This is a genomic window from Sorangium aterium, assembly GCF_028368935.1.
Taxonomy (GTDB): Bacteria; Myxococcota_A; Polyangia; order Polyangiales; family Polyangiaceae; genus Sorangium; species Sorangium atrum.
Genome location: NZ_JAQNDK010000002.1, coordinates 1,151,673 through 1,267,015, shown reverse-complemented (window position 1 = coordinate 1,267,015; position 115,343 = coordinate 1,151,673). Strand labels below are relative to the sequence as shown.

The window sequence follows — 115,343 nt, the reverse complement described above, 5'->3', positions numbered from 1 at the left end:
GCGGAGGTCTCGCCGTCCCGCGTGATCTGGTGGGCGATGAGATGAGATACCCCGGAGGCCTGAAAATACGCGGAGACCGCGACCATTCCTCCCAGGATGAATGCGAATCGGCGCTTGACGAACGCGTCCGGGTTCATGGGTAACGCTCCTCCTGGCCGGAGCGCGCCGGGGCTCGCTGCGCGAGTGTCCCTTGCCGCCGCGGCGTTCGCGGCAGTGCACGCCCTCGCCACCGGCAAGACCGCGCCTCGGGACGAGCACCGAGCGTGCCTGCGCGGCGCCGAACGCGACGCGCGTCCCCATGTGGCAGGGATTGCCGCTCTGATTGGACCGCTCAGCGACGATTGACGCTTGTCCGATACGGACGCGGAGCGCGCCCCGCGAGCATCAGGTGCGTCGTCCGGTGGAACAACCGGAAGATCCGTCGATCAGGGCAGAGCTGGCGGGTAACGGGGACGGCGCCACGAGCGAGCTCGCGCGCTCGCCCGGGGGGATGGGGCGAGGAAGGGCGCGCTCGGGGACCGACGAGCGTCCTTCGCGCGGCTCAGCGGAGCGCGTACTCCAGGCCCCAGATGTCCACGGAGCTCCGCGCTGGGTAGTACACGGTGAGCTCGTCCGAGGCCTCGAGTCGGGCGGCGTCGATCAGAGGATCGGAGAAGAACCGGCCCGAGTCGGCGGCGTCGAGGAGCGTCCAGGTCGCGTAGCCATCGCTCGGGGAGGCGCCGGCGATGCGGAGATCGGGGAGGATCGCATAGACGTTCTCGGTGGAAGAGATCGCGAGCTTGCCCCGGAAGTTCTGGACCACCTTCAGGCCGATGCCGTGGCGCGCCCAGGTCCCGTCGGTGTCGCGGAGATAATGGAAGAACTCGCTGCGCGTTCGCGCGCTCGTGAAGTTCGAATTGTCGGCCTCGGCGTCGGGGAGGTGCGAGAGCAGCACATGGACGCGGCCGCTCGCGTCCACCGTCATGTGTTCCTGGTTGATGAGCCCTCGGTTCTGGCCGATGGGCCACACGGAGAGGCCCGTCGTGCTCCGTGTCACGAAGGAGGCGCCGGTCGTCGCGACCGTGGCGCCCGCGTTGTTCTTCCAGGTGCGCCCGTGATCGTCGCTGTAGACATACAGGAGATCGTGGTTGGTCGTCGCGTCGGGCGTGTCCCGCCAGCACCACGCCGCGTGCAGGCGCGAGCCGCCGCGCGTGTACGACAGCCCGTGAAGATAGGCGTTCATGCTGGCGTCGGTGCCCTCGATGTACTCGCCGAGCGCGGTCCAGGCGTGCGTCGTCGCGTCGTACTCCCACAGGTGCTCGTCGCCGCTGCCGCTCTCGCCGATCCGTGCGCTCAGGAGCATCCTGTCCCCGCCAGGCTCGGTGACGAACCGCGGATAGGTCACGAGGGAGACCCGGCTCGATCCGACGAGCGCGCTCGCGACGGCGCCGAAGCTCGAGGCGGCCCAGGCCGCGCCTTCCGGGTCCGTCAGGAGGCCCGTGACCGAGCGGCGGTAGTGCAGGTCGCTGCCGTGGTGATCGAACGCGAGGTGCAGCGTGCCGTCGCCTGGCGCGATCCCGAGAGAGATCGTGTTGTGGGCGTCGTCGGCGCTCAGCCGATAGTCCTTGAAGTCGAACTTCTCCCAGCCGCCTGCCGCTCCGCCGGGGCTCGTCGACAGCCGCCGTCGCGCGAGGACGACGTTGCGGTTGGTGTTCCAGAAGGCGGTGTACTGGAAGCCGCCGAACGACACCATCGCGTCCTGCTGGAACGACTCGCCGTTCAGGTAGCCGCCGTAGGACACCACGGTGAGCCCCGACTCCGCGAGCTTTCCCTCGCCGAGCTTGACGATCCCCGGCGCGACGGGCTCTGCCCCGCCGCCGCCAGTCGTCGTGCTGCCGACGGTCGTGCCGCCGCTCGTCGCGCCGCTGGTCGTCGCGCCGCCCCCCGCGCCGGTGGCTTCGGAGGTCGTCGCCGCCGCGCCGCCGCTGCCTGGGTTCGCGCCGCCTGAACCTGAGGAGGTCGACGACTCGGGCGTCGAGGGGCGCTCGCCATCGCTGCAGCCCGTCAGCCAGGCGACCGGCGCAAGGACGGGCAGAATGGAGAAGATAAGTCGGAGGGTCATGCGTTTGCCCGAGGATACTGCCGTACCGCAGCGGTACCAAGCGAGGCAAGCGGTGCTCCTTGAACAATCGCGGCAAACAGCTTTCCAGCAATCGCATTGCGCCGTCATCGCCCACCGACCGGCGCGGTCCGGAGAGGACGCTCCACACGAAGACCTGGCAGCGCAACGCGGTGTTCGAGCCGGTGAGGGGGAAGTGGGCGGTCGTTCGGCGTAGATCATGGCAGAAGCTGGCGGTCGTCCCCCCGGGACACCGCCATGCGACGAGAGCGATCCGATGCGACCGGTCCCCAGGAAGCCCATCAGGCCGCCGGCGCGAGCGCCGCTCACATGAAAACATCCATGGTTTCGACCACTTGGCCGCCACGCTGCTCGACCCAGCGCCCCGCTCTGCTCCTCGCTGAGCCGCCTCTCCGCGGCGCGGCGATGCGCTTCCTCCGGCGATCGACGGCAGCCGCAGCGCTGCTCGCGATCACGCTCGCGCCGTGCGTCGCCGCCGCCGCGCCCGACACGCCGCTGCCCCATGCAAAGCCGCCCGCGGAGCCGTCCGGTGATGCGCCGCCGGCACCGGCGGCGCCGCCCTCCGATACGCCGCCGGCGGCGCCGCCCCCCGATGCGGCGCCAGCAGCGCTCGTCCCACCAACGCCGCTCACGCCGCTCGGCGCCGACTACCCTGCTGGGGCGCATGGTGACGCGACGGTCCGCCTCGTCCTCACGGTCAACGCCGACGGGACCGTCCGCTCCGCGGTCGCCGAGGATGGCGCGGAGCCGTTCGCATCGGCCGCCGTGGCCGCCGCAACGTCGTTCCGCTTTGCGCCGGCCACAAGGAACGGCGCGCCGACCGCCGCCAGGATCCGCGTCGAGGTCCGCTTCACCGAAGCCGCATCGCCCGCGCCGCCCGACGCCTCCGCAGCCGCGCCGCCCGGCGCCTCCACGCCCGCGCCGGAGCGCCCGGCCACGGAAGCCGGGCCGGCGCCGAGCGCGCCGCGCGCGATCGAGGTCACCGTGCGCGGCGAGCAGCCGGCGCCCGGCGTCTCCAGCTTGAGCCGCGGCGAGGTCAGGATCGTCCCCGGCGCGTTCGGCGACCCCTTCCGCGCCCTCGAGGTGCTCCCCGGGGTGACCCCCATCGTCTCGGGGCTGCCGTTCTTCTACGTTCGCGGCTCACCGCCGGGCAACGTCGGCTATTTCCTCGACGGCATCCGCGTCCCCTACCTCTATCACCTGGGACTCGGGCCCTCCGTGGTCCATCCCGGCATCGTCGATCGCGTCGACCTCTACCCGGGCGGCTACCCCGCGCGTCACGGTCGGTACGCCGGCGGCATCGTCGCGGGCGAGACGACGCCGCCGCTCCCGTACTGGCACGGTGAGGGCATGCTCCGGCTCGTCGACGTGGGCGGGCTCGTCGAGGGGCCCTTCGCCGGCGGCCGCGGGGTCGCGCTCGTGGGCGGCCGCTACTCGTACACGGCGTTGCTCCTCTCGCTCGCCGCCCCCGAGGTCGCGCTCGATTACTGGGATTACCAGGCTCGGCTGTCCTACGAGGTCGTCCCGGAAGGCCGGGTGAGCCTCTTCGCGTTCGGCGCCCACGACTTCCTCGCGAGCGACGAAGACGGCGAGAGGACGACCCTCTTCGACACGACGTTTCACCGGCTCGATCTCCGGTACGACCAGGCCTATGGCCAGGGCAGCGCGCTGCGCGGCGCGCTGACGCTCGGCCACGACGAGACGGGGATCGGGGACGACCAGAAAGCGTTGACTCGGAGCCTCGGCGCGCGCCTCTCGCTCGCTCACCGGCTGCGCGACGAGACCACGATCCGCGCCGGCATCGACGCCGTGATCGACGACAACGAGATCGATCTCGGGACCGACGCCGGCGCCCCTCCGGGCGGCGTCGCGCCGGACGATGACGACGACGTCCCCGTCGACGATCTCCTCTTGAGCCGCGTCGACCTCACGGTGGGCGGCTACATCGAGTCCGACATCGCGATCACCCCGCGCCTGCGCATCACCCCGGGGCTCCGGCTCGATCTCTACCACTCGGACGGCACGGTCGCGCTCGCCGTCGATCCGCGGCTCTCGGCGCGGCTCTCCCTCGGGCGCGGCGTGACGTTCGTGCAGGCGCACGGCATCGCCTCCCAGCTGCCGAGCTTCGTCGTCCCGATCCCCGGCTTCCGCCCGCGCCTCGAGGACGGCCTCCAGCGGAGCTTCCAGTCGAGCGCCGGCCTCGAGCTCGCGCTGCCGGAGGACATCACGGCCACGGTCTCGGTGTTCCACAACGCGTTCTTCGACATGACCGACGCGCTCGGCTCGCTCGGCCTCGATTCGGTCGAGGACGCCTTCACGCTCCGCGCGCTCGGCGCCGCGACCGGCGTGGAGCTGTCGGCCCACCGGCGGCTCACGCGGCGCGTCGGCGGGTTCGCGTCGTACACGCTGTCGCGCTCCACGAGGAGCATCGGCCGAAGCCGGCAACTGAGCTCGTTCGATCGGACCCACGTGGCGAACGTCGCGCTGACCTACGACCTCGGCCGCGGGTACAGGGCTGGCGGGCGGTTCGTGTTCTACTCCGGGCTCCCCCAGAGGATCGGCGGCGCGACGCTCCCGCCGATCGGCGGCGTCCCCGGAGGCTCCGGATCCCTCGCCGGCGGAGCGCCGCGGTGGGAGCGGCTGCCGCCGTTCTTCCGCCTCGATGTCCGCCTGGAGAAGCGCTGGTCGATCGGGAAGTCGGGCTGGCTGGCGGTCGTCCTCGACGTGCTCAACGCCACGCTGTCGAAGGAGACCCTGCCGGGGAGGTGCGATGCGTTCTCGCCGTGCGAGCCGACGACGTTCGGGCCTGTCACCGTCCCGAACTTCGGCCTGGAGGGCGGGTTCTGACGCCCCGAAGGCACGACCCCAGACGCCACCAGCGAGGGACGTAAGAGACGAGCTGCTCTGCCGCGCGGCCGCCGTCGGCCGAGCCGCTTCGCTTCAGCCACCCGCCCGATTGGCGAGCAGGACCAAGGCGAGGCCGATGGCCGACGGGACGGTCTGCACGAACAGGATGGATCGCTTTGCCGTCGCGGCGCCGTAGACACCGGCGACGGCCACGCAGAGGAGGAAGAAGGCCTGGATTTGCCATGCAAAGGCCCTGTTCGGATGGATGACGCCCCAGAGCAGGCCCGCGGCGAGGAATCCGTTGTAGAGCCCCTGGTTGGCCGCCAGCGGCGCGGTGATCGCGGCGACCTCGGGGGTCGTACCGAACGCCTTGTACGCTCGTTCGGAGCGCCACAAGAACATCTCCAGGACGAGGATGTAGATGTGAAGGGCTCCGATCAACGCGACGACGATCTGAGAAGCGATCAGCATGCGGCGCACCTTACCACGCGCGCCCTGGTGCCGCGGATTTTCCCCTTAATTTCGAGGGGATGCTTCATGGTCGACTGACCGCAGCAGGCGCAGTTACCGCGGTCCTCCTCGGCGAGGGAAAAATGCGGGGACGCCTCAGGTCACCACCCCAAAGCGTCGATCATCTTCTCACCATAACGCGTGCCCATGAGAACAACGGACGCATGATCGAAGTGGTACTCATCCATGACCTTGGTCCCATCCTGAGAGACCCAGTATCCGTCAGGCAACATATCGGCCGCTTGGTGCACGAGGTTGTTGTGGCCGCTGCAGCACCCGCCCGCGGGGAGCTCTCCAAGGATGAAGGGAACGTCGTAGTCGACACCCCAGGCCTCTTTCACCTCGTTATAGAGCTGAACGACCTTGCCGGGCCATGAGCTCTGGCCGCTGTCGGACTCCCCCTGGTGGAAGATGATGCCCGCGAAGCGCGCATTCTCGGCCGTCTTCGCCTTGGCGATCTTGTTCAAGATCATCTGGTGATGCGTGCCGCCAGAGATGAACGTGTTGATCGATTCACCGCTCTCGGCCGTGCCGACCAGCCCGATCGTGTCCCCCTCAGGCAGCTTTCCGAGGAGGGTCTTGCCGAACCAGATGCCCGGGTCGACGGAGGTCGACAGGTTCCATCCCTTTTCACCAGGGCAGTCGTTGAGCGGCGGATTGGCCACGTTCCACTGTCCGGCCGGCTGATTGCATCCGCCGAGGACCTTGAGCCGGTCGTCAGAATTCTGGTCACTGGCCTGTTTGTCCGCGACGCCAGCCATGTTCGACTGGCCCATGAGCATGAAGATGTGGAACGTCGGACCCGAGCTCGACCCGCTGCTGGTGCTCGCCCCGCTGCTATCCGATCCGGTCCCCACCGTGGCACCGCCTCCAGTGCCAGCGGTCGTGCTGCCTGTGGCGCCGCCCCCGGTTCCCGCGGTCGTGCTGCCTGTGGCGCCGCCCCCGGTTCCCGCGGTCGTGCTGGCTGTGGCACCGCCTCCGGTCCCCGGACCGGCCCCTCCGGTGTTGTCGACCTCACCGGTCGCGCCAGGCGAAGAGGACTCGCCACAACCCGACGCAGCGAGCATGGCGAGGAGTGGGAGGAGCAGGAATCTGGCAGTGCCTCGGAGTGTGCGGTTCATCTGAGTCATGGTCATTACCTCGTCGCGCCCGGTCGCGATCAGAACAGAAGAGCGGAATTGGGGGGCCGGCAGTGCGGTGCCGACAGGACGAACCTCGCCCGCAAAGAGCTCAGCGCCGAGGCCTAACCTATCGCATCTCGGGCGCCTGGCATCCAGGATTCGGCCCGGGAGCGCGCGCGGAGGAGACCGCGGTTGATGGATTCTTTCATCGTCGGCGGCGTTCGTTCCCCCTGCCCCTCAAGCGCGGACCGGCCCTCTCGAAACGAAGCGGTTTCATGGTCCCGGACCTCGGAAATTTGAAACGGACGCGCCGCGCGGGCAACACGTGTACACGGCTCCGCCCGGCGGCAGATCCCGCTGCCCCTCGCCTCAGGCGTCGTAGAGCAGCACCTCGACCTCGGCGCCCTCGCCGATCACCGCTTCCTCGGCCTGCACGACGACCACGCCGTCCGCGCGCGTCGTCGACGACAGGATGGACGCGCCGCTCGTCGCGATCGGAAACACCCGATCTCCCTCGACGCGCACCCTCACGTAATCGACGCGCCCGGGCTGGGAGACGATCTCGCTCGCCACAACGCACCGCCGCCGCCGGTGCGGCCACGCGCGAGGCAGGCCGCCGAGGGCGCGGATCGACGGGCCGGCGAAGAACTCGTAGGCGCAGAGGCACGACACCGGGTTGCCCGGCAGCAGGAACACCGGCCGCCCGCCGTGCAAGAAGCCGAACCCGGCCGGCTTCGCCGGGCGCATCGCGACGCCGTGGACCACCACCTCACCCAGCTCCGCGAGGACGAGCGGCGCATGGTCCTCCGAGCCGACCGACGACCCGCCGGAGACCAGCACCACGTCCCCGCTCGCCCCCTCGAGGGCGGCCCGCACCGCCTCGCGCCGGTCGGGGACGTACGCGACGGCGATGTCCTCCGCGCCGTCACGGCGCGCGAGCGCCGAGAGCACAAGGCTGTTCGTGTCGACGATGCACGCCCCGCTCGGCGTGCTCCCCGGCGGCAGGAGCTCGTCGCCCGTGATCAGGATCCGCACCGACGGCCTGCGCACCACGCGCACCTCGGCGACCCCGGTCGAGGCGAGCACGCCGACGTCCTGCGGGCGCAGCCGGCGCCCCGCCGGCACGACCTCCGCGCCCTCCAGCACGTCCTCGCCGATCGCCGCGACGTGCTTGCCGGACGGCACCGGCTCGCGCGCCCGCACGACCGCGGCCCCGTCGCGGCCCGCGCCCTCCTCCGCGCGCTCCGCCACCAGCACCGCGTCCGCCCCCTCCGGCACCGGCGCGCCGGTCGTGATCCGCACGGCCTCGCCCCGGCGGATCGCGCCGGCGTGCGGGCGCCCGGGGAACGACGCGCCCACGAGCGCGAGCTCCACCGGCGCGAACGCAGCCGCGCCGGCGGTCGCCTCGCCGAGCAGCGCATAGCCGTCCATCGCCGCTCGGACGAAGTGCGGCACGCTGACCCGCGCGCGCACGGGCTCCGCCGCCACCCGCCCGGCCGCCTCGCCGATCGGGGCCAGCTCGTCACCGAGCCGCTGGATCCGCCGCTCCAGGACCTCGAGCGCGCGCTCGACCGCCGTTTGCTCGCGAAAACCCCGCATCCGGACGTCGCGCATCGGCTCTCCGTGGAACGACGGCCGCTCAGACCGCCGCGGAGGCCTCGAGCGCGCCCCGGTACACCTCGTCCACCTCGAGCAGGGCGTCGATCGACGCGAGCCGCGCGCGCTCGCCGGGCCCGGCCTCGTAGAGCGTCCACGAGCCGTCCTCGTTGCGCCGGAAGACCTCGATCCGCCGGTGCGCCTGGGAGACCAGGACGTACTCCCTCAGCGAGGGGATCCGGCGGTAGTGCGCGAACTTCTCTCCCCGGTCGTACGCCTCCGAGGAGTCCGACAGCACCTCGACCAGCACCAGCGGGTTGACCACCGCGTCCTTGTCCTCGGGATCGCGCGCGATCTGGCCGCAGACGACGCTCACGTCGGGGTAGGTGGCGAGGCCGGTCGCGCGCACGCGCACGCGGAGGTCGGACGAGAACACCTCGCACGGGCGCCGGCCGAGCTGCGCGCCGAGCGCCACGGTCACCCGCGCCGCGAGCCGCGCGTGCTCCGGCGTGCCGCCGGCCATGTCGAAGATCTCGCCGCCGAGGAACTCGTGCTTCGTCGGGCTCGCCCGCTCCTGCTCGAGGTAGTCGGCGTAAGTGAAGGAGAGCCGGCGGGCGGGCGCGTTCACGTCATGACCTCGCCCGGGAGTATGCCACGGGAACCGCCCCTCCGGTGCGCCCCCCTCCCGGAGCGCCGCCGCGCGGCCTACCGCCCGCCGTTCTCGCCGCCCTTCCGCGGCCGGCTCGCGCGCCGGAGGGGCGCGATCATCGCGAACATCCCGAGCGCCATCACCGACAGCTTCGGCCCGCGCTTCTTCCGGGCGCTCGGCTGCCGCTCGCGCGCGATCGAGCAGTCCTCCGACTCGGCGTCCTCGGACTCGCTCGTGTCGCCGCTGCAGCCGTCGTCCTCCGCGTAGTACTCGTCCTCGGACTCGCTCGTGTCGCCGCTGCAGCCGTCGTCCTCCGCGTAGTACTCGTCCTCGGACTCGCTCGTGTCGCCGCTGCAGCCGTCGTCCTCCGCGTAGTACTCGTCCTCGGGCGCCGGCTCGCTCGTGTCGCCGCTGCAGCCGTCGTCCTCCGCGTAGTACTCGTCGTCGTCGACGTCCTGCGGTTCGACGTCGTCCACGACCACCGTCTCGGCGGTGCCGGAGCAGCCGCAGCCCACGTCGGCGGCCGGCTCGTCGTAGTAATCGTCAATCGGCGGGTTCCCGGCGCCGGACGAGCCGCTGGCCGGGCCAGATCCGCCGCTGCCCGGCCCGCCGCCCAGACCGTCGGGCCCGCCGCCCAGGCCGTCGGGCCCGCCCACGCCCGACGAGCCGCCCGCGCCGCCGGCGCCGGCCTCGCCGGAGCACTCGTCCACACGGACGCTCGCGGCCCTCACGACCGGCGAGATCGCGGCGCCCTCCCCGAAGGTCAGCGGCCAGTCCGCGCCGGGCTGCCCGGCCGCGAGCCGGAGCGAGACGCGGGTCAGCCACACCGACGACGGCGCGAGCCCGGAGAGCCCGACCGCGAGATCGTCGGCGGCCGGACCGCAGCGCAGGAGATCGGGATCGGTCTCGTCCCTCCGGGGCGACTCCGCGCAGTCCAGCGCGCCATCGACAACGCCGTGGGCGGCGCGCGGGCAGCTCGCGGCGACCTTGAGGGTCGACTCCAGCGCGGCCGCGGCGACCGCGGCGCACGTCCCCGGCGCATCGCCGATGTCGCCGTACGCGCTCGCGCGCGCGAAATAGGCCTCGATCACGCTGTCCACGCTGTCGCTGCCGAGGGAGATGCGGCGGCTCAGCGCCTCGTGGCCCGCGCCCTCGACGAGCGCCCCGCGGAGCCCCGCCTGGCCGAGGGCCCCGGCGCGGAGCTCCGCGTAATCGCTGCGCTGCGCGCTCGCGTCCCAGCTCAGCGAGGCCGGCGGGAGCGTCACCGGCGCCGCGCCCGAGAGCGCGCCCCGGCCGTCGCCGAGCAGCCACGCCGTCACCTGCACGTCGCCCGCGCCCGCCGCGGCCAGCGACAGCGGCAGGATCGGCTCACCGCCCCCCATGGCGACGCGCAGCGTCCTCGTGACCGCCGCGCCGCCGGGAGCGTCGAAGCGGGCCGCCGCGAACCGCATCCCTTGCAGACTCCCGAGCTGCGCGGCCGTCTCGGAAGACAGCGCGAGCCGGCCGACGCCGCCCAGCGCGCGACCGCGTCGGCGTCCTCGAGCACCGTCACCTCGATCGGCTCGAGCGTCGCCTCGTGGGCGAGCCGCCCGACCGTCTCGAAGGGGCCCGGCGCGCCCGCCTCCCCGGGGCAGTACGGGTCGACGCCCTGGGGCGGGAGCACCCGGGGCGCCGTCGCCGCCTCGAGCGCCTCGAACCACGCGTCCGAGCTCGTGTCGAGCGCGGCGAGCGGCGGCACCGGCACGACGAGGGCCACGGGCCCGCTCGCGCCCTGGAACCGCAGGCTCGTCCAGAGCGTCGTGCGCTCCGGGCCGGCCGCGACGGCGACGCGCTGCTCGACCGACGCCTGTCCGGCGCCGGGCAGCCATGCCCCCGTGGCGAGGGCGTCGCCGGAGAGCGAGAGAAGGACCGATGAAGAAAGAGCGACCGCAAGCGACCGTCGGGGCATGCGAGGCCGATTGGCAAGCAGCATGCCCTCCAGCGTACGCCGTGTTCGAGGCCAACTTCCACACGGCCGCGTCCGGCTGAGAACGGCGGTTCACGACGCCCCGGCGCCACACGGGCGCGACGGCCGATCCGCGAGGATCACTCCTCGTGGACGATCACGATGTCGTCGGGGTGGAGGTGGCAGAACACCCGGTCTCCGGCGTGCAGCGCCGCCTGGCCGGAGCTCTCGTTGGCGACCACCGCCGTGAGCACGAGGCCGGCGTCGGTCCGGAGGCGCAGCTGGTCGGTGGCGCCCTTGAACAGCTCGTCCTCCACGCGCGCCTCGAAGCGGTTCTCCGGCGCGCCCTGCGGCTCCTTGCGGAGCGCGATCTTCTCCGGCCGGATGGAGACAAGGGTGCTCCCGGCCCCGCCCGCCAGGTGCTCGGCGTTGACGAGGAGCTCGAGCCCCCCGTCGACGAGCCGGACCCGGGCGTGATCGCCGCTCCGCGAGAGGACGGTCGCGCGGAGGATGTTGGCCTGGCCGATGAAATTCGCGACGAACGTCGTCTTGGGGCGGTGATAGATCTGCGACGCGTCGCCGAGCTGCTCGATCCGGCCCTTGTTGATCACGGCGATGCGGTCGCTCATGGTGAGCGCCTCTTCCTGGTCGTGGGTCACGAACACGAAGGTGATCCCGAGCTGCTTTTGCAGCTCCTTGAGCTCCACCTGCATGGCGTGCCGGAGCTTCGCGTCCAGCGCGGAGAGGGGCTCGTCGAGCAGCAGGACCTTCGGGCGGCACACGATGGCCCGCGCGAGCGCGACCCGCTGCCGCTGCCCGCCGGACAGCTGCGACGGCTTGCGCTGCTCCATGCCTCCGAGCGACACCATCGCGACCGCGGCCCGGACCCGCTCGGCGATCTCCGCCCGGGGCACCTTCTTCATCCGCAGCCCGAAGCCGATGTTCTCCTGCACGGTCATGTGAGGGAACAGCGCGTAGCTCTGGAACACCTGGTTCACGTCCCGGCGGTAGGGAGGCTCGTGCGTGACGTCCTTCCCCTCGAGGAGGACCGTGCCGCTCGACGGCGTCTCGAAGCCCGAGATCATCCGGAGCAGCGTCGTCTTGCCGCACCCCGAGGGCCCGAGGAGGGTGATGAACTCGCCCGCCCTGATCTGGAGATCGACCTCGCTCACGGCGTGGAAGGCGCCGAATCGCTTGGTGACCGCGCGGAGCTCGACCATCACATCCATCGATTCACCTCGGAGAGCCGGCCAAGGGCGGGAGAGGGCCGGTAAGGAGCGCCGGAGAGGCGGAGAGGCGCGGCGGTGCGCCTCGCGGGAAGGCGCCGCATCAGGCCTCTGGCTCCTTGCGCAGGCCGAGCAGGAAGAAGAGCGAGAACAGGAGCAGGAGCGTCATGCCGAGCGCGGCGCCGAAGGGCCAGTCGCGCGCCTGGCCGAACTGGTTCTGGATGACGTTGCCGATCATCGGCACGCGCGATCCCCCCATGAGATCGGTGATCGCGAACATCCCGAGCGCCGGGATGAACACGAGCAGGACGCCCGCGAGGATGCCCGGCCGGGTGAGCGGGACGATGACGTGAGAGAACGCCGACACGGGCCCCGCGCCGAGATCGAACGCCGCCTCGATCAGGGCGTTGTCGAGCTTCTCGACGCTCCCGTAGATGGGCAGGATCATGAACGGCAAATACGAGTAGACGAGGCCGATGACCACCGCCGTCGGCGTGTACATGATGTCGAGGGGGGTCGAGATGATCCGCAGGTAGAGGAGCAGCCCGTTGAGGAGCCCCTCCGACTTGAGGATCGACATCCAGGCATACGTCCGGATGAGAAAGCTCGTCCAGAACGGCACCATCACCAGCATGAGCAGCCGGTTCCTGACGCCCTCCCTGGCCCGCCCGATGAAGTACGCCACCGGATAACCTGCGATGAGGCAGATCACCGTGGTGATAGCGGCGTACTTGATCGAGCTCAGCAGGATCTTGACGTAGGTCGGGTCGAAGACCCGAGAGTAGCTCGACAGCGAGAGCTCGAAGACCACCTGCCCGAGCTCGTCCCGCTCGCAGAAGCTGTAGACGAACATGATCGCGGTGGGCGCCACGACGAAGGCGAAGAGCCAGATCAAGAGCGGGGCGAGCAGCAGCCACCCGCGGACGCCCGGCCTCCGCCGGGCGCCCTGGAACTCGACGACCTGCCCGGTGGCCGTGTTCATGACGCCCCGCCGCTCACTCCGACGCCTTGAGGTCGGTCACGAGCTTGTCCACGTCCGCGGCCGCCTTGCCGATGTCGTGGAAGGTCTCCAGCCCCGCGATGGGCGGGTAGCTCGCCGGGTTCGCGAGCTGCTCCGGCGTGAGCAGCTTGCGCGCCTCCGCGTTCGGGTTCGTGTAAGGGAACTTGTCCGAGATGAGCTTGCTGACCTCGGGGCGGAGGATGTAGTTCATGAACATCTCCGCGCCGATCTTGTTCTGGGCGCTGTCGGGGATCACCAGGCTGTCGATCGCCTTGTGCGTCCCCTCCTGCGGCAGGACGAACTGGAACTTGTCCTTGTTCTCCTGGTAGAGCAGGGCCGCCTCCCCGCTCCAGACGACGCCGATGTCGACGTCGCCGTTGAGCAGCGCCGTCTTCGGGCTGTCGGAATCGAACACCTTCACGAGCTTGATCCACTCCGCGAGGGTCGGCTTGACCTTCGCGAGGTTCTCCGGCGTCACGTCGTTGGCGTTCATCCCCATCGTCACCATGACCCACGAGACCATCTCGCGGTTGTCGTTCAGGGCCACGATGCGCCCCTTGTACTTCGGCTGGAACACGTCCTTGAAGCCCTTCACGGGCTCCTTCACCTTCTGGGTGTTGACGACGATGCCCACGACCGTGGCCATCCACGGGACCGAGTACTTGAGCTCCGGGTCGTGCGGCTGGTTCCTGAACGCGGGCGCGATGTTCTTCAGGTTCGGGATGCGCGATTGATCGAGCAGCTGCAGCTTCTTCTGCCTGATGAGCGCCTCGACCGCGTACTCCGAGGGCTGGATGAGGTCGTACCGGGTGCCCCCCGCGAGGAGCTTCGACAGCATCTCCTCGTTCGAGGCGAAGGTCTCGTAGTTGACCTTGATCCCCGTCTCCTTCGTGAAGCCGTCCAGGACCTCCTGGGGGACGTACTCGGACCACCCGAAGAGGTTGAGCTCGTTGCCGGGCTTCGGCTCGGTCGCCGGGGCGCTCCCCGAGGCGGCCGCCTGCTGCGGCGCCGGGCTCTCCTTCTTCCCGCAGCCGAGGAGGCAGAGGAGCGGGACGAACATCAGTATCAAGAGCGCTGAGATGCGTTTCATTGGCCTTTTCCTTGTCTCGCCTGCGCCGGCGCAGGCGCCCGCGTTCGCGCCGCGCGCCGCTCCCCTTCAGCCCTCGTCGGGGAGCCGCTTCGCGGTGCCCTTCAGCGACTCGGCGACCACGACGAGCATCGCAGTCGCTACGATGAACACCGTCGAGATCGTGTTCAGCATCGGGTTCAGACCCACCTTCGCCATGCCAAACACCTTGATCGGCAGGGTCTCGGACTTGGGCCCGCGGGTGAAGTAGGTGACGATGAGCTCGTCCATCGACAGCGTGAACGACATCAGCGCACCGGAGATGATCGCGGGCAGAAGGTAAGGCACCATGATCAGGAAGAACGCCTTGAGCGGCGTCGCCCCGAGGTCCAGGGCAGCCTCCTCGAGCGACGGATCGAGCCCCGCGAGCCGCGCCTGGACGGCGATCAGCACGAACGGGAAACAGAAGGTGACGTGCGAGACGATGACGGTCGTGAAGCCGAGATCGAGCTCCACCGTCTTGAAGAAGATGAGCAGGCTGATCCCCATGATGATCTCCGGGATGATCATGGGAATGAAGATCAGCGTCGTGATCGACCGGAGCGCGGGGAACCTGTACCGGTAGAGCAGGAAGGCGCCCGCCGTGCCGAGGGCGACCGAGAACGCCGTCGTGATCGCGGCGATGATCACGCTGTTGCTCAGCGACTCGATGAGCGGCGACCGCCGCTCGTCGCCCAGGTGGGCGACGAGCTCATCGAAGAGCTGCCGATACCATTTGAAGGTGAACCCCTCCCACACCACGCTCATCCGCGAGTCGTTGAAGGAGTAGGCGATGAGGAGCAGGATCGGCAGATACAGGTAGAGGAGGACGAGCCCGCTCCAGCCGCCAAGGAGCAAATTCGACAGCTTGATGCCCGATATCGTCCGGAGTCGCATGCGGCGGTCTCGCAACCCGACAGGATCGCCGCGCGAGCTTATCGCTTGCAGAACGCCGCTTGCAACACATTGCCGGGCGGAGAGGAAGGGCACGACGCAGGTGATCGCGGCCACCCTGGCTGTTGTTCGCGAGGAGGCGCCTGCACCGACCGCACGCCCGCACGCGCCCACCTCACGCACGCCCGTGCCGACCGCGCCCTCGCCGTGCGCGCGGCTCGCGCCCGCCGCGCCCACCGCATGCAGCGCGCGACGGCTCCTTCCGTAGAAGCCCTTGACACCGCACTCTCCTCCGCTTACCGGCCCTGCATGACCGGGTCGTCGCGCCGCCCTTCAGGTGAGGTCCCGTGAGCACTTCCCGCATCTGGACCATCGAAGAAGCGAACGCGCTCGTCCCGCGGCTCTCGTCGATGATCGGCCGGCAGCTCGCCCTGGCGACCGATATCGAGCGCTGCTGGCAGGAGCTCGTGCAGGCCGTGCAGAGCCCGGCGGCGACGCCCGATCAGCTCATCGAGCTGGCGCGCAGCGGCAGCGAGCAGGCGCGGGCCCGCGAGCGCGAGCTCTCCGAGAAGATCGCCTCGTACGAGTCCGGGTGGCAGGAGGTCGAAGAGCTCGGGGTCGTCGTGAAGGACCAGCGGATCGGCCTCTGCGACTTCTACGGGCGCCTCGACGGCGCCCTCGTCTGGCTCTGCTGGCGCTACGGGGAGCCGGCCGTGGAGCACTACCACGGGCTCGAGGCCGGCTACGCCGGGCGCAAACCGATCACCGCCGAGAGGCGCCGGCAGCTGCTCAACTGACGAGGCCCCCAGTGATCGATCGGAAGAGAGCGGCGTGGGCGATCGAGGAGTTCCTCCGCGCCCTCGGGCGCGACGTCGAGGGGGACCTCGCGGGCACGGGCGAGCGGGTCGCCGACGCGTGGGCCGACGACCTGATCGAAGGCGAGGCCATCGACGCGGCCGCGGTGCTCCGCGAGGGCGCCATGGAGACAGGCCCCTTCGAGCGCGGCCTCGTCGTCGCGCGCGAGCTCGCCGTGACGACGATGTGCCCGCACCACCTGCTGCCGGGGCACGGCGCCGGCACCATCGTCTACCTGCCGGGCGCGCGGGTCGCCGGCATCGGCACGCTCGCGCACGTCCTCGACGCGCTCGCGCGGCGGCTGACCCTGCAGGAGCGCATCGGCGGGCAGCTCGTCGAGCTCCTCGTCCGCGAGCTCGGCGCGCGCGGCGCGCTGTGCAAGCTCACGCTGACGCACACGTGCCTCATCGCCCGCGGCGAGCGCAAAGCGGGCGCCCTCATCGAGACCGTCGCCGTCGCCGGCGTGTTCGCCGAGCCAGGCCCCGAGCGCGATCTCGCCCTGGCCGCGCTCTCCGGGGGGAGGGCGTGACCGACGTCGCGGTCGTCACCGGACCGAGCCGCGGGATCGGCCGGGCGACGGCGCTCGCGCTCGCGCGCCGCGGCCTCTCCATCGCGCTGCTCGGCCCTCCGAGCCCGCGCCTCGACGACGTCACCGACGAGGTCCGCCGCCTCGACGTCGCCGCGCTCCCGGTCCCCTGCGACGTCGCCTCCGAGGAGCAGGTGGCGCGCGCCTCCGCCGAGGTGGTGGCGTGGCTCGGCGCGCCCCGCGTCGTCGTGAACAACGCCGGCATCGTGCGCCGCGGCGCGAAGGTCCACGAGAGCGCGCCCGCCGCCTGGGACGAGGTGATGGCCGTCAACCTCCGCGGCCCCTTCCTCATCTCGCGCGCGTTCCTCCCGGCCATGCTGAAGCAGCGGCACGGCCGCCTCGTCCACGTCGGCAGCATCTCCTCGACCATCGCGTCCCCCGGCAACGCGTCGTACGCGGCGTCCAAGTGGGGACTCGTCGGCTTCTCGAAGAGCCTGGCCGAAGAGCTGCGCGGGACGGGGCTCCAGTCCATCGCCGTGCTCCCCGGCTCGGTCGACACCGACATGCTCGTCGGGAGCGGGTTCCCCCCGCAGATGAGCGCCGACGACGTGGCGCGGCTCATCGTGTACGCCGCGCTCGACGCCCCCGACGCCGTCACCGGCTCGGCGATCGAGATGTTCGGCTGACGGCCCGCCGTCCTCGCCCTCGCAGGACGCGCGCTTGACGGCGGACCGCCGAGCCCGATGCGCATGGACGTGCGGACCGCCGAGCTCGATGCGCATGTACGTGGCGCCGCCACACCCGACCCCCCGCGTGCTACCCTGCGGCCCGTGGATACGACGCCTCCGCGCCCGGGCGACCTCAGTGCGGCATTGCCAGAGCTGCCGCTGTTCCCGCTGCCGCAGACGGTGCTCTTCCCCGGCGCCCTGCTGCCGCTCCACATCTTCGAGCCGCGCTACCGGGCGCTCGTGCGCGACGCCCTCGAGACGCACCGCATCCTCTCGGTCGTCCTCATCACGGACCCCCGGGCGATCGACGCGCACGGCCACCCGGCCATCGCGGGGGTGGCCGGCGCCGGCGAGATCATCGATCACGCCGAGCTGCCCGGGGGCCGCTACAACATCCTGCTCCGGGGCCGCGCCCGCGTCCGCCTGGCGGAGCGGCCGTTCGTGCCGCCGTACCGCACGGCCGCGGCGACGGTCCTCGAGGACGAGCCCGGGGAGGTCTCGGCCCAGGATCACGCCGCGCTCATCTCCACCGCGGCCTCGTTCGCGGCGCTCGTCCGGGATCGGGACAGCAATTTCGAGTTTCGGCTGCCGCGCGACGCGGCCACGTCGCTCGTCGCGGATCTCTGCGCCCACCACCTCATCCTCGACGCGCGGGAGCGGCAGACGGTGCTGGAGACGCTCGACGTCGTCGCGCGGGTGCGCCGCGTGACCGAGGCGCTCGCGCTCCAGCAGCTCGCGCTCGCCTCGGCGGCGCGCGACGTCAACTGAGACCTCTAGCGCCGGCCTGCCCGCACGGGCCGGCGCGGCGCACCTGAACACGGGTCCAGAAGGGGCTCCGGGGCGGGTGCGGTCGCCCCAAGATCGAGTAGGCTGCGCCGCCTATGGCGACCTCTCGTTCAACGGAACCCTCGGCCCCGATCATCGTCAAGCACCCGGGGTGTCCCCAGTGGGGACTCGGATACCTCGTCGAGGAGCGCGATGAAAAGCGCTTCTACGATTTCGAGGATGGCCTCAATCACTCCATCGCCAAGGCTTTCTGGTCGAAGCTCGAGCCGGTGCAGCTCGGTGACGACGAGGCGAGCGCGCTCGAGGCCAGGATCCGCGGTCTCCGTGACCGGCCGTCGGCCGCCGCCAAGAAGCAGCGCGCCCGCGTCGTCGCGCCGCCGGTCACGAGCTTCGACGAGCAGGTCGCGAGCTTCGAGACGCAGTTCGAGGGTGGGTTCGGGGGTCCGCAGTTCATCGCCGAGGAGCGCGGCGCCGCCGGGGGCGAGGGGGCCGAGGGCCCGGCGAGCGGCGCGAAGAAGAAGAGCAAGGCCTTCAAGCAGGGCGCCATCGAGACCGCGCGCGCGCTCCTCGCCAAGGGCGAGCTCGAGGCGCTGCTGGCGGCGGGCAACCTGACCGATTTCATGGAGAGGATCACCAAGGTCCACAAGGCCGCGACCGGCCTCCTGCACCCCCTCGGCGATCTCATCCCCTTCAACAAGATGCCGGCCGAGCACCACCGCGCCTACGCCGAGGCGGTCGTGGATCTCCTCTATGGCGCGGGCGACTACGCCGCGCGCTTCGACCGGCTGGCCGGCGTGCTCGCCGCGGCCAAGGTCGTCACGTGGCCGCTCGTCACGATCCTCGGCGCGCTCGTCTACCCGGGCGAGCACGTCTTCGTGAAGCCCTCCTTCTTCGAGAAGCAGGCCGCCGTGCTCGGCTTCAACCTCGCCTACGATCGCGCGCCGAGCGCCGAGGGGTATGCCCGGATGCAAGCGCTGGCGCGCGAGCTCGAGCGGCGCCTGCGCGAGCGCGGCCTCGCCCCGCGCGATCTGATGGACGTCTACGCGTTCCTCTGGCGCACGATCTCCCCGTCCAAGCCGGCCACGAAGTCCTGACATCCCGCGTCAGGCCGCCCTGCGCGACGTCGTGCGACGCTGCGCGGGGCGGTCCCCGGCGGTCCCCGGCGCTGCGCGACGCGGCGTGGGCGCAGCCGGCGGCCCTCGACCCTCGACGCGCGGCCCTGGCCCGCCTATGCGACCTTCCCAAGGAGGGTCTCGCATGAAGGCTGCCGTGCTCGAAGCCGTGAAGAAGATCGCCGTTCGCCACGACGTCGCCCCGCCGCAGATCGGCCCGCGCGACGTCCTCGTCCGCGCGAAGGCGTGCGGCATCTGCGGGACCGACGTGCACATCTGGGAGGGCGACTTCTTCCCGACCTTCCCGCTGATCCCCGGGCACGAGCTCGCCGGCGAGGTGGCGGCCGTGGGCGACGAGGTCGAGGGCCTCCGCCCCGGCGATCGGGTGATGGTCGACCCGACGGTGACCTGCGAAGAGTGCCACTTCTGCATGATCAACCGGCAAAATCACTGCCTGAAGTGGAACGCGGTCGGCGTGACGCGCGACGGCGGGTTCGCCGAGCTCGTCCGGGTCCCAGCGAAGAACTGTTATCGCTTCGAGCGCGTCTCGTTCAGCGAGGCCGCCTTCTGCGAGCCGCTCGCGTGCGTCGTCTTCGGGCAGGATCGCGCGCGCATCGAGATCGGCTCGGAGGTCCTGGTCCTCGGCGCCGGCCCGATCGGCCAGCTCCACCTCCAGGCGAGCCTCGCGAACGGCGCCGCCGCGGTCACCGTCGTCGACGTCGTCGAGTCGAAGCTCGACCTCGCCCGCCAGCACGGCGCCGCCGAGGTGGTGCTCGCCGACAACGCGCTCCAGGCGAAGCTCAAGAAGATCGCGCCCTACGGCTTCGACGTCGTGATCGACGCGACGGGCATCGCCCGGGTGCTCGGCGACTCGATCCAGTACGTCAAGAACGGCGGCCGGTACCTCGTGTTCGGCGTGTGTGGGCCGCAGGACAAAGTCGAGATCTCGCCGTTCGAGATCTACCGGCGCGATCTCGAGATCATCGGCAGCTTCGCGATCAGGCGGACATACGACCGGGCATTCAAGCTGATGGAGCGCGGCGCGATCGACGTGAGGAAGCTCCTCTCCGAGGCGATGCCGGTCGAGGAGCTCCCGCGCGGCCTCGAGATGATGAAGAAGGGCACCGCGCCCATGAAGCTCCAGGTCGTGTTCTAGCCGCGCGGCCTGCGCGCTTACAAAGCTTACGATTTTCTCGTTTAGTTAAGAGTCGTTACGAAGATCACCGAAGTAGACGAAACTGCAAAAAGGACGCTTTCCATGGCCATCGTGATCGGAATCGACGTCGGGACCAGCGGCCTCAAGGCCATCGCAGTCGAAACGGAGCGCGGCGCGGCGGTCGCGTCGGCGCACCGCGAATACCCGCTCTCCACGCCGCACGCCGGGTGGGCCGAGCAGGATCCCGAGGACTTCGCCGCGGCGGCGCTGAGCGCCCTCGGCGAGCTCGCCCGCGCCCTCGGCCCGCGCCGCGACGACGTGCGCGCGATCGGGCTGACGGGGCAGATGCACTCGGCGGTCTTGCTGGACGAGGCGCAGGCGGTCATCCGGCCTGCGATCCTGTGGTGTGACACGCGCACCACGGCCGAGTGCGAGGCCATCCGCGCGAACCCGAAGGTCGGCGACGCGGGGCTCGCGCGCCTGGTCGGCAACCGCGCGCTCGAGGGGTTCACGCTGCCGAAGCTGCTCTGGCTGCGGGCGAACGAGCCCGAGGCGTTCGCCCGCGTCCGCGCGGTGCTCATGCCGAAGGATTTCGTGGGCTTGCGGCTGACGGGCGAGCTCGGGACGGACGACAGCGACGCGAGCGGCACGCTGGCGTTCTCGCCCGGGGATCGCTCCTTCAGCGCCGAGCTCCTCTCGGCGGTCGGCGTCCCGCGCGCGGTGTTCCCGCGGTCTGCGCCCTCGAACGCGCCGCTCGGTCAGCTGACGGCCGAGGTCGCGGCCGCGACGGGGCTGCCGGCGGGCATCCCCGTCGTGCGGGGCGCAGCGGACAACGCGGCGGGCGCTGTGGGGCTCGGCATCGTGCGCCCCGGCCGGGCGATGGCGTCGGTCGGCACGAGCGGCGTGATCCTGGCGCACACCGACTCGTGGATCGTTGAGCCCGAGATGCGGCTCCACAGCTTCTGCCACGCGGTCCCGGGCCGCTTCTATCTGATGGGGGTGATGCTCGCCGCCGGCGGCGCGCTCCGCTGGTACCGCGACGTGCTCGGCGACGGGGAGCGCCTGGCGGCCGAGCTCCGCAAGGTCGATCCGTACGAGATCATCTCGGACACGGCGTCGACGGCGCGCCCGGGCGCGGGCGGCGTCGTCTTCCTGCCGTACCTGATGGGCGAGCGCACGCCGCACAACGACGCGGCGGCGCGCGGCGCGTTCGTGGGGCTGAGCGCCCGGACGACGAAGGCCGATCTCTCGCGCGCGGTGCTGGAGGGCATCACGTTCGGGCTCGCGGACTCGCTGGACCTGATGCGCGGCGTGGGGCAGACGAACGGCGCGGCGGCGGTCTCGATCGACGAGATCCGCCTGACCGGCGGCGGGGCGCGGAGCCCGTTCTGGCGCCAGCTGATGGCCGACGTCTTCGAGGCGCCGGTGGCGATCACGACGTCGACCGAGGGCCCGGCCTACGGCGCGGCGCTGCTCGGCGCGGCGGGCGCGGGGCTGTTCTCGTCGGTCGAGGAGGCGGCGGACGCGTTCGTTCATGTCGTGTCCCGGGTCGCGCCGGACGCGGCGCGCTCGGCGCGGTACCGGGAGATCCATGCGGTGTACCGGGGGCTCTACAACGACCTGCGCGGGCGGTTCCGGGAGCTCGGGAAGCTGGCGTGATGGGGTGACAGGATCCGGGCGGCTACGGTAACGCGGTCGTTGTCCCGGCGGGCGTGAGGTCTTGACGGGTCGCCCGGCGCCCGGAGAGGGGGTTCTCCGCGCGGGGTGGGGGCCCCGCCGAACTCGCCTGAGTCATCCCTCCTCCGGCTCCGCCGGAGGAGGGATGACTCAGGCTCAAACATCGGCCCATCCCCCACCCCGCGCGGAGAACCCCCTCTCCGGGCGCCTACCGCTCACTTGACTAAGCCAACAGACCAGACAGACATCGGCCCATCCCCCACCCCGCGCGGAGGGCCCCCGCGCTGGGCGCCTATCGTGGGCGCGGAGCCTGGGACGAGATCGAGGTAGGCTGTCCTATGAGCGACGCACGCCTGCAGTACCCACGCGAAGCCCTCAAGGCGTGGCTGCGATCAATCCCGGAAGCGCAGAACGACGAAAAGAACGTGCGTCTTCTCGGCAAGCTGATCGACACCGTCTTTTTTGCCAGCTTGGAGAAAGAAGAGGGAAGCGCCACGCGTGTGAGTGTCGTCTACCATGAGCAGGGCATCGAAGGACTGGAGCACGTGCTCGAACATCGGTTCGTCGGCGTTGGTCATGGACGCATGCCTGCCTGGCAGATCCTTCCGTTCGAACATGGCTCAGGAGTCACCGAGCTCAACGTCAAGACGCTCGCCAAGGTGGCCCCTGCGGCAGATCTTCCGCGAACTGCCATCGTTGTCGGTCTGAGCAACGGCCGGCTCGTGATCCAGGGCCTCGCGAGACGCGTCGAGCATACGCACCTCCCTGCGGAAGGAGAAACAGCATCCATCGTACTGCGTTCATGCAGGCCGGGCCACGTGGCGCTATGGCGTCACGGGGTAGAGCGGTTTCGATACGAGAGCGGCGGAGCTGTCGACCTGTCCAGCAAACCCAGTCTATTCAGAATCCTGTCGGAGCAGGAGAGCATCATCGCGTCGGCGCTTCGACGCCTCTGTGCCGGCATCGTGAATCGGTCACCTCGACCATACCCATTCCACCGAGAACATCAATACGCAACCGTCTATCGTGTCGTCGCCGGTCTCGTCGAGAGGATGTCCGCAGGGAACCACGGCGGCCTGATCACCTTTCTCCCCGAATCCCCAGAGATGGATCGACAGGCAGCGCTCGGGAAATATCGGCTACCACCGGCCCATCGTCGCGCGCTGGCCGCAAAGACCGCAGAGCTCGCGCTGCGCCGTGCGCACCTCCAGGACCTCCGCGGGCGGCTTGACGGGTCCACAGCTCCGATAACGGACGACGATCGATTCGAGCGCATGGTCGCAGAGGATGACGAGCGGAGAACTGAGGACGCGCTCGACGCGCTCATCGACAACATCGGTCAGCTATCTACCGTTGACAACGCTCTCCTCCTAGGCCCGGATCTCGAGATCCTCTGCGCCGGGTATCCGATCAAGGTGAGTAAAGCGGCCCTCGCCGTTTACGAAGCAGTGACGCTAGAAGGCAAACGAGGCAGACGCTTCCCGCTGCGACGACACGGTTCACGACACCGTGCCGCGGCCACCTTCGCCAAGCTCTTTCCTGGCGGGATAGCCTTCCTTTGTTCCCAGGATGGCGATCTGCGATGCCTACATCGTCCCCCAGGGGAGGAACACGTACTCCTATGGAATCTATCGCCGTCGGGATGGTAGCTCACGTGTCCGCATGAAAGCTCACCTTCGCCCCTCTGATGGAGAGCAAAACAGCACGAGTCTTCGAGAGATCGCCGACATCACTCCACGAGCTCGGGCTGCTCGCTCCAGCGGAGGAGTCGTGCGCGCCGCCCCTACGCCGCCCGCACCCACCCCCGCGCCGTCTCCTCGAAATGCTCCGCGCCCGCGATCCTGAACACGCTGCTGTCCGGCTCCCAGAAATTCCGCTCGATGTCGATCTTGTGCCCGCTTATCCGGATCACGTTGAACGCGTTCCGCTCCCCGCGCCCCCGCGTCGAGGTGGCCGTGCCGGCCTGGATGATGAGCGAGGAGTGGCCGCCTGCGTCGAAGCGCTCCGCGGAGTGACCCGTGTGGCTCATGTGCAGGTGGCCTGACAGGATGACGTCGACGCCGCAGCCCGCGATCGCCGCCATCGCCTGCCTCGCGCGCCCGACGATCGCATGGGGCGAGTTCTCCGGGAGATCGAACGGATGGTGCGTGACCACGATCTTCGTGATCTCGGGCCCGAGCTCGCACATCCTCGCCTTGATCCCCCGGATCTGCCGCGCGTTGATGCGCCCATCCTTGATGGTCAGCGAGCGCGCAGTGTTGATGCCCAGGACGGCGATCTCCGCGTCGCGGTGGAACGGCGAGAGGTCATCCGTGATGTGACTCCGGTACCTGTCCAGCGGGCGAAAGAACCGGTCGAACAGGTTGTAGAGCGGGACATCGTGGTTGCCAGGGACCACGATCTGCGGCGAGGGCAGCGCGTCGAGGAAGGCGCGCGCCTCGGCGAACTCGGCGTCGCGCGCCCGCTGCGTCAGATCGCCGGAGATCACGACCATGTGCGGCTCGAGCCCCCCTATCCGGTCGATCAGCGGGCGGAGGATGGCCTTGTCGACGCGGCCGAAGTGCAGATCCGACAGGTGCACGAGCGTGCGCACGGCGCCTCATCCCCCCAGCGCCGCGACCGGGCGAGATGGGTCCTCCTGCCGCCGCGGGCCCGCGCGGAGCTCGGACGACAGCGGCACGATGACGCGCAGCGCTGCAGGCCGCACGCGATAGCAGAGCGGCGGCGCCATCCGGAGGACCTCGCCGTCCGCGGCCACGTGGAGGCGGCGGTGGGGCGCCTCCACCCGGAGCTCCGTCGTTCGTAGGATACTGAAATCGTTCGATCGATGAACGCGCCCGACGACCGCGCTGGCGATGAGCTTGAGCGTGGCGAGGCGGCTCTCGGCGTGCGCCACGCACACGCCGAGCTCGCCCGAGCACGGCGGGCGCTGGCGGCCGATGTCCACGTCGCCAAGCTTGAAGTCGTTGTTCGCGACGAACACGAACGGCGTCTCCAGCTCGACCTCCTGCCCATCCAGGACGAGCCGGAGACGGACGCGCTCGTGCCGCCGGATCCCCGAGACGGTCGACAGCGCCAGGGCTATCCACTTGTTGAGCCCATGCCGCTTCCGGAGCGCCTCGCGGCCGCGCACGATGCCGGGGTAGATGCCCAGCGTCGAGTTGTTCACGAAGACCCGGCCGTTGACCTCGCCGACATCGACCCGGACGCGCCGCCCCTCGACGAGCGTGCGCACGGCGCCCTCAAGGGTCAGCGGAACGCCGAGGTGCTTGGCAAAATGGTTCACCGTGCCGAGCGGAAGGACGCCCATCGTCTTGTCCGTCCCAGCGATCGCGGCAGCGACGGTGTTCACCGTCCCGTCGCCGCCGCCGGCCACGACGAGGTCGCAAGGCCCCCGCGCCACACGGCGGGCGAGCTCCCCGAGCTGCTGCCCCTTCTCGGCGCACAGCACCTCCGCGGCGAGGCCGCTCTCTCTCAGGAGCTCCCCGAGCCGCGCGCGCTGCGCCGCCGCTCGGTTCGATCGGGAGGAGCAGTTCAGGAGGACCGCCATGGATCGATGCTTCACCGTCGCGCTCCCGGCATGGGGCAAGGGCCCATGCCCACCCGACAGCGAGAAGCAGATCGCGCGCCACCGCCCCGCGGCGAGCGGCCGCGGCGCTCCGGCTCCGCCACGCGGCGCGGGGCGTGGCGGATTGCCACGCTCGCCTCGCGCAGCGCCACAGCCGCTCCTCAGCGCATGCCGAGCCCGCCGTCCGTCTCCATCCGAGGCCAGGTGAAGAAGAACGTGGCGCCGGCGCCCTGCTCGGACTCGACCCACACACGCCCCCCCTTGCTGAGCACGATCTTCTGGACGATCGCGAGCCCGATGCCCGTCCCCTCGATGTTGTCGCGCGCGTTCAGGGTCTGGAAGATCTCCCATACCTTCCCGTGGTATCGCGGGTCGATCCCGGGCCCGTTGTCCTTCACCGAGAACTCCCAGAGATCGCCCAGCGCCCGCCCCCGCACCTCGACGCGCGCGTCGGGGCGTTCGGCATACTTCAGCGCATTGCCGATCAGGTTCAGGAAGACCTGCTCCAGCGGGACCCGCTCGGCGAGGAGCGTCGGCATGCCCGCCGCGATATCGATCGACGCGCTCGCAGGGAGCGTGAGCAGCGCGAGGACGTCCTCGAGGAGCTTCTGGACGTCCACGATCTCGGGCCTGTCGCGGAGCCGTCCAGCGCGCGAGTAGCGCAGGATCCCGTCGATGAGCGCCTCCAGCCGGACCACGCGCGAGCGGAGGAGATCCATGTACTGGCGCGTCTCCGGCGTCGCCTTGTCCACGAGATCGTCCTCGATCCACTGCGAGAGGTTCGCGATGGCGCGGAGCGGCGCCTTCAGGTCGTGGCTCGCCACGTAGGCGAAGCGGTCGAGCTCCTTGTTGCTCCGCTCGAGCGCCTGGATGAGCTGCTGCGCCTTCCGGAACAGGTGCGCGTTATCCATCGCAATGGCGGCCTGGGCCGCGAGGCCGACCACCAGCTTCTCCGCCCGCTCGGTGAAGACGCCCCGCGCGGAGTGCCCGAAGAACAGCCCGCCGATGACATGCCCAGAACGGGAGACCACCGGCACAGCAAGGTAGCTGACGACAGGCAAGTGGCCCTTCGGCATCCCGTGGTAAGGGGGGCTGTTCCCGTAGCGCGGGTCCTTCGTGACGTCGTCGAGCCGCACCACGCCCTCTCCGTTGAAGGTCGGCGCGAACACGTCGGTGTTGCGCGGCATCGGGAACCCGGAGAAGTGCTCTCGTGGCACGCCAGAGATGGTGTAGAGCATGTAGCTCTTCCCCTCGGCGTTCGTGACATTGTAAAAGAACGCGCCGAACTGGGCGCCGCTCAGCCGGGTGGCCGCGTCGGTCACCGCCTGCACGAGCTTCTCCAGATCCAGCTCGGCGGCGAGCTGCTTGCCGGCGCGATTGAGCAGCTCGAGCGTCTCCCCTTCTTCCTGGAGCCTGTCCTCCGTCTGCTTGCGCTCGGTGATGTCGAGGACGATCGTCCCCACACCCATGACGCGCCCGTCCTTCGCCCGCACAGGCGCGTAATTGACCAGCCAGGAGCGCGGTCGCTCCGACGCGCGCGTCGTCCCCGTCACCTCGGCGGTGAACGCCTCGCCCGTCGCCAGGACACGCCGGAGATGCGCGACGATCACGTCGCTCATCTCCGGGAGCAGCTCGGGGATCGTCCTGCCGAGGTGCGCATCGAGGGGGATCCCGTTGATGTCCGCCAGCGCCTGGTTGAGCCGCACCACGCGGAGGTCGCGGTCGATCATCCCGAGCCCCGCGGTCGTGGCCTGGAAGAAGGCGTCGACCAGCGCGCCGTCCGCGGAGGACTCGTGCAGCGCAGAGCGCTCCTGATCGAGCAGCGCAGCCCCCGCCTCGCCGCGCTGCAAGGATGCCGCAGCGAGCTCTGCCGCGGCAGGCGAGGCCGGGTCGGAGGGCTCCGCCGTTTCATGATGCGAATCCGTGTTCTCCATGGACCTCGTGGACACAGGCTGTCCCGACGAGCCTAGCGCTCGAGTGCAAACGCGACATCCGCCGTCTGTTGCCGTCTGTTACAGTTCGTTCCCCGCCGCCAGCGCTGCGATGCGGGCTCAGCAGCCAAATACGGCGATCGCCGCGGCCGAACGCATCCCCTGCGCGCCGGCGACGACCGGCTACCCGCCGGCGACGACGGGCCGGGCGAGACGGAAGCCCACGGCGCTGAAGCGATCCTCCGGGCGCGCGGCGAAGCGGCCTGCTGCGCGGCACACCGCGGGGGGCCCGGAGCTCCACGCGCCCCCGCGGATCGAGCGGAGCCCCGGAGCCGCCGCGTCCGCTGGCTGGAGGCGCGCGATGCGGTCGACCACCGTGGGGCCGTCGGGCATCCACAGCTCGGCGCACCAGTCGCGGATGTTGCCCGCGAGGCCCCGGGCGCCGTGGGGGCCCTCGTCCGTCGGATGGTCGTCCACCGGCGCCGGGCTCGCGGGGCCGGGGCGACCCCCCACCATGCAGGCCCACGTCGGCTCGGGCTCGTCTCCCCAGGGGAAGAAGCGCCCGTCGACGCCGCGCGCGGCCTTCTCGCGCTCGAGCTCGCCGACGAGGCGCCACGGCGCGCCGGTGCGCGCCTCCAGCCAGGACGCGTAGGCGACGGCGCTGCGCCAATCCACCGAGGCGACCGGGTGCCGCGCCTGCTCCGCGCGCGCCTGCGGGCCGAGCACGAAGCGCCCGTCCCCGTCGCGCGCGAACAGCGGGATGTCCACGTTGCCGGCGATCGCGCGGGCCGCGCGCGGGCACGCCGCCGCGGCCTCCGACTCGCGCCCGCGCTCGAGCAGGTCGTTCAGGAAGGCGAGGTACTCGGCCTGCGTCACCGGGTGCCGCCGCACCACGAAGCCGTCGACCCAGATCCGGCACGCCGGCAAGCCGTCGCCGGCCTGCGGGTCTCCGCCGGCAGAGAAGAAGCCCGCCGGCACGTAGACGTCCTCTTCGCCGAGCGCCTCCGAGGGCAGGAGGGGCACCACGAACGGCTCTGCGCCGCCCGGGCGCACGCCGTCCCAGTGCTCGCCGCGGCCGATCTTCACAGGGTACCGCGCCTCGCGGTACCCGGGCGCGCGGATCAAGAGCAGGTAGCTGCCGCGCGCGAGCGGGACCTCGCAGAGCGGCGTGTGGCCGAGGAAGCCCTGGGGCTCGGCGCGGAGCCGGCGCTCCTGCTCGACATAGCGGAGCAGCCAGACCTGCGCCCCCTCGGGGTCGGTCCGCAGCGAGAGGGCGCCGGTGCCGCGGAGCAAGACCGCGTGCCGCTCACGCGCGTGCGCCCTGAGGAACGCCTCGGCGCGCGCCGCGGCCTCGGCGTCGCGCGCCTCCTCGGCGGCCCGCAGGTCGGCCAGGTGCGCGTCGGCGAGCGCCGCGTGCGCTTCATCGAAGTCCGGGGCCTCGTTGAGCGCGGCGCGGAGCTTCTGGTGCCAGGTCGCCTCGTCCAGGGCGGCGGCGCGGTCCAGCGCGCGCGCCTCGTCCTCGAGCGCCCACCCCTGCGCCTTCTCGGCGGCGGGCGCGAACGAGTCGAGGCGCCCGAGCACCGCCTTCGCCTCGGCCCGGAGGGCCCGGGCGCGCGCGCGCAGGCCCTCGATCTGCGGCGCCAGCGCGCGCGACTCCTCGACGAGGGCGCGCGCCCGCTCGCGACGGCGGGCGCCGTCGAGGAAGCCGCGGATCTCCGCGGCGAGCACCTCGGCGCTCGCGTAGCGCGCCGACGGCGCGCGGGCCATCGCCCGCTCGCAGATCGCGATGAGATCCCGAGGGATCTGGTCGGGGCACCGGACGGCGAGCTGCTCGGGCGACCGCTGGACCACCTGCGCCAGGACGGCCAGCGCCGTCCCGCGGAACGGGGGCTCGCCGCAGAGGAGCTCGTACAGGACGGCCCCGAGGGAGTACACGTCGCTGGGCGGCCCGAGCTGCTCGGCCTCGCCGCGCGCCTGCTCCGGCGGCATGTAGACAGGCGTCCCCAGGACGAGGCCCGCGTGCGTGTGGTGGCCGCTGTCCGGGAGCGCGTCCGCCAGCGCGCCGCGCGCCGTCGCGCGGGCGATGCCCCAGTCCATCACGAGGACCTCGCCGAACTCGCCGATCATGACGTTGTCCGGCTTGAGATCGCGGTGGAGGACGCCCTGGCCGTGCGCGTACGCGACCGCCTCGCAGACGCGGACGAAGACGTCGAGCACGCGGCGCAGCGCCTCGGGCGAGGGGCCGGCCTCGCCCGACGCGTGGAGCGCGCGGATCAGCGCGCTCAGCGTGCGGCCGCGGACCTCCTTCATCGTGAACCAGAGCTGGCCGGTCGGGAGCATCCCGCAGTCGTGGACGGGGACGATCCCTGGGTGCTGAAGGCACGCCGTGAGGCGCGCCTCGTCGAGGAAGCGCGCCCGGCCGTCCGCGTCGTCTTGCCCCTCGATGCGCAGCAGCTTCATGGCGAGCACGCGGCCCATCACGCGATCGCGGACGCGCCGCACCTCGCCCATGCCCCCGCGGCCGATGAGCCCGAGATCGTCGTAGCGGTCCCAGGGCCACGCCGCGACCGGCGCGTGGACCGCCGGAGGCGCGGCGCTCGGGCGGCGCTCGGCCACGGCCGACGCGCCTCCGGTCTGCCGGGGTGCGCCCCCGGCCGCCGCCGGCGCGTCCCGGACCACGGTCGCCGGCAGCTCTTCCGTGAGGCTGCGCGCGGCGTGCTCAGCGAGCGCCCGCTGGATCTCCGCGCACGCCGAGGGAGACAGGTGCAGCTCACCCGCCAGCTTCCGGAGGAGTGCCGCGGGATCGCTCATGGGGGTCTCGCCTTCGACGCCGTTGATGTGGTCGGCGGCGCCATCTTACGCTGTATCCATGGCGGTCTTGAAGCATGAAGCCCACGGCCTTCGCGTGACGCTCCCGGCGCGCGCGCGGGTCGGCCGAGCGCGCGACTGCGCCGTGCGCCTCCGGGACCGCTGCGCCTCCGGCGAGCACGCCGTCCTGTTCTGGGACGGAGCGCGCTGGTGGATCCGCGACCTCGGCAGCACGAACGGCACGCACGTCGGCGGCCGGCGGCTCACGTCCGCCGAGCGGGTCGCGCTCGACGCGGGGGCGGAGCTCGTGTTCGGCGGCGACGCCGAGCGCTGGACCGTGGAGGAGGCCGGCGCGCCCGTCACGAGCGCGCGGGCCGAGCTCACCGGCGAGGTGCGCGCGGCGGAGGAGGGCCTGCTCGCGCTGCCGGACGCCGCCGATCCCCGGGTGACGCTCTTCGAGGATCAGCACGGCGTCTGGCAGATCGAGATCGACGGGGCCACCCGCCCGGCGGTCGATCAGGAGCGCATCGAGGCCGGCGGCGCCTGGGTGCTGCGCGTCCCGCCACAGGCGCTCGACGCCGCCGTACCGACCACCGCGTCGAGCGCGGCGAGCCCCAAGCTCCTCGGCCTCACCGTCCTGCGCTTCGAGGTGAGCCACGACGAGGAGCACATCGCCGTCTCCCTGGTGCAGGGGGAAAAGGTCATCCAGCTCGCCGCGCGCGCCCACCACGAGCTGCTCCTCATGCTGGCGCGCTCCCGGCTGCGCGACCGGGAGAGCGGGCTGCCCCCGGCCGAGCGCGGGTGGCGCTACGTCGACGACCTGCTCGGCAAGCTGCGGCTCGACCTCCATCACCTCAACGTCAACGTCTTCCGCGCCCGCCAGCAGCTCGCGCGCGCGGGCGTGCTCGACGCCGGCTCGCTCGTCGAGCGCCGGACGACGTCGCGGCAGATCCGGCTCGGCACCGAGGCGCTCGAGGTGATCCGGTACTGAACATCGGGCCGCCGCCGGAGCTCGCCGGCCCTCGCGCGTGACCGCCTGTCATCGACGCCGCGGCCGGGAGGATCCAGCTTTCCTGGCGTCGACGCCGGGTGAGGCCGCGCGGGTCGCGCGTCGTGAGCGCGCGCGTGCCGCCGCCACCGGAGCGCGGGCTGGACAGGGTCCGCGCGCTGCGATCGATGCTGTCGAGATCGTCATCCCAGGAGAGAGCGCAACCATGAGCAACGATGCAGACTCAACGTTCGGTGCGCCCGCCGCCGGCGCTTCCCATTCGACGCGCAGCCCTGCGAAGGCCAAACCGGGCTCCGGTGTGATTGCCCAGATCCCGCCGGACGTGAGGCTCAGGATCTTTTCGACCGCTGATCTCGTCCGGATCGTGGCCCTCGGGGTCAACGGTGTTTCCAATGGCCAGCTCACCTTCCAGGCGCAGACCGAGTACTGGCGGTGGGCGAGCGCCCTCACCTTCGCGAACACATTGACCTTCACGTCCGAGGTGATCCCGAGCTTCACGGCGCCGGCGCTCGACGCGTTCCTGGACGTCGTGAGCCCGAGCAACCAGTTCACGGCCCCCCGGAACCCGACTCAGGGCGACTGGACGCAGGGGACGCGTACCGTCCCGGGGACCCGCACCGGGTACCTCTACCGGTTGCCGAGCCCCGACGACAGCCAGGTGAAGATGGGAGTCCTGTTCGAGAAGGACAACCAGACATCGGCCCTGATGGCGGCCGCCTGGTACGTGAAGACGCAGGCGCCGAGCAACGGCCTTGCGTTCAACAAGAAGATCTTCACGAGCACGCTGACCCGGGTGAGCGGCACGCACCCGAACGCCATCGAGGTGGGCACCTGGTACTATCTCCTGATGGGCACGCCCTGACCTCGGGCAGGGGCGAGGGGCAGCGCGGCGGGGTCGCCTCCCGGGCCGCTCGCACGAACCGCGCGGGCCGCCTCAGAGGAGCGGGGTAGATCGCCGCTCCGGCTCGCGAAGGGGGATATGCAGCTCGCGCTGGGGCATGGGGATGACGACCCCCTCTGCGTCGAGCCGCTCCTTGAAGTGGCGCGTGAGCTCGAGCCGCACCGGGAAGAAATCGGCGGGGAGGGTCCAGGCGCGGACGAGCAGGTTGACCTTCTCGTCCGCGAGCTCGACAACGTCGACCGACGGCGCCGGCGCCGGCAGCACGCGCGGCTCGTTCGAGAGGACGTCCCGCAGCGTGGCGATGGCGTGAGCGATGTCGGCCGTGGCGCTGACGCCGATCGTGAGGTCCATGCGCCGGCGCTCCGCCCGGGTGAAGTTCTGGATCTTGGCGGACCGGACCTTGGAGTTCGGCAGCATGATCGGGACGCCGTCGAAGCTCGTCAGCTTGGTCTGGAACACGTCGATGGCGTCGACGATGCCGGAGGTCCCGTCGACCTCGATCGCATCGCCGACGTCGAACGGACGGAGCACGAGCAAGACCAGCCCGGCGGCCACGTCCGACAGCGTGTCCTTGAGGGCGAGGCCGATGGTCAGACCCGCGGCGCCGAGCACGGCGAACAGGCTCTTCGTGTCGACGCCGAAGCGCTCGAGCACGGCCATGGCGGTGACCGTCAAGACAGTGAGCCTGCTTACACTGGCCAGCAAGGGGACGAGGGTCGCGTCGATCTGCGTCCACTGCTTGCCGAGCGACCGCACGCTCCGCGCGGCCCAGGCCGCGGCCGTCCACCCGACGACAGCGATGAACAGCGCGCTCGCGACGCCGGACCCGTGGCTCTTCAGGAGCTCGATCGGCGTGCCCCACGTCGGAATCCCCTGCTCCACTGCGCATCCTCCTCGGCTTCGACGCCGCGCGCGGCGCCGCGCGCAGCCCTGCGCCGGGCTGTCTCCGCGCGCGGCCGGCGGGCGTCAACCGGCGAACGTGACGAGGCGGCGGAGCCGCTGCGCCGCGAGCTCCACGCCGTTCGCGAGGCCCCGGAGGAGGTGGGCCACGCCGTCGTCCTTCGCCGCCCGCATGGCGCGCATCGGGCGCGCCGCGAACCACGCGAGCTCGTCGGCGACCGCCTCGACGAGGGGCCTGCGCATCGAGAGCCACCGCGCGCACCACGCGGCGAGGGGCGTCTCGCCCTCCACGGTCGCGACGTACTGGAGCAGCTCGACGAGGTCGACGCCGTGCCGCATCCCGAGCAGCGTGCCGCGGTAGGACCTCTCGGTGCTGAGCAGGTAATCGGCGAGGTGATCGCGCAGGGCCGAGAAGGCCTCGCCCACCGTGCTGCCGCCCGCGCTGATGGGCAGCTCGCGCTCGCGGAGGAGCGGGAGGATCTCCGCCAGCGCGGCCTCCGCGTGGGTCGAGACCGCCCGCAAGGCGTGCGCCGGCGGCACATTGCCGAGGCGCTCCGCCTCGATCCGCGGATGGATCATCGCGGAGCGCTCCGTCTGAAACAGCTCCCGGACGAGGCTCGTGAGGAACGCGCGCCCTCGCCGGCTCTCTTCCTGCGGCCCGGATTCGTCCCCCAGCAGGCCGCCCTCGCCATTCGTCACCCCGTTGCTCTGAAGTTCCTGCATGGTTGTTGCCCCCTCTCCCCTTCTCACCGGGACGTCAGGACCCGCTCGCGGCGCGCCGCGCTCCGGTCTTCGCCCTCGAGCTCGTCTTGCGCGAGGCCCCGTTCGCGGCGCGCCGCGCTCCTGTCTTCGCCCCCGAGGTCGTCTTGCGCGAGGCCCCTGCCCCGCCGCGGCGGGCCGTGCCCTGCGCGGCGCGGGAGCGGCTGCTCGTCGACTTGGCCGAGGTGCTGCGCGAGCGAGCGCTGGACGCGGCGCTCTTCTTCGCCCTCGCCGGCGCCTTCTTCGCGGCCGTGGACCCTCCGGCGCTCGCCGCGGCGTTCCGCTTGCGGGTCGCCGCCGCCTTCTTCGCCGCCGCGCTCCTCGCGGCGGCGGGCCGCGCCTTGGACGCGGCGCCCCCCTTGCGACCCCCCTTCCTCGCCGGCTCCTTGTTCACCGGCTTGCCCACCCCCGAGCCCGACTTCTTCCCCCCGCCGGTCATCTTGTTGACGGTCGCCCAGGCCCGCCGCTCGGCCTCTTCATCGGGGACCCCGCGCTTCTCGTACCCCTCTTCGATGTGCTCGGCCTGCCGCTTCTGCTTGGTCGTGTAGCTGGATTTGTCGCCTCTAGGCATGGTGCCCTCCTTGCGCCTGCTCCACCTCGCGGGTCGGCGGCTTCGTCGGAGACGCCGGCTCGCCCCGTTGTGGGAGCGTGAGAATCGCGAGAACGCGCGAACGTGGGAACGTGCGGGAAAGACAGACCGTGCGTGTGGCCCGGGTCCATCGAGCCGCGATGTCGGTTGCGACGGTTGCGTCGGTTGCGTCGGTTTCGATGGACGAGCAACGGCTGTGCCGTCGAGAGCGCGGCGCCAGCCGACGGCGGCGCGTCCGGGCCGGGCGCTGTCACACGCGGTTTCCCCGCTCCGCTGGTTGCCGGGTGATGGGGGCTCGTATCGTGGCAATCGGCCCCGGATGTCGAGGAACGCCTCGGTCGTACCGCGCGAGGAGCGCGGCGTGCCGGAGGCTCAGAGGGTCTCGAGGTACGCGACCAGATCGTCCAGCTGCGCGGAGGTCAGGCCGGAGACGTCACCGTGCTTGTCGCCTCCGCACAGCGGATCGAAGCGATCGCGGAGCGTCGCCGCGCAGCCGTCGTGCATGAACGGCGCGCGCCCGGCGATGCCGAGGAGCGAGGGCACCTGCAACCGCTCGCCCTTGCCCACGTCCTCGTTCCGGTTGTTGGTGAGCATCAGGCCACCGTGGCAGTCCGCGCAGGCCACCTTCTTGTCATGGAAGAGCACCTCGCCCCGCGCCACGGCGGCGTCGTCCTCGGGCGGCGACGCCGGGAAGGCGGGCAGGCTGTCGAGGTAACGGGCCATCAGGTCGAGCCGCCGGGCGCCGGGCTGCTGGCCGCCCATGCGGGAGACGAACACCTCCCCCATCAGGCCCGCGAGATCCTGCAGATCGCCGCTCCAGTGGAGGGGCGCCGTCTTCAGGATGCCGCCGCCCAGCGCCTGCGTCCGCCGCAGGCCCACGGGATCGAAGTCCCACGTCCGCCCGTCCTCGTGCCCTTCGGGGTGGCACGACGCGCACGCCACGGCGCTCACGGCGTTCGGCGGGCGGTGGAACATATCGTGTCCGGTGTCCTTCACGCTCTCGCCCGGAAGCGCGATGGTGCGCCCGCCGACCACCTCCAGGGCTGCCGGCTCGCGCAGCTGCACGACGATCTCGCCCCGGCCGTCGAAGGCCACGGCGACGGGCTGCCCGCTCAGCACGTTCGCGGTGACCTCCGGGCTGCAGCTGGCCGTCTCGGCGTCGCGCTCCAGATTGTCGACGGTCGCGCTCACGACGGTGCGTCTGCCGGCCGCCACGATGGCCATCCGCGCGCCGTCGGGCGTGACCGCGATGTCGACCGGCAGCGAGACATTCGGGATCGCGGCCGCAGGCAGCGAGGGGATCGATGTGTCAGGAACGTCCGCCGGGTCGATCCTGCTGACCGCGGCGTGCACGATGTTCCCGTCGCAGTCGGCAGACTGGTAATAGCCGCCTGGGCTGAGGGTGACCTTCGACGACATCGAGCGCTGGTGCACCATCAGCGCACCTCCGCCGGCGAGCGGCGCCATGCGCCAGGCCACGGACGGCGCATACTCCGAGTTGGCGAACCCGTTCGAGTAGAAGACGGGGAGCGTGCGGCGCGAGAGCACCGCGCCGTCGGGGCCCACGACCAGCGTCTCCGCGGACCTGAAGCGGCTGACAAGGAGCCGGTCGCCCTCGACAACGACGTCGCGCAGGTCGGGGGCGGGGCGGAGCTTCCGGACGGCGGGGCCGCCGGAGGCCGGGAGCGTCACGAGCTCGCCGCCGGCGCAGGCGACGTGGATGGCGTCGAGCGAGGCGTCGTAGGCGACCCCGCGCGGCGCCCGGCAGACCTCCCTGCGCGCGATGACCGACCGCGCCTCGACATCGAGGGTCACCACCGCGCCGGCGCGCCGGAGCGCCACGTGGACCCGGCCGCTCGCGTCCTCGACGAGGCGCCCGGGCTCGTCGCCGCGCTCCAGCGGCACCTCCGCCGGCTCGCCGCTTTGGAGATCGACGATCCAGACGCGATCGCGGTCGGCGTCCGCCGCCACCGCCGTGTGACCGTCGCTGGCGACGATCAGCGTTCCGCCGCTGATGGCCGGCGGTGGCACCTCCGTCACCGTGATCTGCTGATCAGGGTCGTCGACATTCACCCCGGCCACCGGGTCGGGATCCCCCGGGCCGCACGCCGTGAGAGCTGACGAGAAAACGCCCGTGGACAAGAGCCCTGCCATGACAAGAGAACCAGAAAGGGGCAGACGCATGGGTTCCTCCGTTCGCCGCGCGCGCGAGCTCAGCAAGAAGGATTCCAGGCAGGCGTCGAGATTTGGACGGCGGCTATCGCCGCAGGCGGCGCGCCGTCCGCAGGCCGGAGCGGGAACGCGTGTTCTCAGGCGATGCGCGAAGGGCGTCACGCGGCGCGCCCGCCGGGGCGGGCGCTCGACCACGGGGTCGCGACGGCGCCGCGAGGGCGCCGTGCAGCCGGCTGGATGGAGGCCCGAGCTCGAGAGGCCGGAGCTCGGGAGGGAGGCTGTCAGCGGTAGTCGCCGTATCCCAGCTCGTGCTCGAGCTTGACCAGCTTGTTGTACAGGCCGATCACGAGCAGAGATGGCGCCCACTGGCCGATGAAGTTCGCGATCTGCTTCTTGCCCGCCAGCATGCAGCCGGCCGAGACCACCATCGAGCCGATCGCCAACCCGAGATAAGTGCCGGACGGAATCCTGCCGGTCCTCTCCTCGATCTTCGTCGTGATCCTGCCCTCTTCCTTCTGCACCATCTGCTTCTGCATCATTGGCTCGGTGGTGGTCATCGTGGATCTCCTTCCGCAGCGCCTGGCCGGCGCTGCCGTGGCCGACGCTGCCGTGGCCGGCGCGAGCCGGTGCGACGACCGGGCCAGAAAACAAGGCGTCCGGACGAGAACAAACCGCGCAGCGCTCTCTTCTGCCACCGACGCCGCGGCGCGCTGTACCCTCCAGTCGACCGCTGCCCGAGCGAAGCGCAGGAGCCAGCGACAGCGACGATGGCCGGGCTCGATCGCGCCCGACGCTCACTGCCACGCCGATGCACACGCCGGCCGGTAGATCGCCCGATCGCCGGCCTCCGGCGCCGGGCCTGCCCGGGCGCCCGCGCCGCTCAGATCCGCGCCGTCACCGCGCGCAGGATCTGCCGCTGCGCCGCCGCGAACACGAGGAGCACAGGCAGGCTCAGGATCACGTTGCCGGCCATCACGAGGTGCCAGCGGACGCCGGTGCCCTGCTCCCGGAGAAGGGCGATCGCGAGCGGCAGCGTGCGCACCTGGTCGTCGGTCGTCATGACGAGCGGCCAGAAGTAATCGTTGTAGTGAAAGACGAAGCTGAACAGGAACAGCGCCGAGAGCGTCGGCCGCAGCATCGGGCCGAGGATCAGGTAGATAATCCTGAGCTCGCCAGCCCCATCCATCCTCGCCGCCTCGATGATCTCGTCAGGGACCGAGAGCAGCGCCTGGCGCACGAGGAACGTGCCGAGCGCGCTCACCCCGAAGGGCAGGATCAGCGCCCCGAACGTGTTCACGAGGCCGACCGAGCCGAGCATCGTGAAGACCGGCACGAACGTCACCTGCGCCGGGATGAGAAGGCACGAGAGCACCAGGACGAACGCGGCGCTCCGCCCCACGAACCTGAGTTTCGCGAGCGCATAACCGGCCGGGAGCGCGAGGGCGATCTGCAAGAGCGCGATCGCCGTCGCCATGAACACGGTGTTGACGAAATACCGCATCACCGGCACCGCCTGGAGCACCTCGCGGTACGCGCCCAGCTGGAAGGCCTGCGGCAAGGGGTAAGCCGGAGCGCGGGTGATCTCGGGCAGCGTCTTCAGCGAGGTGATCGTCATCCACGCATAGGGCCCGAGCCACACGATCGCCACCACGAGGAGCACGGCGTCCGAGGCGAGGCGGCGCGAGCGCGAGTTGAAGAGCCCCGCGCGGGCGCCGCCGCTCTGCCCCGCCGTCACGACGGCCGCCTCCCCTCGCGCGGCGCGCCCGCGCGGAGCGCCCAGAGCTGCAGGACCGTCAGGAGGAGCAAAAAGCTGAAGAAAATCACGATCATGGCGCTGGCCCGGCCGACCCGCAGGTTCACGAAGACGTGCTCGTAGATCGCGTAGACGAAGAGGGTCGTCGCTTTGACCGGCCCTCCCTGCGTCATCACGCGGATCACGTCGAACGCCTGAAAAGAGAGGATGAGGCTCGTCGTCGCCACGAAGGCGGCGCTCGGGCGGAGCAGCGGCCATGTCACGTGGCGGAACCGCCGCCATGGGCCGGCGCCGTCGAGCGCGGCCGCTTCGTGGAGCGCGCGGGGGATGTCCTGGAGGCCGGCCAGGAAGATGACCATGGCATAGCCGGTGATCTTCCAGACGCTCACCGCGGCCAGCGCGAGCAGCGCCGAGCGGGGATCGCCGAGCCAGCTCATCGTCGGCAGGCCGACCCCGCGGAGCGCGGCGGTGAAGAGCCCCTCGGCGTCGAGGATCCACATCCAGAGGAGCGCCACGGCGACCCACGACACGACATAGGCGCTGAACACAGCGCCCCGCACGAAGGCATAGACAGGCCCAGGTCGATCGAGCGCCACCGCCAGCGCGAGCCCCAGGGCGCCGGAGAGCGCCACCACGACGGCGCTGTAGCCGAGCGTGCGGAGCAGCGTGCCGGCGAGCTCGCCGCTCCCGACGAGGACCTCGTAGTTCCGGAGCCCGACATACCGCGGGGGCGTGAGCAGGTCCCACGTGAAGAAGCTGTTCTTGGCCGCGAGCAGGAGCGGGATCAGGAAGAACACCGCCAGGAATGCCGCGGTGGGCAGGAGGAGCAGGTAGGGCGAGAGGGGGTGTTTGGGCTTCATCGCTCGCGCGCCGCGCGGACGGCCTCGGAGAGGGTCTCGGCGGCGTCGCGCGGGGCGAGCACCGCCTCTTCGAGCCGGGGCTGCACCGCCTCGCGCTGGACGCGGAACAGCTCCGGAGACCAGGGCCAGGGCGCGGCGTGCGCGAGCTGGTCCACGGCGACGCGGTCGTTCGGGTGCGCGGCGTAATAGCCATCCTGCCTGAGCACCTCGAGGCCGCGGCGCGAGACGGGGATGTAGCCCGTCCGCGTCGCGAACGAGTTCGCCTGCTCCGGCTGCATCATCCAGCGCAGGAACGCGAACGCCGCCTCCTGCGCCGCCGGCGCGGCGCCCCGCGGCATCACGAACATCGTCCCGCCCGTGGGCACCGAGGCGCGCACGTCGCGCGGCAGCGGGGCGGCGCCCACCTCGAACTTCCCGGCGCCCGCCTGGCTCGCGTTGTCCTCCAGGTACCGGAGGAACGCGGTCGAGGTCCAGATCATCGCGACCCGGCCTGCCAGGAAATCGGTGTTCGTCACCTGCCACGCGTTGTAATCGCGCCCGGGCGGCGGCTTCATCGTGCGGTCCTCGTGCACGAGGGTCTGCCAGAACCGGAGGGCGCGCACGCCCGCCTCCCCGCCGAGCGTGGGCGTGCCGTCCGGGGCCACGACGTCGCCGCCCGCTTGCCCGACGAGCGCCGCCCAGAACCACCAGTCGATCGGGCACTCGAAGCCCCACCGCCGCGTGCTCGCGCCGTCGCGCACGACGAGCCGCGCGGCCGTCGCGCGCAGCTCGTCCCAGGTCGTCGGCGGCGACAGCCCGAGCTCGCGAAACACATTCCGGTTGTAGTAGGCGATCGGCGTCGATCGGTTGAACGGCAGGCACACGAGCGGGCGCTCGCCGCCGCCCACGAACGTCCCCGACTGGCCGAGCGCCTCGACCACGTCGAGATCGCCGCCCGGGGCGTCGGCGAGGAGCCGATCGAGCGGCTCGAGCACGCCCGCCTCGGCCAGGTAGGGCACCACCTCGCCGACCACGTGCGTCAGGGCGGGCGCCGCGCCCGCCGCGAGCGCGGTCCGCAGCTTGGCGAGCGCCTCGAAGTAGTCGCCCTGGTACACGGCGTCGATGCGGTAGCGGCCCTGCTCGCGGTGGAACTGGTCGACGAGCGACAGGAGCACCTCGCGGTTCTTGCCGCCGTAGGCGAACCACAGCGAGCCCTCGATGCGCCCGTCGGATGCGCGCCGCGCGCAGCCGATCGATCCCGCCGCGGCCGCGGCGAGCGACGCGGCGAGCGCACGGAGCGCGTCGCGCCGCGAGCGCACGGCGCGGCCTTCCCCGTTCATGACGCCGCCCGCGGCGGGGTGATCCGGGCGCCGGAGCCGGCGTCGAACCAGAGCACGTCGCGCGGATCGAGCCGCGCGCGCACCGCCTCGCCCGGCGCGGGCGTCGCGAAGCCGTGCGCCCGCGCGCGCAGCCGTGTCCCGCCCGCGTCGAGGTACAGGAACGTCTCGGCGCCGAGCGGCTCGGCCACGACGACGCGCGCCTCGACCTCCACCTCGCCCTGCGCCCCGGCGTCGCCGCGCGCCCCCGCGCCGTCCTGCGATCCGAGCCCAGGCGCGACGCGCAGGTGCTCGGGCCGCACGCCGGCGATGGCCCGGTCGGGGAGCGCCACCCCCGGCGGGGCAGGCAGCGAGAGCGCCGCGCCCTCGTAGCGCTCGCCGGAGCGCTCGAGCGGGAGGAGGTTGATCGCCGGCGTGCCCAGGAACCCGGCAACGAACGTGTTCGCCGGCGCCTCGTAGATGGCGCGCGGCGGGCCGACCTGCTGGAGCTCGCCGGCGCGGAGCACGGCGATGCGGTCGCCCATGGTCATGGCCTCGACCTGGTCGTGGGTCACGTAGACCGACGTCGTGCCGAGGCGGCGCACGAGCGCCGCGAGCTCGACCCGGAGCTCGGCGCGCAGCGCGGCGTCGAGGTTCGAGAGCGGCTCGTCGAAGAGGAACGCCGCGGGGGCGCGCACGATCGCGCGCCCCATGGCGACGCGCTGGCGCTCGCCTCCCGAGAGCTCGCCGGGGCGCCGATCGAGCAAGTGGCCGATGGCGAGCAGCGCCGCCGCCTCCTCGACGCGGCGCGCCCGCTCCTCCCGCGCGACCCCGCGCATCCTGAGCGGGAAGCCCATGATGTCGCGCGCGGTCATGTGCGGGTAGAGCGCGTAGCCCTGGAAGACCATGGCCACGTCGCGGTCCTCCGGCGCGACGCGGCTGACGTCGCGCCCGCCGATCGAGACCGTGCCGCCGTCGGGGCTGTCGAGGCCCGCGATCAGCCGGAGCGCCGTCGATTTGCCGCAGCCCGAGGGGCCGACGAGGACGAGCAGCTCGCCGTCGTCGACGTCGAGATCCAGGCCGGCGAGCGCGGGGCGGTCGGCGCTCGGGAACCGGCGGGTCAGGCCTCGGAGCGAGAGGGTGGCCATGGCAAAAGCTCAGGTGGCGAGCAGGACGAGCCCGGGGATCAAGTCGGCGACAGCGAGCAGCTTGGGGCTCGGGGAGACCGCGACGGGCACCCGGGCCGTCCGGAGCAGGGCGGCGTCGTAGGCGCTGTCGCCGAAGGCCGCGAGCACCGCGAGCTCGGGGAAGATGCGCTCGAGGGCGCGGGTCTTCCCCTCGCCGTAAGTCGCGGGCGCGCCGAGCTCGGGGGCGATCCGGCCTTCGCGGACGGCCGGGGTCATCGCGGCGATGCGCTCGGGCGCGACGCCGAGGCGCGCGACGGCGCGCTCGATCACGGCGCGAGGCGACGCCGAGACGACGTACACCGGGACGCCGCGCGAGCGCGCCCAGTCGAGGATCGGCAGCAGCGCCGGCCGGATCCGCCCTGCGTGGCCCTTCTCCTCGAGCACGCGATCGACGAGCGCCGCGAGCTCGTCCTCGCGCCACCCCGCGAAGGCCCAGGCCATCATCGCGAACGCCCTGTCCTCCGGGTAGCGCTCGGCGTTGAACGCCGCGTAGAGCGCGCTCGCGATCTCGTGCGCGCCGCCCTCCGCGGCGACGCCGAACGCCTCGGCCTCGCGGCGCAGCGCCGCCTCCGCCTCGGGCCGCGCGAAGCGCCCCGCGAGGAACGCCTCGAAGAGGTCGACCCCCACGTCCCCCTCCCAGAGGGTGCCGTCCGCGTCGAACGCGAGCGCGGTGCGCGTGGCGTACGTGCCGTGCGCGGCCTCGATCCTCCGCAGGATGTCGGTCGTGCTCTCGCGCGGGATCGTCGCGCTGCCGTCGAGGTGTGCCGCCGTCATGGTCTCCCCGGGGCCGGACGCCTGGTCCGACCGAGGCCTACGCCTACTGCGGCGCCCGCGTCGCGTCACGCGTGTCAACGTCGCGTCACCCGGCAGGAACACCGATCACGTCGAGGATCCGAGAAAACCAACAGGGAGACCAGGAGGCGAGGAGGAAGAGAAAGAAAAATCTCCCCGTTTCCTCGCCTCCCTGTGAAGCCTCTGCTGTTTATCGAGGTTCAATCTGTTCGGCGCGCCAGGGGGGCGTCACCGCGCCTTCTCGAAGAGGGAGTGGTGCAGAACGCCAACCGCCGAGGCGACGTGCGCGTCCTCGATGACCATCGACAGGTTCACGCTGCCCGTGGCGTAGCTGAGCATCTCGACGTTGACGCCGGCCTGGGCCATCGCCTCGAGCACCTGCGCGGCGACGCCCTTCTGCTTGGACATGCCCTGGCCGACGATCACGAGGGTCGTCCGGTTGGGCAGGACCTCGCAGGCGCCGAACTGCTCGAGCTCGGGGAGCGCGCGGCTGAGCTTCCCGAGGTCGTCGGTGGTCATCGAGACCGAGACCTCGGACGTGGTGATCACGTCGATCACGACCTCGTGCCGGGCCAGCACCGCGAGTACCTGCGCGAGGAAGCCGACCTCGCCGAACATCCGGGTCGAGCTGATCTTGAGCACGACCTGCCGCTCGCGGTAGGCGATGCTCGTCACGGCCGGAGACGCGGCGTCGGTGTTGAAGTCGATGACCGTGCCGGGGTGATCCGGCCGGTTCGTGTTGAGCACCCGCACCGGGATGCCCTTCTCCATGGCGGGCAGCAGCGTGGAGGGGTGCAGGACGCGGGAGCCGAAGAACGCGAGCTCCGCGGCCTCTTCGAAGCGCATCGTGGGGATGTTCCGGGCCGTCTTCACGACGCTCGGGTCGGCGGTCATCACGCCGTCGGTGTCGCTCCAGATCTGCGCCTCCTCGGCGCCGAGCCCCGCCGCGACCAGCGTGGCCGTCAGGTCGCTCCCGTTGCGGCCGACGGTCGTGATCTCGCCGGCCTCGTTGCGGCCGACGAAGCCGGTGACGATCGCCACGATCCCCTCGGGGACGCGCTCGGCGAACATGGCCTTGATCCGTGCGTCGAAGCCGGGCAGCGGGCGCGCGCGGCCGAAGTTCGCGTCGGTGACGAAGCCGAGGTCCCAGACGTCGTAGGCGCGGGCCGGCACGCCGCTCCTTGCGAAGAAGTCCGCGATGCACCGCACGGCCATGCGCTCTCCGAAGCTCGCGATGTAGTCGAGGCTCCTCGGGCTGAGCTCCTTGACGAGGCTGATGCCGCGCAGCAGATCGCCGATCTCCTCGTAGAAGGGCGCGAGGAGCTCGGGCGCGCAGCCGAGCGACTCGGCGACCGCGCGCTGCTTGTTCACCGGGACGGAGGGATCGAACCGCCCCGTGGCGGCGGCCTTGGCGGCGTTGATCAGCGCGTCGGTCATGCCCTTGTGAGCGGAGCTCACCACGACGGGGCGGCGGGCCAGGCGGGCTCTGACGATGTGAAGAACCTTCTCGATCTGCGCGCGGCTCTCGACCGAGCTGCCGCCGAACTTCATGACGATCATGCGCGTGCCTCCATGGGCCAGCTGGGCCCGGTGGGCGCGAGAATAGTCGCGGTCGGCGGTTAGGCGAGCCCGGCCTGACGTTGACGCGAGGTGCTAAAAGCCTGTCCCGTAGCGCACCCAACCAGGCGGACGAGGGGCCTATGCCTCGGTCGCAAGCAGGGCACGGAAGCTCTCGCGCTTCGTGAGCAGGAGCCAGCGCAGGTTCTTCATGAGCGTGCCTTGCTCCGAGAGGGCCGCGTGGCTCAGGAGGACGAGCTCGGCGACGCTGATGCCCTCCCGCACGTCCTCCGGAGAGACCTTGACCCTGCCGTCCGCCGCGGCGCGGCAGCGGGCGAAGCGCGAGATCACGACGGTGGCGAGCGAGAGGTCGAGCACGGCCGCCAGGAGGTGCCTCGGCGCCGAGAAGATGTGCCGGCGCTGGAGCACGAGGCGCAGGTAGTCCTTGACGAGGGTCCCCTCGTCGCCGGCGAGGAAGCGATCGACCGTGCTCACCCGCTGGAGCTTGAACGGCCTGGGGACGAACAGCATATCGACGGTGCCTCGCCCGAGCATCCAGGCGGCCTTGTTCCCGAAGCTGCGCAGCGCCTGGAGCTCCGTCCAGGAGGCCTCCTCGACCCGGTGGGACTCGCGGACCCGCGACGGATAACAGAGGTTGCCGAGGAGATAGGCGAACAACACCCGCGCATAGAAAGAGGGCCTCTTGCGGGGCGCGAGCGGCTCGGGCTCCTCCTTGCCGGCCTGCCCGAGGGCGGCGTCGACCGAGGCGTCCGTCGCGCGCCCCTGGCCCTGGGGGAGCGCGCGCTCGAAGGCCGCCGTCCAGTCATAGAGCTCCGCCAGCGTCGACGCCGGCGACGCGCCGGTCGCGAGCCGCTCCTCCCAGTGCCTCGCGGCGCGCAGATAAAGCGGCTGCGCGAGGATCACGCCGCTCAGCGTCGCCAGCGCCGTCGACATCCGCTCCGTGTCGCCTCGCTGCTGGAGCTTCGCCTTGAGCTGGCGGTCCACAGGCTTGCCGTAGTTGTCGCGGATCGACGGGCACAGCTGGGAGAGCTGCGCGACGACGACATCCTTCTCGTCTCGGACGAACCCGAACGGGAACGCCTGGCACGATTTCGGGATGTACTCGTGGCCGAACCGCTTCTGCATGCTGCAGAGCATGTCGTCGTCGAGGAAGACGCACTGGAGCTGGCGATCCCGCTCCCGCACGGGCAGCACGCCGCGCCCGATGACGAGGGCCCCCTCTTCCCCGACGCGCTCCCGCACCCAGGGCTCGGCGAGGTACCGCCTGGCCTCGTCGCCGCCGAAGCGGATGTTCCAGGGCATCCGGCAGCACCGAGCTGGGCAGTCGCGGCACTCGAACTTCTGATTCGGGGGGTGACTCGAGGGAACGATGAGCTTCGTCGCCATGGGGCGGCGGGACGATACAACGCTACGGCGATCTGCGCTCGATCCCCGCGTGCCACGTGTCCATCGCGCCCGGCGCGGCGCAGCGAGCCAGTGGGCTCAGGCGTGGCGACGGCGACCGGCGAGACGACGACCGACAAAAAGACAGCGCCGCCGGGGCCTCAGGGGGGCGAAGGCCGCGCCGGCGGCGCTGCATCCCATGAAGCACTGACCGTGCCATCCGGACGATCCCTAAGACGCACCCCGAATTGCGGCCATGCGTCAAGGACGTCCCCTACGGGTTTCGTTTTTGAAACGCCACGGTCTCAGCATTGAACGATTGTAAGGGTTCTTTTCTTACCACCACATTTCGCCCCGGACGTAATAATTCCAGTGAATCCGGTCTATTTTTACCGTTGTGGCAGGTTTTGCTGCGCTCCGTGATACGAGCGCTGTACCTCTATTTCAGGAGAAACAACATGCGACTTGCTCTCCCCCTGTCAGCGGTCACAGCGATGTCTCTCGCGCTCGCCGCGTGCGGCGACGACGAAGAGATCGAGCCGGTGGAGGTAGCGTCCGGCGCGGGCGGCCAGGGCGGTGACGGCGGTGACGACGGCGAGGGCGTCGGGCCGGAGGGGAAAGCGGACGGCGAGGCCTGCGCGGTCAACGAGGACTGCCACGGCGGGCTCTGCTTGACCGAGGAGGATTTCGGCTGGGCGGGCGGCTACTGCACAAGGCTCTGCGACACGGAGCTCTTGCCCTGCGGAGAGGGATCCGAGTGTCTGCCGCAGGGCAGCTTCTCGCTCTGCCTCAAGTCCTGTGAAGAGACGTCCGACTGCGGGAGGGCGGGGCATACGTGCGTCGACGTGACCGACGACGGGTGGACGATGTGCTTTGGCGGCTGCGACGACGACGCGCAGTGCAAGAGCGCCTGCGACGAGGACACCGCGTTCTGCGTCGCGGAGGGTGAGATCTGCGACAGCGGCGAGGACGAGGACAAGGACGGCCTGCAGGACTGCGAGGAGCGGGACTGCTCGACGACGACAGCGTGCGTCGAGAGCGTCGCCGCGGCGTGCGCGGAGGCCATCGACGTCTCGGAGGGCGGGAGGTTCACCGGCACGACGGAGGCCGGCACCAACCTGTTCGCCGCGCTCTGCCCTGGTCTCACCACGTCCGTCACGGGCACGGGCATGCGAGAGCGGGTCTTCCGGTTCGTCGCGCCGGCCAAGGGCGCGGTCCAGATCGCCGCGACGGCGACGGCGACGGAGGCCGACTTCGACTGGTACATCCGGGAGAGCTGCGACGACGAGACGACGCTGCTCGGCTGCGTCCCTGCGTTCGGACCGGAAGACGCCCCCCTCGAGCTCCTCACCGAGGCCGGTCAGACCTATTTCATCTTCATCGAGGGCAAGAACGGGATGGACGCGTCGTATACGCTCGATGTGTCCTTCGCGGAGGAGATCTGCGGGGACGGAGCGCGCGTCGGCACGGAGGAGTGCGACGACGGAGACACCGTGGCTGACAACCTGTGCAGCAACGAGTGCCGGGTGAACCTGGAGACCCTGTGCGCGGCCGCGGCGACGCTCACGGAAGCGACGACGGTGGGGGACACCTCCGAGGGCACGCAGGGCGTCACGGCGTCGTGCGGCGGCGAAGGCGGGGAGCTCGTGTACCGGTATACCCCGGAGACGAGCGGCAATCTGACGATCACCGCGACGCCGGAGGGCCACGCCGATATCGTCCTCTACGCGCGCAGCGACTGCGCAGCCCAGGACAGCGAGATCATGTGCGCGGATGATCCCTTCGAGTCCGGCTGGCCCGAGTCGATCATGGTGGAGGCGACGGCAGGCCAGCCGATCGACATCTTCGTCGACAGCTACAACGCCGCCTCCTCGGGGCCGTTCACGCTGACCATCGCCCCGGCGGAGTGACATAAAACGCGGACCGGCCGTCCAGGAGGCTCCGCCTCCGGACAGCCGGGAGATAGCCGCCTGCGGTGCGCTCGCTACCGCAGCGGGAGCTCGGCGTCCTTGCCCTTCATGCTGGGCAGGTCGATCACCTGGAGATCCGCGGTCGTGACCTCGCCCGGCTTCACGTGCACGCCGGTCCCGATGCTCGTCGACTCGACGTTGATGATGTAGCCGCCGGTCGGGAGCCCGGAAGCGCGGAACGAGCCGTCCTCCGCGGTGACGGGGTAGAACATGCCGATCGCGCCGTCGTCCCCGATCTGGGTGGCCAGCATGAGGCGAGCCCCCGGGAGCGGCTTGCCGCCCACCGTGACGCGGCCGCGGATCTCCCCGGTGCCCCGAGGCGCAAAGGAGATGTCGTGCTGCGCGCTCTTCCCCTCCTCGATGCCGACCGCCGCGAGCATCACCTCCTCGCCTCGCCGCATCATGACGCGGAGCTCGCCGGCCGGAACCTGGTCGAAGTGGAAGCTGCCATCCGCCTCGCTCACCGTGTTCACGAAGCCGATCGGGCGGTGCATGAGCGTGAGCCTGGCGCCGGCGATGGGCTTGCCGTCGGCGTCTCGCGCCACGCCGGAGAGGGTGCCGCCGGGCGACATCACGAGCTTCACCGGCTTCAGGCCGTCGCAGCTCGCGACCTCGATCTCGGTCGAGCTCACGGCGTTGCTGCCGTCATAGCCGCGGACGACGATCGTGCCCTTCGGCACGTGCGGCAGGCTGAAGGAGCCGTCGTCCTCCGTCTGCGCCTGCGCGGCGGCCTCCATGGCCAGGCTGCTCAGCTCGCCGACGGCGAAGAGCGACTCGGCGTCCACGTACACCCCAGGCAGCGGAGCGCCGGACGAGTCCACCGCCTGCCCGGTCAAAGTACATCCCTTCGAGAGGGTCAGATCCATCTTCTCGACGTCTCCGGCGCGCACGTTGACGTTCGAGGAGAACGCGGGCGCGAACTCCGCCGCCGTCGCCCTGACGACGACGTCCCACGAGGGCAGCTGATCGACGCGGAACGAGCCGTCCTGGCTCTCGAACGTGCGAGAGAACAGGGGCGGCGTCGCCGGCGTCTCCGCCGTCACGGCCGAGAGGACGTCGATCGAGAAGCGGCGCACGGGCTCGCCCCGCTCGTCCAGCACGCGCCCCTCGATGACGCCGCTCTTCGGCAGCACGAGGCTCACCGCCTCGCCGGGGCGCGCCGTGGTCGACGTGGTCCCGTACCCATCGACGCTCGCGCTCAGCTGATAGGTGCCGTCCGGGAGCGTGAGCTCGAACCGCCCGGCATCGTCGCTCTTCACGGAGCCCGCGGTCGAGAGCACGTTGCCGGCGACCTCGAAGGTCATGGCGACGACGGTCGCTCCGGCGAGGGTGCTCCCGTCCGTGCCATAGACAAGGCCGCTGATGGTGGGCCGCGCCTCCTCCTTCGCCGCCGGCGCCGCGCCGCGCACGAGCGCCCTGTTGCGATAGCGGACGTGCTTCTCGGCTCCGGCGTCCGGGCCCCTCGCCCCGGCGGTCTGCTCGTCCCCGGAGCGGAAGGCGAGGAATAGGGCGACGCCGGCGAGGGCGGCCAGGAGCAATCCGGCGGCGATCCACAAGGGCCGGCGCGAGGGGTTCCGTTGCGACGAACTCGGTTGCATCATTGTTCCTCCAGACAAGTTGACCTGGCTAGAGCGCTGCGGCCGGGAGCTCGGCAGAGGCGGAGAAGAGAAAGGGGCTACCGGCGTTCCCGCCGGCGCCCCCTCCTCACTCCGCACGACGCGTTCGACGAGCGCCTCCCCGACCTGCCCGGGGCCGTTACTAAGGGCTTTCTGCAGGGAGGCTCTCGCCGATCGGTCGAACGCCGGGCGCCGTCTCAGAGCCCAGTGAAGACCGGTCTCAAAGGCACGCCGTCAGTAGCAATGCGGGGCGAACGTGACCGGCACGGGCATCGACAGCGAGGAATAGAACTGAATCGTGGCCTTGATCGTCCCGGTGAAGTCGTCCTCCATCCCCACGAAGTTGCACAGGGGCGCCTTCTGGAGCCGCGAGGTGATGCCGGAGCTGGGCGGGAACGCCACGGTGCTGGGCGGGATCGGCACGGTGGGCAGGAGCGAGATGCTCCCGTCCGTGAAATAGAAGGAGTTCCAGTCGCAGTCGTTGTTCCCGATCGTCGTCTGCTGGCGAAGGAAGATGTTTGCGGCGACGGCGGCGCCCGGGGCCGCCACGACTCCCCACTTGCCCACGTAGCCGCACTCATCGTTGAACGGGGTGCCCGCCTGCTCGGCCAGCTGGAAGACGGTCGTACCGACGGGCACCTTCCTCAGCCCGGTCTTCATCGACACGTTGTAGAGACAGTCGTTCCGGATGGCAAAAGCGCTGCCCGAGATCGACGTGACGGTTGCGAAAGCGAGCACCCAACGAGCGAAATTCTTCATGAGAAATACCTCCGAGGAATCGAATCTGTGGTGAAGTTTGATGCAGATACCTATCCAGATCGTCACCCAAGGGATGCATTCCCCCGGGGCGTGCGCCACGAGAGCGGTGCCCGACGGGAACGACGCACGTCGTCGTCGTCCCGTCACGGTCACGCTCCCGGAGGAACCCGCCCCGAGGTCATGACGCGAACAACAGGAGACTATTCTCCCCGCGGTTTCACGCAAGCACTTTTGACTGGCATCTTTTCGGTCGAAAACACGACGGAGTTAGAACCATGGATAATACCGGCACTCCTCGACTATGAACTCATGCCCTCTGCCTTGAACGCACCCCTCGGGCTCCTACATCCGGCCGAAGTATCACGCACCCGCGCCGAGAGAGGCGGTGTAGGGAGGCGCGGCCGAGGGCGGGAATCGCCGGGGAACGCCGGGGCCGGCGCGCGCCGGGGGGCGCGGGCGAGGCACAAGGCAGCTCCGCGCCGCCCCCGGCGCTCGATCTACCCACCTACCCACCGAAGACCACCGAAGACGCCCCGCGAAGGCGCTTGTGGGTATGGCCCTCCGATGCGGCTCCGATGAGCACCGCGGAGCCACACCGCGCGGCGGCGCGACGGAGCGCGGCAGTCTCGCGATGATGGGATATCGAGACATCGAGTCGCCGCGCGGCGGCGGGTGCGTCCCGGCCTCCCGGAGGCGCCCGGCGCCGGACGCGCGGCGTCCCGGCCGGACGGGGCCACCGGCGATCCCGGACGTCCGGCGGCGTCCGCGCTCCTCAGCGGAGCGTGACGGCCAGCCGGTAGTCGAAGAGGGCCGCGGTGCCCGAGGCGCCAGACGCGGCGCGGACGCGGAGGAAGTACCGCCCCGCCGGTAGCGCGTGAGCCCCGGGGTGGCGCGGGGCGTCCCCGGTGCCGTCGAGGATCGAGCAGTTGCCCCGGCCGCTGTCGTCGTCGTCCGCGATGAGCGAGCCCCCGGCGTCGAGCAGCGACAGGCGGCTGTCGATCTCGAGCGACTCGCACGTCTCCTCGCCGCCCTCGATGATCTCCGCGCGGATCGACCGGCCCTCCGGGACATCCACGGCGTAGAAGTCGAAATCGTCGGTCGTCCGCGCGCCGGCGATGAACACATCGGAGCCGACGGATCCGCTCGCGGTGGCGACGGTGCCATTCGGCTCCTCCTCGGCGCCCGCGGGCGCGAGGATCTTGGCCTGGAGGAGGTAGAGCGGAAACTCCGCGCCGTCCTCGCGCGCCGCGACCTCGACGTCGTGGTCGCCGGAGGGCAACGCCACGACGAGCGCGGAGCATCCGCCGATGCCGCCCGCGTAGGCTACGTCGGAGAGCCCCTCGTCCGTCGCGACCGTCCCGCCCGCCGCGTCGAGCACGCGGAGCGTCGTGAGGAGGCCTCCCTCGCAGCGGGCCGCGGTGCCGTCGAAGACCTCGAGGCGCACGACCGAGGCGACAGGCAAGCTCAGGCGGAACACGTCCCTGTCGCCGCCCGCGGCGAGGCTCGCCGCGAGGAGCGCGTCACCCGAGATCACGAGATCGTCCGCGCCGGCCTGCGCGGGCGTGTCGTTCGGCTCGATCTCGGCGGTCACCGCCTCGAGCTGGCAGGCGGCGCTGCACCCGTCGCCGCCCGCGGCATTGCCGTCGTCGCACCCCTCCGGCGCGTCGAGGAGGCCGTCGCCGCAGACCGGGAGCCTCTCGCAGCGGGCGCTGCACCCCGCGCCGCCGTCGCACTCCTCGGCGCCCTCCCTCACGCCGTCGCCGCACGAGGCGTCGAGCGAGACCCGCAGCGTGTAGCGGGCCCCCGGCTGCTCCGGGAAGCCGCTGACACGGACATGGTATGTCCCGGGCTCCAGGTGGCGCGCCGCGGCCCCGCCCGGGCTCCGCGAGTCGATGAGCGAGCAGGCGCCGATCCCGCCGTCGTCGTCGGAGGCGAGCACCGTCGCCCCGTCCGACGAGAGAAGGGAGAGGACCGTGTCGACGCCCTCGGCGCACCGCCCGGGGCCGCTCGAGTCGGAGGTCTCGAGCCGGAGATCGGATACGGTCGTGAGCCGCAGGGCGAAGAGGTCGACATCGATGTCCGGCTCGATCGCGCCGGACACGAGCGCTCCCGGCGCGACAGCGCCGTTCGCCTCGGCCTCGGCAGGGGTCGAGTTGGGCTCGATCTCGGCGATCACCCCCTCGATCCGACAGGCGGCGTCGCAGCCATCCCCGCCTGCTGTGTTGCCGTCGTCGCAGACCTCGGGCTCGTCGACGAAGCCGTCGCCGCACACCGGGATGCGCTGGCACGTCGCCCCGCACGCTGCGCCGCCGTCGCACTCCTCCAGGCCCTCGACGACGCCGTCGCCGCAGACGGCCGTCGTCCGCGCGCGCAGGGTATATCCAGCGATGGAGTCTCCTCGAGCGTCCTGGACGCGCACGTAATAGCGGACGTGATCGACGCCCGGCGCGGTGACGGAGGCGCGGATACGGGAGCACCTGGCCTCGCCGCCGTCGTTGTCCTCGGCGATCACGGCGCCATCGGGCCCGAGGAGCTGCAGCGCGGTGTCGATGCCGCGGCAAGAGGCCGGGCCGGTCGCGTCGAAGGTCTCCACTTCCAGCTCGGCCAGGCCGGGGACGTCGACGGCGAAGAAGTCGACCTCTCCCGGCGGAGAGATCGACGCGGCGAACAGCGCGCCCGCCGCGGTCGCCTGCCCCACGGTGGCCTGGCCTCGCGCGTCGTTCGGCTCGATCTCCGGGAGGATCCCCTCGAGCTGGCACGCGGCGCTGCAGCCATCTCCGCCCTCGGTCCCGCCGTCGTCGCACGTCTCGGCGCCGTCGATGGCTCCGTCGCCGCACACCGCGATCCGCGCGCACTCCGAGGAACACCGCTCCCCACCGTCGCACGCCTCGCCTTCCTCGATCACCCCGTTGCCGCAAAGCGAGGTGAAGGCGATGAGGAGGTCGTACCCGGGGATGGAAGCGTCGTTGTCGAACTCCTCGACGGTCACATAATACGTGCCCGGCTGGAGCCGGGTCGCCCTGTCGTCGACGCTCGAGTCGATGAGCGAGCAAGCCTCGGGGCCGCTGTCGTCGTCGCTCGCCAGCACCGAGGCGCCGTCCGTGTCGAGCAGCTGGAGGAAGGTGTCGACTCCCTGGACGCACTCGTTCAATTGCCCGGGGCTGAACGTGGCGAGCTGGACGTCCGCGAGGCTCGGCACCTCGAAGGCGAAGACGTCGATGTCGCCGACGGGCTCGATCGCCGCGGAGACGAGCACGTTCGGCCGGAGCACGACGCGCCCGTCCGCCTCCGCCACGGTGTCGTTCGGCTCGACCTCGGGAGAGCGGATCTCCAGCTCGCACGCGGCGCTGCAACCGTCACCGCCCGTCGTGTCGCCGTCGTCGCAGAGCTCCGGATCCTCCAGCACGCCGTCGCCGCACACCGAGGTATCCAGCGTGAGTGAGAGCGTGTAGTCGAACGTCGCGGGCTCCGCTTCAGGGGAGATCTGCACGCGGACGAAATACTCGCCGGGGCTCAGCTTGCGCAGCGCCAGGAAAGAACAGTAATCGTCGTCGGCGACATCGTCGTTGTCCTCGATGCTCGCCAGGCTCGCGTCGAAGATCGCCACATGGGTATCGACGCCGAGCGAGCTGCACGTCGTGCCCAGCGGGCCATCGAGCGTCTCTGCCTTGATGCGCCCGACCGATCCCTCGGGGACGATCACCGAGAACACGTCCACGTCGGATCCGGGATCGATGAACGCGCGGATTCGACCGCCGGGCGCGATGGCGAAGGCGTCGTTGGCCGAGGTGAATTCGTCGTTCGGCTCGACCTCACAGCCGGACTCGATCTGACACGCGCGCGAACAGCAATCGCCGTCCTCGTCGGCGCCGTCGTCGCAGGTCTCCGAGCCGCGCAGCGCGCCGTCGCCGCACCCGCTCGTACAACGGCTCGGCGCCCCGGCGCACGCGAACCCAGGCTCGATCGCGCATCCCGGATCGCACCCGTCGCCAGCGATCCGATTCCCATCGTCACACATCTCGGCAGGAGCGCTGACCGTTCCATCGCCGCACACCGCGCCTGGCGCGCCGCCCTGTCCGCCGCCGCTTTCTCCGCCGTTGCCGCCCTCTCCGCCTCTACCCCCCTCTCCTCCATTGCCTCCCTGTCCACCGCTGCCGCCCTGTCCACGACTACCACCCTCTCCGCCGCTACCGCCGACTGCGGGCGCATCGATCTTGCTGCGGTCCGGTGCGACGAGAAGCTCGCACCCGGTCAGGGCGATCGGCGCCAAACCGAGGAACAATGGGAGAGCCGTCCTGGGAAAGGAGATCATGATTTCTGAGGCCTCTGCTCGGCAGCATCGCGGGAATCACGGTGATCGCGGCATTCATGGCGATCACCGCAGGCGCGCCGCAGGCTGGCCACGACGGCGGGGGCGGCAGCAGACCGATGCTCCGCGGCTGCGTCAAGAGATGACGAGCGCGCCGCGCTCTCAGTACGTGACGACGATCGCCTTGCGGAGGTATTCGTCGCTGTCCAGCTGAGATAGCATGAAATACGCGAGGTCCTCGCGCGAGATCGTGGGACCGCCAAAGAGGTAGCCCTCCGGCGGCGAGGGGTCGACTTCGGCGCGGCACTCCTTGGTGAGCCGCCCCTCGGTGAGCTTGGGGACGCGCACGACGGTCCAGGCCACATCGCTCCGGCGGAGGGCCTCTTCCATGCGCAGCATGTCAGAATACCTGTTGCGGAGCATGGGTTTGACGAGGAGCCGGAACCAGAGCGCAGGCTGCTGCTCCTCGCCGATGCCCGCCGCGGTGACGGCGATCAGGCGGCGGACGCCATGCTCCTTCATCGCGCGCAGGACGTGGACGATGCCGTCGGAGTAGACGCGCGTCGGACCCAGGCCGCGCGACCCCAGGGCCGAGAGGACGGCGTCGTGGCCGGACACGGCGCGCGACACCTGCTCGGCATCCATGATGTCGCCGCGGAGCGCGCGCAGCCGCTCATGGTGCGGGACAGGGATGGTGGCGGGCGTGCGCGCGAATGCCGAGACCTCGTGTCCGGCTTCCAGCGCCTGACGGATCAACGCGGCGCCCGTGCCGCCGGTCGCCCCCAATCAGCAGCCTGCTCATGGGCCGCCAGCCTACCCGGTCCGCCGCAGCGGGTACAGTTTGCGCGCGAACGCCTCATCCATCGATGATCCGCTGGAGATCCGGGCGAGCGTGGCCCCGCCCATCAGGCGCCGAGCCGCAGCCACGCGGCCACGCCGTGGTGATCCGAGCCGGAGAACGGCGCCCGTTCGCAGCGCGTGATCGCCCACCCCTCCCCCGGTTGAACGAAGACATAATCGATGCGGCGCAGCGGCAGGCCCGCGGGCCAGGTGCCGCCCGCCTTGCCGGGGTGCGCCTGCGTCCAGGCGTCGAGCCAGGAGCCGTTTCCGGCGCTCGCCTGGAGATAACAGACCGCCTCCTCGCTGGGGAGCGCGTTGAAGTCGCCCATCAGCACGGCGCCTTGGCTCCCCGACTTCTGGCGCTCGCGCGCGGCGAAGCTCACGAGCTCGCGCACGGTGCGTGCCCGGGCGCGCTTCGACAGCGAGAGGTGCGTGACGAGCACGTCGACCACCGCGCCGGCGTGCCGGATCGCGGCGCGCAAGACGACGCGCTGGCTGTCACGCTCGAACGGATCGTCGCGATCGAGCGTGAGCGCCTCCACGGAGTGGTCGAGCACCTCGACGTCCTCCCGGCAGAGCAGCGCGACCCCCTCGCACTCGCCGCTCGCGGCGACCCTGCCCGGCGCGAACCAGGCCCTGTATCCGCCGGCGAGCCGCGCGAGCTCCCCGGCCTGGCCGAGATCGCCGCTCGCCGCCGCCGCGTGCACCTCCTGGAGCCCGATGAGGCCGGGGCGCAGATCGCCGATGAGCCTGGCAAGCATCGTCCGGCGCCGCTCCCAGAGGGCGACTCCCCCCCAGATGTTCTGCGTCAGGACGACGAGATCGCGATCGTGGCTCAAATGCCTCCTCCTCGGGCGTCGGTCCGGGGATGTCTCTTAACCAGCTTGTCGAGGAGGCTCAAGGTCCCGCGAGCGAGCCAGTCAGCGGCCCGCCGGGGAGCGGGGAGATGGATCCAGGCGTGTCGGCGCCGCGGGGCGGCGCTTTGGGCGTGTCGGCGCCGCGCGCGGCGGCGCCTTTGGGCGGGGAGCGCTCAGTTGAGCGAGAGCGGGCCCGCGCCGGGCTGGGCGCCGCCCTTCATCTCGTGCGAGTTGGGATCGTACTTCGAGGTGCACTTGGCCATCACGAGGCTCGCCTCGAAGTCGCCGCCCTGCGAGAGCGCGCCCTCGACCGTCACCTGGACGCCGCCGCTCGGGACGTCGCGGAAGGTGTCGGGGATGACGCACTGGGCGTAGCGCACGGGCAGCGCCGCCTGCGTGCCGTGGATCTGGAAGCGGTACTCGCAGGGCGAATCGCGCTTGACCAGCGTGCCGGGCACGAGCTCGCCCTCGACCCGGACCTTGCGGCCCGCGAGCTTGTCCTTCGACGCGAGCAGCTGGTCGACCGGCGTCGCGTAGACGGCCGCTTCCTTGAAGCCGACGAGGAACAGGGCGACGAGCGCGCCCACCATGACGAGCAGCGTCGCCAGCAGGCCGAGGCTGCGCGACGGGCGCGCCTTCGGCGCCGGGCTGGCCGCGGCCGGCTTCACCACCGCGGGCGTATCCTGCTGCTCTGCGAGAGACAGCGCCTGGGCCAACTCGTCGTCCAGCTTCTTGCTCATCGTGGGTCCTTCCCGCACAGGCTAGCCCGCGCCCCACGGCCGGTCGAGCACCACCTGCATGGCGTCGGGTCCGGCCGCCGGCGTCCTCCGGCTGCGGCGGACAGCCCGACCGGAGTTCTCCCTCGCGAGCGGACCCGACGAACCCGTGCGCCCGCTCGCGGAGGGCCGAAGCGCCGGCGGTGTCGTCGATCGGAGGCGAAGCGCAGAAGCGCACGCGGCGGCCCTCATGGGCTGTTCACGGCCGCCTCGATGGCGGGGAGAAACACGGCGTGAGGGAACGCCGCGCGGAACCGCTCCGCTCGCGCGCGGGCGTCGGCGCGCCGCCCGGCCTGGACGAGGGCCTGGATGGCCAGCGCCTCGCGCAGCTGGACTCTCGGGCTGCGCGGGTAACTCCGCTCGTGCAGGGCCAGCACCTCGAGCGCCTCTGTCGCCTTCCCTTCGCTGAGCGCAAGGCCGGCGCTGCTGAGCAACGCGCTCTCCTCGGTCGTGTCGTGCTCGCTGGGCGGAGCCGCCTTGCGGGGGGAGGCGCGTAACGGCGCCGCGGCCGCCGTCGCCACCGCCACCGAGGGCCCAGCGTTCGCGACGGCGTCGACCACGGCGAGCTCGCCCGCGGCGCGCTCGGCTCGCTCGGGCGCGGCGCGCCCGTCGTGCCCCGCTTCGGTGCGCCCGGCTCGCTCGGACGCGGCGCCTTCGACCTCGGCGCGGACGGACACCACCGGCGCCGCAGCAGGCGGCGGGAGCCCGGCATAAACCACGCCGGCGCCCACCCCGGCTCCCCCGAGGAACAGCGCAACGCCTGCCTTGATGAGCCTGGATCGCGCGATCGTGATGACCGGCGGCGTGCGCTTCTCCGCGGTGGCGCCGGCGGGCCCCACCGCGCTCGCGGGACGGTGGAGCGGGGAGGCGCCGGCATGGGGCTGCACTGCGGGGCTGCCGTGGAGGCCGTCCGTGCGGCGGGCCAGCCCTCCGGTCGAGGCGAGCGATCGCTGGAGCTGCACCCACAGCGGTCCGGCGAGCCCCTGCGCAAGGCCGAGCCGGGCGTTGCTTGCGTCGAGCAGCATGGGTCTGTCGGCAAGGGCGAACGGCGCCAGGACGACGCGCAGGCGACGAAGGCCGAGCGCGTCCGGGTCCCGCGCGGAGAGGCGTTTGACCGCGGCCGTGAACTCGCTGCGGGCGCGTCTCAGCCGATCCCATGCGGTGTTCACGGGGATCTGGAGGGCCTGCGCGATGTCGCGCATGTCGCTCCCCTCGAGGTCGTAGAGCACGAACACCGCTCGTCGTTCCCTCTCCATGCGCTGGATGAGCTCGCGGACGATGCGCTGGGTCTCGGCCTGTGCGACCCGGCGCTCGGCGTCGAGCCCGGGGTCCGCGAGCTCGATGGGCTCGGAATCGTCGAGCGCGAGCAGCTCCCGCTGGTTCCGGGCGAGCGCCCGGTGGCGAAGGGCGACATTGGCGCTGATCCCCGCGATCCACGGTTTGAGCGACAGGCGAGGATCGTGGTCCTCGAGGCGCCGGTGAACGACGAGAAACACCTCGTGAGCGACATCGTGGATATCTCGAGATGCAACGCCGAGCCGCCAGAGCACCACGAGGACGTACGGGAGCAAGGTCTGATAGACCTCCTCGAACGAGGGCCGCGGGGGCGGGCCGATGGCGGGCGCAGGATCCCGATCGGGTACGGCAGCGGGCTCTGGGTCGGGCGCAGGCGTCATCTCCGGGGCGGGAGCGGGCGCCGCCTCCGGGGCAAGTACAGACGCCGGCGCCGGGTCGGGCGCAGGAGGGGGCGCTGGGCGTGCTCGGGATTCTTTCATGGATAGGTAATCCGGCGAGGCCGCCCGGATCGTTGCGAAATCGTACACGGGCTCGACGCGACCGGCCGAGCGGGCGCCGAACGGAGGCATCATCGGCGACGGCGTCACCGGACGGCGCCGTCACCGGTCGGCAGGCTCGGTGAGGCGAGTTTCTCGGCCAGCGCCCTCCTGGCGCGACGGAGCCTGCTGGCAGCGGAATTGGGGTTCATGCCGCACGCTCGTGCCCAGGCGACGAGGCTCGGAGGCCCGGCCGCCGCGAGGAGGACCTCGCGATGGCCCGCGGGGAGCGCGGCGACCTCGCGGAGCGCGGCGCGGGCAAGGAGTTCTCCCTCGATCTCGACAGGCGACTGGTCGGCGGGCGAGAAGGGCGCGCTGCACAGGATCTCGCAGCGGATATAGGCACTCTCCCGGTAATGGGACACCTGGCGCCAGGCGACCCCGTGCAGCCATGCGCGCAGCGCCGCGCGCGGGCGCCGCCGTGGGTCCGGGCGGTACCTGCGCGCTCGGATGGCTTCCCAGGCGCCGAGGAGCACCGTCTGGAGGAGATCCTCGCGGTCGCGGGCGGGAACGTGGAGGGCGCGGAGCAGGTGGGCGACGAACGCTCGCTCGGCCCAGAGGGCATCGATCGAGAGCGAGACCGCCGGGTGGAGCGCCTCCTTCGGCCCGCTGTGTGCGCGGCGGCGCGTCCGGGATCCAGGCGCATCGCGGCGGCCCTCCCGCCGGGGAGGGGTGGGCAATGGGGTCTTCATCGGAGCGCTATCCGGGACTGCCCCGCTTCTCGCTGCACAATCGACTGGCCCGCGTCACCGTGGGGGGCCAGAGAGCTCGTTCCGGCGGCAGGCGGGGACGGCGCACGATGGGAACAGGCCGAGCCATCATGAAGGGCGACGTCCCCGGAGGCAGCCTTGAGGCTCCCGCAACCTCGTTCGGTGCCCCTACTGAGTGGGACGGTGCACGCACCTCGGTGAATGCCGTCGAGAGGTCGCGGAAATCATCGCCGGCCTCCGTTCTGCGCGGCAAGCTCTTCGCCAACGCAGACCCCCCGGCCGATGTCGGAGTGCATGATGAAGTGCGCCGAGGCAGGAATGGCTTGCCCGGCCGGACGAAAACACCCGTACAAATCCGACGTCAAAACTGGACTACTGATGCAATGCAGAGGCCTCGGCCTGGCCAGCAGATGCTGGTACTATTACAAAAACGGGGACATCTGTGTGTTCATCGCCGGAGCTCCCGTTAAGTGCGGCTACGAGGGTGGAACTCCTGATTGAGAGCGCGCGCGTAGAACGCGGCTTCCCGCGACGCGCGCTTCCAGTCCGGTCCGAACAGAGATTCCATGCACCGAAGAGCGAGCGGGTAGAGCTCGGGCGACCGCTCGCTGCCCGAGAGCGCAGCGGAACCTAGTCCGCGGAGTCGCCGCATCCGTTCGACGTCTTCCACGGTGATGGATATAGGCCCGTGCAGGCGACCGCGGACGTGCTCCAACATCGCCCCATCGGCGGCGGTCAGGGTGTTTTCCCACGCCGAGGGATCCACCTGGAGATCGGCGTCGCCGTGCTCGATCGCGTCGGCGAGGATGCGGATGTAGCCGACGGCGTAGAGCGTGGCCCAAGACGCTTAGTCGAGCAGATCCTCGTCCTCTTCGCTGAGCAGATCCTCGTCCTCGTCGTTGTCGTTGGTGAAGGGCTGAGCCGGGTCAGGCATGTCCGGAGTCTAGTTCAGTCTCACGATGCGGAAAGGTGCGGCGGCGTCACCTCGTCCGAGGACGGTCTGGAGCGCGATAAGAGAAGGTCACCGTGCAACAGACCGCGCCTGGCTTCCCTCGTTTGCTGATGGGGCACACGGCCAGGCGGACTCCTGGCGCCGCGCCTCGCTCGGTCCGCTCGCCCCTCGTGCGGGACAGACACCCTGGCATGACGTTCGCGCTGGAACTCCGGCGCAACGCTCCCCGTTGCGCCGGAGGTGGCTCCGCGCAGCAGAATCGCCTTGGTCATGGCTGCCCTCCTGGGAGCGCCTGCTTGCGGGGTGGCGGACGAAGCAAGTGATGCAGATCGGAGCGACGCGGAGGACGTCGAGCGGCGCGCTGCATGCGCGGTGGCCCGTCCGGGGTTCCGGCGCTCGGAGGACAGGCGACGGCCCTTCCGCGGGGAGGAATTGGCAGCGGGGTCTTCATCGGAGCGGTTTCCGGGACTGCACCGCTTCTCGTTGCACAATCGACGGGCCCGCGTAACCGTGGGGCACCAGAGCGCTCGTTCTGGCGGCAGGTGCAGGACGGCCGCTCGACGACGGGGAAAGGTCGAGCCCTCATGAAGGGCAACGCGGGCTGTCGCCTTGCGAAAGATGAGAAAAGTACCTCGCTCTTCGTAATGTGATCGAACGGGGGTGGTCTGCCCCAGGATGGATCTGGCGGCGCCCTGGGGTCCCCTGGTAACGTGGCCGCGCTTACCGCGGCGCCCCCTCGACGGCGCCGCAGATGGAGAGGTCATGGCGGCGCGGGCACGACGTTGGCGGCGTGGGATCGTGGTGTGGTGCGCGAGCACGCTCGGGCTCGGTGTCACGTCCGGCGGATGCGGGTCGTCGACCGGATACATATGCCCCTGGGATGAAGACCAAGGACCCAAGACAACGCCTTGTGAGGTGCTCGACCCCCCGGACGCCGGCGGAGCTGGCGGGTGCGGTGGTGGCGGCGATGGCGGCGATGACTGCGCGGCCGAGGACGACACGGACGTCGCCATCGCGTCCGATTTCGGCGACCTGATCCCACCAGCAGAGGTCTGCGCAGGGCAGTGCGTACCGAAGGAGCCGCTCGGGTGGTCCGAGCCCGCGCTGCTCTGGATCGGCTCCCCCGACGGCGTGCCGAGCTGCCCTCCGAACGCGCCGATCGTCGGCTACGAAGGCTACGCGGATTTCGCGGCTCCGGCCCCGCACCAGTGCCCCGCCTGCGCGTGCGACCCGCCCGAGGCGACATGCGAGGTGCCGATGGCATGGAGGGCCTACGCCAGCTTCCCGTGCGGCGGCCCCGAGGCGCCAGCGACCTCGTTCGCTGCCCCGGATGGGTGGGACGGGACCTGCACCTCGGTGAATGCCGTCGAAACCGGACGGACCTGCGGTGGCGTCCCGTGCGTGCAATCGCTCGCGATCCAGGCGCCTCGCGTCGTCTCCGCAGGTTGCGCACCGAGAGTCACGGAGGCGCCGGAGAACCCCGACGAGCCCGCGACGGAGGGAAGCTTCGCGATCGTCGCCCGCGCGTGTACCGGAAACGCGTCCCCCCCGTGCGCAGATCCCGGGATGACCTGCACGCCGGCGCCGCCGATCGGCGACGCCGCGCCGCCGGAGGGGTTTCTCACGTGCATCCACCACGAGGGAGAGCAGGACTGCCCCGCCACGTACCCGGACCGGCACGTCTTCCACACCGGCGTCGAGGACACCCGCGGCTGCGCGCCGTGCGGCTGCACCGAGCCCACCGGAGCGACATGCAGCGTCCTGGCCTCCGCGTTCAGCGACGAAGGGTGCTCGCAGCTCGTTGCGGCCCAGGTGATCACGGCCGACGCCCCCGACTGCGGGACCGTCGCGACCGGCACGGCGCTCGGAAGCAAGTCGGTGAGCGTCGTCAGCCTCGAGCCCGGAAAGTGCGAAGCGTCCGGCGGCGAGGCGGTGGGCAGCGTCGCGCCCACCTCGGCGGCGACGTTCTGCTGTCAACGCACCAGCTCTGTACCGGCCTGAGTCGACGGCTCGTTTCGGGCGCAACAGCGGCCTCGCCAAGGGGGGTGGCAGGCGGCGAGGGGCGCGCGGCGACCTCCGCGCGCTGCATGCGCTCGCAGCCGCCTCATGGGAATAGCTCCCATAGGCACGTCCGACGATTCGCGAAACCGCACGGAGGTTCAGAAGAAAGCGACCAGACGGAGCGCCACCGCCTCCGAGACCGGCGCCACAGACCACCCCTCGCCATGGATCGGTCGAATGTGCGTCCGATGTATGTTGATCGAGAGGTCGCCGCTGAGCTGCCCGGCAAGGCGAGCCGAAAGCGGCATCTCCAGCCCCGCACGAAACCCAAGCCCTGCGTAGGGCAGTACGAGTTCCCTGCCGGTGCTGTCCCTGACGTTCCACAGCCCGCCTGCCGTGGCGAGGGCGCAGCCGAAGAACCAGTCCGCGTGACCGCAGGGAACCACTGAGCCGCTCAGCCCCGACACGCCGAAGGTCCAGCCGCGATAGGGCTCGGCATCGATCGGAAGATCTCCGCGGGCCTCCAGCGAAAGCGAGAACCTCTCCCAGCGGGCGCCGGCGAACCCCGAGAACCCGACCGCCACGGAGGGCGCCACGCCGGCGCCGAGCAGCACCCCGGCGCCGAGCTGGAGGCGCGGGCGATCCGGCGGCGGCCTCGGACGCGGAGCGGGTCGGGCTGGCACCGCGACCAGGTTGGGCGGCTTCGAGGCCGGCGCCCCGGGCGACGCGCCCGGCGGGACGCGTGAAGCGGCGCCCCTTGGCACCGACGGGGGCGGCGGCCCTGGCAGCGGCGAGATGGGAACGCTCTCCGGTGCAGGCCCTGATGGCAGCAACGGGCGCATGAAGGCGCTGAGGGAGAGGCCGATGTCCTCCACGAGCGCGCCACAGATCGCGCTCGAGTGCTCCTGGCGGCCGAGCGCCCGACCATCGCGGTCATGTAGCGCGATCTCTCCCTGGAACGCCGTCCCCTTGCGCCGGATGACCACCTCGATGTGCCACGCGCCGTCGCGCACGAACGGGTCGACCCCGCCGAGCTGGCTCGCGACGATCTGCCGGAGGCTTGGCTCCTCGGGGCACCCCTCCGTGCCAGGCCCCCGCGTGTAGGACAGGCGCGCGCCGCGCGGCGGGACCTGCGCGAGCGCCATGGGCGCCGCCAGGAAAAGCGCCGCGGCGAGCGACAGCGCGGCGCGGTTCATCCTCCGGATCCGGCCGCGGGCGAGGAGCGCGCCGGACATGAGCGGAGCTCCCTCATCCGTCATCCGACGTCGTCCGTCGTCATCCGTACGATTTCCGGAGAGGTCTCCCGGCTTGTTGCGAAATCGTGCGCCAGCACCGAAAAAGAATGCACGCGGTTTCCCGCGACATTTCTCCCGAACCTGGAGAGATGTCACCTGGAATTGGGACTGGAGCGGCGTTGCGAGGTGACCGGCGAACGGCGCCGTCCACGCGCGATGGGTAGGATGGCCGGTCGCTTGCCGGCGGGCGTGCGAGGAGCAGCGCTATCCGATCGGCTCAGGCTCGGCGTCGGTCTTCTTCCTGGCGCTGGCGGCGCGGGCCCGCTGGTCGGCGCGCCGCGCTTCCTCCGCCGCGTCCTCGTACGGCGAGAGCAGCCGGTCGCGGAGGAGCGCGTGCGTCTCGTCCTTGTCGTCGTCGTACTCGGCATGGGCCTGGACCAGGAGCGTGCCGTAAGCCTCGTGCCACGCCTCGACCGCCTTGACGGCCGGATCCGCGGCCTTCGCCTCGGTGACGCCGAGCTTCTTGCCGTACAGCTCCGTCCAGCGCTGGAGGCGGCCTGTCTCGGCCGAGAGCCCGAGACGCTCGACCGCCGCCTTCACGTCCTTGCCCTCGAGCGCCTTGATCATCGCGCTCATGCGCACCCACTGCTGGGAGTAGACGAGGCGGATGAAGCCGGTGCCCGACGACAGCACCTCCGAGCGCACCAGCAGCGCATCGCGACGGCGCGCCGCCTCGTCATCTGTCAGCGGCAGGATGTCGTCGTGATCGAAAGCGCGCTCGATGCTGGCGAGCTGGCTGCTGAACGCTCCGATGCACCGGTCGGTGCCGCGATCGATCTCCACCATCGTGGCGTCGATGCTCCCGAGCGCCTCGAGGGCCTCGGTGGACGCAATGACGGACTGGACCGCTGCGTCGACCTTGGGAGATAGCTTGATCTTCTTCGACTTCAGGGCCTCCCGGTGAGCGGCGAGCTTCGTACCTGCAACAATGCACCCGCTCGGCGTGAGCCGGCGGGCGAGAAATGCGGCTTTTCCCATCAGACCTGGCTATCGGGCGCGAGATGACCCAGCAAGGCGGCAGCACGTAGTCGACGCACCGCAGCACACCGGCGGCGTCCCCCCACGCTCCGCCGCATGCCGGCCGGCGTCCCCCCACGCTCCGCCGCATGCCGGCCGGCGTCCCCCCACGCCCCGCCGCATGCCGGCCGGCGTCCCCCCACGCCCCGCCGCATGCCGGCCGGCGTCCCCCCACGCCCCGCCGCCCATGAGCGAGCGGACAGTCACGCACGGATTGCTGCTCACGCGAATCGAGCCAAGCTTGTCCGATGCTTGCTCGATGCACAAGCCAGCGTGTCAAGGGACAGGATGGTCACCGACCTTGACCGTCAACTCGCTTGGCTTTAGGGAGCCCACGAAATGTTCGCGCCCCTGGTTCACGCGTACGGAATATTCCTCATGGCCCTTGTCTCACCGGGACCAGATTTTGCCATCACCGTCAAGAACAGCCTTACCCGTGGGCGAAGAGCCGGACTGCTTTGTGCTGCGGGCGTGACGCTGGCCAACTCACTGCACATCCTCGTCGCAAACCTCGGGGTGGGGGCCGTCATCGCGGGTTCTCCTCATGTTTACAGTGCCCTGGTCTGGGTGGCGGCCGTCTATCTAGGGTACCTGGGGATCCGCCTCCTGCTCTCCAAGAGGACCGCACCGCCTTCTGATCCGCATCAGGAATCGCCTTATCGCGGCAAGGGGAGCGCGCTTCGCTCCCCGCTGCTCGAAGGCTTCCTGGTCAATGTGCTCAACGCGAAGGCGATCCTGTTCTGGGTCAGCTTCTTCGCCCTGGTGCTCCGAGAGGCGCTGCCCATGCCTGTCCGCGCAGGCTTCGTTGCTGCGATGATCCTGACGCTCCTCGGCTGGTTCTCCTTCGTCGCTCAGGCGCTCTCCCGGCCGCGGGCCCGACGATTCTTCTTTGAGCACGAGCTCGGCTTCAATCGCCTCATGGGGCTTCTACTGATCGCGCTGGCTATCCGGGTGGGCGCGACGACGTGAGGAACCGTTCGATCTTTCGGATCCTCATCTCAACATCCTCGATACACTTCGCAATTTCTCGCCGATAGTCAAGGCGCCAGGCTTCCTCGGTGATCCGGTGCCCTACCCGCCAGAACACCACGTAGCTCATGAGCACAGACAGCTCGCGCTTGATGTCGAGGATATCAGGCACGAACGCCGGCTCGGCCAGGCCGAGCAACATCTGAGCTCCAATCGAGTACAAATGGGAAAAATTCTCTTGCACGACGTGGCGCTCAGCGTCCAGGTAGAAGAGCTCCGCCGCGTTCTCGACGATGGGCCTGGAGTCCACGTAGGCAATACAACGGTTGGCCAGCGCACGCAGCTCTTCGATCTCGGCGCGAAACAGGTGCTCACCGTCAATTTCGTCCTCTCTTCTCCATCCGTCAGCGAGGCGATAGCCGAGTCCGCGAACATTTCGGATCACCTGCAGCGCCAGGCCAGCGCGCAGCAGATCCTGCCGAGCCCCATGCACGATCTTATGAATCGTTCGTTCGAGGCTCGCTGGAGATCCGACGGGATAGACCGCCCGAAAATGAGCGAAGATCGCCTCCAGCGAGGCGGTTTCAGGGTGGAGGCTCGCGATGAACTGGATGAGCTCGCTGTGCAGCACGCTCTTGAAGCGGTGCTCGAGTCCATCGATCCAAAATACGACGTCACCGGCCACCAGACGGAGCTGCTGGGCGCCATCAGGGCACGACAGCTTCACGACCCCTCGCCGCAAGCTTCGGTCCGTCGAGCGGCTCATATTCAGGGATCAGGGAGGTAGCGCGTCGTAAGCCACGCGAACACGGTTCCCTTTCCTCTTGATGCTCAGGACTCGTATAACGGAGATCTCGGACAGAGCTCGCACGTGGGTTCCGCCGCAAGGTATCGGAGGGAAGTCCCCTATCTGGATCTCTCGCGAGCTGTACGGGTCACCCGTCACCTTGACCTCGATGGATTTTGAGAGGAGCTCTCTCAAGCGTGTCGACAGCTCTGTAGCAAGCCCATCAAAGCCGGAAGCTTCCGCCGGCCCCTCGAACTCGACGCGCGCTTCTCCTGGCCACTGATGACCGGCCACGGCGGTCAATCCATGCTGAAGGCTCTCCAGCACCCCGGCGATCAGGTGCCCGGACGAATGGTAGACAGAATTCAGCGTTCGCCAGGCGGAGTCGACTGCGAAACCGTAGGTTCCTCCGACGGACAGGCCCGCGAGCGAGTCCACGAAGTGGTCCACCATGCCGCCATTGTGAGCCACATGCAGCACGCGAGCCGGACCGATGGTCCCTCGATCGGACTTTTGACCACCGCCCTGAGGGTGGAACCAGGTCTCAGCCACTCGGACGATGAGGCTCTCACCTGCGATGAGCTCGGTCACGACAACATTCCCCGTCGCATCGGCCCGCTCTAGATAGACCTTTTTTGTACTAGATTCCATCGCCCGCCTAGCTCCACATCATCAATGTGTGGTCGACCCCCTGGCTCGCCACGAAGCAGGACCAGGTAACGCGCTCGCCCTGGCGCGCTTTTTCGACCGCATGGACGAGGTTCGAGTTGAACAGGATAAGCTCTCCCGTCCTGGGAGAGATGCGGACGGGATCGTGTGCCAACATCGATCCATGAACCCCGTAGCTTCCCGAGATTCCCGCACGCTCGTACTCCTCACGGGACAGCGTCATCGGCCAGATCAGCAAGTCACCACCGCCCTGAGGCATCATGAGGTAGATATTCGCCGCCAATTGCCCCTCGACACTTTCAGCCTCTTCAACTCCCGGCGCGTCCCAGGCGAGGACGTCCTGATGCGGCTCGGCGCCCACGCCTGCGCCGAAGAAGCGAGCCAACCCGACGAACATCTTCTTTCCTTGCAGGGTTCCAAGCCTCGAGCCACTTGGCCAGATCTCGTCGAGAACGAGGCGAAGCTTATCGATCGGGCTGAGGTACGGCTCGCAGAACAGCCGCATCTCACGAATCCATTCGACGGCCCTTGCGTAGTAAATCCTCCGAAGCCGCGCTGACGCAACAGACTCAAAGAACGCTTGACCGACGCGGGCGATCTCAGGTGCGTTCACATAGTTCCCATACATATCAGATCTTCGCATCCGGGCAGCAACCTGGATACAGATATCCTCCGGATAGAAATTCGGGACGCGCAGCGCAACGACCTCGCCCCCCATCAACGCGACGAGCCCTTCTTGATTCAGCAAATTCGAGACCATTACCGCGGGTTTCATGTGCTCCCCCCAGTCCTGTTTTTGTGTCCGACATCGGCGTCGACCTGGTATATTGTAAACAGGAGCTAGGTAAGACTCTCTTCCCGCAACGTTCCGGGCGAGGCCACCGCGAGGACCTGGAACGGAGCTAGACGTTCGAATCACCGCAAGAGCCCGTCGTATCTGTCAGAGCTCGTCCGGCACCGCTGCCGCGCGGGCGCTCGCTCCGCTGAGCGCATACCATCTGAGCTGAGCGGCTCGGCATCCAGGCCCGGCATGGAGCGTCACAGCTCCCTGACATTGGGCCCGGACATCGGGCGCTTCGGAGGCTGCCCCCTCGCTTGTTCGGTTCTCGCGGCTCGGGATCCAGGTGTTCCTGCCCCACGGTCCAGCCGGAGGCCCACAATCGCGGATCGCGATCCACCATCGGCGCACCTCACCCCTCGTGGCGTCCTCTCTGCCATTTCCGGACCAACCGCGAGCGTGCGACCGATGCCCGCGCTAGGCTCGGCCGCCGCCCCGAGCAGCCACGCGGACAAGGAGATGACGCGAGCGCGAACGAAGGACGCATCGTCCCCGATCCCCCCGATCCGTGCTCCCCTGCCCTGCTCGTCCCGCTCGCCTGCGGCGCGAGTGCGTGCTCCGGCAGCTCCCTGCGGGACTCGCCCGCACAGACCGGCACCGCGGCGCACGCGCCCGGCCCGCAGCTCGGCCCCGGTCTCGGAGAGCGCGCCCTCGACTGGCGCCGCCGCGACCGCCCTCGCGAGCACGGCGCCCCCCGGCCGCACACCGCTCGGCACGGCGGCGGTACAGCCCTTCCCGTTCCTCCTCACCGAGCCGTCGCGCGACGGCCGCTCGGTGGTGTTCCTCTCCAAGGCACGCCAGCCGGCATCCCCTCACGCCCCGCTGCACGCCGGCCGGCGTCCTCCCACGCGCCGCCGGGTGGAGTCCGGCACCGCTGGCCTGCCGGACACACGAGGCGCGGCCAAGTACCTCGCCCGTGGTGGCGCCGCGTCGAGCTCCACCGAGGCTGAGCGCGTGCGCCGCGCTCCAGGGCACCGGGACCGACAGCCCAGCTCACATGTTCGTCAGGCTGATCTCTGGGAACCCGAGCCACTCCCCATCGAGCCAGGAGAGCACGCGCCGTTGCGCGCCATGCCGCTGCGAGGGAGGCGCTGTTGCGCTACGTCCTGTAGCCCCCGATCGCAGAGAAGCGCGTCGCGATGCAACAGGACGGCTTGGGGCGGCAGTCGCGCAAGCGCGCCTTTGCCGTCGGGACGCTCGCGGCCTCTCGCTCTTGTGCCGGCTAGTGACCAGCGTCCCGCCACCCATCGCGCAGCGAACCGGCTTCTCTTACCTACGCGCCGCGCCGCGCCGCGAGGCCATCACGGTCTCGTCCTCGCGCGCCATGCGCTCTCGTGGAGCGGGCTGCGATTCGCCATTCTGACAAGGCGTTCCTTCACGTGAAGGCGTGTGATTGGACGGTGGGCCGCGGCGATGCTCGCCTGTGTCGCACATGGACGTGCCGCCACGTCCCACCGGCGGCGAGGCGGCGCCCTCGGCCACGGCGCCGGGGGTCAGCCCCGTCCACCGCTTGAACGCGCGGTGGAAGGCGCTCGGGCTCGAATAGCCGAGCTCGTGAGACACGACCTTGGGCTGGGCGGCGCCCAGCGCCCGCCGCGCCCGCTCCAGCCGCAGCTCCTGCAAGAGCTCGCGGTGGCTGACGTGCGCCGCGGCCAGGCGGCGCTGCAGCGTCCGCGCGCTCATCCCGAAGCGCTCGCCGATGCGCGCCAGGCCGGGGTCACCCGCGTCGAGCGCCAGCGCCAGGGCGTGCCGGAAGGCAGAGACGAACTCGGTGTCATGCGTGATGCGCTCGCGGACGTCGAGGAGAGAGAGCGCCTCCTCCGCCTGCACGACAAGGATGCTCATGAGCCGCGGATCCTGGCTGGCGATCGGCGCTTCAGCGATGGCGCGATCGAAGACGATCTCGTCAAAGCGGCCTCCGAAACGCACCGGGACGCCGAGGACCTCTTCATACATGCTCGCCGCGGCCAGGGGCGCGTGCGCGAAATGGATCCGGCGCGGCGCATAGGCCGGACCGAACAGCGCCCGGGAGCGCGCGACGATCAGCCCGAGCAGCAGCTCCGAGAGCGAGGGGACGCCGCCGGGAGCGTCGTGACGGAATCGGAAGCTCTTCCCGTCGGATTCGGTCCAGACGCGACCGGCATCGGCGAGCAGCGGCAGATACCGCGTCAGGTGCGCGAACGCCTCCGCGCCGGTCGTGCTCGCCACCGTGAGGTAATCCAGGATGTCGAGGCTCCCCAGGGGGAGCTGCCGGGCAGCGCGGAGGCTCAGGAGAGGACCAGCCGCCCGGTGGTCGGTGAGCGCGCTCCACACGCGGCGGACCATGGCGATGGACACGCGAGCGCCCCGCTTCTCCAGAAGACCGCCAGGGAGGGCCATCGCACGCCGAACCTCCTCGGCCTCGAGCCCGTCTCGTGCTGCCGCTGTCACCAGAGCCCGCAAGAGCTCCGTGGATCCCGAACCTTGAGCCGGCACGATCGCTGATTATGTGGGCGTGTCGCGAAATGTAAACCGTCGCCAGCGACGCGATCCCGGGGTGCTGCGCCTGCAACGACGACGCAGATGGCGGTTGCGGCAGCGGCCTCCGCTGCGCACTCAAGACGCCTGGGGTCGGCGGCGCAGCTCTGCGGATGGGGCACCCACGAGGGCAAGCGCGTCAACAAGCGTAGTCGAGGAGCGGCGTGCACGCGCGACAGCGAGCGCGCGTCCGGGAACTGCCGGTTTCTGTTCTGCCGCTGACCCAGGAGGAGACCAGCGAGCCGCCGAGCGCTCCAGAAAGAGAACGCGAGCCCGAAGCAGCGTGGGTGCAATTTTGCGATATCGCAACACGATGGCGCATTCTGTACATCGCCTGTCGCGAAGTGGAACTCGAGCCCTCGCGAGCGCGTGCTACAGCTTGTCGTAGCACCGTCTCGGCCGGAAACGCTCGCCGCGAGCAGGATGCCTGGATAGGTCCGTTCACCGCAGCAGTCCGGCGGCGAGCGGCGCCTGTTGCCTGCTGAGCGCTCGGCGGAGCCGTGTGGAATCGCGCGTGCGCCCCGGCGCGCCGAGCGCACCGCGGCGATGGCGCCGGGCGGCGCTGCAATCACGAACCCTTCGAGGAGATCCGAATGAAAAAGAAGCTTGCTCTTGCCCTGTCCATGCTGATCGCGACGCTCTCCGCAGCTTGCGGCTCGGGCGACGCCACGGAGACGGAGATCGACGCGCCCGCGCCGCAGGCCGAGGCGACTTCGGCCGTCACGCCGGACCTCTTGCTGCGGACGGTGGAGAACATCGGCGCCGAGCTGGAGGCGCGGCAAGCCTCCGGGACGCTCTCGACCGAATGGGCCGAGGCCTGGTCCAAGGCGCAGGCCATGCGGCAGCAGAGCCCGATCCAGAACTTGATCGAGCTCCTCCAGGAGGGTGCCTCTTCCGGAGACCTGCTCGCGGTCGGGTCGGACGCGATCGAGCTCTTCTTCCAGTCCTACGATCCCGTCCTGTTCGAGATGGAGCGGCAGCACGCGGACGGAACCCTCGACGCAAGGCTCACGGAGCTGCGCGCGAGCTGGCTCTCGGTCGCGGAGAAGGTCGTCGAGTCCGGCGACTCGTCCCAGAGGGCGTCGACGTACTGCTGCCGCGCCAGCGTCTCCTTCTCGGACAACTGGAGTTGCTACCAGTTCAACACGATCGGGGTCTGGGCGGCCGCGAAGTGTTCCGCGTTCTTCGCCGGGGTGCCGGTCGTGGACGGCATCCGCCTGTCGAAGGCGTCCTGCTCCAGCATCCAGGAGTGCCAGTAACCGATCCCGAGGGCGCGGCGAGCCGGACACCCGAGCCCGGCTCGCCGTGAGCCCGAAGCCTTCGTGACATGATCTCACGCCTCGTCGCTCTCGCCTGCGCGGCCCTCGGCGGCCTCGGGGGGTGCTCGGACATCCTGCCCGGCGACCCCGTGGAGGAGCAGTCTTTCGCTATCAAGGACGGGAGACCGGCGACCCCAGACGCCCTCTTCGGCGCGGTCGCCGTGCTGGACAGCGAGGGTGTCCAGGAGTGCTCGGGCGTCCTCATCTCACCGAGCTGCGTCGTCACCGCGGCCCACTGCGTCGTGCTCCAGGACGAGGTCACCGGGGAGCTCCTTGCCGAGCTCGGGCCAGCGAACCTGCGGGTGGCGGCGGGCGCGCTCGACGTGACGGACGCGCCGCCCGAGCAGACCTTCCGTATCCGCAAGGTCGTCCGGCACCAGGGCTTCCCGGCGCCTGGCACGATCGGCGCGAGGGAGCTCGCCCGGGCGGAGGACATCGCGCTCTTGCTGCTGGAGACCCCCGTGCAGACGATGCCCCCGGTTCCGCTGGTCCCGCCCGAGGCGCTGGACGACCTGCTGGACGAAGGCGTACAGGTCGTGATCGCTGGCTACGGCGCCCGGGGCGAGCCTGGCGAGCCCTCCGGCGCGCTGTACGTCGGCGAGACGCCCTTCCAGCAGCGGAACGCGACCGAGTTCTCGGCCGGCGCGCCCGGGTCGCCGGACAGCTGCCCTGGTGATTCGGGCGGGCCTGCGTGCCTCATGATCGCTGGAGAGCCGCACCTGCTCGGCATCAGCGTCCGGGCGCTCGGCTCGCCCGCCGGCGCCGAGTGCGGAGACGGCGGGATCTATACGCTCGCGCCCGCATACAGCCGCTGGATAGCGGAGAACGCCGACGGAGAGGCGCCCGTCACGAGCGGCGGCGAAGCGCCGGCGGCGGGCCTCGGGGGAGACCCGCCGGGCGGGTGCGCCGTTGGCCGCGCCGAGCGCTCCAGGGACCAGAGGGGCGTCGGGGCGAACGGCGCCTTGATGGCGGGCGCCATCGCGATGCTCGTGCGACGATCCAGGGCACGCCGGTGAGATGTCGTTGGGCTTTCTATGACCAGCGCGATCACGGGGTGCAGCTCGGGCTCGCGGGGGAGGTCGGCGACTGACGTGAGGTTCGCCAGCGTTGCGGAGAGCCCCGTGGTTGCTCGAAAGAGCGAATGCGCACCTATCCGCAGGGCTTGCGGGTGATGGATGCGCCGTTATCGTTCCACGCATGAAGCCTGGGCGCGCAAGCCGGACCGCGGAGCTCGTGTGCATGGGACGTGCAGCGGCGCACGGCGCGACGACGGTGACGCGGTTCTCCGATCCGACGGCGATGGCGCTCCTGCCCGACGAGGTCCGAGCCCGCGTCGAGCGCTTCCGTGCAGGCGTCACGCCGAAGGGGCTACGCGGGCGCCTCGGCCGCGCGTACCTCGAGCGCCAGTCGAAGGTGATGGTCGCGCGCACGGTAGCGATCGACGACGCCATCCGAGGGGCCACGTCGCCGCAGCTCGTCATCCTCGGCGCCGGCCTCGACGGCCGCGCGTGGCGCATGCCGGAGCTGCGCGACGTCGTCGTCTTCGAGGTCGATCACCCGGACTCGCAGCGCGACAAGCGCTCGCGCGTCGGGGCGCTCTCCCCGTGCGCGCGGGACATCCGCTGGGTACCCGTCGACTTCGAGCGCGACGCCCTCGACGGCGCGCTCGCGAAGGCAGGCCACGATCCCGCGCGCCCGACCACCTGGATCTGGGAGGGCGTGGTCATGTACCTGACCCCGGCTGACGTCGAGGCGACGCTCGCCGTCCTCGCGCAGCGATCGGCCGCGGGCAGCCGCCTCGTCATCCTCTATCACAGCCCCGCGCTCATACTCCGCGTGGTCGGCTTGCTCGTGCGCCGGCTCGGGGAGCCGCTGCGCTCCGCGTTCACCGCCGACGCGATGCGCGCGCTCCTCGCCAGGCACGGCTTCGGCGTCACCGCGGACGAGGACGTCCACGGTATCGGCGCCGCGCTGTCTCCCGACGTCGGCCGCGCGACGAAGGTGGCGAAGCACCTGCGCGTCGTGACGGCGGATCGCCGTTCCTGAAGCGGAGAGCGCGCGACGCGGCCCGACAGCGACCGCGCTCCACTTCCGGAGCCGGGAGGCAGCGCCCTACCTGCCCACGTTCCCATGAACGAGCCGCCATGACGCTCGCGCTCCCGCCCCTCCGGTTCGCCGCGCCACACTTCATCGCGCAGCGAACCGGCTTCTTTTACCTATGCGCAGGAGCTCAGAACGTCGCGAAGTACGCCCAGGGCTCGTTCCCGGCGCTGGCCTGCATGCAGTAGCCGCCGTTTCGCGTGGCCGGCAAGGTGACATTGGCGCCGTTGCAGGTCACGAGCACGCCGTTGATGCGGAAGGTCCGCCCCGCGGCGAAGTTGCCGCAGTTGAGCCCTTGCAGGCTCGCGAGGGTCTCGTGGCAGGTGGCCGCAGTGCCGAGGTTGCCCGACGGGTAGCTCTGGGTCGAGAACACGACCGGGCTCGAGCAAAGGCCGCTGCAAGGAGCGCTGCCGCCAGAGCCGCCGCACACGTTCGGAGTGCCGCCGCCGCCGCAGGTCTCGGGGGCCGTGCAGCTACCGCACGAGCTCACGCTGCGCGGCGCGCCGCAGTTGTCGACGTCATTCACGCTGCCGCAGCTGGCGCCGAGCCGCGCGCACAGCTGCGCGTCGCTCTCCGGAGTGCAGGTTCCGCCCGTCACGTCGAAGACGAGCTCGGCCGTATCGAAGAGGCCGTTCTGATCCGTGACCCGCACGACGGCCGTGCTCAGCCCGCCGGTGGGCGGCGTACCGCTCAGCGTGCCGTCGCTCGCCACCGTGAGCCAGCTCGCGCCGCTCTGCTTGGCGTACGTCAGCGTGTCGCCGAGGTCCGGATCGGCAGCCGTCCCCGCGAGCGTCTGCCCGGACAGCGCCACGTTGAGCGTGGCGCCGCGCGTGATCGGATCGAACGTGAACCCGGGGGCGCGATTGGCGAGGTAGAGCGCCGAGACGGCGGGGAACTCGGACTGCGCCCTGGCGAGATCGAGCTCGAGCTGTGGAGTCCAGCGGAAAGCGAGCCGGGCCTCGTCCTCGAGGTCCACCCCCGCGGCGCCCGAGCAGAAGTGGATGTACTCGCCGAGGTTGAGCGGGCGACCGCCGTAGCTGCTGTTGATCGTGGGCAGATGCTCGGCGAGGAGCTCGAAGAACCCGGCAAGGAACCGGCTGCCCTTGTGGTCCGCGGCCGTGTTGCCGAACTCACCAGCATAGAGCGGATAGTACCAGTCGCGGAACCAGTGAACGCCGAAATCATCGGTCTTGAGAAGCATTTCCTCGTAGAACTGCGAGGCCATGTTCGAGGGGGTCGTGGTCAGGTGCAGGTGTACGTCGTAACCGAAGATGTCGGCCCACTTGCTGTCACCCCAGGCATTGAAGGCGGGCGAGCCCGCGATGCCGTTGTTGTTGCTCTCGACGATGTGCCCCATCTCGTGGATCAGCGACTGCAGGGCCCAGCCGTAGTCCGGCACCGACCAATCCTCGGTGTTGGTGAAAATGATGTTTCGATAGGATGCCTCGTCGCTCGAGGCGTACACGACTCCCGCGGCGTCGTAGGCGTCGCTGCCCTCGTCCCCCGGAGCGTCGTCCTGGTTTCCGATCACGTAAAGGATCGGGTCGACCATGCTGCCGTAGGTGTCCTTCGCGTACGCCCAGGCTTCGCTGATGATCGGGTTCACCCAGGTGACGCCGGTCGGGTTCGGGACGTACTGGTCGAAGTACGTGGCGATGTGCGCGTCCGAGTAGGTGCGGGTTACCGTGCGATTCTGGCCGCCGTACCAGCCGTTCTCCACGAACGACAGGGGCGGTGTGTTCGCGGTGGTGGTCGCGTTCACGGGTCCGACCGTGCTCGAGCTGCCCGCCGCGTTCAGCGCGCTGACGCGGAAATAGTAGGTCTGGCTCGGCGCCAGCGCCGTGGCGCGGAATTCGGTGCTGCCGGCGCCCGTGGTCCCGATCACGAGACCGGAGGTGAAGCTCGAGTTCGTGGCTCGCTCGACGCGGTACGACGTTTCGGGGTTGAGCTGCCCGGCGTTGTCGGTCCAGGTGAGGCGGATCTGATTGCCCGACAGGACCTGCGCGTTCAGGTTGCCCGGCGCGGCCGGCGCGGCGAGCGAGGCGCTGCTCGTGCCGAAGAGCCGCCACTCCGCGAGCTGCGTGCTAACGTCGTTGTGGTTGGCCTGGATGTGCAGGCGGTAGTGGCTGAACTCCAGGTGCTCGGGGTTGCAGGCGTACGTGCGCGTGCTGTGCCGGTTCGTGAACGACTGGTTGGTTCGCGTGTCGAGCACGGTCCAGCTCGTGCCGTCGTTCGAACCTTCGAGCGTCCAGTCCTTCGGATCGCGGACCGGAAAATCGTTGGCGGACGTCAGGCTGTAGCTCTGGACCACGGAGCTCGGCGTCGCGAGCCGGATCCAGGTGCTGGAGCTCGGCTCGTAGTACTTCGAGAACGGATTGTTGTCCGTGACCTTCGTGACCTCCTCGCCGGTGACTTCGTTTCCAGGGTGCTGCTCGACGGGCACGGACGAGGAGAGCGCGGTGATGTCCTGGAGAGCGGCGACTCCCGCGGTCGTGGCGCGCGCGGAGACCGCGGACGGGAACCCGCGCACCGCGCCGTTCACCGCCTGCACCTGATAGAGGTAGCCCGTACCCGAAGCGAGGTTCGTGTCGGTGTAGCTGGTGGAGCTCGTGAAGAACTCCGTGGTGCCGCTGCCGTCGTCGTTCACGCGCTGGACGTAGTAGCCGGTGGCGTTCGCGGCGGGCGCCCAGGTCAGCGTGACGGCGCTCGAGCTCACGCTCGGTGCGCCGAGCGCCGGAGTGCCGGGCATGGTGCCCGCCGCCACCGAGCCACCGACGCGCAGCTCGGCAAGCTGCAGCTCGTTGTAATCGTCGTCGTCGCTGAAGTTATCACTGACGTTCAAGCGATAGTAGAGGTACGCATTCGAGTTCGAGAAAGTGAAGGACCGGGTCTGGTGCCGCGAGGTGAAGGACTCGTTCGTTCTCGTGTCGAGCACGTGCCAGGTCAGGCCGTCGTAAGAGCCCTCGAAGGTCCAGTCGCGCGGATCACGGTCCGGGTAGTCGTTGGCCGAGGTGATGTCGTACGAAACGATGATCGACGGAGCCTGCATCCGGTACTGGATCCAGTCTTTGCGGCGGGGCATGTAGAGCTTGGTGTCGATGTCGCCGTCGTGCACCTTGTCGATGCCCTCGTCACCCGGGAGATTTCCCCACATATCGCCGACGTCGGCCGTGGACGTCGGGGTCAGATCCGTGCCGGAGAGGGCCGCTTGCTGCGACGCGATCGCCTCGACGGAGTCGGGCGAATCGAAAGAGACGCATGCGGGAAGGCAGAAGAGCGGGAGCCAGAGATGTGCGAAGGTACGACGTTGACGCATTGCTACTTGACCTCGTGATGGATGAAGCAAAAAGGATCGGGAGACGGCGCAGACCAAAGGGCGCCGTCTCGAGGAAACGATTTGAGGACGCGAAGGACGACCCCTGGAACATCCCCGCGATATTCTCGGGGAAATTCACAGGGAGACGGCGAGAAGGGGAGTAAAGTCCCACCCTTCTCTCTGGCGCCTCGTTTGATTTCCCACCGATATGGCCAACAAAACCGGTCCAGTCAAGGGCGACCCCTGAAACATCCCCGCGAATTATTTTCGCGGGAGATTCACAGGGAGGTGGAGAGGAGGGGAGCAAAGCCCCACCGTTCGCTCTGATGTCTCGTTCGATTTCCCGCTGACGTTGTCGACAAAACCGACTCAATCAAGGGCGAATCGACGCGCTCACCTCCGGTGACGGAACATGGTCGATGCGAACCGCTACCTTCTGATAAAGCGACGCGATATCAACAGGTCGATTTCCGCATCCAAGGGGCCGCCTTCACGCCACAGCCAGCCTGCGGGGCCGCGAGCCCCGGCGTCGCGATAAAGCCCGTTCGAGACCGTTGCAGCTGATGCGCGAGAGGTAGCGGACGGGATCGCTCTCGGGGTGTATTCGCAAGCGACCGCGTTGCCCGACGTATCCTCGACGCGCGACAGGAGCCACGAGAGGGCCTGTCCGCTCGCGGACCGCGCGACGGTGGCAGAGGCACGGAGTCCTGCGGCCGTCCGTCCTGGTTCGGAGACGGGGTCTACCAAGGTGTATCCAGAGGCGTACACGCCGCTCAGGGCAGGGATGCAGGCGCGAGGGACGAAAGGGGCCGAGAAGCAGAGGCGGCGGACGTCGGCGCCGCGGACGCAGGCGCCTCGCCGGATCCGGTGCAGCCCGGCAGCGCCGCCGCGAGGATACCGAAGCTCAGAGCCGTGACGCTCATCGTGCTCCGAAACATGAGAAAACTCCTGGGGAATGGCGCCCTGAACCCAGCGGCGCGGGCTTGTCGGTGCGTCGATCGTCGAGGCGCACCTCGGTCGTGACAGCGCGCACGGCGCGCCGCGAGCTCGCGGCGCGCGCTTCCCTGCGCGCTCCGTCGGGCGGGTTCATCCGCTGCTACGCGGAAACCTCTCTGCGGTTTCGCGGCCGCCTCCACCGGGCCGCTCCGGCGCGCCTCAGCCCTTCACGCGGGCGACGCTCCGCCTGCGGCGACCTGGCCGACACGGGCCCGTGGGCCTGCCTCGCACGACGAGGGACGGACCGCCGCTCCGGACCAACCGCGAGCGTGCGGCCGGCGCCCGCGCTAGGCTCGGCCGCCGTCCCGGGCAGGCACGCGGACAAGGAGACCCGAGCGCGAACGAAGGATGCGTCGTCCCCGATCCCCCCTCTCCCCCCGATCCGTGATCGCTGCCCTGCTCGTACCGCTCGCCTGCGGCGCGGGTGCGTGCTCCGGCGGCTCCCTGCGGGACGCGCCCGCACAGACCGGCACCGCGGCGCACGCGCCCGGCACCAGCGCGGCCCCGGTCCCCGCCTGGGAGAGCGCGCCCTCGATCGGCGCCGCCGCGACCGCCCTGGCGAGCGAGGCTCCCCCCGGCCGCACGCCGCTCGGCACGGCGGCCGTGCAGCCGCTCCCGTTCACGATCGAGCCGTCGCTCGACCGCCGCTCCGTGCTGCTCCTCTCCAAGCTGTCGTCGGATCGCGCCGGCTGGGTCAGGCGGCTCGACGCTGCCACCGGCGAGCTCGGACCGCCGCACCTGCTCCTCGACGAGGACCTCGCCGGCGCCCACTCCTCCCCGGACGGGACCACCACGCTGCTCACCTCGCAGGGCGACGAGCTCTGCGTGACGGCCATCCTCCCCGGCGAGGCCTCGGCCGCATCGCGCACGTGCGCCCCGATCCACGCGCACGCCATGGCCGCCGTGGGCGAGCGCGTCGCGCTGATCGAGCTCGCCGGGACCGCGCCGCGCGCGAGCTCCACGACGCCGACGCAGCGCACCGCGCGCGAGCGCTCCGCCGCAGCGAAGCCCGGGCGCAAGGCCCCCGGCCGCAAGGCGACGGTGGCGAAGCCGAAGCAGCCGGCAAAGGCCTCCGGCGCGAGCGGCAAGGCGACGCGGAAGAAGCGCGGCGAGCGCCGCGGGCGCGAGGATCGGCCCACGAAGACCGCGCGCCCCGCGCCCAGGCCGAAGCGGCCCGACCCGCTGCCCGAGGTCGAGGTGCGGCTCCGCTGGGTCTCGCCGTCCGAAGGGATCGCGGCCACGTCGTCCCCCACCGGGCTGCGCTTCCGGCCGCCGCTCGACGGCATGGGGCTGATCGACGCAGGCGGGCGGCCAGGCGCGATCGACCTCTTGTTTTACGCGGCGAGCTCGAAGAAGACGAGCACGTCGTGGCTCGGGAGCGCGCAGATCGCCTTCGCCTCGCTCGGCGAGGACGGCAAGCTCGATCCAGGCCGGCGCGCCGTCGTCGTCGAGGGCGATCTCGAGTACGGCGCGCTGCGCGGCCACCAGGATCCACGCCTCGTGACGGCGAGCGCAGGCGCCGTGGTCGTCGACGTCACCGGCCGCAACGGAGCCTGCCAGGCGACGCGCGTCGCGCCCTCGCTCCAGCGGCTGGCCGCCGGCGCCGCGCCCCGGGCGGTCTGCGCCGTGGATCCGGCGCGCCTCGCGGACGCGAGCCCGGTCACGCCGGCCGAGATCGGCGCGCTCGAGCGGATCGCCGCGAGCGGCGCCCGGCGCGCCCCGGGGCAGCCGGGGTACGATCCCGGGCTCGCCGCGTGGGCGGGAGATCGCGCGTACTTCCAGACGATCTCCGGCGGGCTCTTCTCGGCCTCGCGCGCCGACGGGCAGCCGCGCCGCGAGCCGGACCCGTTCCCGGCGCGGCGCGCGCGCGTCGCGTGGGGCGCGCTCGCGACGGACGGCGAGGGGCTCGCCTTCGCCGCGGGGCAGCTCCACCGGCTCGACGCGCGCGCCCAGGTCACCGCGGCGGCGACGCCAGATCGCCTCGGCGCCACGCCTGCGGGCGGCGGCGCGCCGGGCACGCCGATCGGCGAGCCGGAGCGCCCCACCGACAGGCGGCGCGCCGCGCGCATCGGGTCGTCCTGGTGGCTCGCGAGGACCGACGTGGCGCGGCTCCTGCCCGAACCGCTCGTGGTGCCCGCGCTGCGGGGGCGCGCGCACGAGGACAGCACGGCGCTCGTCGGCGGCCGCGAGCGCGGGCTCTTCCTCGAGGTGCTCGGCGACAGGCTCCAGATCACCTGGCTCGACGCCTCGGGCGCGCTCACCGGGCCGGGCGCGCAGGGCGGGCCCGCGCCCGGCGCGCTCCAGCCCGTCGCCGCAGGCCGCACGCCGCCCGCCCTCGCCGTCGCTTCGCCGGTGCGCGCGGGGTTCGACGCCTGCGAGCGCCGCGGCGGCGGGGCCATCGTTGCCGGCGTGAGCGCCGCGGATCCGCGCACGGTCGTGGCGCTCTCGATCGACGCGCTCGGCCGGCCCGGCGCGGCGCGCGCGACCTCGCTGCCGATCGTCGAGGGCGACCTCGCGGTGCGGCTCGTCGCGCTGCCCGAGGGGGGCGCGCTGCTCAGCGACGCGGCCCGGCGCCACGTGGTGTGGCTGGACGACGAGGGCGCCGAGCTCGCGTCGCAGCCCTGGCCGGCCGACGACACCGGCGCGCTCTGCGTCGACGGGCAGCCCGCGCGGCGCGCGGTCCCGGCGCCGGCGCCCGGCGCCTTCGTGACCGTCCCGGAGCTCGCGGCGCCCGGCGCCTGCGTGGTGGGCGACGTCGTCTGGGCCTCCGACGGCAGCCTGCGGTGGTTCGGGAGCGCCGTGAGCGGCCTCGACGCGCAGGCCGAAGCCGGCGTCGCTCGCCCCGCGCTGCCCGCGGGCGGGGGCGCGGCGGCGCGCTCGGCCGCAGGAGAGCCCGCGGAGGCGCCCGCGGCCGCGCTGTCCGGCGGGCCCGCGTGCCCGGCGGACATGGTGGCCGTCGACGGCGGCCGCTTCTGCATCGATCGCTTCGAGGCGATGCTCGTCGACGGCGCCACCGGACAGGCGCTCTCGCCCGACTACCCGTCGACCCCGAACCTGCTCGAGCTCACCCTCGCGGACTGGTCGACCGGCCTGCGGCGGATCGGCGACGTCCACGCGCGCGCCTTCCCCCTGCCCCTGCTCGCCCCCTGGCAGCGCGGCCGGGCGATCGCCGCTCTGGCCCGCTCGCGGTCCGGGGTGCGGCCGAGCGGCTACGTGACCGGCCTCGTGGCCGAGAGCGCCTGCGCCTCGGTCGGCAAGCGGCTCTGCTCGGTCGAGGAGTTCGTCACGGCGTGCCGCGGCGAGGACGACACGCTGTACCCGTACGGCGACACGTTCGAGGAGGGCGCGTGCAATGTCTACCGGCCGGCGCACCCCGCCGCTCTGCTGCACGGCAACGCGTCGATTGGCCACCTGGATCCCCGGCTGAACCGCGTGCGCAGCGCCAGGGAGCCGCTGCTCCGGGAGACGGGCGGGAGCCCGCGGTGCAGGAGCCGCTGGGGCAGCGACGCGGTCTACGATCTCGTGGGCAACCTCGATGAGTGGGTGAACGAGCCGGGCGGAGCGTTCGCCGGCGGCTTCTACTCGCGCTCGACACGCGCAGGCTGCGAGGCCCTCGTCACGGCCCACCCGAGGAGCTACCTCGATTACTCGACCGGCGTCCGGTGCTGCCAGGACGGGCCCTCGCCCGCGGTGACAGCGACGGACGCGCCGCGGGACGCCCCGGCCGCTCCCGCCGGCTCAGAGCCGCGGCCGCCCGGGCATCTGCCGTAGCATCCCGGTCACGGCGAAGGCGGCGGAGATCACGAGGAGCGCGGGGGTCCAGGGGTGCACGGCCAGCACACCGAACACGGCGAGCAGCCAGGTCAGCAGCGAGACAAGCACCACGCTCCAGAGCACCACATCGGTCCAGCTTCTCATTCGTGCCCCTTTCGATGAGGGTCCATCGAGGGACGAGGCGAATGGCGTGCCACCCCATCGCTGACGCGCGGCCCCGCGTGCTACGTTGGGCCGCGATGAGCGCGTCATCCTCCGCAATGGAAAGCGATCTGGAAAACCCGACGGAAGAGCACCGGATGCTGCGGCAGATGGTGCGGGATTTCGCCCGTGAGGTCGTCGAGCCGCAGGCCGACGAGCACGACCGGAGCGCCACCCTGAACGTTCCCCTGATGCGGCGGCTCGGTGAGCTCGGCCTGCTCGGCGTGACCGTGCCCTCGGAGTACGGGGGCGCGGGCATGGATGCGGTCGCCGCGGTGATCGTCCACCACGAGCTCGCGAAGAGCGATCCCGGGTTCACGCTCGCGTATCTCGCCCACGCGATGTTGTTCGTGAACAACCTCTTCCACGCCGGCAATGACGAGCAGCGCGCGCGGTACCTGCCGAAGGTGCTCTCCGGCGAGTGGATCGGCGCGATGGGCATGACCGAGCCGACGAGCGGGACAGACGTCCTCGGCATGAAGACGTTCGCCCGGCGCGACGGGGATCGGTACATCCTGAAGGGGCGCAAAGCGCTCATCACGAACGCCCCGGAGGCCCAGATCTTCCTGGTCTATGCGACCATCGAGGGCCGGGTCACGACCTTCGTTGTGGAGCGGGGGTTCCCCGGGTTCTCGACCGACGAGAAGACCCCGAAGATGGGAATGCGGGGGAGCACGATGAGCGAGCTCCTCTTCGACGACTGCGTCGTGCCCGCCTGGAACGTCCTGGGCCAGGAGGGGGGCGGCATCCGCAACATGATGAGGAACCTGGAGCTGGAGCGCCTCACGCTCGCGGCCATGAGCCTGGGAATCGCGGACCGCTGTCTGGAGATCATGATCCAGTACGCCGGAGAGCGGAAGAGCTTCGGCAAGCCCATCGCCGAGCACGGGCAGATCCAGCGCTACATCGCGGAGAGCTACGCCAAGACCGAGGCGGCGCGCGCCCTCATCTACGCGGTGGCGCGCAACGTCAGCCCCGAGCGGAGGAACCGGCTCGGGACGGACGCGGCAAAGCTCTTCGCCGCGCCGGTGGGCAAGGAGGTGGCCGACAACGCCATGCAGGTGCTCGGCGGCTGGGGCTACTGCACCGAGTACAAGGTGGAGCGCTTCTTCCGTGACGCCAAGCTGCTCGAGATCGGCGGCGGGACGCTCGAGTCGCATCAGAAGAACATCACGCGCGAGCTGATCGGCCGCATCAGCTGACCCTGCCCGGTCGCGCCGATGCGCCCGCGTCGACCCGGCGCGCGTGCGTCGGCGACGGATCCTACGCAACCCGAGTTCGTACCGGCCATCACCGTGTGTCGTGGCCGTGAGGGCCTGTCACGCCTCGGTCGCGAAAAGTCAGCGCTGGGTTTGCGGTCCGGCCATCGAGACGCCACGCGTTTCGATCAGCATGGCCATCCATGGATTGGGGAGATCTGGCGACGGTCGCGCCGACGGCGCTGTCATCCATCATCTACGCGACGATCCAAACCTCCTTCCTCTGGAGGATCGCGCGGCACCGGCTCGTGGCGCCGGTCGACGCATGGCGGCCGCCCGGGGCGACCCCGTTCGTCAGCATCCTCAAGCCCGTCGCGGGCGTCGACGACGGGCTCGCCGACAACCTCGAATCCTTCGCCCGCCTCGATTACCCCTGTTACGAGATCGTCTTCGGCGTCGCCTCGCGAGAAGATCGGGCGGTGCCGGTGATCCAGGCCTTCATCGCGGCGCACCCCGAGGTGAAGGCGCGGCTCTGCCTGACGGATCCGAACGAGGCGTTGAACCCGAAGGTGGCGCAGCTCCTCGAGCTCGAGCGCAGAGCCGAGGGCAGCGTGCTCGTCATCTCGGACGCGAACGTGTGTGTCCGTCCAGACTACCTCCGATCGCTGCTGTCGATCTTGATGCGGCCGGGCGTGGGGCTCGTCTCGAGCGTCGTCGTGGGCACGGGGGAGCGGACGCTCGGCGCGGTGGTCGAGAACGCGCAGCTCGGGGCGTTCATCGCGCCCGGGGTCGTCGCCGCCGCCGAGCTCGCGGGGCGGTCGATCAGCGTTGGCAAGTCGATGGCGATGCGGCGGGTCGATCTCGCGCGGGTGGGAGGGTTCGAGAGCGTGGCCCACGTGCTGGCGGAGGACGACATGCTCGGACAGCGCTTCAGCGCGTGCGGGTTCGTCGTCGATCTCTGCCTGGATCCGATCGAGAACCGGAACACGAGCGGCTCTCTCACGCGCATGCTGGATCGGCACACCCGCTGGGCGAAGATGCGGCGCACGCTCGTTCCGCGCTGCTTCGCGGTGGAGCCGCTCAACTCGCCGCTGCTCATCGCGTGGCTCACGTTGCTGCTCAACCCGACGGGCCTCGCGCTGGAGATGTGGCTGTTCGCCTGGACGCTGCAGAGCCTGGGGACCTTCCTGGCCTTGAAGATGCTGCGCCCGACGCGCTCCAACCTGGCGCTGGTGGCGGCGGAGCCGCTCCGGACGCTGTGCTGGTTCTTCTGCTGGCTGAACGCGTATTCGAACCGGCGGGTCGCCTGGCGAGGCAACGCGTTCTACATCGGGCCCGGGACGGCGCTGGTGGCCGCGGACGAGCCGTCTTCCTTGCGATCGCCCGCCAGGTAGCGGGGGAGAGGGTTCCCCCGGGCCGCTCTCCGGGCGCGGGGACGGCGAGGAGGGGCCGGAACGGCGAGGAGCGCCGGTTCAGAGATGAACCGAGCGCCGGTCGCTCATCAATCGATGGGGGGCACCGGGATCTCCGGCGGGACGAGGAAGAAGACCTTGCGGGTGCTGAGCGTTGTCACGCCGTCCCCGGTGACGACGATGTTCGCCGTGAACACCTGCGGCTCGGTCGTCGGAGGCACCGAGACGTTGGTCTTCGGAATCACGTCGAAGCAGACCGTGGGCCCGGGGAACACGTTGGTATAGGTGTCCGCGACGCCATCGACGTTCTTGTCGATGACCCTGAGGCCGGCGGTGCAGGGCTCGGGAGCGTCGTTGTTCGCGATGATCTTGTCGATGAACGCGCTCGCGGCGTCGACCGCGTCGGTCTCGTCCGCCACCGCCGCCGCCGAGATGTCGAGCGTGACATAGGTCGTGAGCACCTTGATCGCCTGCACGACGGCCAGGTTCAGCCCGGCGCCGCTGCTGGCGACCCGGAACACGAGCGGGCACTTGCCGTTCTCCATCGTCACCCCGCTCCCGTTCTCGCCGATGCAGCACTGTCCCACCGCGCACCGCGGCGGGCGCACGCCCTCCGGTCCCCACGCCGCCGGCGGGACCACCGAGCCCGTCGCCACCGCGCCGGCCGTCAGGTCGGCTTCCGCATCGGCTTGCGCCTGAGCCGAGCTGGCGGCCACCATGCCGATGACGCGGCCTCCCACGCCGGTCACCGCCCGCAGCGCCTGCGAATAGGTCGGCGACACCACCTTGGCCGTGGAGTAGTTGTTCTGTACGAACGTCCCGTTGTGGCTCGGGGTGTCGGTGATCATCACCACGATGGGCAGCGAGCCGAAGCGGAATCCCACGCCACCGATGGTCCCGACCGCCTCGCCCGCCGGGATCATGCCCGGGGGAGCGTTCAGCGGATTGAACATGGGCACGTGGGCGCCGCCCTCGTTCGTGCCCGCCCCGGTCGCGATCTGATAGAGAGCCTCCCAGCCGCTCTCCGGGATATCGCCGCCGGCCTCGGCCTTGAGGTCGTCCACCGCGTCCTGCACGGACTCGCGCCCTGCCGGCGTGCGGACGCTCATCACCCGGTGCTCCAGGTAGAACGGCTGATCGTTGGGGCCCCCATAGGAGTTGATCGGGAAGTCCTTGTACTGCGTCACCCCGATGCCGATGTTCGGGATCTCCTCGGCGAGCTGATTGATCATCTCCTGGAGCGCGCCCTTCAGATTGTTGATCTGGCCGCCCATGGTCGCGGTGGTGTCCATCGCGAACACCACGTCGGCCTGCGAGATGTTGGTCGAGAAATCCAGCGTGTCCTGCGCCGGATCCGGGTCGCCCTGATAAGGCACAATGAACACGAAGTCCCCGTTCGCCCGCGGGTTGTCCAGATCGTCGTTCGGGTTCGTGCCCGCGGCCTGCTCGATGAGGTCGCTCACGCCGTCATCGTCCGTGTCCTCGCGCGCGGTGCTGGACTCGCCCGGGTCGAGCACGCCGTCGCAGTCGACGTCCTCGAGCTCGTCGAGCAGGCCGTCGTTGTCGCTGTCCAGATCGAGGAAATCGCCCCCGCCGTCCATGTCGCTGTCGATGGGCGGCTGCTCGGGCGCGCCGTCGCCTCGCTCGACCGAATCGGGCCGGCAGTCCCCGTCCGAGTCGAGATCCCGGAACGCCGGTATCCTGTCGCCGTCGACGTCGAACTCACGCTCGAACCGATCCAGGATACCGTCGTCGTCGGAGTCCCTGTCGCGGAAATCAGGCCACCTGTCGCCGTCGATGTTCACCGGATCGAGCGGGTCCGAGCCGAGCTCGACCACATCCAAGAGGCCGTCGCCGTCATCGTCGGGATCCGCATAATCGGCGGTTCCATCGCCGTCGCGGTCGCCGTCGCCGTCCTCCTCATCGGGCAGACCGTTGTTGTCGGAGTCCTCGTCCCGAACATCAGGCACCCCATCGCCGTCGCTGTCACGCGGCTTCGCTTCCCCTGGGAAAGGAGCGCCCTCGAGCTTGTCGGACAACCCATCGTTGTCGGAGTCGGTGTCCTCGAAATCGGGCTGGCCGTCGCGATCCGTGTCGACCGCATCGGCGCGCCCTTCAACCGCGTCGCTGATCCCATCGCCATCCGTGTCCGCGGCCGGCAGCTCCGCCGGCTTGTCGCCGGACGGCGGCCTGTTCGTCGACGTGGCGTCGCAGCCGATCGGCACGGAGAGCAAGAGAGAGCAGAGCAGAGGGCGAAGACTGCGACGCATAGGAGCTCCTGCGCGAATGTGGGCGCGAAATCCTAGACGCTTCACGCAATCCGGATCAACCGACATTCATGGTGCGCCGGGGCTCTCCGCGCGTCATCAACCGCAGACGGATTGCCGCCCACGGGTCCCCGCGAAACGTCGGCGCGCGTGCGCAGCAGCTTCTGCGATACCGTCACAGCGGCACGTTGCATGGCGCCGCTCGCCGAGAGCCGCCGCGGATGCTCGACCGCTGCGCCGGCGTCAGGGGAGCTTCAGCCGAGGCAGCACGACGGAGATCGCGTCTGCCGGCGCCTTCTCCCGGTAAGGGCAGTGGCGGCACTTGGAGTTACAGCAGTATCCCCGTTTCAGGTGATACGCCTCTGTAAAAACTACCCGGCCTCCCTCGAGGTAATAATCTTCGCCTTCGACGGCCCTGGGAGGCTTCGGCCCGCTCATCGACCCTCGATCAAGCTACTCCGAAAGGCGCACCCGCGCCATCCGGCGCGCGGGCGGTTGGATGCGGCGCGCCGGCTCCACGACGCCCGCCCGCCGCCCGTGCTACGCCTGCGCCGCCCGCCGCACACTGGTGCACCGGCGGGTCCGCCCGCGATGCCCGATCGATCCTGCTCGAAGCTCCTCCGCGCCCTGCTCCCGCTCCTCGCCGCCGCCGGCTGCGATGGCTGCCCGAGCTCCAGGCCCTACACGCCTTACACGCTCGGCTCGGCGACGCCCTCCGGCTCGCCTCCCCCGCTGAGCGGCGTCGGCCCTGGCGCGGCGAGCGCCGGCCCCGAGGCCGACGCCGGCGCTCCGGACGCCGCCGCGCCTCGGTTCGCGGTGGTGCCGAGCGTCCCGGCGCCGGAAGGCGGCAAGCAATGGCCCCTCGAGGGCGGCGCCGTGGCCGCGGCGCCGACCGGGCGCACGTTCGAGACCGGGCTCCTCCTCGACGTCGACGGGGACGGCGCGCGCGATCTCGTCGCCTGGGCCCGGTCGCCCGACGGCCTGCGCGGCGAGCTCCTGCTCGCGCCCGCCGCGCGGCCGCAGGCGCTGCGCACGCTCGCCGCGCTCCCCGGCGATCTCGACGCGCAGGGGTGCACCCCGCGCGTCGGCCTCAGCCAGATCGGCCCCTCCGCGCTCGCCTTCGATTTCGCCCCGCAGTGCGGCGGCGCTCACCGCGGCGCCGCGGGCGCGGGCGCCACGCGCTGGATCGCCGTGATCCGACTCCCCGGGCCCGCCGCGGGCGCGGGCGCGCCGCCGGAGCTCGCCCTGGAGCTCCGCCTCCGCGCGCCGCCCGCGGAGGAAGCGCTCTCCGCCTCCCTCGAGGTCGCCGACCGCGACGCAGACGGCCGCGACGACCTCATCGTCTCGGTCGGAATCGAAGGCGCCCTGCGCCCCTTCCCTGCCCCGGCGCGCGCCGCGTCCGAGGTCCGCGCCCCGCTCGTCTTCCTGGATCGCCCCGCCGGCCTCTCGCGCGACGCGGCCCAGCCCGGCGAGGCGCTGCGCGCCCTCGCTGCCTCCCTGCTCCGGGACGCGCGCTCCAAGTCGACCGCGCCGGCCGTGGCCGCCTCCGCCCAGCGGCTGCGCCGGCTCCACGCCGCCCTCTGCGTCGACGCTGCCAGCGGCGCCGGAGCGACCGCCGGCCGCGACGCCGCGCGCGCCGGCGAGGCCCTCGTCTGGACGGGCGCCGGCCCTGTGCGCTGCGGCGAGCCGGGGCTCGCGGCCGCCATCGACCACGCCGAGGCGGTCGCGGCGTCCACGCGGGGCGCGCCGATCGCGGCCATCGCGGCGCTCGACCGCGGCGGCGCCGAGGCGCGCACCAAGGAGGACGGCAAGCTCCTCGCGAAGCTCGCGCCGCCGGCGACCGCCGCCGCCGTGTACCGCACCGCCGCTGCCCCGCAGCCGACAAGGACCGGCACCTTCGGCCCGCTCGCGTTCGAGGCGAGCGGCGCCCTGCTGGTCCGCACCGCGCAGGGCGTCGTCCGCGTCGACCCCGCCACGTCGACCGAGTCCGCGACGGACATCCCTCCCTGGCCTGCCGCCGTCCACGCCGGCCCCGCGGAGCTCGTCGCCGTCGAGCGGCGCTGCGACGCGCCCACCTTGCTCGGGCTGTTCCGCAGCTCGCCCGATGCCGTCGGCGAGATGGAGGTCCCGCTCCCGCTGCTCCGCGGCCAGGGGCCTCGCGCCCGGCCCGGCGCGGCTCTGCCCGAGCGCTGCGCCGGGACCGAGCGCCTGCCCTTCGTTCCGCTGGCCGCGTCGGAGCGCGGCTTCGACATCGCCCTCGGCGCAGCGCTGATCTCGATCGACCTGCGGGCCGCCGCGCCGGCCTCGTCCGCGCTGTCGTTCCCGCTCACCACGCCCGCGCCTCAGGGCGCGGCGCGGTCGCCGGACGGCGCCACGCTGGCGGTCCCGGCCGCCGGCGGGCTCCTCGTGGCGACCGCGGGCGGCGCCGCGCGCCTCTGGACGGGCGGCGACCTCGCGCAGGCGACGGCGTGCGCGCCGGCCAACGGCGGAGCCCGCGTCGCGTGCGTCGCCGGCGCGGCCGCGGTGATCTTCGAAGCGAAGTGACCTCCGTCGTCCCTCGGACCCCGGAGGTCAGCCGGGGCTCACTTGTTGACGCGCTCCAGGTACTTGCCGTCGGCCGTGTCGATCTTGATCCACTCGCCCTCCTTCACGAAGAGCGGGACGTTGACGGTCGCGCCGGTCGACACCGTGGCGGGCTTGGTGGCGCCGCTCGCCGTGTCGCCCTTGACGCCCGGCTCGCTGCTCACGATCTGGAGCACCACGTGCGGGGGCATGCTGACGCCGATCGGCAGCCCGTTGAACAGGGTCACGTCGATCGACATCCCGTCGCTCAGCCACTTGGAGTCATCGCCGATCTTGTCGCCGGGGACCGTGAGCTGCTCGCCGGTCGACGGGTCCATGAACACGAAGTCGGTGCCTTCCGGATAGATGTACTGGAGGCTGCGCTCCTCCACGTCCGCCGGCTCCAGCTTCTCGCCCGATTTGTACGTGCGCTCGAGCACCGCGCCCGTCGCCATGTTCCGGATCTTGACGCGGGTGAACGCCTGCCCCTTTCCCGGCTTGACGAACTGGAAGTCGATGACCGAGTAGGGCTGGCCGTCGACCATAAACTTGAGGCCTTTTCGGATGTCGCTTGTGTCCATGGGGAGAGCTTCCTGGTAGCGTAAGGGCGGCCTGTCGGCGAGGCCGGGGATCCGCGTCCGCGGCACCCTGGCGCGGCTCGGGGGTCCGCGTTCGCGGCCCCTTCCACGGGTCGGGGGTCCGCGTTCGCGGCCCCCTTAGCACGAGCACAGCCTCCTGCACAGGGCACGGTTTCAGGACCTGAAAATGCACGACTTCGACGACGAGCTCAGGGAGATCAAGCGTGAGATCGTGGAATCCCGTGGGCTCATCATCAAGACGAACAACCTCACGAACGCCCTCGCAGCGGATCTGAAGAGCATCTCCAAGCGCCAGATGGCGTACGAGCGGCGCGCCTTCTGGAACAGCGCGAGCGCGAACCTGCTCTTCGTGATCGTGGTGATCGGCGTGGTCAAGCTCGCCTGGGACGCACGCGTGGACGCCGTCCAGGCCGAGACCAAGGGCGCGCGCGACCGCATCGCGAAGCACGAGGCCGATCTCAAGGAGATGCAGCAGCGGAGCGACGCGCGCGCCAAGGCCGAGAGCGACGCAGCGGCGTTCTACGAGCTCATCCGTGCCGAGCGGCGACAGGAGGTGATCGAGGGCTTCGAGGCGCTGCGCAAGGCGCCGCTCACCCGGGCCGAGCTCGCGTTCTTCTCGGACTCGGTCGACAAGGCGCGCTCGGAGCTCTCGATCAAATCGTACCAGACGGGCCTCGATCACATGCGGACGGGCCGCTGGCACGAGGCCGCGGTCGCCTTCGAGGACGCCATCCGGCAGAAGGAGACGGCGTCGCACACCCCGTCGGCCCGCCTCAACCTGGCGCGCGCCTACCGCAGGCTCAACCGGCAGCGCGACGCGATTCCGCTGCTCATGACGCTCTCCGAGGCGTCGCCCGATCGGGAGGTCATGGATGACGCGACCTTCCTCCTCGCCGAGTGCCTCCTCGACATCCAGGCCTGGAACGACGCGAAGACGACCTTGCGGTCGTTCATCCGCCGCTTCCCGGACAGCGCGTACATCAACGACGCGCGCCTCGCGCTGGCCGACGTCTCGCTCCGGCACTGACGCGCGCCGCCACGGCCGGCCGGCGTTCCCCCACGCGGCGCCGCGCGGGGGGACGACGTCAGGACCCGCGCCGCACGTCGATCCGGCGCGGCTCGTCCTTCTTCTCGAACCAGCTGGATCGGAGCTGCCGGCGGAGGCCTGACGCGAACAGGCAGTCGCGGAACGCGTTCTGCTCGAAGGTCACCGCGCTGTGCGCGAGCGGGACCTGGATGAAGATGGCGCGGCCGTCCAGGAGCTGCTTGCGCGTGAGCTCGCCCGGGCGCCGCTCGTGAAGGCAGGCGACGCCCTGGGTCTCGAGCGCGCGCGCGAGCTCGAGGTTGAGCCGCCGCACGTCGCCCGCGACGAAGTGGCTGATGAGCTTGTGCCTGTCCCGCCCCGATCGGCCCTTCCGCTCGAGCACCCAGTCGCGGAACGCGTCGACCTCGCCGTACAGCGCGTCGAACAGGTACACCTCGTTCACCTCGCAGCCGCCGTGGCGCAGGCACGCGGCCGCGACGCGGTATCCGCCCGAGTGCGCCGACAGGCAGAGCGTCCCGAGCCTCGCCTGCCGCGGGATGGCGCGATCGCCGAGCGCCCGCCGCGCCGAGGGGGTCGCGAGCACCGACGCGAGCTCGCCGCACAGCCGCCGGAGGCCGCCCTTCTGCCCCAGCTTGCCCGGGGGCGACTCCGCCGCGTTCACAGCGCACTGCGGCACCACGAGCACCGCGTTCTGCTTGCTCTCGTGGAGCTGCTCGCGGAGCTTGTGCGCCGCGATGGCCCGCTCCGCGGTCGTGACGTGGCCGTGGAAGTGGATCACGAGGTCGAGCTCATCGCTCTCCGGCGCGCGGTAATGGGCCGGCACGAAGACCATCGCCGTGGCGTCCTGGTAAGGAGCCCCGTCGCAGGGAAATGGCGCGTTCGACAGCTCGATCTTGAGCGTCACGCCGATCTCCGACGCCTCGACGGCCCTCACCCTGGAGGCAGCGCTGGCGAGCGCCGGCGCAAAGAGCCCCGGCGCGGCCAGGGCGCCGCCCGCCGCGCCGAGCGCTCGAAGGAAGGCCCGGCGGCCGAGCGCCGGTGGTGCGAATCGGGACATCTGGCGACCTCGTCCCGCGCCTATCACCGACGCTCGACCCCGGCCAAGAAACCGAAACGCCGCAGAGCGGCGGGCATCCGCTGCTCAGCTTTGGCTGACGGCCGCGCTGCTCACCTGCGCGAGCAGATCCTGGATGCGCCGGACGAGCTTCGCCGGCTCCTGCACCACGCCCTCGACGAGGAGGGCCTGGTCGAGGAGGAGCTCGGACCACTGCTTCACCCGCTCCGAGCCGGGCTCGCGCCCCGCCAGGATGTTGAGGTTCTTCACCACAGGGTGACCCGGGTTGAGCTCCAGGATCCGCTTGGACTCCTCGGCGTTCTGGTCGATGAGCTTCATGATCCGCTCGAGGTTCGCCCCTGGATCCCCCTCGGCGGCGACGAGGCAGCTCGCGCTGTCCGTCAGGCGCCGCGAGACGCGCACGTCCTTCACCCGGTCGCCCAGCGCCGCCTTGACCGCCGCCACGGCCGCGTCCACCGACTCCTCCGGCTCGTCCTTCTTCTCCGGCTCGGCGCCGAGATCGACGTCGCCGTGCATCACGCTCTTGAGGCGGCGCTTGTCGAACTCGTTCAGCGCCTTCACGAACCACTCGTCGACCGGATCCACGAGGAACAGCACGTCGTAGCCGCGCTTCCGGAACGCCTCGAGGTGCGGGCTCTGCTCGACCGCGTGGCGGCCGAGCCCCGTCACGTAATAGATCTCCTTCTGCGCCTCCGGCATCTTCGCGACGTAGTCGCGGAGCGAGATGAGCTTGCCGGCCTCCGTGTTCATCGACTCGAACCGGCACAGCTCGGCGATCGCGTCCTTGTTCTTCCAGTCGCTTGTGGCCCCCTCCTTGATGACCCGGCCGAACTCCTTCCAGAAGGCCGCATAGCGCTCGGGGTCCGACTCGGAGAGGTCCTTGAGCGACTTGAGCACCTGCTTGACGATCTGCTGCTCGATCTGGGAGAGCGTGCGGTTCTCCTGGAGCATCTCGCGCGAGACGTTGAGCGAGAGGTCCTCGGAGTCGACGACGCCGCGCAGGAAGCGCAGGTACATCGGCGTCAGCTTGTCGCAGTCCTCGACGATGAGGACCCGCTTCGCGTAGAGGCGCACGCCCCGGCGGTCCTTGTGGAACATGTCCGCCGGCGCCTTCTCGGGCACGTAGAGCAGGGCGTGGAACTGCACGGGCGCGTCGATCGACAGGTGCACGGTGAGCAGCGGATTCTCCCCCTCGTAGCCGCCGGTCACGTGCCGGAAGAACTCCGCGTGCTGCTCCTCGGTGATCTGCGACTTGGGCAGCGTCCAGAGCGCGGCCGAGCGGTTCGCGACCTCGTCGTTCACCTTGATGGGGAAATGAACGAAATCCGAGTACTTGCGGATGATCTCCTTGATCCGCCACACCTTCGTGTACTCGCGCGCGTCCTCCTTGAGGTGGAGGACGATCTTCGTGCCGGGGTGCTCGCGATCGCCGGAGGCCACGGTGAACGAGCCCGCGCCGGACGAGCGCCACAGGACGGGCTCCGCGCCCGGCAGCATCGAGCGGGTCTGCACGTCGACGCGCGAGGCGACCATGAACGCGGCGTAGAAGCCGACGCCGAACTGGCCGATGAGCTGGAGCTTGCCGCCGTCCTTCTTCTGCTTGGCGGCCTCAGCGTTGGCCTTCAGGAACTCCAGCGACCCCGAGCGGGCGATGGTGCCGAGGTTCTGCACCACCTCGTCCCGGGTCATGCCGATGCCGTTGTCCTCGATGGTGAGGGTCCGGGCGGCGTCGTCGAGCGTGATGAGGATCGCGGGCTCGCCGGCCTGTTCAGCGACCCCTTCGCGCGTGAGGGCCAGGAAGCGGGCCTTGTCGAGCGCGTCCGACGCGTTCGAGATGAGCTCGCGGAGGAAGACCTCCTGGTTTGCGTAGAGCGAGTTGATGACCAGCGCGAGGACCTGCTGCACCTCGGCCTGGAAGGGAAGCTCGACCGCGCCGGCGGCCTTGGCCTCCTCGGACGGGGTCGACGCGGGCGTCTCCGGGCCCGGAGCCGCACCCGAAGGCTCGGCAGAGGGCGTGGAACCGCTGGTTTCGGGGTTCGGGCTTTCCGTGTTCATGTCGGCGACCAAATGGATCCGATTTTCGAAAGGGCAATCCCCCGGCGCGCCGCGGGGCGCCGCGGAGCGCCCCCAAAACGCGCCGCGGTGTGTCGCCTCGCTCCGAGCGCGCTCCGCGGCCGCCTCCGGGCCCCCCCGGCCGGGTGAGGGGCTCCCCGGGCCGCGGGCCGACGCGGCGTCGAGGTCGGGATCTGCGCGCCGGGTCGTCACGTTCAGGTCGCTGTGCGCGAGCCCCGCATCCTTGCCCGGCTTTTCCGGTGGGTAAGGGTTTCTTCATCAGGTCGCCGGAGCTAGATTCACCAGCGTTACACCCTCGCGGTCGGAGAGATCTGTCGTGGTAGCACTTCTCCGTGCAGTACACCGTGTTCTCCCGGCGATCGGCGTGCTGGCCGGGGTGCTGGTGCTCGCGGGGTGCGGCGATCGGGGCAAGACGGCCGAGCAGGACCTCCTGAAGCGTCCGCCCGCTGTGCTCCAGTTCGACGGCTATGTCTACGTCCCGACCGAGACGAGCGATTTCAAGATCCTAGAGCGCGTGCGGGCGCAGACGCGCACGGTGTTCACGGGGCTGCGGAAGTCCCGGGTGATGGTGAGCCGGCGCGAGGTCCAGGGAGCGACCACGGACAACTTCGCCAAGGAGGCCGTGACCGTCGTCGACGCCGCGGGGCACCGCACCCTCGCGCTCCGCGTGCGGTATCGGTTCGTGGCACGGCCGGAGGTCGCGAACGGCATCGACGATCGCAAGGAGCTCCCGCTCGCGCTCCTGCACCGGGAGGATGACGAGGTCGCGGAGCGCATCTACGAGGAGTGCACGCCGCCCCAGGAGCGGAGGAAGGGGGGCGCCAGCGCCGTCGGCCTCGACTTCGATCCGTCCGTTCCGAGCTGCAAGGCCGCGATGGCCGCGGAGCAGGCGGCGATCGACGCGGCGCGCGCGAAGGTGCCCGAGCTCGCGGGCGGGCCGCCTGCCTCCGCCAAGGACACGGTGGTCCCGATCGAGGAGGTGCGGCGCCTGTACATCCCGACGCAGGTGACCATCGAGCTCCGCGATCGCAAGCCGGGCGAGGTCACGCCGCGCTTCGTCCCGGTGGATCGACCGGAGAAAGAGGACGCGCGGATCGCGACCGCGGAGCGGCCCGGCGGCGAGCACCCCGAGGGGCTCGAGCCGGCGGCGGTGCTCATCGACCCGGATCTCAAGGTGGAGCGGACGCCCGAGGAGAGGGCGATCGCCGAGGGGACCCTGCTGCCGAAGATGCCCACGACCGGCGGCACGGGCGCGGTGAGCGGCGAGAGGCGGATCGAGGTCGTGAGCCCCGCGGTGGCGCAGGCGCAGCAGCGCAAGGCGGAGGCCGCCGCGACCGCGAACGAGCGCTTCGAGATCCCCTTCGAGACGCTGACCGACCCGAAGTTCCTGGTGGTCTGGTTCAGCCTGCTGATGGCGTACCCGATCCTCCGGGGCGATCCGCGGAAGAAGCGCTGACGCGCGCCGCAGGCGCTGACGCGCGCCCCAAACGCTGGCGCGCGCCTCGCCGAGAGGGGCGACGGCGCAGCGCTCGGACCGGCGTGGGCAGAGGCCGCCGCGATCGCGGGGGTCGTCCGCTACGATGCCCGCCATGATGCTTCGGCTGATGAAGATGTTCGGCCTCGCCTTCGTGGAGACCACGACGGAACGCGCCCGCCGGGGGCCCGCGCGCCCGAGCTGGGGCTTCGGCTTCGAGTGGGTGGTCCGCTTTCTCCGCCGCGATTTCGCCTACGTGCTCGACCGGCCCTACCCGGACGTCAGGGCCGAGCTCGACGCGCGCCCGTACTCCCAGAAGGCCGTCCGGCGCGTGAAGCGCACGGACGACACCTTGAAGGGCGTCCCCGCGGTCTGGTTCGAGCCTCCTGGCGCGGCGTCGCGTGGCGTCGTCCTCTACCTCCACGGCGGCTCGTACCTGTTCGGCTCCACGAGGACCCACGCGGACCTCATGGCGCGGCTGGCGCTGGCGAGCGGCGCCCGCGTCGTGGGCATCGACTACCGGCTCGCGCCGGAGCACCGCTATCCAGCGCAGCTCGAGGACGCGCTCGCCGCCTTTGACGCGCTGGTCGAGCGCGGCCATGCGCCGGGGGAGCTCGCGCTCGCCGGCGACTCCGCCGGCGGCAACCTCGCGCTCGTCACGCAGCTCGCGCAGCGCGACCGCGGCGCGCAGGCGCGCTGCGCCGCGCTCATCTCTCCCTGGCTCGACCTCACCGCGAGCAGCGCCTCGGCGATCGCGAACGACTCGACCGATTACGGCACCCGGGAGGGTCTCCTGCGCCAGGCGCGCGATTTCGCGGGCGCGACCCCGCTGGACGATCCCCGGCTGTCACCGCTCCACGCGCGTCTGGAGGGGCTGGCCTCGCTGTTCATCCAGGTCGGCGACGCCGAGCGCCTCCACGACGAGGGCCAGGAGCTCGCGCGGCGCGCCCGCGAGGCGGGCGTCGACGTCACGCTCGACGTGCTGCGGGACATGCCCCACAACGGGCCGGTGCTGGCCGACTTCCACCCGGAGGGCGCGCGGGGCACGGACGCGCTGGGCGCGTATCTCCGAGCGCGCCTGTCGTCGAGCGCGGCAGCGGCGACGCGGCCTGACGCGGCCTGATGCGGAGCTCGCTCCGCGGCGCTGAGGGGCGAGGTGGTTGCCGTGAGCGGGCGGCGCGCGTAGGGGATCGCGCGGTGAGGCTCGCCTCGAGGGCCCACGGAGGAGACGATGACCCCTTCCCAGGACCTGGTCGAGCTGGCAGAGCGGCTCGCGGACGCCAGCGGCGCCGTGATCCGGCGCTACTTTCGCAAGGGCATCGAGGCCGACGACAAGGCGGACGCGAGCCCTGTCACGATCGCCGACCGCGAGGCCGAGGCGGCGATACGCGAGCTGCTCGCCGCGCGCGCGCCGGGACACGGGATCGTGGGAGAGGAGCTCGGCCGCCAGAACGAGGCAGCGGAGCTCGTGTGGGTGCTCGATCCCATCGACGGGACGAAGGCGTTCATCACGGGCAAGCCGCTCTTCGGCACGCTCATCGCCCTGCTGCACCGGGGGCGGCCGGTGCTCGGCGTCATCGACCAGCCCGTCCTCGGCGATCGCTGGCTCGGCGTCCTGGGCCGGCAGACGCTCTGGAACGGCGAGCCGGCGCGCGTCCGCGCGTGCGCGGGGCTGCCGCTCGCGCGCCTCTCCACCACGGGCCCGCAGTACTTCCCGCCGGCGAAGACCCGCGCCTTCGGGGAGGTCGCGTCCCGGGCCAAGCTCGTGAGCTACGGCGGGGATTGCTACCAGTATGGCCTCGTGGCGAGCGGCAGCATCGACGTGGTCGTCGAGTATGGCCTCAAGCTCCACGATTTCGCGGCGCTCGTCCCGGTGATCACCGGCGCCGGAGGGGTCATGACGGACTGGGAAGGGCGCCCGCTCGACGCCGCGAGCGCCGGTGACGTGGTGGCCGCCGGCGACCCGCGCACCCACGCCGAGGTGCTCGCCGCGCTCCGCGCCGGCGATCCCCGGCAGGGCGCGCGCTGACGCGCGCCGACGTTGGAGCGCCGGCGGCGCCTCACGCGCGGAGCCCTCGGAACTGGAGGGCGAGCGAGCTCTTCAGCACGGGATCCAGCGCCGCCGCGAGCGTCACGAAGCCGCTGAGCCAGGACAGGAGCGCCGCGAAGTAGAGGGCGAAGATGTTGTGCGCCGCGGCGAGCGGGTCGATGTCGCCCGCGACCTCGCCGCGCGCCTGCGCGTCGCGCACCAGGCTCGCGATGCGGTGCAGGAACGCGAACGTGAGCGCGTTCAGCCGCTCTCCGTTCGGACCCGACGCGCCGGGGAAGGCCTTCACGAACGCCTGCGAGACGAGCGGCTGCTCGCCGTACATCGCGAACAGCCGCTGGAACACGTGGATGAGCTGAGGGAGCAGGGGCTCTTTGCGCGGCAGCGCCTCGAACGCCGCGTCGACCGCGGCCGCGAGCCGGTCGTGCATCACCATCATGAGCAGGTCGGCCTTGTCGCGCGCGTGCACGAACACCGTCCCCGTCGCGACCTCCGCGCGCTCCGCCACCGCCTTGGTCGTCGTGTCGTCGTACCCGAGCTCGGTGAAGAGCGCCCACGCGGCGTCCCGGATCCGCCGGCGGGTGTCGAGCTTCTGCTGGGCGCGCCCGCCGCGCTCGGGGGCCGGCGCGGCCGGCGCGGCGGATCGCCTCCGGCGTTTCGTCGCGCTTGTAATGACCTTGCTCATCGACGAGGAACACTGTTGCCGAGGATGCCTCCCCGTCAAGCGGCGATCTCCTTGACAGAACGAGCGCGATGAATGACCATGGTCAGTGACTGAAGTCATCGAACGAGGGTGGTGCCATGGCTCTTGTGCATTACGACGAAGGCCTCACGATGCGGGAGGCGCGGGCGCTCTACTTCGAGGTGAACCGCTTCGGCGCGGACGGCGGGTACGGCGACGCGTGGGTCGACTTCAAGCTCGGTCCGCTCCCGGTCCCGTTTCCGAACACCCGGGCGCGCGTGCGCGCCGTGCGTTACCACGACCTTCACCACGTGCTGACGGGCTACGACACGAACGCGACCGGCGAGTTCGAGATCGCGGCGTGGGAGCTCGGCGCCGGCTGCAAGGGCTTCGTCGCGGCCTGGCAGCTCAACCTGGGCGGCCTCTTCGCGGGGCTCCTCTCAGCCCCGCGCCGGACGGTCCGCGCGTTCTTCCGCGGCCGCCGCAGCGAGAGCCTGTATGGCCGTCCGTTCGAGGATCTGCTCGATCGAGAGGTCGGCGCGCTGCGCAGGGAGATGCGCGTCGATGAGCGCTCTTCGTCCGGCTCCGGCCCTGCGGCGCTCGACGTGCTCCGGCTCGCGCTCGCGAGCCTCGCGGGGCTCGTTGTCGGCGTCCTCGGGTTCGCGGCGGTGCTCGTCGTGGCGCCGATCGGGATCGTGAACCTGGCGCTGCGCCGGCACCGCGCGCGCAGCGCCGCTGAAGCGGGGGCCTGAGGCGAGGAGCCTGCCGGCGTTCAACCCCCGAACAGATTACGAGGGTTCAACGAACCCCCAACACCTTCTCGCATACTCCACGACCACCTCTGCGATACCGTGCTCAATCGATGACACGTCCGCGCGAACAAAATCGCCCTTGAGAGGTCCACCGGAAGCAAGGACAGTAGTTGGGTCGTTATCGGACAGACCTCTACCACCATCAAGCTTTATCAGGATGATCGCCCCGTCGCCGCGCATGCGCTCCAAGATCGGGAGGACCGCATCGATCCCTCTCCACTGCGCTGGAACTGGGCTCAAACCAAGGTGGTTTGCTACCATTGGAATGAGTCCGTAGTCATCTGTGGCCATGAACCCCCCCGGGATGTGGCACAGTAGCCTCCTGTCAAACCGCAGCCTCGATAACCTTGACGAATGGGGTTCCGAAGAAGTCTGAACCGCCACGATCGTCGACAAACTCCGAGGCGAGTACAGTACGCCACAGGACCTGAGAATGCCTCGCGCACAGCATCTGTGCGCCCGTCCGGCCGCCGGCGCGCCCCCCTGCCGAAGCTCGACGCGCCCCCCGACGCACCCCGCCCTCCCCCTCGCCAGCTTGACCTGGCCGCCGCGACGCACGAGGATCCGCCTCGTGCCCCAGCGAAAGCGCTACCTCTTCGTCTGCGTCAACCGCCGCCCGGACGGCGTTCCCAAGGGCTCCTGCGCTCAGCGCGGCGCCGAGGGGATCCACGTGCAGCTCAAGGCCGCGCTCGCCGAGCGGGGGCTCGCGAAGGTCGAGGCGCGCGCCTGCTCCGCGAGCTGCCTCGACGTCTGCTGGGCAGGCCCCGTCATCGCCGTGGAGCCGGACGGCTACTTCTACGGCCGCGTGACCCCCGCCGACGTCCCGGAGATCGTCGACGCCCTCGCCTCGGGCCGCCGGGTCGAGCGGCTCGTGCTCCCGCCCGAGGACTACACGGAGGCGACCGCCGCCCCGCCGCTGCCGGCGCCGCCGCGCGGCGCCCCGCCGGAGCCGTGATGCGCGGCTTCGAGTTCTGCGAGACCATGGCCGGGAGCTTCCACCTGGTCGACTCGCCGTCCGACGAGCGGCCCATGTCGTTCACGATCCGCGCGCGCTCGCGCGGCCTCCTCGACTTCCTGCGCAAGCCCGAGGTCGAGATCGAGGGCGAGATCGACGCCGAGGGCTTCGCCGACCACCGCTACCTCTCCGGGCGGCTCGGCCTCGACGTCGCGCGCACCGGGACCCTGCCCTACTCCTTCGAGTTCACCGCCAACGACGGCCGCCGCTGCGCGTTCGCCGGCCGGAAGACCGTGCGCCCCGGCGATCTCATGACGTCGATGACCGTCCTGCCCGGCGTCCTCGTCGGCGACGGCGGCGCGCTGATCGGCGAGGCGCTCCTCCGCTTCGACCTGCGGAGCGACCTGCTCCGGTTCCTGAGGAGCTTCCGGGCCACGAGGTAGCCACCATGCAAAGGATCGAGCCCGCAGACAGCGCGGTCATCGTCATCGACGTCCAGGAGAAGCTCGCCGCCGCGATGCCGGCGCCCCAGATGGACGCGCTGACCCGCGCGGCCACGGTGCTGATCGAGGCGGCGCGGCGGCTCGGCGCGGCGATCATCGCCACCGAGCAGTACCCCGCGGGCCTCGGCCCGACCATCGCGCCCATCGCCGAGCGGCTGGCCCAGGCGGGCGCGCCCGTCATCCCCAAGATGGAGTTCTCCGCCTGCGGCTCCGCCGAGTTCGAGCGCGCCTTGCGCACGTCGACCGGGCGCGCGCCCCGCGCCGCCATCGTCGTCGGCGTGGAGGCGCACGTCTGCGTCTTCCAGACCGTGCGCGACCTCGCGGCGCGCGGCGTCCTCGTCCAGGTGCCGCTCGACGGCGTCGCCTCCCGCCGCGACGACCACCGGCTCGCCGGCCTCGATCTCTGCCGCGCCGCAGGCGCCACCATCACCACCGCGGAGACCGTCGTCTTCGACTGGCTCAAGATCGCCGGGACGGACGACTTCAAGCAGCTCTCGAAGCTCATCCGCTGACCGATCCCGCGATCTTCGCGGGCGGCGCGCGGGGACCAGGTCGGCGTGTCAGTTTGTCAGGCGCCGGCTCGGACGTTGTCAGACCCGTGCTCTCCTGGACATGCCGCCAACGCCTGTGACACAGTGGCGCATGGCTGACGATCTGGCACAAGTCCCCCCGAGCGCGCCGCCCGCTGGCCCCGCCGCGCCGCCGCCCGGCGCGCCGACGGTCCTCGTGGTCGATGACGAGCCGTCGAACGTCGCCTCCATCGAGAAGATCTTCCAGCGCGACGGCATGCGCGTCATCACGGCGGACAGCGCGAAGGCGGCGCTGGAGATCGTGCGCAGCCGCCGCGTCGAGGTCGTCCTGACCGACCTGATGATGCCGGGCGTCAGCGGCCTGGAGCTGCTCCGCGCGCTGAAGCAGCTCGCGCCCGACACCGAGGTCGTGATGATGACCGCCTACGGGACCGTCGAGACCGCGGTCCAGGCCATGCGCGAGGGCGCCTACGACTTCGTGGAGAAGCCGCTCAAGCGGATGACGATCATCAAGAGCGTGCGCAAGGCTGCAGAGCGCCAGTCGCTCGTCGCCGAGAACCGCTCGCTCCGGCAGGAGATCAAGCTGCTCACGAAGCGCGAGATCGTCGGATCGAGCCCGACGCTCCGCCGCGTGCTCGACATCGCGACCCAGGCGGCGCCCTCGAGCGCCACGGTGCTCGTGCTCGGCGAGAGCGGCACCGGCAAGGAGCTGCTCGCGCGCTTCATCCACGAGCGCAGCGCGCGCTCGCGGGGGCCGTTCGTCGCGGTCAACTGCGCGGCCATCCCGGAGACCATCCTCGAGGCCGAGCTCTTCGGCCACGAGCGCGGCGCGTTCACCGGCGCCCTCGCGAAGCGCGACGGCCGCTTCGCCAAGGCGGCCGGCGGCACGCTGTTCCTCGACGAGATCGGCGAGCTCTCGCCCGCCGTGCAGGTGAAGCTCCTCCGCGTGCTGCAGGAGGGCGAGTACGAGCCCGTCGGCGGCGACACGGTGCGCGCCGACGTGCGCCTGGTCGCGGCCACCAACAAGGACCTCCGCGCCGAGGTCGCCGCGGGCCGCTTCCGCGAGGACCTGTTCTACCGGCTCAACGTGATCGCGATCACGGCGCCCCCGCTCCGGACCCGCCGCGAGGACATCCCGCTCCTCGTCGACCACTTCCTCGGCATCTACTGCACGAAGAACAACCGCCCCCGCCTGGAGGCGCCGCGCGACGTGCTCGCGCGCTTGACCGACTACACGTGGCCGGGCAACGTGCGCGAGCTCGAGAACGTGATCGAGCGCGCCGTGGTCCTCTGCCGCGGCGACCAGCTCTCGGTCGACGACCTGCCCGACTTCATCCGCGAGGCCGCCCCCGCCGAGCCGAGCTCGCTCACCTTCTCGGTCGGCACGCCCCTCGACGAGGTGGAGCGCAGGCTCATCCGCGAGACGCTCCGCCACGCCCGCGGGGACAAATCCGTGGCCGCGCAGTTGCTCGGCATCTCGACGCGCACCATCTACCGAAAGCTCGGCGAGCTGGAGTGACGCCGCGCGCGCCGTCCCGCGGACACCGCGCGCGCCTGCGCGCCGGCCCCCGCGAAAATCCATTTGTCACTTTGGCAAAGGAGGCCGTCCGACACGCCTGGGGTTCGTCACCTTGGCGGGACAGCCTCCGAAATTTCGTGAAGACGCGGGAAACCACCGGCGATTGACCGCTGGCATGAAACTCGCCTAGAGGAGGATGGGCGCATGGGCATCGACGCGATCCTGAAGCGGTATTTCCCCTGGGTGCTGGGCGCACTGATCGCGCTCGCCGCCTACTTCCAGGCGTCGGGCATGGGTCAGCTCGTGGTCTCCAGCGTCGCGATCGACGCCCCGCCGGCGCCGCCCAGCCATCCGACGCGCCCGGCGTCGTTCGGGCCGACCGCGAGCAGCACGGACCACACGACGAGCGCCGCGGCGATCCTCTCGCGCAACCCGTTCGACTCGGTGACGGGGCCGCTCGACGGCAAGCCCGTCGAGCTCCCGACCGTCCAGCACGAGCTGCCCAACAAGGACCCGTACGCGGACCCGTCCTGCGACGGCGCCCGCGTCCTCCTCATCACGCAGGCCGACGATCCCGCGTGGTCGTTCGCGGCCATGACCGGCTCGGACGGCAAGGCGATCTTGCGGCGGCAGGGGGATGAGATCAGCGGGCAGACCGTTTACTACGTGGGGTGGGATCGGGTCTGGCTGACGTCCGGCAGCTCGCGGTGCCAGGCCATCGTTGGCAGCCGCGCCGTCGCCCGCGCCAGCGCCGCGCCGGCGCCGGCGCCCCCGACGACGTCGACGGGCGCGGCCTCGAAGCCCCCCGCCCGCGCCGGCAAGAAGATCCCGCCGGAGATCGCCTCGAAGATCCAGCGCGTGAGCGAGACGGAGTTCAACGTGGAGCGCAGCGCCGTCGACCACATCCTGGAGAACCAGGGCGAGCTGATGCGCTCCGCGCGCATCGTCCCCGAGAAGGAGGGAGACAAGGTGGTGGGCATCCGTCTCTTCGGGATTCGCCCGGACTCTCTGCTGGGGACGCTCGGGCTGGAGAACGGAGATCGGCTGTCCAGCATCAACGGGTTTGAGATGAGCGATCCGCAGAAGGCCCTCGAGGCCTACGCGCGGCTCCGGACGGCGGACCGGCTCACGGTGAGCATCAACCGCAAGGGCAAGCCGATGAACATCGACTTCAACATCAAGTGAGCGCTCCGGACTGAATCCAGGGACGAAAGCAGGGTAGCGGCATGGCGCGATGGATAGGGACGCTGAACGAGGGGAGCCTGCTCCGGCGGACGCTGATGGTGATCGGCACGTTCGTCCTCGGCTCCCTCACGTTCGTCGGGGTCATGAGCCTCGTCCTCGTGTCGGTCGCCAGGGCCGTCCTGCCGCCCCACGAGACGTCCCACGACAAGGAGTCCGCGGCGGACACGACGGAGGAGGCCGACAGCGAGGCCGCCGCCGGCGCGACCAAGACCGCCCTGGGCAAGACCTCCCGCTCGAAGCGGCCGCGGCCCCCCTCGCCGGCCGCGCGCGAGAGCGCGCCGAACGCTGACTGAGCGGCGCCGCCTCCCCTTACCAACCAACGCAGAGAATATCGAGTCGACTGATGGTGATGACGACCCTCGAGCGATCCTGCTGCCTCCGGAGGAGGCTCCTCGCCGCGCCGGTGGCGGCGCTCGTGCTCGCCGCCGCGGCGCCGCCCGCCGCAGCGCAGCCCGCGAACCGCGGCGCCCCCGTGCTGCGGACCCCCGGCCAGGTCCCGCCGGCGCCCGCCCGCCCCGCGCCTGCGCCGGGCGCGCCGGCCGCGCCGGCCGGAGGCGCCCCACCCGCCGGCGCGCCGGGCGCAGCCGCGCCCGCGGCAGGCGCTCCGGGCGACGCCGGCGACGACCCGCTCGCCGCGGTCAAGCAAGGGGTCCAGGAGATCGAGTTCAAGCCGAAGCCCGGCGGCTACAAGGTCAGCTTCAACCTCGACGAGGCCGACCTCCCCGAGCTCGTGAAGGCCATCAGCAACATCACCGGGCGCCGCTTCATCTACGGCGGCAAGCTCCGGCAGATCAAGGCCACGGTGTACGCGCCGGAGAAGGTGACCGTCGCCGAGGCGTACAGCGCGTTCCTGTCGATCCTCGCCTCGAACGATCTCACCGTCATCCCCCACGGCCGCTTCCTCAAGATCGTGGAGACGCCAGGCGCGGTGTCCGAGACGACGCCCGTGTTCGGGGCCGCCACGCCCGTGCCCGCGGAGGACCGGTTCGTCACCCGCATGTACCGGCTGTCGCATATCGACGCCAACGAGGCGGGCGGCGTCCTGAGCAAGTTCAAATCGAAGGACGGCGACGTCACCGTCTACCCGCCCGGCAACCTGCTCATCATCACGGACACCGGGTCGAACATCCAGCGCATGCTCCGGATCGTCGAGGAGATCGACGTCGGCGGCGCCGGCGATCAGCTCTGGGTGCAGCCCGTTCATTACGGCTCCGCGGCGGAGGTCGCGACCAAGCTGAACGAGATCGTCGACCCGAGCAGGGCCGGGGCGGGCGGCGGCAGGCCCGGCAGGGGCGGCGCCGGCGGCACCGGCGCCCGCATCATCGCGGACGACAGGACCAACTCCCTCGTCATCACCGCGACCGAGCCGGACTACCTGCGCGTCCTCGGCATCCTGAAGCGCCTCGACGTGCCGCAGACGGGCGAGGGGCAGGTCCACGTGCTGTCGCTCCAGCACGCCGGCTGCAAGGAGCTGTCGGCGACGCTGAACCAGATCCTCGGCGGCGGAGCGGGCGGGGGCGGAGCGGCCGTCGGCGGCAGGCCGGGCGCGCGCGCCGCCCAGGCGGTGCCGGGCTCGACCGACGACATCTTCGAGGGGCAGGTCAAGGTCACCTGCGACGAGGCGAGCAACAAGCTCCTCATCACGTCGTCACCCCACGACTACGCCCAGCTGCGCACCGTGATCGACCAGCTCGACGAGCCCCGGCGGCAGGTGTTCATCGAGGCCGTGATCATGGACGTGAACGTCAGCCGCTCGCTCGATTTCGGCATCGGCTACCACGCCGGCGCGCCGTTCGACGGCCTCAACCCCGACGACAGCGTCGTCTACGGCGGCAACAACATCCGCCAGTCCGTCATCGGCCTGCCGGCGCAGCTCGGCGCGCTCGCGCTGGGCGTCAAGGGACCGCGATCACGGGCTCGAACAACATCCTCGGGACGGGCATCTCGATCCCCGCGTTCGGCGTCGTCCTCCACGCGCTGGCCCAGGACGGCGACTCCAACGTCCTCGCGACGCCGCACATCCTCGCGACCGACAACGTGGCGGCCGAGATCTCGATCGGCCAGAACATCCCGCTGCAGACCAACGTGGGCGGCGGCGGGCTCAACCAGCTCGCGAGCCTGGCGGGCGGCGCGGGCGCGGCGGGCGGGCTCGGCGCGCTCGGCGGCCTGCTCGGCGGCCTCGGCGGCCTCGGCGGCGGCGCCGCCGCGCGCCAGGACGTCGGCACGAAGATCAAGGTCGTCCCTCACGTCAACGACTCGGATCAGGTGCGGCTGGAGCTCTCCGAGGAGATCTCCGACGCGGGCGCCCCCCTCGAGGGCGCGCTCGGCGCGATCCCCATCAACAAGCGCACCGCGAGCACAACGCTCGTCGTCCGGGACCAGCAGACCGTCGTGATCGGCGGCCTCATGCGCGACGGCATGACCACCTCGGAGACGAAGATCCCCGTGCTGGGCGACATCCCGGTGCTCGGGTTCCTCTTCCGGCAGCGGGTCAAGACGAAGACGAAGACGAACCTCCTCCTCGTGCTGACGCCCTACGTGATCCGCGACCAGGACGACCTCCGGACCATCTTCGAGCGCAAGATGCAGGAGCGGCAGGAGTTCATCGACCGTTACTTCGTCTTCAGCGAGAGCGCCGCGTGGGAGCCGCCGCGCGACTTCGGCCGCGCGAACGGGCTCCTCGAGGACATCCGCCAGTCGATGCTGGCCGAGGAAGAGCGAGCGCGCCTCGAGGAGGAGGCGCGCCCGAAGGGGCCGCGCGAGCACGTGCCGGTGGACCCGGTCGGCCTGCCGACGTTCGGCGGCAAGGCCACCGGCGCGGTGAATATGCAGCCCGGCATGGTCGACATGGAGGGCGAGCCGGCCCAGCTGCCGCCGCCGCCGAACGGCGCCCCGCCGCCGCGGCCCACGCGGCGGCCGCCGGGCGGACGGCAGATGGAGCGCGTGGAATGAGCCTGCAGCAGCAGCAGTACCTCGGCGAGATCCTGATCCGGCGGGGCGTCGTCCCCGCGGAGCGGCTGGTGCCGCTCTACGACACCGTCCGCGAGCGCGGTCAGCCGCTCGCGGACCTCATCGTCTCGTCCAACATCGCCGACGAGGCGAGCATCGCCAAGGCGCTCGCGGAGGAGTGCGAGGTCGGCCTCCTCCCGCGCATCGACATCGACGCGGTGCCGCTCGATCTCGCGAGCCGGGTGCCGATCACGTACGCCAAGCAGCACAAGATCCTGCCGCTCGCCGAGCACGACGGGGTCGTCTACTGCGCCGTCGCCGACCCCCTCGACACGACGGCGATCGACGACGTGCGGGCGCTGTTCGGCAAGCCCGTCGAGATCGCGGTCGCCACGAGCGACGTCGTGCTGAACGCGATCAACCGCATCTGGGAGCGCAAGGAGGACGGCGGCGCGAAGCTCGAGGGCGACACGGCGCTCGAGGAGGACAACCTCGTCGACATCATCGACTCGGACGACGACGCCCCGATCATCGCCTGGGTCAACGGCCTGTTCGCGCAGGCGGTCCGCGAGCGGGCGAGCGACATCCACATCGAGCCCGAGGAGCGCGACGTCGTCGTCCGCTACCGGATCGACGGCGAGCTCTACGTCGCGAAGCGCGCCTCGAAGCAGTTCATGGCGCCGATCATCGCCCGCGTGAAGATCATGGCGGCGCTCAACATCGCCGAGAAGCGGCTCCCGCAGGACGGCCGCATCACGCTGAAGATCGCGGGCAAGAGCGTCGACATCCGCGTCTCGACCGTGCCGACGAGCCGCGGCTTCGAGCGGATCGTGATGCGCATCCTGCACAAGGCGTCGGTCCTGCTCGGGCTCGACGACCTCGGCTTCGCGCCGCGCGAGTTCGCCATCATGGACGCGCTCATCCAGCGGCCGGACGGCATCATCCTCGTCACCGGCCCGACCGGCAGCGGCAAGACGACCACGCTCTACGCCTGCCTCAACCGGATCAACGAGCCCAGCCGGAACATCCTCACGGCCGAGGACCCGGTCGAGTACGAGATCGGCGGCATCCACCAGATCCACGTCCACCCCGGGATCGGGCTCACCTTCGCCTCGGCGCTCCGCGCGTTCCTCCGCCAGGATCCGGACGTGATCATGGTCGGCGAGATCCGCGACAAGGAGACCGCAGAGATCGCCATCCACGCGTCGCTCACCGGCCACCTGGTGCTCTCGACCCTCCACACGAACGACGCGGCCAGCGCGGTGACCCGCCTCGTCGAGATGGAGATCGAGCCCTTCCTCGTGCGGAGCAGCGTGATCGGCATCCTCGCCCAGCGCCTCGTGCGCCTGCTCTGCCCGGCGTGCAAGGTCCCCTACCGGCCCTCCGACTACGAGCTGCAGCAGCTCGGCCTCGACGAGGACCGGCTCGCCTGGAAGGCGCGGCGGAAGGTCTCGGCCCGCTACAGCGTGCACGGACAGAAATACGACTACATCGGGCAGGACATCGATCGGGCCGTGTTCTACAAGCCCGGGGGCTGCGACGCCTGCAACCAGAAGGGCTTCATCGGCCGGCGGGGCATCTACGAGCAGATGGTCATCGACGACGCCGTGGGTCCGCACATCCTGAAGAGCGCGGACGCGCAGACCATCAAGCGGGTCGCCATCTCCCAGGGGATGGATACGCTCCGGGACGACGGGGCGCGCAAGGTGCTCAAGGGCATCACCACCGTCGAGGAGGTCCTCGCGGCGACGCAGGAAGACGTCATCGTCGACGAGTAGGGAAGGCCGTGGCGGTATTCGAATACAAAGGCATCCTCGTCGGCACCGGAAAGCCGGTCAAAGGGGTCCGCGACGCGGAGAACGCGAAGGCCCTCCGGGTCGCCCTGCGCAAGGACGGCATCATGCTCACCGGCGCGACCGAGGAGCAGGCCGCGAAGGCGAAGGCGAAGCGCGATATCAAGATCTTCGCCTTCGCGGGCCGCCCCTCGACGTCGGACATCGCCGTGATGACCCGCCAGCTCGCGACGCTCATCGGCGCCGGCATCCCGCTCTTCGAGTCGCTCAACGCGCTCATCGAGCAGGTCGAGAAGGAGTCGCTGAAGAAGGTGCTCACGCAGGTGCGCGAGCAGGTGCGCGAAGGCACGAGCTTCGCCAAGGCGCTCGAGGCGCACCCCTCGGTCTTCCCGCCGCTCTACGTGAGCATGGTGCGCGCCGGCGAGGCGTCCGGCACGCTCGAGGGCGTGCTGACCCGCCTGACCACCTTCATGGAGAACCAGGCGAAGCTCGTCGGCAAGGTGACCGCCGCCCTCGCCTACCCCGCGCTGATGGCGCTCATCGGCATCGGGCTCATCTCGGTCCTCATGGTCGCGGTCGTGCCGAACGTGACAGGCATCTTCGCCTCCATGGACCAGGCGCTGCCCTGGTACACGGCGGCGCTCATCGGCACGTCGGCGTTCGCCTCGAGCTACTGGTGGCTCGTCCTGCTCGCGATCGTGGGCGCGGTGTACGGGTTCCGCCGCTGGGTGCGGACGCCGAAGGGCCGCCTCTCTTGGGACACGTTCGTGCTGCGGGCGCCCATCTTCGGCAAGCTCATCCAGATGCTGTCCATCGCGCGCTTCGCGCGGACCCTCGCGACCCTGCTGTCGTCGGGCGTCGCGCTCCTCAGCGCGATGGACATCGTCCGGAGCGTGCTCGGCAACGCCGCCCTGGAGAAGGTCATCGTCGACGCAATCGCGTCGATCCGCGAGGGCCAGAGCATCGCCGAGCCGCTGAAGCGGAGCGGCCGGTTCCCGCCGATCGTCACCCACATGATCGCCATCGGCGAGAGGAGCGGGCAGCTGGAGGCGATGCTGGAGAACGTGGCCAACGCCTACGACTCCGCCGTGGAGACCCGCGTCCAGGTGCTCACGAGCCTGCTCGAGCCGCTCATGATCGTCATCATGGGCGGCGCGGTCGCGTTCATCGCGATATCCATCCTCATGCCGCTCATCCAGATGTCGAGCTTCGTCGGGTAGGTGGCTATGGGGCGGCGCAGGCAGCGAGAGAGCACGATCTTCTTCCCCTGGGAGCGCGGCGGCGGGCTCTTCCGGCGGACCGGCATGGCGCGGGCGAGGCCCTTCGCCGCCGGCCTCGCGATGGTGATCCTCCTGCTGCTCCTCGGCGCGCGCGAGCGGCGGCTCGTGGGAATTCGCTCGACCCGCGCGACGTTGTCCGTGGTCCACGGGGCGATCACCCTGTACCGCGCCGATCACGAGCGGCGGTGCCCGGGTTCCCTGGAAGAGCTGAAGCGCGAGGGATACCTCGCGATCGACCCGGTCGACGCGTGGGGCAGGCCGCTCCGGCTCACCTGCCCTGGAAGGAAGGATCCGGACGGATACGATCTCATGAGCGACGGGCCGGACGGCGAAATAGGCGGCCTTGACAGGGTGGAGTGAGAGATGGAGACGAACAGAGCAAGCAGCGCAAGAAGGATTCGACGGCTGAGCCGGAAGCTCTCGCGGGGCGTGACCCTGGTCGAGGTGCTCATCGTCGTGACGATCATGGCGATCATCGCCGGCGGCGCCACGCTCGTGGTGTGGCCGAAGCTCAAGCAGTCGCGCGTCAAGAGCGCCTATACCGGGGCGACGGTCATCAAGACCGCCGCCGAGCAGTACCAGCAGCTCGGGGCGGGCGGCGAAGGGTGCCCGACGATCCAGGCGCTGGTCAGCGCGAAGCAGATCGACGGCAACAAGATCGACGATCCCTGGGGCCAGCCGTACAAGATCAAGTGTGACGAGAACAACGATATCCATGTCGTCTCGTCCGGCGACGACAAGAAAGAGAACACCCCGGACGACATCCGGGATGACATGAAGCAATCGGATCTCAACAAGATCGCGGAGATGTAGCGCCGCGCCGGGAGCAGGAGCGCCCATGACACGCCGCCGGACGAGGGGACTCACGCTGGTCGAGGTGCTGATCACCGTCACGGTGATCGCGCTCATCAGCGGCTCGGTCATGCTCGGCATGGGCGCGGTCACGAGCGCGCGGCTGAAGCGCAGCGCGGCGCTGCTCGCGGGCGCCGTCCGGGTCGCGTACGCCCACGCGAACGCGAAGTCGAAGCCGGTGCGGCTGGTGTTCGATTTCGAGGAGCGGATGATCGTGCTCGAGGAGTCCACCGGCGAGCTCCTCGTCGAGCGGAACGACCGGGCCGGCGGCGCCGCCGCGGCGACGGAGGCCGAGAAGGCGGCCACGGCGGAGGCCGAGGCGATCCTGAAGGGGCCGCGCGCGCCGCGGCCGTCGTTCGAGCCGGCGAAGGCGTACGGCTTCAACCCCGAGAAGGACAGGCCCGGCAAGGAGCTGTCGAGCGGCGTGCGCTTCCTCCAGGTGGAGACCGGGCACCAGGACGAGCCCGTGACGGAGGGGCGGGCCTATCTCTACTTCTGGCCCGGAGGCCAGACCGAGCACGCCGCGATCCAGCTCAGCCTCGGCGGCGGGGAGACCGAGGACGCGGTGATGACGGTGCTCGTCTCGCCGCTGACCGGCAAGACGGAGCTCAGGAAGGGCAAGGCGAGCATGCCCAGGCCGCGCGACGACGCCGAGGCGTCCGAGCGCGAGGACACGGGGTTTTGATGCGCGCCCGCGGCTTCACCCTGCTGGAAGTGATGGTGGCGGTGGCCATCCTCGGCCTCGGGCTGACGGCGATCCTCTCCGCGCAGGCCGGCGCCTTCTCGGCCGCGGCGCACGCGAGGAACCTCAGCCTCGCGAACGGGCTCGCGCGCTGCAAGATGACCGAGCTCGAGGAGCGGCTCGCCAAGGACGGCCTGCCGGCGCTCGACGAGGCCGACAGCGGGCCGTGCTGCGAGGGCGACGAGTCGCCCAACATCAAGTGCAGCTGGCGCATCGAGAAGCCCGAGATGCCCGAGCCCAAGTACGGCGATCTGGACCTCGACACCAACCTCGAGGGGCTCGGGGCGCTCGGCAAGCCGGGCGAGTCGAGCGGCACCGCGGCCCCGAGCGGCAACCTCGACGATCTCGCGCAATCGCTTGTCGGCGGCGGCGCGGGGGGCGGCGAGTCGGCCGGCGGGATCTCGGGGCTCCTGCAGCCGTTCGTCGACATGCTCGCGCCGACGCTCCAGCCCATCTTCGAGGCGAGCGCGCGGCGGGTGACGGTCAAGCTGACCTGGCAGCAGGGGTCTCGGGAGCACTCGTTCGAGCTCGTGCAGTGGGTCACGATCCCCCAGATGGGCCAGCCCGACGCGGGCACGGGCGAGGGAGGAGGTGGACCGTGACGGCGCGAAGGACGAGCTCTCTCCGCGGGCGCCGCCGCTCGCGCGCGGTGACCCTCCTCGAGGTCCTCGTCTCGGTCGGCATCCTGGCGCTGATCGGGACGCTCATCTACGGCGCGTTCGACGGCATGAGCCGCGCGCGCTCGGGCATCTCGCGGATGGGCGATCGCTACCACCAGGGCCGCGCGGCGATCGCGCGCATCTCGCGCGAGCTCCAGACGGCGTTCCTGTCCAGGCACCAGCCGGCCGACAAGAACATCGTCGCGCGGCTCACCGCGTTCGCCGGCGAGGACTCGTCGCCCGCCGACCGCGTCGATTTCACCGCGTTCGCGCACCGGAGGCTCCTCCGGAACGCGCACGAGTCCGATCAGTGCGAGATCGGCTATTTCGGCGCGCGCGACCCGGAGCACGACAGGCTCGATCTCGTGCGGCGAGAGGCGAGGACCATCGACACCGAGCCGACGAGGGGCGGAGTCGTCAACGTGCTCGCCGAGGACATCGAGAGCTTCAACCTCCAGTACCTCGACCCGATCACCGGGGAGTGGGTCGACTCGTGGGACTCGACGCAGCCGGCGGCGCAGCTCGACCGGCTCCCCTCGCAGGTGTGGGTGACGCTGGTCCTGAACGGCGGGCCTGGCGGGCAGCCGATCAAGTTCGAGTCGAAGGTGCCACTCCCGATGCAGGTCCCCATCGCCTTCGGGGCCAACTGAGCCATGAGCCGCCCGAGGAGCCCCCACGCCGAGGACCGCGCCGCAGACAGGCCGCGCTCCAGGCGCGCACGCGCGCGCCGCCGCCTCCGGAGGCGGCGCGACCGGCGCGGCGTGGCGCTGGTCATGGTGCTCGGCGCGATCACGGTGCTCACCGTGTTCCTGACCGAGCTCCAGGAGGAGACCTCGACCGAGCTCTCCGCGGCGCTCGCCGATCGCGACGCGCTGCGGGCCGAGTACTACGCGAAGAGCGCCGTGAACCTGTCGCGGATGCTCATCGCCTCCGAGCCGAGCGTCAGCACGGCGATCGGACCGATGCTCGCGATCGTCGGGATCAAGGGGAAGTTCCAGGTGCCGGTCTGGAAGTTCACCGACATGTTCCTCGGCCCCTTCAACGCGCAGCTCGCCGCGGGCGAGGGCAGCGCGGCGCCGCCCCCCGAGGCCGCGGGCGAGGGCAGCGCGGCGGGCAAGAACCTGGGGCTCACCGGCGGCGGCCGCTTCGAGCTCAAGATCGTCGACGAGGACTCGAAGATCAACGTCAACCGCGCAGCCGACGACGTGGGCGGCATCTCCGATCAGATCGCCGTGGGGAACCAGCTGCTCAGCCTGATGAGCGACGCGCAGTACAACGCGCTCTTCGAGGAGCGCGACGGAGACGGCCAGTTCTCGGACCGCGCGACCATCTGCAGCGCGCTCATCGACTGGGCCGACCCCGGCGACCAGACGTTCGCCTGCGACGCGACGTCGAACGCCCCGAGCTCCACCGGCGCAGAGGACAGCTTCTACCAGACGGTCGGCCTCGCCTATCAGCGCAAGAACGCCCCGTTCGACTCGATCGACGAGCTGCGGCTGGTCCGGGGCATGAACGACGACTTCTGGGCGACGTTCGTCGACCCGGATCCGAGCAACCCGGACAAGAGGGTCCTGACCGTCTGGGGCAGCCGGAAGCAGAAGGTGAACGTCTCGTCTGCGAACGCGCTGACGCTGCTCAGGCTCACGTGCACCGCCGATTTCGTGGATATCGCGACGACGACGCTCTGCACCGACGTGAACCAGCAGACGGCGTTCCTCACCGTGGCGTCGCTCGTGCAGAGCATGACCGGGGGGCTGCTCTTCCCCACACCGAAAGATTATGTCGATGCGATGACCCAGAAGGCGGGCAGCTCGCTCGGGGGGATGCTCGGGCAGCAGTTCAAGGCGATGGGCGTGGAAGCGGTGAAGTTCAAGCCGAACGTCACGAAGTCGCTCGGCAACAGGACCAACTTCCTGAGCATCTACGCCGATGGCATCGTCCCTGGAAACAAGCGTGAGACGCGCGTGCGCGTCCATGCGGTGGTCGACCTCACGGGGGCGACGCCGCTCAGCCAGAGCGGCAATGGCGGCAACGGTGGCAATGGCGGCAGCGGTGGCAGCGGTGGCAGCGGTGGCAGCGGTGGCAGCGGTGGCGCCGCTCCAACGCCGGAAACGTACGAGCAACAGGTACGATCGAACCCTGCCGGGACGATCATCTACTATCGCATCGAATAGGACACCCCTCCGGGAAGAAGCGCGCAAATGCACAGGCTGCTCGGGATAGATGCTGGGAAATCCGTGGTGCGGGCGGCGCTCATCCGCACCACGTACAGGAGGGTCTTCGTCGAGGCCCTCGGCGAGGCGGCCGTCACGGACGCCGTCTCCGAGGCCGAGGCCATCCGCGCCGCCGTGGGGCTCCATCGCCCCGACGCCGCGGCGATCGCGCTCTCCGGAGAGAAATCGTTCTACCGCCGCCTCGACCTGCCCGCGGCCGCGCAGAAGGAGGTCGAGAACGTCCTCGGCTTCGAGCTCGAGGCCACGGTGCCGTTCGAGATGGAAGACGCCGTCTTCGACCACCGCCTGCTGAAGCGATCGCCCGGCGTGGAGACGCTGCCGGTCTTCGCCGCCGTCGCGCGCACGGACGACGTGCGCGAGCGCATCGCCGTCGTGAAGGAGGCGCTCGGCTTCGAGCCGGAGCGGGTCGCGCTGGGCGCGGTGTCGCTCGCCAACCTCGAGGCGGTGATGCCGGAGCTCGCCGCGCCGTCACGCGAGGCGATGACCGGCGCGAGCGCGCCGATCGCCCTGCTCGACCTCGACTACCTCACGTCCGAGATCGTGATCGTCTCCGGCGGCGAGCCGGTCTTCGCCAGGACGCTGTCGCGCGGGACGGCCGGCCTCCCCGGCACCGCGCCGGCGCTCGCGCGCGAGCTGCGCCAGACGCTCGCGGCGTGGCGCAACCTCGGCGGCGAGCCGCTCGCGGGGATGTACCTCGTCGGCGGCGGCGCCACAGCGCAGGGCGCGGAGATGTTCCTGTCGACGCAGCTCGGCCTCACGATCCTGCCGCTCCCGACCCCTCGCATCGAGGGGCTCACGCCCGAGCAGGCCGCGGCGCTGCCCCGCTTCGCCAAGGCGCTCGGGCTCGCGCTCGGGCTGACGCCGAAGACCAAGGGGTTCAACCTCCGGAAGGGCGCGCTCGAGGCCGAGCGCAGCTACCCGTTCCTGCGCGAGAAGATCCCGATCCTCGCCGGCCTCGGCACCGTCATCGCGCTGAGCTTCGGCTTCTCCATCGTCGCGGAGCTGCGCACCCTCGACGCGGAGCGGGAGCTGCTCGCCGCCTCGCTCGCGACCGCCTCCCACGACGTGCTCGGCGAGG

The 115,343-nt window shown here is 70.8% G+C and carries 91 protein-coding genes and 1 pseudogene (2 of these 92 cut by a window edge); 43 read left to right on the top strand and 49 right to left on the bottom strand.

Annotated features, from left to right (window positions below; translation table 11 throughout):
* On the bottom strand, positions 1-137 hold the start of the coding sequence (gene gspC / locus POL72_RS19790; protein ID WP_272097012.1) for a type II secretion system protein GspC. It extends 832 nt beyond the left edge of the window; 137 of the gene's 969 nt are visible here — the first part of the coding sequence; the start codon lies at positions 135-137; the stop codon falls past the left edge of the window.
* Positions 138-541: 404 nt separating this feature from the next.
* Positions 542-2,101, bottom strand: a complete 1,560-nt coding sequence (locus tag POL72_RS19785; protein WP_272097011.1) for a BNR repeat-containing protein — start codon at positions 2,099-2,101, stop codon at positions 542-544.
* 339 nt (positions 2,102-2,440) lie between these two features.
* Here POL72_RS19785 and POL72_RS19780 point away from each other — a divergent pair, with 339 nt between their 5' ends.
* On the top strand, positions 2,441-4,966 hold the full coding sequence (locus POL72_RS19780; protein WP_272097010.1) for a TonB-dependent receptor domain-containing protein: 2,526 nt from the start codon (positions 2,441-2,443) through the stop codon (positions 4,964-4,966).
* 93 nt (positions 4,967-5,059) lie between these two features.
* On the opposite strand, the gene POL72_RS19775 is transcribed toward POL72_RS19780, so the two are convergent.
* The 9 genes from POL72_RS19775 to POL72_RS19735 all read right to left on the bottom strand — a co-directional run bounded on the left by POL72_RS19775 (position 5,060) and on the right by POL72_RS19735 (position 15,015).
* Positions 5,060-5,437 (bottom strand): DUF1304 domain-containing protein, encoded by a 378-nt coding sequence (locus tag POL72_RS19775; protein ID WP_272097009.1) that lies wholly within the window; start codon positions 5,435-5,437, stop codon positions 5,060-5,062.
* Positions 5,438-5,577: 140 nt separating this feature from the next.
* On the bottom strand, positions 5,578-6,258 hold the full coding sequence (locus tag POL72_RS19770; protein ID WP_272097008.1) for a sialate O-acetylesterase: 681 nt from the start codon (positions 6,256-6,258) through the stop codon (positions 5,578-5,580).
* A 708-nt stretch (positions 6,259-6,966) separates the two neighbouring features.
* On the bottom strand, positions 6,967-8,211 hold the full coding sequence (locus POL72_RS19765) for a molybdopterin molybdotransferase MoeA (protein ID WP_272097007.1): 1,245 nt from the start codon (positions 8,209-8,211) through the stop codon (positions 6,967-6,969).
* Positions 8,212-8,236: 25 nt separating this feature from the next.
* On the bottom strand, positions 8,237-8,821 hold the full coding sequence (locus POL72_RS19760; protein WP_272097006.1) for a Uma2 family endonuclease: 585 nt from the start codon (positions 8,819-8,821) through the stop codon (positions 8,237-8,239).
* 1,336 nt (positions 8,822-10,157) lie between these two features.
* Positions 10,158-10,790 (bottom strand): DUF2330 domain-containing protein, encoded by a 633-nt coding sequence (locus POL72_RS19755; RefSeq protein WP_272097005.1) that lies wholly within the window; start codon positions 10,788-10,790, stop codon positions 10,158-10,160.
* 137 nt (positions 10,791-10,927) lie between these two features.
* Positions 10,928-12,016 carry an ABC transporter ATP-binding protein gene (locus tag POL72_RS19750; protein ID WP_272097004.1) on the bottom strand — a complete coding sequence of 363 codons (1,089 nt, stop codon included), beginning with the start codon at positions 12,014-12,016 and terminating at the stop codon, positions 10,928-10,930.
* Between the two features lie 100 nt (positions 12,017-12,116).
* On the bottom strand, positions 12,117-12,995 hold the full coding sequence (locus POL72_RS19745; RefSeq protein ID WP_272097002.1) for an ABC transporter permease: 879 nt from the start codon (positions 12,993-12,995) through the stop codon (positions 12,117-12,119).
* Positions 12,996-13,008: 13 nt separating this feature from the next.
* Positions 13,009-14,103, bottom strand: coding sequence for a polyamine ABC transporter substrate-binding protein (locus tag POL72_RS19740; RefSeq protein WP_272097000.1), 1,095 nt, complete (start codon positions 14,101-14,103; stop codon positions 13,009-13,011).
* Between the two features lie 66 nt (positions 14,104-14,169).
* Positions 14,170-15,015, bottom strand: a complete 846-nt coding sequence (locus tag POL72_RS19735; RefSeq protein WP_272096998.1) for an ABC transporter permease — start codon at positions 15,013-15,015, stop codon at positions 14,170-14,172.
* A 344-nt stretch (positions 15,016-15,359) separates the two neighbouring features.
* Here POL72_RS19735 and POL72_RS19730 point away from each other — a divergent pair, with 344 nt between their 5' ends.
* From POL72_RS19730 to POL72_RS19695, 8 genes are all read left to right on the top strand, one after another.
* On the top strand, positions 15,360-15,809 hold the full coding sequence (locus POL72_RS19730; RefSeq protein WP_272096997.1) for a DUF2203 domain-containing protein: 450 nt from the start codon (positions 15,360-15,362) through the stop codon (positions 15,807-15,809).
* Between the two features lie 11 nt (positions 15,810-15,820).
* On the top strand, positions 15,821-16,396 hold the full coding sequence (gene folE / locus POL72_RS19725; protein ID WP_272096996.1) for a GTP cyclohydrolase I: 576 nt from the start codon (positions 15,821-15,823) through the stop codon (positions 16,394-16,396).
* Positions 16,393-17,079 (top strand): SDR family NAD(P)-dependent oxidoreductase, encoded by a 687-nt coding sequence (locus tag POL72_RS19720; protein ID WP_272096995.1) that lies wholly within the window; start codon positions 16,393-16,395, stop codon positions 17,077-17,079. The genes folE and POL72_RS19720 overlap by 4 nt, the downstream gene beginning before the upstream one ends.
* Positions 17,080-17,223: 144 nt before the next feature.
* The gene (locus tag POL72_RS19715) at positions 17,224-17,889 is read left to right on the top strand and encodes an LON peptidase substrate-binding domain-containing protein (protein WP_272096994.1); all 666 of its coding nucleotides are present in this window, start codon (positions 17,224-17,226) and stop codon (positions 17,887-17,889) included.
* A 113-nt stretch (positions 17,890-18,002) separates the two neighbouring features.
* Positions 18,003-19,001 (top strand): hypothetical protein, encoded by a 999-nt coding sequence (locus tag POL72_RS19710; RefSeq protein WP_272096993.1) that lies wholly within the window; start codon positions 18,003-18,005, stop codon positions 18,999-19,001.
* A gap of 163 nt (positions 19,002-19,164) precedes the next feature.
* On the top strand, positions 19,165-20,175 hold the full coding sequence (locus tag POL72_RS19705; protein ID WP_272096992.1) for a zinc-dependent alcohol dehydrogenase family protein: 1,011 nt from the start codon (positions 19,165-19,167) through the stop codon (positions 20,173-20,175).
* Positions 20,176-20,277: 102 nt separating this feature from the next.
* Positions 20,278-21,834: a xylulokinase gene (xylB, locus tag POL72_RS19700; RefSeq protein ID WP_272096991.1), complete on the top strand. Its 1,557-nt coding sequence runs from the start codon at positions 20,278-20,280 to the stop codon at positions 21,832-21,834.
* Positions 21,835-22,190: 356 nt separating this feature from the next.
* On the top strand, positions 22,191-23,501 hold the full coding sequence (locus POL72_RS19695) for a putative sensor domain DACNV-containing protein (protein WP_272096990.1): 1,311 nt from the start codon (positions 22,191-22,193) through the stop codon (positions 23,499-23,501).
* Between the two features lie 134 nt (positions 23,502-23,635).
* Here POL72_RS19695 and POL72_RS19690 read toward each other — a convergent pair whose 3' ends face one another.
* The 4 genes from POL72_RS19690 to POL72_RS19675 form a co-directional block, all read right to left on the bottom strand.
* Positions 23,636-24,445, bottom strand: coding sequence for a metallophosphoesterase family protein (locus POL72_RS19690; protein ID WP_272096988.1), 810 nt, complete (start codon positions 24,443-24,445; stop codon positions 23,636-23,638).
* Between the two features lie 6 nt (positions 24,446-24,451).
* Entirely contained in the window at positions 24,452-25,402 is a 951-nt protein-coding gene (locus POL72_RS19685) for a diacylglycerol/lipid kinase family protein (protein ID WP_272096987.1), read from the bottom strand.
* Between the two features lie 179 nt (positions 25,403-25,581).
* On the bottom strand, positions 25,582-27,354 hold the full coding sequence (locus POL72_RS19680; protein ID WP_272096986.1) for a sensor histidine kinase: 1,773 nt from the start codon (positions 27,352-27,354) through the stop codon (positions 25,582-25,584).
* 180 nt (positions 27,355-27,534) lie between these two features.
* On the bottom strand, positions 27,535-30,162 hold the full coding sequence (locus POL72_RS19675; protein ID WP_272096985.1) for a bifunctional serine/threonine-protein kinase/formylglycine-generating enzyme family protein: 2,628 nt from the start codon (positions 30,160-30,162) through the stop codon (positions 27,535-27,537).
* A 58-nt stretch (positions 30,163-30,220) separates the two neighbouring features.
* On the opposite strand from POL72_RS19675, the gene POL72_RS19670 reads away from it, so the two are divergent.
* Positions 30,221-31,150: an FHA domain-containing protein gene (locus tag POL72_RS19670; protein ID WP_272096984.1), complete on the top strand. Its 930-nt coding sequence runs from the start codon at positions 30,221-30,223 to the stop codon at positions 31,148-31,150.
* A gap of 223 nt (positions 31,151-31,373) precedes the next feature.
* The gene (locus POL72_RS19665) at positions 31,374-32,030 is read left to right on the top strand and encodes a hypothetical protein (protein ID WP_272096983.1); all 657 of its coding nucleotides are present in this window, start codon (positions 31,374-31,376) and stop codon (positions 32,028-32,030) included.
* Positions 32,031-32,102: 72 nt separating this feature from the next.
* Here the strand turns inward: POL72_RS19665 and POL72_RS19660 are convergent, their stop codons facing one another.
* The 12 genes from POL72_RS19660 to POL72_RS19605 form a co-directional block, all read right to left on the bottom strand.
* Positions 32,103-32,951, bottom strand: a complete 849-nt coding sequence (locus POL72_RS19660) for a mechanosensitive ion channel family protein (protein ID WP_272096982.1) — start codon at positions 32,949-32,951, stop codon at positions 32,103-32,105.
* A gap of 84 nt (positions 32,952-33,035) precedes the next feature.
* Positions 33,036-33,692 (bottom strand): hypothetical protein, encoded by a 657-nt coding sequence (locus tag POL72_RS19655; RefSeq protein ID WP_272096981.1) that lies wholly within the window; start codon positions 33,690-33,692, stop codon positions 33,036-33,038.
* Positions 33,693-33,726: 34 nt separating this feature from the next.
* Complete coding sequence (locus POL72_RS52275) at positions 33,727-34,299, bottom strand: hypothetical protein (protein ID WP_272096980.1); 573 nt, start codon at positions 34,297-34,299, stop codon at positions 33,727-33,729.
* Positions 34,300-34,689: 390 nt separating this feature from the next.
* Positions 34,690-36,459, bottom strand: a complete 1,770-nt coding sequence (locus tag POL72_RS19645; protein WP_272096979.1) for a cytochrome-c peroxidase — start codon at positions 36,457-36,459, stop codon at positions 34,690-34,692.
* 311 nt (positions 36,460-36,770) lie between these two features.
* Positions 36,771-37,046, bottom strand: coding sequence for a hypothetical protein (locus POL72_RS19640; RefSeq protein WP_272096978.1), 276 nt, complete (start codon positions 37,044-37,046; stop codon positions 36,771-36,773).
* A 323-nt stretch (positions 37,047-37,369) separates the two neighbouring features.
* Complete coding sequence (locus POL72_RS19635) at positions 37,370-38,224, bottom strand: carbohydrate ABC transporter permease (protein ID WP_272096976.1); 855 nt, start codon at positions 38,222-38,224, stop codon at positions 37,370-37,372.
* Positions 38,221-39,102, bottom strand: coding sequence for a carbohydrate ABC transporter permease (locus POL72_RS19630; RefSeq protein ID WP_272096975.1), 882 nt, complete (start codon positions 39,100-39,102; stop codon positions 38,221-38,223). Before POL72_RS19630 ends, POL72_RS19635 begins: the two co-directional genes overlap by 4 nt.
* The gene (locus tag POL72_RS19625; RefSeq protein WP_272096974.1) at positions 39,099-40,421 is read right to left on the bottom strand and encodes an ABC transporter substrate-binding protein; all 1,323 of its coding nucleotides are present in this window, start codon (positions 40,419-40,421) and stop codon (positions 39,099-39,101) included. The genes POL72_RS19630 and POL72_RS19625 overlap by 4 nt, the downstream gene beginning before the upstream one ends.
* Positions 40,418-41,545 carry an ABC transporter ATP-binding protein gene (locus tag POL72_RS19620; RefSeq protein WP_272096973.1) on the bottom strand — a complete coding sequence of 376 codons (1,128 nt, stop codon included), beginning with the start codon at positions 41,543-41,545 and terminating at the stop codon, positions 40,418-40,420. Before POL72_RS19620 ends, POL72_RS19625 begins: the two co-directional genes overlap by 4 nt.
* Before the next feature lie 9 nt (positions 41,546-41,554).
* Entirely contained in the window at positions 41,555-42,358 is an 804-nt protein-coding gene (locus POL72_RS19615) for an HAD family hydrolase (RefSeq protein WP_272096972.1), read from the bottom strand.
* Between the two features lie 246 nt (positions 42,359-42,604).
* Positions 42,605-43,936: an aspartate kinase gene (locus POL72_RS19610; RefSeq protein WP_272096971.1), complete on the bottom strand. Its 1,332-nt coding sequence runs from the start codon at positions 43,934-43,936 to the stop codon at positions 42,605-42,607.
* A gap of 138 nt (positions 43,937-44,074) precedes the next feature.
* Complete coding sequence (locus POL72_RS19605) at positions 44,075-45,256, bottom strand: YkgJ family cysteine cluster protein (protein WP_272096970.1); 1,182 nt, start codon at positions 45,254-45,256, stop codon at positions 44,075-44,077.
* Positions 45,257-45,795: 539 nt separating this feature from the next.
* Here POL72_RS19605 and POL72_RS19600 point away from each other — a divergent pair.
* Positions 45,796-47,247 carry a hypothetical protein gene (locus POL72_RS19600; RefSeq protein WP_272096969.1) on the top strand — a complete coding sequence of 484 codons (1,452 nt, stop codon included), beginning with the start codon at positions 45,796-45,798 and terminating at the stop codon, positions 47,245-47,247.
* A gap of 74 nt (positions 47,248-47,321) precedes the next feature.
* On the opposite strand, the gene POL72_RS19595 is transcribed toward POL72_RS19600, so the two are convergent.
* The 8 genes from POL72_RS19595 to POL72_RS19560 all read right to left on the bottom strand — a co-directional run bounded on the left by POL72_RS19595 (position 47,322) and on the right by POL72_RS19560 (position 58,988).
* Positions 47,322-48,908: an MSCRAMM family protein gene (locus POL72_RS19595; protein WP_272096968.1), complete on the bottom strand. Its 1,587-nt coding sequence runs from the start codon at positions 48,906-48,908 to the stop codon at positions 47,322-47,324.
* A 249-nt stretch (positions 48,909-49,157) separates the two neighbouring features.
* Positions 49,158-49,661 (bottom strand): hypothetical protein, encoded by a 504-nt coding sequence (locus tag POL72_RS19590; RefSeq protein ID WP_272096967.1) that lies wholly within the window; start codon positions 49,659-49,661, stop codon positions 49,158-49,160.
* A gap of 793 nt (positions 49,662-50,454) precedes the next feature.
* Positions 50,455-53,700 carry a DVUA0089 family protein gene (locus POL72_RS19585; protein ID WP_272096966.1) on the bottom strand — a complete coding sequence of 1,082 codons (3,246 nt, stop codon included), beginning with the start codon at positions 53,698-53,700 and terminating at the stop codon, positions 50,455-50,457.
* Positions 53,701-54,153: 453 nt separating this feature from the next.
* Entirely contained in the window at positions 54,154-54,777 is a 624-nt protein-coding gene (locus tag POL72_RS19580; protein WP_272096965.1) for an NAD(P)-dependent oxidoreductase, read from the bottom strand.
* A gap of 119 nt (positions 54,778-54,896) precedes the next feature.
* Positions 54,897-55,670 carry an endonuclease/exonuclease/phosphatase family protein gene (locus POL72_RS19575; RefSeq protein WP_272096964.1) on the bottom strand — a complete coding sequence of 258 codons (774 nt, stop codon included), beginning with the start codon at positions 55,668-55,670 and terminating at the stop codon, positions 54,897-54,899.
* Between the two features lie 191 nt (positions 55,671-55,861).
* Entirely contained in the window at positions 55,862-56,428 is a 567-nt protein-coding gene (locus POL72_RS19570; protein WP_272096963.1) for a cytochrome c maturation protein CcmE, read from the bottom strand.
* A 224-nt stretch (positions 56,429-56,652) separates the two neighbouring features.
* Complete coding sequence (locus POL72_RS19565; RefSeq protein WP_272096962.1) at positions 56,653-58,239, bottom strand: RNA polymerase sigma factor; 1,587 nt, start codon at positions 58,237-58,239, stop codon at positions 56,653-56,655.
* Between the two features lie 104 nt (positions 58,240-58,343).
* Positions 58,344-58,988: a sigma-70 family RNA polymerase sigma factor gene (locus tag POL72_RS19560; RefSeq protein WP_272096961.1), complete on the bottom strand. Its 645-nt coding sequence runs from the start codon at positions 58,986-58,988 to the stop codon at positions 58,344-58,346.
* 1,885 nt (positions 58,989-60,873) lie between these two features.
* Here POL72_RS19560 and POL72_RS19555 point away from each other — a divergent pair.
* Positions 60,874-61,959, top strand: coding sequence for a hypothetical protein (locus tag POL72_RS19555; RefSeq protein WP_272096960.1), 1,086 nt, complete (start codon positions 60,874-60,876; stop codon positions 61,957-61,959).
* Positions 61,960-62,117: 158 nt separating this feature from the next.
* Here POL72_RS19555 and POL72_RS19550 read toward each other — a convergent pair whose 3' ends face one another.
* On the bottom strand, positions 62,118-63,194 hold the full coding sequence (locus tag POL72_RS19550) for a hypothetical protein (protein ID WP_272096959.1): 1,077 nt from the start codon (positions 63,192-63,194) through the stop codon (positions 62,118-62,120).
* A gap of 264 nt (positions 63,195-63,458) precedes the next feature.
* On the bottom strand, positions 63,459-64,232 hold the full coding sequence (locus POL72_RS19545; protein ID WP_272096958.1) for a phosphoenolpyruvate--protein phosphotransferase: 774 nt from the start codon (positions 64,230-64,232) through the stop codon (positions 63,459-63,461).
* 378 nt (positions 64,233-64,610) lie between these two features.
* Here POL72_RS19545 and POL72_RS19540 point away from each other — a divergent pair, with 378 nt between their 5' ends.
* The gene (locus tag POL72_RS19540) at positions 64,611-65,240 is read left to right on the top strand and encodes a LysE family translocator (protein WP_272096957.1); all 630 of its coding nucleotides are present in this window, start codon (positions 64,611-64,613) and stop codon (positions 65,238-65,240) included.
* Here the strand turns inward: POL72_RS19540 and POL72_RS19535 are convergent.
* The 4 genes from POL72_RS19535 to POL72_RS19520 all read right to left on the bottom strand — a co-directional run bounded on the left by POL72_RS19535 (position 65,215) and on the right by POL72_RS19520 (position 69,964).
* Complete coding sequence (locus tag POL72_RS19535; protein WP_272096956.1) at positions 65,215-65,967, bottom strand: hypothetical protein; 753 nt, start codon at positions 65,965-65,967, stop codon at positions 65,215-65,217. The two genes, POL72_RS19540 and POL72_RS19535, sit on opposite strands and share 26 nt — an antisense overlap.
* Positions 65,968-66,015: 48 nt before the next feature.
* Positions 66,016-66,678, bottom strand: coding sequence for an alanyl-tRNA editing protein (locus POL72_RS19530; protein WP_272096955.1), 663 nt, complete (start codon positions 66,676-66,678; stop codon positions 66,016-66,018).
* A 7-nt stretch (positions 66,679-66,685) separates the two neighbouring features.
* Complete coding sequence (locus POL72_RS19525) at positions 66,686-67,471, bottom strand: 2OG-Fe(II)-dependent halogenase WelO5 family protein (protein ID WP_272096954.1); 786 nt, start codon at positions 67,469-67,471, stop codon at positions 66,686-66,688.
* A 1,332-nt stretch (positions 67,472-68,803) separates the two neighbouring features.
* Complete coding sequence (locus tag POL72_RS19520; RefSeq protein WP_272096953.1) at positions 68,804-69,964, bottom strand: AraC family transcriptional regulator; 1,161 nt, start codon at positions 69,962-69,964, stop codon at positions 68,804-68,806.
* Positions 69,965-70,644: 680 nt separating this feature from the next.
* On the opposite strand from POL72_RS19520, the gene POL72_RS19515 reads away from it, so the two are divergent.
* The 3 genes from POL72_RS19515 to POL72_RS19505 all read left to right on the top strand — a co-directional run bounded on the left by POL72_RS19515 (position 70,645) and on the right by POL72_RS19505 (position 73,416).
* A complete protein-coding gene (locus POL72_RS19515) occupies positions 70,645-71,310 on the top strand; it encodes a hypothetical protein (RefSeq protein WP_272096952.1) in 666 nt (221 codons plus the stop codon).
* A gap of 68 nt (positions 71,311-71,378) precedes the next feature.
* Positions 71,379-72,386 (top strand): S1 family peptidase, encoded by a 1,008-nt coding sequence (locus POL72_RS19510; RefSeq protein WP_272096951.1) that lies wholly within the window; start codon positions 71,379-71,381, stop codon positions 72,384-72,386.
* Between the two features lie 181 nt (positions 72,387-72,567).
* Positions 72,568-73,416, top strand: coding sequence for a class I SAM-dependent methyltransferase (locus POL72_RS19505; protein ID WP_272096949.1), 849 nt, complete (start codon positions 72,568-72,570; stop codon positions 73,414-73,416).
* 184 nt (positions 73,417-73,600) lie between these two features.
* Here the strand turns inward: POL72_RS19505 and POL72_RS19500 are convergent, their stop codons facing one another.
* A complete protein-coding gene (locus POL72_RS19500) occupies positions 73,601-76,786 on the bottom strand; it encodes a fibronectin type III domain-containing protein (RefSeq protein ID WP_272096948.1) in 3,186 nt (1,061 codons plus the stop codon).
* Between the two features lie 1,380 nt (positions 76,787-78,166).
* On the opposite strand from POL72_RS19500, the gene POL72_RS19495 reads away from it, so the two are divergent.
* Positions 78,167-81,553: a hypothetical protein gene (locus tag POL72_RS19495; protein WP_272096947.1), complete on the top strand. Its 3,387-nt coding sequence runs from the start codon at positions 78,167-78,169 to the stop codon at positions 81,551-81,553.
* On the opposite strand, the gene POL72_RS19490 is transcribed toward POL72_RS19495, so the two are convergent.
* Positions 81,521-81,700, bottom strand: a complete 180-nt coding sequence (locus tag POL72_RS19490; protein WP_272096946.1) for a hypothetical protein — start codon at positions 81,698-81,700, stop codon at positions 81,521-81,523. The two genes, POL72_RS19495 and POL72_RS19490, sit on opposite strands and share 33 nt — an antisense overlap.
* Before the next feature lie 41 nt (positions 81,701-81,741).
* Here POL72_RS19490 and POL72_RS19485 point away from each other — a divergent pair, with 41 nt between their 5' ends.
* A complete protein-coding gene (locus tag POL72_RS19485) occupies positions 81,742-82,959 on the top strand; it encodes an acyl-CoA dehydrogenase family protein (RefSeq protein ID WP_307730599.1) in 1,218 nt (405 codons plus the stop codon).
* 200 nt (positions 82,960-83,159) lie between these two features.
* Positions 83,160-84,350, top strand: a complete 1,191-nt coding sequence (locus POL72_RS19480; RefSeq protein ID WP_272096944.1) for a glycosyltransferase — start codon at positions 83,160-83,162, stop codon at positions 84,348-84,350.
* 107 nt (positions 84,351-84,457) lie between these two features.
* On the opposite strand, the gene POL72_RS19475 is transcribed toward POL72_RS19480, so the two are convergent.
* On the bottom strand, positions 84,458-86,638 hold the full coding sequence (locus POL72_RS19475) for a vWA domain-containing protein (protein ID WP_272096943.1): 2,181 nt from the start codon (positions 86,636-86,638) through the stop codon (positions 84,458-84,460).
* Positions 86,639-86,878: 240 nt separating this feature from the next.
* Positions 86,879-87,073 (bottom strand): C1orf53 family protein, encoded by a 195-nt coding sequence (locus POL72_RS19470; protein WP_272096942.1) that lies wholly within the window; start codon positions 87,071-87,073, stop codon positions 86,879-86,881.
* A gap of 153 nt (positions 87,074-87,226) precedes the next feature.
* Here POL72_RS19470 and POL72_RS19465 point away from each other — a divergent pair, with 153 nt between their 5' ends.
* Positions 87,227-89,179 carry a hypothetical protein gene (locus POL72_RS19465; RefSeq protein ID WP_272096941.1) on the top strand — a complete coding sequence of 651 codons (1,953 nt, stop codon included), beginning with the start codon at positions 87,227-87,229 and terminating at the stop codon, positions 89,177-89,179.
* A gap of 38 nt (positions 89,180-89,217) precedes the next feature.
* Here the strand turns inward: POL72_RS19465 and efp are convergent, their stop codons facing one another.
* Entirely contained in the window at positions 89,218-89,778 is a 561-nt protein-coding gene (gene efp, locus POL72_RS19460; RefSeq protein ID WP_272096940.1) for an elongation factor P, read from the bottom strand.
* 184 nt (positions 89,779-89,962) lie between these two features.
* On the opposite strand from efp, the gene POL72_RS19455 reads away from it, so the two are divergent.
* Entirely contained in the window at positions 89,963-90,823 is an 861-nt protein-coding gene (locus POL72_RS19455; protein WP_272096939.1) for a tetratricopeptide repeat protein, read from the top strand.
* 58 nt (positions 90,824-90,881) lie between these two features.
* Here the strand turns inward: POL72_RS19455 and POL72_RS19450 are convergent, their stop codons facing one another.
* Both POL72_RS19450 and htpG read right to left on the bottom strand, forming a co-directional pair.
* Positions 90,882-91,898 carry a hypothetical protein gene (locus POL72_RS19450; protein WP_272096938.1) on the bottom strand — a complete coding sequence of 339 codons (1,017 nt, stop codon included), beginning with the start codon at positions 91,896-91,898 and terminating at the stop codon, positions 90,882-90,884.
* 84 nt (positions 91,899-91,982) lie between these two features.
* Complete coding sequence (htpG, locus tag POL72_RS19445) at positions 91,983-93,971, bottom strand: molecular chaperone HtpG (protein WP_272096937.1); 1,989 nt, start codon at positions 93,969-93,971, stop codon at positions 91,983-91,985.
* 334 nt (positions 93,972-94,305) lie between these two features.
* Between htpG and POL72_RS19440 the strand changes: the two genes are divergently transcribed.
* The 3 genes from POL72_RS19440 (at position 94,306) to hisN (ending at position 97,492) form a co-directional block, all read left to right on the top strand.
* The gene (locus POL72_RS19440; protein ID WP_272096936.1) at positions 94,306-95,445 is read left to right on the top strand and encodes a hypothetical protein; all 1,140 of its coding nucleotides are present in this window, start codon (positions 94,306-94,308) and stop codon (positions 95,443-95,445) included.
* A 133-nt stretch (positions 95,446-95,578) separates the two neighbouring features.
* Complete coding sequence (locus tag POL72_RS19435) at positions 95,579-96,586, top strand: alpha/beta hydrolase (RefSeq protein WP_272096935.1); 1,008 nt, start codon at positions 95,579-95,581, stop codon at positions 96,584-96,586.
* Between the two features lie 108 nt (positions 96,587-96,694).
* Positions 96,695-97,492: a histidinol-phosphatase gene (gene hisN / locus POL72_RS19430; RefSeq protein ID WP_272096934.1), complete on the top strand. Its 798-nt coding sequence runs from the start codon at positions 96,695-96,697 to the stop codon at positions 97,490-97,492.
* 31 nt (positions 97,493-97,523) lie between these two features.
* Here hisN and POL72_RS19425 read toward each other — a convergent pair whose 3' ends face one another.
* Positions 97,524-98,195: a TetR/AcrR family transcriptional regulator gene (locus POL72_RS19425; RefSeq protein WP_272096933.1), complete on the bottom strand. Its 672-nt coding sequence runs from the start codon at positions 98,193-98,195 to the stop codon at positions 97,524-97,526.
* 116 nt (positions 98,196-98,311) lie between these two features.
* On the opposite strand from POL72_RS19425, the gene POL72_RS19420 reads away from it, so the two are divergent.
* From POL72_RS19420 to pilM, 18 genes and pseudogenes are all read left to right on the top strand, one after another.
* On the top strand, positions 98,312-98,944 hold the full coding sequence (locus POL72_RS19420) for a hypothetical protein (protein WP_272096932.1): 633 nt from the start codon (positions 98,312-98,314) through the stop codon (positions 98,942-98,944).
* Positions 98,945-99,575: 631 nt separating this feature from the next.
* Positions 99,576-99,959, top strand: coding sequence for a (2Fe-2S) ferredoxin domain-containing protein (locus tag POL72_RS19415; protein ID WP_272096931.1), 384 nt, complete (start codon positions 99,576-99,578; stop codon positions 99,957-99,959).
* A complete protein-coding gene (locus tag POL72_RS19410) occupies positions 99,959-100,402 on the top strand; it encodes a hypothetical protein (RefSeq protein ID WP_272096930.1) in 444 nt (147 codons plus the stop codon). The genes POL72_RS19415 and POL72_RS19410 overlap by 1 nt, the downstream gene beginning before the upstream one ends.
* A 5-nt stretch (positions 100,403-100,407) precedes the next feature.
* Positions 100,408-100,974 (top strand): isochorismatase family protein, encoded by a 567-nt coding sequence (locus tag POL72_RS19405; protein WP_272096929.1) that lies wholly within the window; start codon positions 100,408-100,410, stop codon positions 100,972-100,974.
* A gap of 130 nt (positions 100,975-101,104) precedes the next feature.
* Positions 101,105-102,511: a sigma-54-dependent transcriptional regulator gene (locus POL72_RS19400; RefSeq protein WP_272096928.1), complete on the top strand. Its 1,407-nt coding sequence runs from the start codon at positions 101,105-101,107 to the stop codon at positions 102,509-102,511.
* A gap of 204 nt (positions 102,512-102,715) precedes the next feature.
* Positions 102,716-103,696: a type II secretion system protein GspC gene (gspC, locus tag POL72_RS19395; RefSeq protein ID WP_272096927.1), complete on the top strand. Its 981-nt coding sequence runs from the start codon at positions 102,716-102,718 to the stop codon at positions 103,694-103,696.
* Positions 103,697-103,737: 41 nt separating this feature from the next.
* On the top strand, positions 103,738-104,049 hold the full coding sequence (locus POL72_RS19390) for a hypothetical protein (RefSeq protein ID WP_272096926.1): 312 nt from the start codon (positions 103,738-103,740) through the stop codon (positions 104,047-104,049).
* Between the two features lie 50 nt (positions 104,050-104,099).
* Positions 104,100-105,434: pseudogene (locus POL72_RS50975) on the top strand (secretin N-terminal domain-containing protein); the annotation flags it as partial.
* The gene (locus POL72_RS19380) at positions 105,368-106,708 is read left to right on the top strand and encodes a secretin GspD/PilQ domain-containing protein (protein ID WP_307730610.1); all 1,341 of its coding nucleotides are present in this window, start codon (positions 105,368-105,370) and stop codon (positions 106,706-106,708) included. The pseudogene POL72_RS50975 and the gene POL72_RS19380, both read left to right, overlap by 67 nt.
* Positions 106,705-108,483: a type II secretion system ATPase GspE gene (gene gspE / locus POL72_RS19375; protein ID WP_272096925.1), complete on the top strand. Its 1,779-nt coding sequence runs from the start codon at positions 106,705-106,707 to the stop codon at positions 108,481-108,483. The genes POL72_RS19380 and gspE overlap by 4 nt, the downstream gene beginning before the upstream one ends.
* A gap of 8 nt (positions 108,484-108,491) precedes the next feature.
* Positions 108,492-109,718, top strand: a complete 1,227-nt coding sequence (gspF, locus tag POL72_RS19370; protein WP_272096924.1) for a type II secretion system inner membrane protein GspF — start codon at positions 108,492-108,494, stop codon at positions 109,716-109,718.
* A gap of 6 nt (positions 109,719-109,724) precedes the next feature.
* On the top strand, positions 109,725-110,138 hold the full coding sequence (locus tag POL72_RS19365; RefSeq protein ID WP_272096922.1) for a type II secretion system protein GspG: 414 nt from the start codon (positions 109,725-109,727) through the stop codon (positions 110,136-110,138).
* Positions 110,139-110,141: 3 nt separating this feature from the next.
* Positions 110,142-110,591: a type II secretion system protein gene (locus POL72_RS19360; RefSeq protein WP_272096921.1), complete on the top strand. Its 450-nt coding sequence runs from the start codon at positions 110,142-110,144 to the stop codon at positions 110,589-110,591.
* 25 nt (positions 110,592-110,616) lie between these two features.
* Complete coding sequence (locus POL72_RS19355; RefSeq protein WP_272096920.1) at positions 110,617-111,315, top strand: pilus assembly FimT family protein; 699 nt, start codon at positions 110,617-110,619, stop codon at positions 111,313-111,315.
* On the top strand, positions 111,315-111,974 hold the full coding sequence (locus tag POL72_RS19350; protein ID WP_272096919.1) for a type IV pilus modification PilV family protein: 660 nt from the start codon (positions 111,315-111,317) through the stop codon (positions 111,972-111,974). Before POL72_RS19355 ends, POL72_RS19350 begins: the two co-directional genes overlap by 1 nt.
* The gene (locus POL72_RS19345) at positions 111,971-112,681 is read left to right on the top strand and encodes a type II secretion system protein GspJ (protein ID WP_272096918.1); all 711 of its coding nucleotides are present in this window, start codon (positions 111,971-111,973) and stop codon (positions 112,679-112,681) included. The genes POL72_RS19350 and POL72_RS19345 overlap by 4 nt, the downstream gene beginning before the upstream one ends.
* 123 nt (positions 112,682-112,804) lie before the next feature.
* Positions 112,805-114,205, top strand: a complete 1,401-nt coding sequence (locus POL72_RS19340; protein ID WP_272096917.1) for a type II secretion system minor pseudopilin — start codon at positions 112,805-112,807, stop codon at positions 114,203-114,205.
* Positions 114,206-114,232: 27 nt separating this feature from the next.
* Positions 114,233-115,343, top strand: partial view of a type IV pilus biogenesis protein PilM gene (gene pilM, locus POL72_RS19335; protein WP_272096916.1) — the 5' portion only. 419 nt of this gene lie beyond the right edge of the window; the window shows 1,111 of its 1,530 coding nt (coding positions 1-1,111); the start codon lies at positions 114,233-114,235; the stop codon falls past the right edge of the window.

Excerpts from the sequence above, each read along its gene's own strand:
- htpG (WP_272096937.1), bottom strand. The coding sequence starts at position 93,971 with ATGAACACGGAAAGCCCGAACCCCGAAACCAGCGGTTCCACGCCCTCT.
- POL72_RS19625 (WP_272096974.1), bottom strand. The coding sequence starts at position 40,421 with ATGAACGGGGAAGGCCGCGCCGTGCGCTCGCGGCGCGACGCGCTCCGT.
- POL72_RS19630 (WP_272096975.1), bottom strand. The coding sequence starts at position 39,102 with ATGAAGCCCAAACACCCCCTCTCGCCCTACCTGCTCCTCCTGCCCACC.
- POL72_RS19705 (WP_272096992.1), top strand. The coding sequence starts at position 19,165 with ATGAAGGCTGCCGTGCTCGAAGCCGTGAAGAAGATCGCCGTTCGCCAC.
- xylB (WP_272096991.1), top strand. The coding sequence starts at position 20,278 with ATGGCCATCGTGATCGGAATCGACGTCGGGACCAGCGGCCTCAAGGCC.
- POL72_RS19540 (WP_272096957.1), top strand. The coding sequence starts at position 64,611 with ATGTTCGCGCCCCTGGTTCACGCGTACGGAATATTCCTCATGGCCCTT.
- POL72_RS19740 (WP_272097000.1), bottom strand. The coding sequence starts at position 14,103 with ATGAAACGCATCTCAGCGCTCTTGATACTGATGTTCGTCCCGCTCCTC.
- POL72_RS19610 (WP_272096971.1), bottom strand. The coding sequence starts at position 43,936 with ATGATCGTCATGAAGTTCGGCGGCAGCTCGGTCGAGAGCCGCGCGCAG.
- POL72_RS19490 (WP_272096946.1), bottom strand. The coding sequence starts at position 81,700 with ATGAGAAGCTGGACCGATGTGGTGCTCTGGAGCGTGGTGCTTGTCTCG.
- POL72_RS19525 (WP_272096954.1), bottom strand. The coding sequence starts at position 67,471 with ATGAAACCCGCGGTAATGGTCTCGAATTTGCTGAATCAAGAAGGGCTC.
- POL72_RS19670 (WP_272096984.1), top strand. The coding sequence starts at position 30,221 with ATGGCGGTCTTGAAGCATGAAGCCCACGGCCTTCGCGTGACGCTCCCG.
- POL72_RS19785 (WP_272097011.1), bottom strand. The coding sequence starts at position 2,101 with ATGACCCTCCGACTTATCTTCTCCATTCTGCCCGTCCTTGCGCCGGTC.
- POL72_RS19480 (WP_272096944.1), top strand. The coding sequence starts at position 83,160 with ATGGATTGGGGAGATCTGGCGACGGTCGCGCCGACGGCGCTGTCATCC.
- POL72_RS19640 (WP_272096978.1), bottom strand. The coding sequence starts at position 37,046 with ATGACCACCACCGAGCCAATGATGCAGAAGCAGATGGTGCAGAAGGAA.
- POL72_RS19455 (WP_272096939.1), top strand. The coding sequence starts at position 89,963 with ATGCACGACTTCGACGACGAGCTCAGGGAGATCAAGCGTGAGATCGTG.
- POL72_RS19615 (WP_272096972.1), bottom strand. The coding sequence starts at position 42,358 with ATGACGGCGGCACACCTCGACGGCAGCGCGACGATCCCGCGCGAGAGC.
- POL72_RS19485 (WP_307730599.1), top strand. The coding sequence starts at position 81,742 with ATGGCGTGCCACCCCATCGCTGACGCGCGGCCCCGCGTGCTACGTTGG.
- POL72_RS19530 (WP_272096955.1), bottom strand. The coding sequence starts at position 66,678 with ATGGAATCTAGTACAAAAAAGGTCTATCTAGAGCGGGCCGATGCGACG.
- POL72_RS19360 (WP_272096921.1), top strand. The coding sequence starts at position 110,142 with ATGGAGACGAACAGAGCAAGCAGCGCAAGAAGGATTCGACGGCTGAGC.
- POL72_RS19620 (WP_272096973.1), bottom strand. The coding sequence starts at position 41,545 with ATGGCCACCCTCTCGCTCCGAGGCCTGACCCGCCGGTTCCCGAGCGCC.
- POL72_RS52275 (WP_272096980.1), bottom strand. The coding sequence starts at position 34,299 with ATGCCTAGAGGCGACAAATCCAGCTACACGACCAAGCAGAAGCGGCAG.
- POL72_RS19405 (WP_272096929.1), top strand. The coding sequence starts at position 100,408 with ATGCAAAGGATCGAGCCCGCAGACAGCGCGGTCATCGTCATCGACGTC.
- POL72_RS19410 (WP_272096930.1), top strand. The coding sequence starts at position 99,959 with ATGCGCGGCTTCGAGTTCTGCGAGACCATGGCCGGGAGCTTCCACCTG.
- POL72_RS19350 (WP_272096919.1), top strand. The coding sequence starts at position 111,315 with ATGCGCGCCCGCGGCTTCACCCTGCTGGAAGTGATGGTGGCGGTGGCC.
- POL72_RS19505 (WP_272096949.1), top strand. The coding sequence starts at position 72,568 with ATGAAGCCTGGGCGCGCAAGCCGGACCGCGGAGCTCGTGTGCATGGGA.
- POL72_RS19765 (WP_272097007.1), bottom strand. The coding sequence starts at position 8,211 with ATGCGCGACGTCCGGATGCGGGGTTTTCGCGAGCAAACGGCGGTCGAG.
- POL72_RS19500 (WP_272096948.1), bottom strand. The coding sequence starts at position 76,786 with ATGCGTCAACGTCGTACCTTCGCACATCTCTGGCTCCCGCTCTTCTGC.
- POL72_RS19465 (WP_272096941.1), top strand. The coding sequence starts at position 87,227 with ATGCCCGATCGATCCTGCTCGAAGCTCCTCCGCGCCCTGCTCCCGCTC.
- POL72_RS19675 (WP_272096985.1), bottom strand. The coding sequence starts at position 30,162 with ATGAGCGATCCCGCGGCACTCCTCCGGAAGCTGGCGGGTGAGCTGCAC.
- POL72_RS19585 (WP_272096966.1), bottom strand. The coding sequence starts at position 53,700 with ATGTGTGACGATGGGAATCGGATCGCTGGCGACGGGTGCGATCCGGGA.
- POL72_RS19600 (WP_272096969.1), top strand. The coding sequence starts at position 45,796 with ATGCGACTTGCTCTCCCCCTGTCAGCGGTCACAGCGATGTCTCTCGCG.
- POL72_RS19560 (WP_272096961.1), bottom strand. The coding sequence starts at position 58,988 with ATGAAGACCCCATTGCCCACCCCTCCCCGGCGGGAGGGCCGCCGCGAT.
- POL72_RS19550 (WP_272096959.1), bottom strand. The coding sequence starts at position 63,194 with ATGTCCGGCGCGCTCCTCGCCCGCGGCCGGATCCGGAGGATGAACCGC.
- POL72_RS19425 (WP_272096933.1), bottom strand. The coding sequence starts at position 98,195 with ATGAGCAAGGTCATTACAAGCGCGACGAAACGCCGGAGGCGATCCGCC.
- POL72_RS19710 (WP_272096993.1), top strand. The coding sequence starts at position 18,003 with ATGGCGACCTCTCGTTCAACGGAACCCTCGGCCCCGATCATCGTCAAG.
- POL72_RS19570 (WP_272096963.1), bottom strand. The coding sequence starts at position 56,428 with ATGAGCAAGAAGCTGGACGACGAGTTGGCCCAGGCGCTGTCTCTCGCA.
- POL72_RS19750 (WP_272097004.1), bottom strand. The coding sequence starts at position 12,016 with ATGGATGTGATGGTCGAGCTCCGCGCGGTCACCAAGCGATTCGGCGCC.
- POL72_RS19685 (WP_272096987.1), bottom strand. The coding sequence starts at position 25,402 with ATGGCGGTCCTCCTGAACTGCTCCTCCCGATCGAACCGAGCGGCGGCG.
- POL72_RS19565 (WP_272096962.1), bottom strand. The coding sequence starts at position 58,239 with ATGAAAGAATCCCGAGCACGCCCAGCGCCCCCTCCTGCGCCCGACCCG.
- POL72_RS19680 (WP_272096986.1), bottom strand. The coding sequence starts at position 27,354 with ATGGAGAACACGGATTCGCATCATGAAACGGCGGAGCCCTCCGACCCG.
- POL72_RS19510 (WP_272096951.1), top strand. The coding sequence starts at position 71,379 with ATGATCTCACGCCTCGTCGCTCTCGCCTGCGCGGCCCTCGGCGGCCTC.
- POL72_RS19515 (WP_272096952.1), top strand. The coding sequence starts at position 70,645 with ATGAAAAAGAAGCTTGCTCTTGCCCTGTCCATGCTGATCGCGACGCTC.
- POL72_RS19475 (WP_272096943.1), bottom strand. The coding sequence starts at position 86,638 with ATGCGTCGCAGTCTTCGCCCTCTGCTCTGCTCTCTCTTGCTCTCCGTG.
- POL72_RS19770 (WP_272097008.1), bottom strand. The coding sequence starts at position 6,258 with ATGCTCATGGGCCAGTCGAACATGGCTGGCGTCGCGGACAAACAGGCC.
- POL72_RS19605 (WP_272096970.1), bottom strand. The coding sequence starts at position 45,256 with ATGCCCTGGAACATCCGCTTCGGCGGCGACGAGGCCAGGCGGTACCTC.
- POL72_RS19365 (WP_272096922.1), top strand. The coding sequence starts at position 109,725 with ATGGGGCGGCGCAGGCAGCGAGAGAGCACGATCTTCTTCCCCTGGGAG.
- efp (WP_272096940.1), bottom strand. The coding sequence starts at position 89,778 with ATGGACACAAGCGACATCCGAAAAGGCCTCAAGTTTATGGTCGACGGC.
- POL72_RS19450 (WP_272096938.1), bottom strand. The coding sequence starts at position 91,898 with ATGTCCCGATTCGCACCACCGGCGCTCGGCCGCCGGGCCTTCCTTCGA.
- POL72_RS19755 (WP_272097005.1), bottom strand. The coding sequence starts at position 10,790 with ATGCCCCGACGGTCGCTTGCGGTCGCTCTTTCTTCATCGGTCCTTCTC.
- POL72_RS19340 (WP_272096917.1), top strand. The coding sequence starts at position 112,805 with ATGGTGCTCGGCGCGATCACGGTGCTCACCGTGTTCCTGACCGAGCTC.
- hisN (WP_272096934.1), top strand. The coding sequence starts at position 96,695 with ATGACCCCTTCCCAGGACCTGGTCGAGCTGGCAGAGCGGCTCGCGGAC.
- POL72_RS19595 (WP_272096968.1), bottom strand. The coding sequence starts at position 48,908 with ATGATGCAACCGAGTTCGTCGCAACGGAACCCCTCGCGCCGGCCCTTG.
- POL72_RS19435 (WP_272096935.1), top strand. The coding sequence starts at position 95,579 with ATGATGCTTCGGCTGATGAAGATGTTCGGCCTCGCCTTCGTGGAGACC.
- POL72_RS19665 (WP_272096983.1), top strand. The coding sequence starts at position 31,374 with ATGAGCAACGATGCAGACTCAACGTTCGGTGCGCCCGCCGCCGGCGCT.
- POL72_RS19775 (WP_272097009.1), bottom strand. The coding sequence starts at position 5,437 with ATGCTGATCGCTTCTCAGATCGTCGTCGCGTTGATCGGAGCCCTTCAC.
- POL72_RS19470 (WP_272096942.1), bottom strand. The coding sequence starts at position 87,073 with ATGAGCGGGCCGAAGCCTCCCAGGGCCGTCGAAGGCGAAGATTATTAC.
- POL72_RS19735 (WP_272096998.1), bottom strand. The coding sequence starts at position 15,015 with ATGCGACTCCGGACGATATCGGGCATCAAGCTGTCGAATTTGCTCCTT.
- POL72_RS19420 (WP_272096932.1), top strand. The coding sequence starts at position 98,312 with ATGGCTCTTGTGCATTACGACGAAGGCCTCACGATGCGGGAGGCGCGG.
- gspC (WP_272096927.1), top strand. The coding sequence starts at position 102,716 with ATGGGCATCGACGCGATCCTGAAGCGGTATTTCCCCTGGGTGCTGGGC.
- gspE (WP_272096925.1), top strand. The coding sequence starts at position 106,705 with ATGAGCCTGCAGCAGCAGCAGTACCTCGGCGAGATCCTGATCCGGCGG.
- POL72_RS19780 (WP_272097010.1), top strand. The coding sequence starts at position 2,441 with ATGGTTTCGACCACTTGGCCGCCACGCTGCTCGACCCAGCGCCCCGCT.
- POL72_RS19355 (WP_272096920.1), top strand. The coding sequence starts at position 110,617 with ATGACACGCCGCCGGACGAGGGGACTCACGCTGGTCGAGGTGCTGATC.
- POL72_RS19695 (WP_272096990.1), top strand. The coding sequence starts at position 22,191 with ATGAGCGACGCACGCCTGCAGTACCCACGCGAAGCCCTCAAGGCGTGG.
- POL72_RS19745 (WP_272097002.1), bottom strand. The coding sequence starts at position 12,995 with ATGAACACGGCCACCGGGCAGGTCGTCGAGTTCCAGGGCGCCCGGCGG.
- POL72_RS19655 (WP_272096981.1), bottom strand. The coding sequence starts at position 33,692 with ATGCAGGAACTTCAGAGCAACGGGGTGACGAATGGCGAGGGCGGCCTG.
- POL72_RS19400 (WP_272096928.1), top strand. The coding sequence starts at position 101,105 with ATGGCTGACGATCTGGCACAAGTCCCCCCGAGCGCGCCGCCCGCTGGC.
- POL72_RS19390 (WP_272096926.1), top strand. The coding sequence starts at position 103,738 with ATGGCGCGATGGATAGGGACGCTGAACGAGGGGAGCCTGCTCCGGCGG.
- POL72_RS19545 (WP_272096958.1), bottom strand. The coding sequence starts at position 64,232 with ATGGGAAAAGCCGCATTTCTCGCCCGCCGGCTCACGCCGAGCGGGTGC.